Genomic DNA, 81,782 nt, shown 5'->3' on the forward strand with positions numbered 1-81,782 from the left:
TAACAATAATACTATTGTCTTTGCATTAACTGCTTTTACCCAGAATTTTGTACCTTTATCATTTATTGTTGACCCAACCTTAATTGATATTGCTACTCTAAATTTTATCACTGGTTCTATGATGCACTCTTGGCTACATTGCGCAGGATTCTTCGACCCTAATACAACTAGTTATTTCAACACAGAATGCTCAATGTGTGTCATGAGAGGATTTCGACCTAAAAATCCTGATATGCCTGATAACCTTTATTATCAGTTTTTCAATTAACTAAAAGTGTACGTATACCTTATACACTTTTAGTTAACATAATCAAAATTATTGAAAATAAAAAAGCCATGTTCTTGAAAAAAGAACATGGCTTGGGGAGATGAAAAGGTTGTAATACATTATATAGACTTTATAAACAGGTTGCATTGGACAATAATCTAATTTTAATAAATAAAATTAAATTCATAGGGCAAAATACTCAGGATTATGGAGATTATATCTAATTTATAATTTCATTAACTTACAGAAAAACTCCCTACGGAAATAGGGAGCTTTCCTGCTTTTTAAGCTGTATATTGTATACATATTTAGTTAACATAATCACTCTTCCGGAACACAGCCAAAAAAAGAACTCTTGGCGTAGAAGGATTCTCAAAGAGTTGGTTTTTCTCCAATATGCAGCTTTATATATATCCTTGATATGACTTTGCTTTCCCAACGTCCAAGTGAAAGGAGGATGTATAAAAGTGCACATTTTATACATATGTTTGTACAGAAAAATATAGTGTTTATAGGAAAAATAATACAGTATTTACTTGCAGTTATTTGTTACTTGTTATACGTGTGAACCCTGTGAAAAAGCTATCTTGCTTCCATTGCCGAGGTAGCTTTTTATTTCTTTTAATGAGATTAATCACCTTTATAAAGATTTTTTTAGCCTTCAGTCTGATTAAGTTTTTTTCGCAAAAAAGGTATAAAGATATTAATAAAACGTAATAAATAAAGTTTCCATTATGTACAAGCTTCATACACTGTAATATATGACAAATGTAAAAGGAAGTGTATGATGTTTTGTTAGGTAATTCCAGAGCATTAAAAATTAATGTTTTTACGACCGGCTTTGACAAATATGAGGAACAATTGCGTAACTTTCTTCAAAGTAATAATCTTGAAATTATAGATATTAAACTTTGTAATGCTGGTTTTGACGTTTCAGTTTTAATTATTTATAGAGATCTACTACATCATCCCTTTAAATTAAAAAGTGGTCACTTAACATAAAAATAAAAAAAGCCCTCAATTAAAAAGGAAAAGTACCCTTTAGGATATTCCTTATCCAACCGTTTTTGACGTTGCTTCAGAATACGTTCTTCTACAACTTCTTTTGCGATTTCAGTTGCATCTACTTCTTGAAGATTTGTTGTCATAATCCTATGATAGTTATGATAAAAATACAAACCATTCATGAATTCGATAAGAATTTGTGTATTCTTGTCTGTACTATTTGTACCTAAACGAATTTTTTCAGTTCATCCCTTAGGAAATCATAAAGATTTTGCTAACAGCTTCTGTAATAGTATCTAACGACCATTCTTTCTTTTTTTTCTTCTCGATACTTTTGACAAATATCCATAATCGCTTCCCCAGGAAATCGAAATTTATGTCCGGCCATATAATCTAGAATGTATTGACCGGCTTCTTTATCTAGTGTAATCATGCGTCATTTTGTTTCCATTACTCCTCCACGTCACTCATCATTTCACATAGAATGTTGTTATCTTTTCCATTGTTGTCGTACATTGATTCATTAATTGCAAGTTCTGATCGATGACACCTTCTAGCCTTTTTTCTCATGCTGGTTGCTCTTCAAAAAAAGCTAGTACTTCGAATTGTTCTTTCAAAAATTTTTGGCGAGACATCCCATTTTGTTTCGCTAGTTCATCAACTTTTTGCATGGCAACCGGACCAATATTTCGTAAAAAGATATCCATGAAATCATTCCTTTTCTATCAAATTGCAAAATTTCCAGTAGGAGTAGAGAAGAGCATAAGGGGTTTTTGCCCCCACAGGCTGTGTGGGGTTAGGCGGAGCCTAACAAAACCTTGGGTACAAGGAAATGTTTGCAAGAACCCCCTCAGCGCACCCTCAAATTGAAGGATAGTCCCTTCAGAGGCCCTTCAGTAATCACACATTTGTGCCAGAAACCCCTTCGCCGCACCCTCATATTTGATGGATGTCCCCTCATGGGTCACTTCATTTTGAAGTGCTTTTTGGAAAAAATAAAACAGAAGCAAGCGATCTTTTTTTATTTTTTTTCGCACGTTCATGATCAAAAAGGCCATTTATTTTTGCGTATAATACAAGTGATTTACGCGTGCTTTTTTATCATTTATGAATCAATTTTTATTCTATAAACGATGACTGTTCTAAAAGAATGCAATTTAACATGCCATCAGCATTTATCTTTTTCATGTTCACGGTAGTTCACATGAGTTAAAAAAAGATTTTGTAAAAAAGAAAATGAAAAACTATGGAAAAGCTGATACAGAATCAAAAACTGAGATAAAAAAATATACTATTTAATCTAGTGATGAAGGCATTCAGCTCTATGAAGGTGAACAAAAAAGTTTACAGGAGAAGCTCTAAAAATTGAATAGAAAGCAACAAAATTTAGTTATGAAGTGAAAAAACAGAGGGGGACCCAAAGGGGACTTTGCTTCAGAACAGGGGGACGTAAAGGGGACATGGGAGTTTTAAAAGGGGACTCAAAAGGGACGTACGCCAAAAAAAGGAGACCCAAAGGGGACATTTAGCGACTTTCTTTGATATCACGGTTTTGCTAGGCTTTGCCTAGCCTATCACACCCTGTGATAGCAAAAACCCCTTATGCTCTTCTCTCCATTTTAGTGGAGAACTAGAATTTGCAGGAAGGGAACGGATGTAAGGGTATAATCATACGAAATGTAATTATAAAGGCAACGAGAGAAATCGATGAAATGGCAAAAGAAAAAAAGGTTTCTCCTTAGGAATTTTTAAGTTGAACAAGCCTTTAAAGCTTATCAAAATGAGTTTATTGAAAAGGAATTAAAGCCCTCTTACTTAGATTATATTCAAGCTTTAGATATGGCCAGAGCGAAGCTAAAAGAGATTGAGCGAGTAGCAAGCAATACTCAAACATTTTTAGGTCGATTGAATAGAGAATATGGTTCCATTAATCGTGTTAGCCCAATTGCTCTATATAATTTCTACCCTATCGTATTTGGAAAGAGATTTGGTGGAATGGGAGTTACTTCTTTAGAGCCGATCTTTAGACGATAAAGCATAAGCAGACTTTAGTAAATGGAAGTCTGCTTTTTATATTTATGAGAAGTCTTTCATTAATCAAACAAGAGCTATTTCAATTAAATCATTTTTAGAAATAAGTTTACCTTTGTAACGCTCTGAGAACTCGTTGAAAGCGTAAAATGTATTCAATGAAATTTCTATTGAATGCTTTTTCTTCTCTTCAGAGGAAGGAAGCTGAGCGAATTCAAGGAACAATTCATTATCATCTATGCTCTTTAGTAAACTTTTGAGCTTTGATACTTCTTCTTCAGATAAAGAGATGCTTGGCGTTTTAGAACTATCAGAATTTTTTCTAACTAGACGCTGGGAGTATTCAGAATACTTTATGACAGCTTTCTTATTCCTTGAAGGTTTTTGCTTACGTCCTTGCTTTCTTAGTTCAGAATAAGGAATCTGAAGTGTATTCGTGTACTCTGATTCATAGTCAGTAAAGACCATCTGTTTTTTTTTATTATAATATTGAAAACCGACCTTTTTTAAATCTTGTTTTATCGTATCTCGACTAAAGCCAAGAATAGAAACAAGTTCATCATACCTACTGCCAGTATTCAGCTTTTCTACAATCTCTCCGACATTCATTATAAAAACCTCCCAAACTTATAAGACGTTTATAAAATATTTTTCTCCAAACTTTAAAACAACCCTTGTACAAAAGTCCAACTTTTATCAGATAAATTTCTGACTATATTCATACAGAAATCATTTCACATCTGTTTAGTGTAATAAATGAGTACGTTTATAAAATAAAAATTACTCATAAACCCTTATATATTTTTTGGGAGCAACTCATCTTATAATAAAAGTCCTTACGAGTTCTACATGTGGTGCTTTCCTGGTAGGGAAAGTGCCCTTTTATTTTTCTTACTTACTTCTTCGAATCTTTAAAGAGTTCTTTCTCCAAAAGTTGAACAAGAAAATCTTTTTTGCTCACATCTTCTTCAATAAATCTCTTGGCAAATTCCTTAAATAATTCTTCTGGTATATCAGCATTTAAACGCTTGAATCCAGGCGGTGTTTTAGGCATGTTAATCTTCCTCCTGAAATGAGTGCTAATAAGAATTTCAAAGGATATAATTACCACATTCAATAACCAAGATTAAAAAAGTTAGCTTTTTAGTCATTAATTACCCATATCGGGAAATTTGAATATCATAGGAAAGATTACCAAATTAAAATTCAGGGGGTTCACGATGTGACCAAACTATTTGCTATCAATGCAGGGATGTCCTTTTTTGCCGTTGCTAAAGCTGAGAACGAAAAAGAAGTCCTTACTATTCTTGTTAACCGAGAACTAGAAGAACAAGAGGATTTTGGTATCAGAGCGCATATTGATGATTTTTCGATTGAAGGGCTGTATGGTGATTTCTTTCGTGATGAAAAGGGGTCATTTATCGAAGGTCACATTTTAGACTATCCTCGCCATATAAGGAAAATGAGCACTAAAGAGCGTGATACCTATATCCAATCACATGTCGAAAAGAACGCTAGAGCTTTTTGGAAAGACCATCCATTTTATGCGGAATTATACTTGCGGGAATTCAAAAAGTATAAGGCAGTAGGGAAAGAGGTAGGAAATACGTTCCGTCCTCATTTTTCGGATGAATTTTATTTCATTACGGCCAAATTAATTATTACTGAAACCGATTGGTACGGAGAAGATTTTCAAGTCATTGAAATCGACTTAACTGACCGTAATTACCAGCCTATTTTCGAACTTACTTTAGAGGAATAAATATTGAGAGGGTTTTACACCTCTCTTTATATATCAATCAAAGTTAATAAAATTTTTATAATATCAGCACTTGTCTAAACACTTGTAATTACTTTACATATCATAAATTATGCCACGAAACATTCTGTCTCTTTCTATAAATGAGAGAAAACACTACTGACGGGTCCAGTAGTGTTTTTGCTTTCCATACATATATTTCTGATATCAAAGCAAACTACTCAAGATGCCGTGAGGCATCTACGAAAATCCTTTAGCAATAGAGCAGAAAAAACTACTTCTCGGACTAAGAAGTCGTTTTTTCTATCTTTAAGCTGTATATCGTATACATCTTTAGTTAACATAATCAATATCATCAGAAATCATAAAAAAGGTATCTCTTTAAAATATAAGAAATAAAGGGTTATCAAGGAGGAAAAATATTTTAAAATATGAGTTTTATAAAGATGTTTATTTAACTCTCGCTTTTTTCAAAGCATGAGCAATTTCTTTTGCAAATTCTATTGGGTTTTGAACTGATTCAAGATGTACATAGATAAGTCTCGGTTCTTCAAATAACCAGTGATTGTGTATAGCTGTAACTGATATTTGTTCGCTCTTTTTGATCTCTTCTAGAAAAGGATTTACTTCTTCTTGTAAAAAAACAAGTTCTGCTAAATTCAAAGTTTTATCCTTTTTAGCGACAGGTTCGAAACTAAATTCTAAAGCAATTACCAAATCTGAACTTGTAGGATGACCAAGAATAGTAGGCTTTAAATTTTTTCTCTCCCTTGTTACCTTACATAAGTTCTTTTTTTGCTCAGCTTCACCCTTAAGAATGTTAGCTAATTCTTCACAAAGACATTTTTCTTTAACCAAGTAATTCACCCCCTTAATAAGATATGCATTTAAAAGGGGACAAGCATAGGTATATATACAATGAAAATATCCTTTTTTTCCTTTAGAATGTATACTATATACAAGTGTGGCTAATATAATATACTTTATAAGAAGTAAATGAAAAAATAGTAGAAATCTTAGATAAAGTGAGCGCTTGTCCACTCCTTTTTTATTATTTCAAATATTATAAATTGAGCATCCTCCTGCTCTTCCAGTAGAGTCCATATTTTTACATTTCTACTAAGTTGAAGAAAAAATTACTACCTGGTGAACATTAGTTTTTTCTCTTTCCTATACATACATTTCTGATAATAAAGCAAGCTATTCAAAAGACTGTAAGGTATCAAATAAGTCTATTTAGAGCATTCAACAGAAGATCTATCTTACTCGCATGAGGTAGTTTTTTCTGCTTTAAGCAACTGACTTTATATATCAAAAAGGCATAAAAAGAAGGGAAGTAAAACGCGTTGATTTTGGAATGTAAATTATCCTGACTATATCAAATGTGTCCATTCTCTTTTAGGTAACTTGCCTATTACGGATAAAATTTTATTTCTTGAGCAACTAGTAAAGATGCTTAAAACATCAAAATATGTATAGCACATGTTATTAACCAGAAAAACCACTGACATACGCCAGTGGCTTTTCTCTTTTTAAGCTGTATATCGTATACATGTTTAGTTAACATAATCAATATTATGAAAACCGTAATTATTCAATTATCTGTCCAAGAGATCCTTTTTGGTAGTACAAGACCGTGAGACCTAATGAAATTCCCCAAACTAAAAACAATGAATACCAAATGTAACCCCAAATTATAAGATGTACATTTAAATCCTGATAGACAAATTGTGGAGGAGATATCACGCGACCAATTCCTATAAAAAATCTTAAGTAAAAAAAAAACCGAGACCCCAAAACGTCAGTCCTATTGATCCGATCCAACCAAGTGTAAGTAGTATAAAACGGGGAAATTTTTGACCCCATGATTTTATAAAAGAAAGTGCAAAGATTGCTGCAAGAATCGCGACAAAGCCCATTACCCAAAATCCAATGGCCACTGACCAAACGCTATCAGAGGATGATTTATATTCGCCTGGAAAAGCTACAGATATTCCCATCCCCCACCATAGATGTGGCACAGCGTATAAGAGGGCCGAAACACATGCTACATAACCCCAAATTGTTGATGGCTTTTTTGTTCGGTTGAGCATCTTTTGTTGAAGCTTCAATGGCCCCACTCCTTTATTACTTTTTACTTCATTTTATTATCAAATGAGAAAAAAATAAGTAGTGTATACCATATTCAAAATTAGTTTACATAATAGATTTTATAGATAACCATAAAAGAAACCTTTCACTTCTACTTTTATACTCCCACTATATCAATTGAAGTTAATTAATTTTTTTATAATATCAACGCTTGTCCAAGCACTTGGAATTAAGTTGAATATCATAAATTATAAACCATCCTATCTATGAGTGTTAAAAAAGCTACTTGAACTATCCTCAAGTAGTTTTTTTATTTTTTAGACTGTATATGGTATACAGAGTTAGTTAACATAAAACCCATTATCAGCAATTGCTAAGTGTGTACAGGAAAGGTAAATAAAAAAAGCTAGCATCTAGCTAACTTTTTTTCAAAGAAATTAGATTTAATGATTAACATCCTCCAACAAAGCCGCCAAAACAAGAAGCACCGATAATGATTAATAAGATAAACAGGACAATAATTAAAGCAAAACCACTGCCAAAACCACAGCCGCCACCATAACCATATCCGCCATAGCAGCAACCGCCACCATAACCTCCAAAGCCCATATTTTCACCCCCCTATATGCTTAATACTCTTAAGATATGTATAGAAAATTAAAATGCCAGCCCATACTCTGAACTCGTAGAAATAATAGGATTTTTGTAGATATATATAAACCCTTTAGGTTAGTTTACATAGAATGAATGAACCATCCGATTTAAGCCCCGTAGATCAGTTACCCTCCCTAACGAATTTGCAGTTGTTAAAAAACAGAAAAACTCCCTGCCGCCTGGGAGTTTTTCTATTTTTGTAGATAATATTATATATATGTTTAGTTAGCGTAATGGATTTTATTGGAATTCATCATCTGGGAATATTTTGAATATTCTTAGAGAAGGCTCTAAGAATGCCACTTCGATAAAGTCATCTCTATTTTGAAGGAAAAAACAATCTGTCTTCCAATACAGATTGTTTTTTCTTTTTATGACTTTATAAATTATGAAGGTGAAAATAAAGTTAAAATGATTGTAGGTGTGGAACGAAGATTATTCGAGCTACATTATATGCCTTCATTTTCCTTTAGGTAACTTGCCTAAATTGGATATTTTTCTATCATATGAACAAACTACTCAAGACGCCGTGAGGCATCCAGCAATCCAACACGAATCTCTTCTCCAAGAGCAGAAAACTAACCTTTAGGACTCAGAGGTTAGTTTTCTGTTTTTTAAGATGACTATGATATACAACCTTAGTTAACAATAAAATGTTTTACAGGAAGCTATAAATTAGAAGAGGAGATCATATTTATAACCTCCTCTTCCCCTACATTAAAAATATTTTATTGTTGAATCATCATTATTTTTTTAACACCGGTATCCATATTTCACTTTTAAAAGTCGGTGATGTTACATCCTTATGTTCATTCCATAAAATTTCTGGTCCCTCTATTTGTTCATAATTTGAGGATGGAAACCATTCGGAATAAATCCGTCCCCATACATCCTGTAATGTGTCAGGAAATGGCCCAACTGCTTCAAATACAGCCCATGTTAAAGCAGGTATTTCAAGTTGCATCAAATTATCAGGACATTCCTTAGTTGTTGCTACACCGATATAGTGATCAAGCTCCCCTTTTTCCTCCATTCGTTCTTCAGAAAAATTCACGGATGCACTAAGCAGTCCCAGTGGGTTAACATTAGAAAGTTTTTTTAATTTATTTATCGTTTCATCACTTAAGCTTTCCCACATGGCAACAATCTTTGGGTTAACTCCATGAAAAATTATAGGCACTCTTTCTTTAATACCGACTATATGAAATGCCTCTTTTTCTTCAATTCGATAGTTCATTTCATTTCCTCCTTTAATTGATAGCTGAAAGGTCATTTGTGGATAGGCTTTAAGTGAATAACCATTCTTTTTGGCTTCTGAAGGAGTTAGACCATGTAAGTTTTGAAAAGCTCTTGTAAAAGAATCTGGTGAGCTATATCCGTATTTGATCGCAATATCAATGACCTTCATCTTATTATCTTTAAGTTCGAATGCTGCAAGAGTAAGGCGTCTTCGGCGAATGTATTCTGACAAAGTAATGCCTGCAAGAAAAGAAAACATCCTTTTAAAGTGATACTCAGAGCAAAGAGCTAACTTTGCTACTTCTCCAAAATCTATATCCTTGGTTAGGTTCTCTTCGATATAGTGTAAAGCTCTATTCATATTTCTAAGCAAATCCATTCATATTACCTCCCTTATCATCAGAATAGCAGGGTTTAAATGGGTCTATCCGACATTTCATGCACAATTATGTAGGTTTTTCTCTTTTCTCTTCATAAGTTCTTACGAACTTGAGCAAACTACTCAAGATACATTACAGAATCAAAAATCCCACATGATTAAAGAAAAAAACTACCTCTATCTTGCAAAGGTAGTTTTTTCTTTTTTAAGCTGTATATCATATACATATGTAGTTAACATAATGGACTTTCTCGGTCTCTTTAAAAGATAGACATTAAGCATAATGGATAAAACAAAGGACCCAACAAATACAAAAAACACTGGCTAAGCTTTAGCCAGTGTTTTTTGTATTTAGATAGACACTCTGAAGAAGGTGTTTCCTCAGAAAAACGGATGATTCTAAGAATACAAATTACATTCTATTCATTGACCTATTTTTAGGTGAATTATCTATCAGGATAACATTTAACAAATAGATTACTAAAAAATAGTCGCTTCTCCTTGGAGTACATTTATACTAAATGGACAAACATACATATTGGATAATATAGGTATTATATTCATTCCCCCTATGAAGAATGACGAATATACATATAAGGAAATAATCATAGATAGACAACTTAATTATGTTTGTCGAAAGAGGGGAATGGATAAGAATGAATTTCGAAATTGGAATGACTATTTTTGTATTCATCATGACAATGTCGATCATCTTTTGGAGGCCAAAAGGAATTAATGAAGCTTGGCCAGCCTCAATCGGTGCGCTAATCATTTTATTGATGGGCGTGGTATCACGTGGAGACATTGTAGATATTATTAGTAAAATTGGCGGAGCGTCTATTACCATAATAGCAACCATTGTAATGGCTGTTATACTAGAGAGTTTCGGTTTTTTTCATTGGGCAGCCGCACGAATTGCAAATCTAGCTAGGGGGTCAGGACATCGTTTATATTGGCATATACAGTTGCTCTGTTTTTTAATGACACTTTTATTTAACAACGATGGAAGTATTTTAATTACAACCCCCATTTTAATTCTACTCTTAAAAAACCTCAAACTAAAACCTCACCAACAAATTCCTTATCTTCTTAGTGGGGCATTAACAGCTACCGCTTCTAGTGCACCTATTGGTGTAAGTAACATTGTCAACTTAATTGCCTTAAAGATTGTTCATATGAGTCTATATATGCACACAGCCATGATGTTCGTTCCAGCAACCCTAGGATTACTATTTATGTCCTGGCTAATGTATATGGTTGTTAAAAATAAACTTCCCACAAAATTGCCTACTGTTTCGTATGATATTGAAGAAATCTTTTTTACAAAACATTTTCATCCTTTAAAAGGAAATATTTCTGTGGAAACCAAACGTAAACGCACTCAGTTTATGTTGAAAGTCTTATTATTTGTATTCATCATGCGTTGCCTCCTCTTTGTTGCCTCTTATTTTTCAATTCCTATTGAACTAGTTGCAGTCCTTGGATCCCTCGTTCTACTTATATGGCGATGGTATTATTTACGAACAAATCCTATAGACATTTTGAAAAAGACACCTTGGCATATCCTTATATTTGCCTTTTCAATGTATGTCATTATATACGGACTTCATAATGCTGGATTAACCACTATGCTTGTACATTTATGTGAACCACTTGTAAACCAAGGATTATTTCAAGCCAGTTTTATTATGGGAGGACTTGTTTCTTTATTATCCAACTTCTTTAATAACCATCCAGCTTTGATGATTGGAACCATTACATTAACAGAAATGGGACTTGATCCGATTACATTAAAGACAATTTATCTTGCAAATATCATTGGAAGCGATATGGGATCATTATTATTGCCTATCGGAACACTTGCCTCTCTTATTTGGATGCATATTCTAAAAGAAAATAAGCTTAAAGTAAAATGGAAAGATTATTTAAGTGTATCACTGATTGTTATCCCCTTAACCACTCTGGTCACATTATTTCTATTATTCTATTGGGTACAAATGGTCTTTGCATGAAAAGTTGCCATTCTATATTCATCGTTAGGAGGAGATTTTTATGAGTAATATTATGACATTACTAGGAAAACAAATTGAAGTACAGATCTCAGGAAAAGACTTTTTTGAAGGATTACTCATCGATTTTGGTCAAGATATTCTTGTCTTATTTAATGGTCAACAATTCATTTATATTCCATTGCTACATGTTCATAGTATCAAGCTTAGTGATAAGAAAAACCAAATAATTGATAGCCCAACTGAACAATCTTTTACGGAAGAAATTGAATCTATTTCTTATCGGAAAGTTCTAATTAACGCGAAAGGGATGTTTATTGAAATTTATGCAACAGGAAACATATCGTTTCATGGATATATTTTAAATGTCTTAAATGATTACCTTATTTTTTACTCTCCTGTATATAAAATTATATTTATTCCCTTAAACCATGTGAAATGGCTTACTCCATACAATCATAATGTTACGCCTTATACTCTTGATAACAAAGCTTTACCTGTTAAACCATCTAATATTAGCTTTAGCCGAACGTTAGAGGAACAACTGAAAAAATTAGAAGGAGAACTAGTTGTATTTGACGGAGGAAAAGATCCTATGAAAGTAGGTTTATTAAAAGAGATAGAGAATAACTTAATTGAATTAGTCATTGCAAATGGAGCAACCGTATTTTTAAAAATAAATCATATTAAGTCCGTACATTTACCATAATGATCTATATGAAAACCTCAAATAAAATTTCTTCAGTAAACAACGGACTATCCTCTTCTATGTACTTCTTAGAATTATGGCGAATCCTAAGAAGGAGTAACGTTACTCAAAGCCGATAATCTGGTATGTTATAGGCATTTTCAATGACAATATATTCATTAACTTATTTTTAGGTAACTTGCCTAAGAAGAATATTTTTTTATCATTTGAACAAAATACACCAGATGTCGCGGAGCATCGACCTGGTAAGATAGATACACATGGCAGAAAAAACTACTGATCCCTGGGGACTGCCCCCATAGAGTGAGACAAATAAAAAACACCTTTAAGTTAAAAAACGGGTATGTAGTACCTAACAATAACTCGGAGGTGTTTTTTCTATGGGAAAAAGAGTGAGATTGGCAGGAGTACCGGTCAAAGAAGTGATGGAAACTTTACAGATCCGCAACCATACACAACTCAAAACATGGATGAGGTGGCATAGAAATGGAGAATCCTATCGCCTGGCACAGCCCGTTGGGCAAACATACACCCATCGAAAAGGGCCTCATTCTCAAGATACTCCATCAAAGTTACAAGCTGAAAATCGATATTTAAAACAACAGATTGAAGTCTTAAAAAAGTACAAAGAGTTGGAAAGGGAGTGGTACCAGAAGTTGTATTGAACTTAGTAGAGGAATTAAAAGAGAAACTGCCTATCTCTCAAATCTGTCAGTGCCTGGGTATTCCTCGATCTACTTATTATCGTTGGCAGAAAAATGAGCAAGGAGAAGAAACAAAGAGAAAGAAATGGATAGAACGAAAAGTTGGTGAACAGTGCCGTAAACATAAATTTCGATATGGCTATCGAAAAATTACAGCGTTACTCAATCAAACCATGCATATCAACCATAAAGGAGTGCAGCGTGTCATGCAGAAATACGGTTGGCAATGTCGTGTGAAAAGGAAAAAACGGAAACAAACAGGACAACCTTATCAGGTTGCAGAAAACGTGTTAAACCGTAATTTCCGAGCAGAGCGCCCTCTTCAAAAGCTGGTTACCGATATTACCTACTTGCCTTTTGGACCTAAACAGTTGTATCTTTCAAGTATTCAAGATTTATTTAATGGCGAAATCATTGCGTATTCAGTGAGTGATTGTCAAAACGTAGAGTTTGTTTTAGATACATTAAGTCAACTCCCTCCTTTACCTGAGGGATGTACGTTGCATAGCGACCAAGGTTCGGTTTACACATCATATGCGTATCAACGAAAAGTCAAAGAAAGAGGCATCATCATGAGTATGTCCCGCAAAGGGACACCTGCAGATAATGCCTCCATTGAATCGTTTCATTCTAGCCTAAAGTCTGAAACGTTTTACCTCGACGGGTTAACATGTACTACGACTGCCATCGTAGAACAAACTGTCGAAAGCTACATTACTTATTATAACCATATCCGTATTCAAACGAAACTAAACAACCAGTCACCGGTACAATACCGACAACTGGCTGTTTAAAAGGTGTTTTGATCCCTGTCTCGAAATCAGGGATCAGTCCCCTGTTCAGTAGTTTTTTTCTGTTTTTCGACTGTATATGGTATACATCTTTAGTTGACATAATGAATTTTATGGGAAAGAAAGCTTTTGTAATAAGTTACCCTAAAAGCTTTCCATATAGGATTCAGATTATATTAGACAAGCACACAGGCGCTTTCTTGATTAAAAGAATAGTATATTAGGAGAAAGGAGAAAGGAGGGGTTATAGTGGGTAAATACCATGAAAAAAAACATGAACACAAACACAACTGTGAATCTATCCTCCAGAAAGCCTTTGAAAAACTTTTAAAAGAAATCTTCGAAGATCATCATAAGGATTGCCATAAAGATCACCATAAAGACAAACATGATTGTGGATGTCATAGCTAAGATTAACATGATTATAAAAGACCTTTTAGATAGGACAAGCAATAAAAGATTGATTTCTTGTCTTAAATACTAACCCATAATTTGAACGATCTATTCAAGATGCCGAAAAGTATCCCCAATTTAGAACCCCAAAGGAAAAGCTTCTGCTGCAACAAAGGCTTTTTCTCTTTTAGACTGTATACGATATATAAAACTAGTTCATATAATGTGCCTCACTTATATAAAATACTTGTCCTATCTTAGGACAAGTATACAAACACTTTATTAATCAATGAATAAAATATATAGAAACTAATAATGGAGGTGATAAACATGTGTAAATATTATTGCAAGTCAAAAGATAAAAAATATAAAGAGGACAAGCATAAGGAATATAAGTGTAAAAAGAATAAAGAATACAAGTCTAAATGTAAAAACAAGAAACACGATGGTTATTCTTATTAATTAATTAATTTATTAATGTAATATCTTTATTTCTTATAGGAAGTATAACAGGTTTTTTAGGAAACCTGTTATACCCACAAAAAAAGCCTGCCCCTTTTTAGTCAAAAGAGGCAGGCTTTTCTTTCTACGGCATTTATAGGAAATAGACACAAAGATAGTAGAAATCTTAAATAACACCAACACTTGTCCAAACCCTTTTTATTACTTTGCATACCATAAAAGTGAGCATTTTCCTGCTCTTCCAATAAATAGGTTCTCATATTACTACTGTTTGGTGAACAGTAGTTTTTTTGTTTTTAAGCTGTATATGTTATACATCTTTAGTTAACATAATGGATTTTATCGGCATACACCTCAGGTGTAGCGCCTAATTGTTATTAAGACATTCACCTATAAAAATTTTTTGCAATAGTCTAATAAAGCATCAAGGAGGCTATTGCATAATGAGATTATTTAAAGATATTGAAAAAGTTAATCAAACACATCTTTTACCTTGGCAAAATGACGCATTAAGAGCTTTTAGTGCAAAAATGAAAGATAGAGAATATCTCTTTCCCTGTATACCGGCTACTCAATCTTTCTCACTTGGACATCTAAGATATGGGTTTGTAGGTCACCCTGAAAGAAATCAAACATCTATTGAATTAGCCGGTTTACTAAAAGAATTCACCATAAATTGTAAAGGTTATGGAAAATATACGACATTAATTATATTCTTTGAAACTCCTCAGAAACTGATTACTAATAGCACTGTCGAAGATTTTGAATTATTGTTCTGGAAGCAACTTAATAATTTAAATAAATTGGATGAAAAGGATTGGCCCGGTCATATTCCTCAAAACCCATCGGAGCATGAATGGGAATACTGTTTTCATGGAGAACAATATTTTATTTATTGTGCTACCCCAAAACATGAAGAGAGAAAAAGTAGATATTTCCCTTATATGATGATGGCTATTACTCCACGTTGGGTTCTTCAAGAATTTAATAAAAACGAAAGATATGCTAAAAAGATTAAAGAACAAGTAAGGGAAAGGATTAAAAAATACGATAATATCTCTACTCATTCTGCTTTAAACAGTTATGGAAATATAGATAATCATGAGTGGAAACAATACTTTTTAAGAGATGATGATACTGAGTTACCTAAATGTCCATTTTTAAGAAGCTTGATTGATAAAGAGGTCTAAAGGAAAATGTAGTAAGTTCTTTTATTAATTAATAAACATTGTATAAATCAGATTAGGAAGAGCAAACTACTCAAGATGTATAAAATCATCACGACTAACTTCTAATTACGTCACGAAAAAAACTATTGGTGCCGGATGAACCAATAGTTTTTTCTGTTTTTTGAGCTGTATATGGTATACAAGGTTAGTTAACATAATCAACGTTATAGGAAATAAAATAATTACTATTTAGGAAAATTATAAAGGTGCTCTTTCTATGAATTGAGAGAAGCTGTGTATAACACCCCCTACCTCCCTGAAATGTAGCCTAGAACTCGTTCGGTATTAATATTTACTCAAAGATTATCTGAAATCCTTTTAAGGGTTAGATAAACATAGACAAGCATACAAGCAAAATCAAAAAAAATTCATATATTTTTATTATATTTTATGTTTATTTCTTCAACAGGACAAGTAGGTGGATTATTAAACCTTGCCACTCTTCGTATAGACCTTATGAATAAGACTGCAGATACACAAACAGTTCGACTTTTAGTTTTTGATACATTCGAATCACCCAAAGATACCTTGTTAGATGAAACTTTTTCAATTCCCCCAAGTAGTGGGACTTTTCGAAACTTCACTCCTCAGCTACTTTTTCCTAGCCAATTTGAAGTTGTAATACGATTAAATACTCCTAATATAGTTCCTTTTATGACTGGATTAGTAGGTGTTCTAGGAACTATTGACGTTAATGCAACATTTAAATCGGGGGATTTTTTTAGATTTGAACTTCCCGGTACTGTTAGTTAAAATCAAGGAAATATGCAATATTATCTATAAGTATAATTAAATAATGAATGTTTATCACATTTAGAACAATATTAAATAGTTTGCTTGATTTCAATATTTCAAATTTAATATAAAATGCTCAACAGCTCTCTTGTTGAGCATTTTATATTGTTACCAATTAAAATCAACACCTAAATATTTATAAAGCTGATGGTTATAAGGTTTAAAGTATTCTAGAAGTTCATTTCTTAGTTGTAAATCCAGCTTAGGGTAATCGCCAGCATTATTCTTTGTATACTGTTGTATCTTAAAGTTTGGTAATCCTAAAAAATCCAAGACATGATGAAATATAACTTCTGGATTCAAGTAAAAATCTTCACTTTTTACAATCAGAAATTGTTTCATTGGAAAAAGATTCATCCAAGCTTTTAATTGTTCCACATAACGTCCTCTTGCCACATAAGAATAGTACTGATAAGGAAGACTATGATAATTTTCATCGTTAAGCATCTTCATCATTTCAGGTTTTAATCGTGATTCTTCTTTTTTTATAGCTTCTTTAAAAGATAAAAGTTCTGTTCCCATTTTAACTTGATGATGATAATGAGAATAAGCTCTATCAACTGGATTTCTCAATAAAATAATTAGTTTTATTTTAGGCATGATTTGAAAGATTCTTTTAGGTACATGAGGATGAAATATATAATATGGACTAGCTTCCCCTGTAATCCCTTTTCTTTTAGATTCTAGTGATGCCGGGAATTGACTTTGGTACCAATGGAGACCTTTTTCAAAGTGGATATCAAAAAAATGAATCTCTTTACATAAAGCAGGAATAATTTGAGGATGTTGGATCAAATAATTATAAAGAGAAGTAGTCCCGCATTTTTGGGCACCAACAATCAAAAAATCAGGAACAAATTGATTTGAATTTGAAGTTATTAATATACTTTCGTTCATTGTCGAACCTCCAAAGAGGATACATTATTTGTTTACTTGAAGATAAATCCATAAATTTCAATTCTAGTACAGAATACCCGCTAAAAACATGGGTATCTACTTTCTCTAAATTGATTTTTTATGAATCCAACAATCTAAACACTAGAATTATTTCGTAAGCTTATTTACTGAAACATAACATTTTTTGATTCCTAGGATGCTTCCAATCGCCTATATATTCAATTTTTAATGGTAACCCCTCGATTAAATAGGGAAAGACTGAATAGTGATAATGATATGGATCTCTGTCCAAGAAAGTGATAACGTCTCTACATTGTGAAATTCCCTCCAGATTAAATTTATCATCAGATTCAAAGAAAGTTACAAAAAATTTACCTCCCTTTTTCAAAGATTTTTCGATATTCACCAAACAACGATGTATAACATTTAAAGGGAGATGGGTAAATACCGATTGAGCAATTGCAAAGTCAAACTTTCGACTAAATAAATCAAATTGAAACCCCTCATTAACTAAAAAATTTGGTTGTTTATCTAATAAACCAGCTTTTTCTAATTCTCTTTTTCCAGCTTCAATTAGATATTGATTGATATCTATACCATAATAGTTTCCTTTATTTAAATAGTTAATAAAAGGGATCCCTCCCCTTAAAGCACCACAACCTACATCAAGCAAAGAATATTCTGGTTTTAATCCTTTACTTACCAGAAAATCAAATTGAAGTTTACCTATTTCTTCCCACAGACCACCAACTACTTCCCTATGTTTATTATCTTCAATTTCACTTTTAGTCAATTTTAAATCTTTATAATAATTTTTCATGTTTATAAGATCCCTTCTCTTCTTCAAATTTCTCTGTTTGCGCTTGTATATAGTATGCAAAGTTAGTTAACATAATCACTCTTCCAGAACACACCACAAAAAAGAACCCTTATGGGAGTAAGGGTTTCAACTAGGATAAGTTTTTGCCATATGCAGCTTTTTATACATCCTTGATACAAAAGGATTTCTTGAAAGGACAAGTAAAAACAAAATGTATAAAAAGTGCACCTTTTATACATATGCTATTACGGAAAAATGTAGTCTTTATAGAAAAACATGTTATAATTTGTTTACTGATATTTCTACCTTATGAAAAATATTAGATGTAAAAAGCAGCCTCGCTTGCCAATTGTCGAGGTTGCTTTTTATTTTGTTAATAAGCTCACTCACCTTTACAACGATTTTTTTCAGCCTTCAGTCTCATTAAGTTCTTTTTTGAAAAAAGGTATAGAGATATTAATAAAACGTAATAAATGTAGTTTCCAGGATGTACAAGCCATCAAAATGATCGCCTATAAGTATTGAATTTGTAAACCCCTTAGAATATATTCTAGGGCTTTACAAATTCAATTAACCACTAGTTCAATGCTTTAAATATGTTCCTTTAAAAGTGAAAAATTTATTATCTAAGAGTTCATATAATAATGAACAAAAGTTGGATTGATATAATAAACATAAACGGATTTTTTATGAAACCAAGGATAGTGAATTTGCTAACAATATTGGGTTAGCAATAACCTATTTAATGATTCTTTCTTAATTCTTTTTGTTTGGTAGATGAAAAGAATGCGATCTCTTTGTTTGTCCTATTTTCCGAATAGACGAGCGAAGAAGCCTTTTTTTGATTCTCTTGTTTAGCAACTGCTACTTTATATAAGGCAATGAGCGGCATTTCCTCCTTTCTCTCTTTCTGATGTTCTCTATGTGTTCTAAAAGTTTAAATCGAGCCCATACTCATTCAATCGTTCCTGGAGAAAATCAACTTTTTTGTTTGAGTCAATTATTAACTCTTGTTGTTAAGCAAAATCTTGCATAAGCACATTTGATTTTTCGTTTACACCGTTATTATAATGCTCATTTTCAGTAGATATTTCTGTAACGCATAGAGTTATAAAATCTTTCTTATACGTTGGTATTAGGCCTTTTCTGGACGTTTCAAGGGTTATACCAGTTTTTTAAAATATCTGTAACTCTTCTGAACATTGAAACGTTTGTATCGATGTAAGCTCTGTTACCCTTGTCATCTTTATGGAATACAAGACTCTCATTTTCAAAAGGCCTAGCGTACTTAGTTACTGTTTGTCTTTGAATATTTAATTGTAACGTCACCTCTTCAGGATAATAAAGAGCTTAGAGGTTTCCTTGTATTTCCTTTTTGTACCGGGATTACAAAATGAGTTATAAAATTTTTTTGTAACTGGAATTATAGTATTATTTAAACGCTAATGCTTTTCCTCATTCCCAAAATGGTGGGATCTAATGGGAACTTTGAGTACAAAGAATATGAAATAAAATGATTAATCAATTGACTAACCACAGGTAATTAAGGGCAATTAACAAGCATCACCTATTCTGCTAGCATATCCAACAAAATAAAAAGGCAAAAGAACGTTACCCCCTCCCCTCGTAAGCCTTTACCTTATTATAAAATGTCGCTTTTTTCATTCCTACTTCCTTCATAAATGCTATAGCGGTGATTTTTCCAGCTATCCATTCTTTATAGAGTCTATCCCACTCTTTAGGTAAAGCGATGACAGGACGACCAAGGTGTCTCCCTTTAGATTTAGCAATGTCTATGCCTTCTCGTTGACGCTGTAAAATCGTTTCTCTTTCTTGTTGGGCCATAGAAGTATAAACCTCTATAATGATGTTATTTATCATGTCTATGACCCATTCCTTCCCCGTTGATACGTCTTGCATAGTAGTAGGTAAATCAATAATTTTGACTCTAATTTCGTCATTCCTAAACTGCTCTAAATACTTCTTAATCTGTGCTTTGTTTCGTCCCAGGCGGTCAATAGATTTAATGTACAGTGTGTCACCATTTCTCATTGCTCTAAGCATATTTTGAAAGCCCTCGCGTTCCATATCCTTACCACTAGCCTTATCGCTGTATATGTATTTTTCATTCGTTACGTAAGGTTCTATTGCTTCTAACTGTCTATCTAAATTTTGTTCATTTGTACTTACACGAATATAGCCAAAATTGATTCCCATTGCTAAGACCATCCTTATTTTTATTAGATAGTTCAAGTATATGACAAAACGTACAATAAGGTCTATTGTTTTTTACACGTATAAAAAAGCCTATTTTAAATGATAAATAGACGTTTTATCATTGGATTTTTAGGTGTCTAAAAAGGTGTACCCTTTTAGACGTTGATTTTTTATGGACTATACACAATTACATACTAAAGTTATTAATTGAGGCTATTTGGCTCCCCAGCTTGGCAGCCTCGCCACCGATCAAACCTATCAATCAAAAGTACATAGCTGAGACGATCATGTATAGAGGCGGTATGTATATATGCTCCGACTGGTGTCTGAATCAGATACACACTAACTTTCAATCTTTTAATGCATAAGCGTGTTGCTATTGAATGCTACAAGCAAATTAGAAATGCATTTACGAACTACTTCTTTACTAATTTCACCACAGTAGTCCAACAACATAAAAAACCTACTCCCTGTGCTTTGGGAATAGGTTAGATGACGTAAATTTTTTGAAACAATCTCCAATACGCTTTTTCTATTTTACAACAACTTGATAGAGAAGACACTTAAAATTTTTTCAGTTCGTTAATACCAATGTTTTGTAGTTCCTGTTTCCACGTTTTATTCCAGGGAGTGGTGCTAAAGTTGCTATCGAAATTAAAGGTGAATTTATTAACATAAAAGAGTATAAGTTAAGGTGAAATGAGTTAGTAATATTACTATTGGATGGGGTGGCTAAAATGATAGTAAGAGACATGATTGAAGCTATTAGTGACAAGAAATTAAAGGTAAATGACCTTGCCAAAAAGTATGAGGTTTCAGACCGAACTATTCAGACAAAAATTAAGAAATTAGGTTTTGAGTGGGACAGTGTGGAAGGCAAGTATAACTTTGTAGGAACAGATGAATCTATATTCGATAAGGACATCGATGAAGTATTCAAGAAGAATAGTAAAACTACCAAACAATTAACGGGCACATTTCCTATTCAAAAGAGAGTGAAAAAGAATATTCGGACGGCTAATAAAGAAGTAGCAAGTTCAATTCAAAAAGTTAATAAAAATAGACCTGAAAAGGATAGCGATATTGATAGTGAATCTATTATCAGAAAGAATATGAAAAAGAATAGTAAAAAGAAGATTGATAACATTGATCGTCTGTTAGCTGGGAAAAAAGTAAAGCGAGAATTTAGGGGATTTTATTTGGATAACGATGTACTACAGATCATTGACAAAGTAGACAGTGGAATTAAAAGTGAACTGGTGAATGAATGTTTAAGGAAGGTGTTCAAAGAGAAAGGACTTATCTGAGGTCTATACAGCTTCCTACAGACGTTTTAGATAAGAGGATAATATAAACTAAGCAAGACAAAAGGCACTCCAAGGAGTGCCTTCTAGTCGGTTATTTTGACTTATTGAATCGTCGCTGTTGAAATTCCGCAATCTTAAATACCATCCTAGTGTAAAGATCAAGTGTGTAATCTACAGACACGTCAAACTTATCACTTGCCTTCACAGCAACCTCCCTATCGTAAATATCAGGGTCATATGTATCTAAAACTTTATCAAACTCATCCCGCATATAACGATAAATGTCTCTTTCCTCAGGGGATCGGTCAATTAGTGCTTCAACTTTAGGCTCAAGATCGTTTTCATCAAATCCAGCCATAATGCTACCACCTTTCAAGCAGTAACCTTCAACGGGAAAAGACTTTTTCCCTGCTTCCCTTTCAAAGTGTGACTAATAGCAGAGATTCACAAATAGGGTTAATCAAAAAAATTAAAAGTGTTGACCCTGTGTATCAGTATTTTCGCCTTGAAAAGACTTTCACACACTTGCAGGTAATCTCTAAATCCCGTAAATACTGATATTATCAGTCTAAAAAACGTTTTCATTACTTTTATCGTTAACAAAATAAAAAGCAACCTCGAGGGATCAGCAGAGGTTGCTTTTTAGAGATACTTCGGAGTTGGTTTATCATATTTTTCGCATATAGGCGATTTTTTATAGGGGTTAGCATATGTATAAAAGGGGCACTTTTTATACATTCTCTGTCTATTAATCCTTTAGGTGAATGCTGTTACATCAAGGATGTATAAAAAGCTGCATAATAAAGAAACTTTACCCTCATCGAAACCCCTCTACGCCAAGGGGTTTCTTTTCCCATGTGTTTCGGAAAGAGGTATTATGTTAACTAACTCTGTATATCATATACAGCTTAAAAACAGAAAAATCTACTGCTCCTGCACAGTAGATTTTTCTGTTTTACATATTACTACTTATTGGACGATTAGACGATTATCGGAATCATCTTGAGTAGTTTGTTCAAATGATAGAAAAATATTCAATTTAGGCAAGTTACCTAAAGGAAAATGAAGGCATATAATATAGCTCGAATAAATTTCGTCTCACACTTAGAATCCTTTTAACTTCATTTTTCACCTTCATAATTTACAAAGTCAAAAAAAAGAAAAAACAATCTGTATTGGAAGACAGATTGTTTTTTCTTTTAAAATAGAGATGGCTTTATCGAAGTGGCATTCCTAGAGCCTTCTCTAATAATATTCAAAACCTTTTCAAATAATGAATTCCAATAAAATCCATTATACTAACTAAATATATATATGATATACATCTAAAAAACAGAAAAACTCCCAGGCGGCAGGGAGTTTTTCTGTTTTTTTAACAACTGCAAATCCGTTAGGGAGGGTGATTGATCTAATGGGATTCAATGTTATGGTTCATTCATTCTATGTAAACTAATCTAAATGGTTTATATATATCTACAAAAATCCTATTATTTCTACCAGTGCAGAGTATGGAGGAGCATTTTCACTTTTTATACATATCTTAAAAGTATTAAACATGTAGGGGGTGGAGATATGGGCTTTGGAGGTTACGGTGGCTGTGGTTATGGCGGCGGTTACGGCTATGGCGGTGGTGGCTGTGGTGGCGGCTTTGCCTTAATCATTGTACTATTCATTTTATTAATCATTATTGGCGCTTCTTGTTTTGGCGGAGGCTTTGGTGGCGGTTGCTAATAATTAAAGGTCATTTTTATTTTAATTATTATTTAGCCTTATTTCCTATTTTAAAAAGTTAGCTTCATGCTAGCTTTTTTATTTATCCTCACTGTTTATACATAGTAATTGCCGATAGAGTACATCATGTTAACTAGAAATGAATAGCATATACAGCCTAAAAAGCAGAAAAAACTACGTCGTCGGAGAGAAGTAGTAGTTTTTTCTGCTTTATTGCTAAAGGATTTCCGAAGATGCCTCACGGCGTCTTGAATAGTTTGCTCTAATTGTTAGAAATTACTCATTTGTATAAGATAGATATCTTTATGTTAATAATTAATAGCTAATAGTTGATACTAATTTTGAGGTTTTCGACTAATACTTAGGATGTGAATGTATTGGATTTTTTTTATAGTCAAGAATCACTCACTTCAATTCAATGGATTCTAAGAGCAGTTATTTCTTTTTTCTTCTTACTCATTGTTACTAAAATAATGGGACAGCGCTCGCTGTCTCAGTTAAGGTTACTTGATTTTATAATGGCTTTATCGATAGGGAATATTATTGCTCATCCTTTGTCAGATCAACATTTAGGAATGAAGGGTTCTATGATCACGATAGGTGTATTGGTCATTTTATATCTTATTATGGTATTTTTAAGTCTTAAGTGGTTAAAATTCACAAAATTTGTCGATCCTTCGCCCTTTCCTCTTATAAAAAATGGGGAGATACTTTATAAAGGTCTAACTAAAGCTAGGATCCCCATTGATGTTTTACTAACAGAATTAAGAAAAAAACAAATACATGATATTCAACAAGTTGCTCTAGCATTATGGGAATCAGATGGTACTATCTCGTTTTTTTTAGAATCTCAGTATCAAACACTAACTCCTAAAGATATGAAGCTAATGACAAAGTCATTCTCTCTTCCTATAACAATCATTAAAGATGGAAAGATTGATTTTGAGGAATTAAAACAGACGGGTAAAGATGAAAATTGGGTAAAAAATCAGATTAGAACAGTACATAGTTTAGATATAAAGAATATTTTATTAGCAACTATTGATGATAAGAATAACAAAATAAATGTGTTTTTATATAAGTAATTATGCAGTCCCATGTGTATGTTTAAATTACCTTACAAAAAAATTAACAAACAGATATAACTGTTTTAAGGTATAAAATCCATTATATCTGTTTGTTTTTCCTCTTGTAGTATTTCAATTCCACCTATAGCTTCTAAAGCATGAGCAAAGGATTTAAGGGAAACCCCTATTATTTCAAGTTCTTGAGCTTTAAATGTTATCTGTTCATTTATTGCTGAAACTTGTTGTGTTACTCCTATAGTCTGTAAAAATTGGCCAAACGTTTCAATCCAAACTGCAGATACCACTTTTTCATCACCAGATGATGGATCTTCATTGATTAAAAATAAATTTGATACCCCAATGGTTTCAATAATTTGGCCAAACGTTTTAATCCAAACCCCGATTGCAATTACATTTTCAAATTTTAATTTCAGGTCTTCGTTTTCTGTATATTTGTCGCCTTTTTCTGTCTCCATATATTTTCACCTCGGTTATTGGAGTTCTATAATGTTTATTTATTATTAAATTTTCATCTGAATGCAAAAGAGACATTGACACTATGTCAGCCAATGTCTCTTTTACAATAAAGATTTCTTTATCTATATATTATGTTTTAATATTGATTTCTGATTATTTTTGATAAAATCCATTATGTTAACTAACCTTATATATTCTATACAATATAAAAACGGAAAAAACTACTGCTCCTGTACAGTAGTTTTCCTAGTCGTTGAAATATAGATGTTATGTTGATAATGCTCTATTCCATCTTGAGTAGTTTGCTCTAATTATTTTTTATTATTCATCTGGACAATTTGCTTAGTAATGGACAGCAACATATAGTATGTATGATAAATACCACAACTCTTACTCTATTTTCATCCTTTGTAAGGATGGCAAACAGCCCATGAATTAATTCATGGGCTTCTTTCTAGTAGCAATATATGAACTAGAGATCTATTTGAAGAGCAAGGAGGTTGCTCAATATTATAGTATGCAAAGTGATGAAAAGGGGTTGGACAGGCGCTAGTTTTTTATAAAGCTTGTACTATTTTTGTGTCTTTTTCCTATAAAATTCATTATGTTAACCAAAGATGTATACCATATACAGCTTAAAAACAGAAAAAACAACTGACCGGACCCAGTTGTTTTTTCTGTTTTTTTGAACGGAAAATGAATCCAGTAACTGGTATTTCTATTTATATTTTTAATCACCTCTCTTGTACTTACTCCAAAACTTAAACAGTTGAATAAAGTAGAAGGTAGAAAATATATCTAGGAGGTTATATTTTGGAGCATCAAGACTTTAATTCTGGAGAACAACTTTTTCTTGGAGATGAAAGACAACCATATAGCCACTACCCATACCCATATCCAAGGCCAAGACCAAGACCAAGACCATATTATCTATACTATTACTCACCATATTACTATCCACGTCCACGGCCATATTACCCATATTATCCACCATATTATTATCCATATCCATATTACCCTTGGTACGGATATGGGGGAGGCTATTGAAAAGAATCACATTCATAGTAATTAAAAGGAGTCGCATATGTGGCTCCTAAAATCAGTAAAAATATAGTATAAATGTTTTTCTTGTTTATGCTTCAAGTTGGATATAGGTGATCTTATAAATGAAAAATACATAGTATTAATCTGGATAAAAATATAACTTTTTATTTTTATGTCCTTATATTTCAAATAAATACCAAAAAACCTTAGAATCATTGATTCCAAGGTTTTTTGATTCTCGTAATTCACATTATGTTAACTAAAGATGAGTAACATATACAACTTAAAAACAGAAAAAACTACTGATGTGGGGACTGACCCCTGATTTCGAGACAGGGATCAAAACACCTTTTAAACAGCCAGTTGTCGGTATTGTACCGGTGACTGGTTGTTTAGTTTCGTTTGAATACGGATATGGTTATAATAAGTAATGTAGCTTTCGACAGTTTGTTCTACGATGGCAGTCGTAGTACATGTTAACCCGTCGAGGTAAAACGTTTCAGACTTTAGGCTGGAATGAAACGATTCAATGGAGGCATTATCTGCAGGTGTCCCTTTGCGGGACATACTCATGATGATGCCTCTTTCTTTGACTTTTCGTTGATACGCATATGATGTGTAAACCGAACCTTGGTCGCTATGCAACGTACATCCCTCAGGTAAAGGAGGGAGTTGACTTAATGTATCTAAAACAAATTCTACGTTTTGACAATCACTCACTGAATACGCAGTGATTTCACCATTAAATAAATCTTGAATACTTGAAAGATACAACTGTTTAGGTCCAAAAGGCAAGTAGGTAATATCGGTAACCAGCTTTTGAAGAGGACGCTCTGCTCGGAAATTACGGTTTAACACGTTTTCTGCAACCTGATAAGGTTGTCCTGTTTGTTTCCGTTTTTTCCTTTTCACACGACATGGCCAACCGTATTTCTGCATGACACGCTGCACTCCTTTATGGTTGATATGCATGGTTTGATTGAGTAACGCTGTAATTTTTCGATAGCCATATCGAAATTTATGTTTACGGCACTGTTCACCAACTTTTCGTTCTATCCATTTCTTTCTCCTTGTTTCTTCTCCTTGCTCATTTTTGTGCCAACGATAATAAGTGGATCGAGGAATACCCAGGCACTGACAGATTTGAGAGATAGGCAGTTTCTCTTTTAATCCCTCTACTAAGTTCAATACTACTTCTGGTACCACTCCCTTTCCAACTCTTTGTACTTTTTTAAGACTTCAATCTGTTGTTTTAAATATCGATTTTCAGCTTGTAACTTTGATGGAGTATCTTGAGAATGAGGCCCTTTTCGATGGGTGTATGTTTGCCCAACGGGCTGTGCCAGGCGATAGGATTCTCCATTTCTATGCCACCTCATCCATGTTTTGAGTTGTGTATGGTTGCGGATCTGTAAAGTTTCCATCACTTCTTTGACCGGTACTCCTGCCAATCTCATTTCAATTGCTTTTAATTTCCCTTCTACTGGATAGCTCACTCTTTTTCCCATAGAAAAAACACCTCCGAGTTATTGTTAGGTACTACATACCCATTTTTTAACTTAAAGGTGTTTTTTATTTGTCTCACTCTATGGGGTCAGTCCCGTGCAATCAGTAGTTTTTTCTCCCATTTATAGAAAGAGACAAAATGTTTCGTCGCATAATTTATGATATGTGAAGTAATTACAAGTGTTTGGACAAATGCTGATATTATAAAATTTTATTAGCTTTGATTGATATAGTGAGAGTATACAAGTAGGAGTTAAAAGTTTCTTTTATGATTTTTGAAAGAAACAAATACAACAACTCTGCTTCTTATTGAATGATATTTAAGTTTTGTGATTTCATTAGCTTTACGACTGTTTCACCCATTTGTCTTCCCAATCTTAAACCTTCATCATTGTCTACTTTAAAATGTACCCCAGCATATAAACGAGATTGAGCGCTTTCTTTCATCAAATTTTTTATTTTTGCCGATTCTGTGGGAAAGAAATAACTTAATAATATTTCTGAACATCCTGCAATAGTAGCATGGGCAGAAGGATAAGATGGGAAACGGGGAGTAATCAATACAGTAGATAAATTTCTCCCATATTGATTTGGTCGTGCTACATCCCATAGATATTTTAAAAACCATGTGATTACGAATGTATCGTTTATAGCAGCATTGGAATACCCTAGTGCTCTGGCAATATTAGGTGATCCTAATTTATATTTTTCACCTAAATCAAAAATCATAGCAGTAATTTTTGCACTTAGTTCACCCGTACCCCAATATCGCGCAATTTGTCTTTGTTGAGGGGTTAGCGACCTTAATGTTTGATCCACTAGAAAAAGTTCTGTTTGCCAATTAATCTCATTAGGATTTTTAATTCTCCAATTGATAGGTTGATGAAAGGGGTCTAAGAAATTATTATCTCTACCTTTTGAAAAGAAAAACATTGGCCAATATCCTGCTTCTGAAGAGCCTTTAGGAGGGGTTTTCTCTCCGTCATAAGGGTGTTCTTTCCATTTCCTATAACTTTCTCGCATCAGTCCCACCCCCTTACAGAATTTATTCCTCTTGTTCTTTATGATTGCAAATAATAAAATATGTCACTATCTTATTTTAGAAATAAACCCCTAATATTACTTTCTCAATTTATAGAGGAAAGAATGTATATAGCTTAAAAACAGAAAAAAACTCCCAGGCGGCAGGGAGTTTTTTCTGTTTTTTTAACAACTGCAAATCCGTTAGGGAGGGTAACTGATCTACTGGGATTAAATGGGGTGGTTCATTCATTCTATGTAAACTAATCCAAAGGGTTTATATATATTTCTACCATTGCAGAGTATAGGCGGGCATTTTAATTTTCTATACATATCCTAAAAGTATTAAGCATATAGGGGGTGAAAATATGGGCTTTGGCGGTTGCAGATATGGTTACGGTGGAGGCGGCTGTGGTTTTGGCAGCTTTGGTGGAGGTTGCTAATAATTAAAGATCATTTTTATTTTAATTATTATTTACCATTTTAAAAAGTTAGCTTCATGCTAGCTTTTTTATTTATCCTTACTGTTTATACATAGTAATTTCCTATAAAATCTATTATGTCAATTAAAGATGTATAAACATACATCATAAAAAGAGAAAAAATTAGTTTTATTGTATATAAGTCTATACTTGTCTCCTGTCACATGCATATCTTATTACTAGTATTTTAATGTGAATATATGATTTATAAGATAATGTGAGAGGTGACAATCATAATGGCAATCATTGATAGATATAAGCTTCAACCTAGTCCTTTAATCACGATTGATGGTCGCAAAGAAGAAACTAATAATTTTCAGTTGCAAGCTGCTCCACCTGCAGAAGCAGGTATCATTTCAGGTACTGTAAGACGTCCGGATGGTACCGCAATTCCATTTGCCACAGTAAAATTATTTGATGCCAATGGTCTCCCTTTTGAACACAATAATAGTAATCCGGCCGGCCAATTTATTTTCCCACGTGTTCCGGTTGGTTCCTATTTTATTACGGCTGCTGAACCAGGGTTTTTAACGCCACTTAGAGTTACTGTTACAGTTTTAGCAAATAGAACAACCACCGTACCTATTACAATGCAAGTAGATCCCAATGCAAACAAAAATGCGATTTTTGGAATCGTTCAAACTTCTACAAATAATCAACCTATTGAAGATGCAACGGTTGAATTATTCAGGATAGCGGGTACTACTACTGAAATAATAGGTATCGTGAGTACGAACAGCGAAGGACAATATTTATTTGCCGATTTAGAAAATGGTAACTATTTTGTTGCAGTAAGCAAAGCAGGTTTCTTATCTAATCAGAGTAATCCAGCTACAATTTCAGATAGAGACTTTGCTTCTGTTAATATGATTCTTGTTGCAGATCCAGATTCTAACACTGGAACCATAAGTGGAATTATAACAGATGCTGCAAACGGTCAGGCAATAGCTAATGCTATTGTTGTCTTATATTCTGTTTCTAATGGGATTGAAAACATTATTGATATCACTAAAACGAATGCTGGTGGTTTATATTTATTTGGGGACTTAGGGGCAGGTATATACCGGGTAAAAGCACCCCTTCAAGTGAAGTCGTAATAGGAGTAGTTATTAATGAGCCCTATTTGTTGGCAAGCAGTCCTAGTTTTGAATTATCTTCTGAACAAAAGATAGTTTTACTGAGAAACCTTTTGGAATTACCTCCGATTGTAAAAAGGTAATTTAAAGATAACAGAGTAAAGGGAATTGGAATATGTGATGATGCTTTATTGTATTTTGAATAGTTTGCTCTAGATGTAAAAAAATTAATCATTCATATAAAAAGAGAAAAAACAATCCGTGGGAGGTGGATTGTTTTTTCTTAAGGAAAGATCAGGCTGATAGTTCCTGATTGTATTTTATGTTTCTCATTTTGCGTTATGACTATCTATAAAACCCATTATGTGAACTAATGTTATATATGATATATAGCGTGAAATAGAAAAAACTACTTCTGGGTCCGAGAAGTAGTTTTCTCTTCGTAATTTGATGTATTCAGTGTTTATAATTTATAAAATGTATCATTACTGAAAGTAAATAAACAAAATAACTTTTTGAGCTTTTTGTTTACATCAATAAAATCCATTATTTTAACTGGAATTGTATAGATTATGCGTAATAAAAATGTCTTTTTTCAGGAAACAATTGTTAATATGAGATAAAAATGAGAAAAACAGTGTATTACCTTGAACAGTTTGTCCAGTTCACTACTGATAGTTATGAATAAAATATATTATTAAAAGTAAAGGAGGTAAACTAACAAATGGGTGATAAAATCACATCAGGTCCATTTTTTATACCATTATTTATTGACGGTACCAGCAATCTACCTGTAGACCGTTTACTAATTGGTCTTAAAAATCCTACTAATCACACTAAAACTGTCTGTGTAACGGTTGACCGTTGTGCGGATACTATTTTTCCAACTACTGCTCCAGAATCTACAATTCTCAATCAACTAGTAACCCTACCATCAGAACACTGTACAGTTTTAAGGATTTTTGCTGGTCCGACTACTTTTCAAGGTGATAACATGCTTCGTGTAACAGTTGAAGGTGATACAGATAAGGAAGCAGAAGGCATCGAAGTAGCATTGTTCGGAGGTAATGATGGACGTCCAACTGTAACAATGGTGTTTAAACACGAAGACTTTATTGAGGTAGATGAAGATTAAACGAAATTAGATCTAAGGAATCCATTTTCTGATCTACATCAAGTAAATCATTTATATATAAAAGACATGGGTTAGCGTATGTCACCCATGTCTTTTTTTGATTCTAGTAACAAAACTTAACTCGCAGAGCACACCATATTGATGGCGATAGTTGTCAATATGGTGTGTTCTTATTTTGAACTTCCTAGAAACTCCATTATGGTAACTAATCCTTTATCAGATTTGCTGAAAAAATATTTTAATGGGGCGAATCTGGGTGCAGAAAAAAGAACAAAATTATTTAAATTAGCTTGGGATCTTGTTGGAAGTCCTTTAGGATCAAGGCATGAGTTATATGAACGTTTTTACGCAGGAGATCCAATACGTAATATAGCTAATCAATATAATAATTATGATAAACAAAGATTTAAACAAATTTTAGAAAGGTATTTAGATTATTAAACAGTTTAGTGGAGTAACGCGAAACGAGTATTTATATCGCAAATACGATGCTTGTACTAATAAAATATGTAGCTAAAGGAAAATACCAACCCCTATTTACTACTTAAAGATTAGTCTTTTCTAATAGTAATTAGAAGTAATAACAACTTAAAGTTGATATATGCTAAGGAATAAAGATTAAAATATTGAGCAAGATATGAGCATCCACCACTTTAAAATCCTTATTCTTTAGCATAAAAAGACTATCTCTTTTGACTGGGAAGAGATAGTCTTTTTATGTTTTTGTTCACGATTAGGTAACTTGCCTATTAATGAAATTTCATTTCTTGAGCAAATTACTCAAGAGCAGAGATGTTCAGTTGAAATAAAGCTTATCCTATTTTTGATACTTTTATGGGTTAAATAGTAGGTATATACTCTTTTTGACATATTTTTTATAATTCAAAGACATTCACCCAAGAAAGTAGATAGGTAAATGCATATTCTTTATTTGATAAGAAAATAAAAATGGAGGTTCCCCTTAATGAATTCAGAAATGTAGTTTTCATCCGATATATACCCTCAAGAAAACGATGAGAGAATTTTTGGTAGGCCGTTTGGTAGACCTTTCGGCTTTGGACGTCCATTCGGTTTCGGCAGGCCGTTTTTTGGTAGACCCTTTGGCTTTGGTTTCGGTGGCCTCTTTATTGGCGTATTATTAACTGGCGCATTACTTTCTCCATATGGATATTATGGATATCCTTACCCTTACCCCTATGTTTACCCGTATTGGTAAATGATTGTTGTTACTAACTTGTGGTTTAAATAAGATAAATATAGTTTCATTAATACTGCTCTTATCTTATGTAAGATAGTCATCGAAAGTTTGGGTATATGTCCTAACCCGTTTTGGAAAAATTTTTATCAAAAGTAAAACTCCCTAGTTTTTTTAAATCTAGGGAGTTTTACTTTGCTGACTAAAAGATATGACTCTAGTACTTACATACCTTTATTTTGGGATTACCCTTCTTCAAAATTACCGTAGATTTCTTGAAGAGGCTTTGTAATCATTTTATTTAATTCCATAATCAGCATACTCATGCGTTGTTCAGCTGCCATTAATCGTACAATCTTTTCATTTTGTTGGACAATTTCCTCAATTTTTTGAACTTCCTCGATTTCATCGTGCATAATTTTCTGGCCCATCATCTGCTTATGTTGTAATTCCATGTGTAAATCGTTGAATTTATTAAAAAGCTGCTTTGTCTCTGGATCAACATTAACTTCTCTATATCTTCTCTTCAAGCTTTTAAATTCATCGCTTCTACGCAATACCTCTTCAAAGTCATGGGTCATATCATATAAGTTTATAGCCATTGGAAAGATCCCCCTAATATCGTCTTTATCTGTAAATCCAAAAAATCCCTTAGATTGTTTGGATTCAGATCAGATTTTTATTTTAAAAAAGTGTTTTGAAAAATCATGATATTAAAACACAAGTCATTCTATACACTGTATCCATTTATTCAATTTAGGTAACTTGCCTATTAGAAATAAACTTTTATTTTTTGAGCAAACTATCCTGGATACCATAAAGTATCAAATACCACTAATTTGAGCATTCACACACAAAGACAGTCATTTTTTAAATTAAATGGCTGTCTCTTTATTTTTAACCTTGTTAATCATAAAAAGAATGCTGCAAAGCTCAGGACATAAACTCCCATCAGAGAAAGGGATACTTTTGATAAAGTATAGCTTGATCTCATTTCTCCTACAATTCCCACTTTAAATATGTTCATTACAAACGATGCATCTGTCATACTTAACGCTAGGATTGAAATAATTAGTGAATAAAAAAATAGTAGAAAATTTAGATAAAGTGAGCCCTTGTCCAACCCCTTTTCATCACTTTGCATACTATAATATTGAGCAACCTCTTTGCTCTTCCAATAGATTTCGACTTGTACATTGCTATTAGAAAGAAAAAGACTATCTCTTTTGACCGGTGAGAGGCGAGAGATAGTCTTTTTCTTTTTTAACTCTATAAATCTGGAAGGCGCAAAAAAAACGGAGGTTGAGAGTTACTGATTCCATAACCTAAATTATTCTTCCTACACTATATGTGTTCGTTCCCGATTAGGTAACTTGCCTATTTGGAATAAACTTTTATTTCTTGAGCAAACTACTCAAGATACGTGAGGTATCACTCTTAAACCCTTGATACGTTACAGAAAAAACTACTGCTTTCTTCCTTTGTCAGTAGTTTTTTCTCTTTTCAGCATGTATACAATATACAAAGTTAGTTAACATAATGTAATTTATGAAAAGTAGTCTATATTTTATAGCTCTTTAGTAAGGCATATTTAATGCTTTTTTTGCATTTTTCACATCATTCATACGAAGAGTGGTGAGATCATAGGCCGGATAATACCCTTTTCGATACATATAGGTAAAGACTTTATAGTGTAAGTTAATGGCTTTTTGTAAATGACGATTAAATATCTCATGTAGGGATGGAGTAGCTGTTTCTGTAATAGCTGTAGCATAGGAACGAACAGAAGTTTTTGTGAAACCTAATAAACTTCCAGAAAAGAAAGCTGACTCATCATTTCTCACCTCATGTTGTCCTTCAGGATACGGACCATACTCATAAAATGATAGTAATTCAGTAAGGTTCCCTTGTATTCCCTCGATCGCTTCTAAGTACAAATTCTTTAGTTCTCGATCTTGAATTTTTCTTACTGCCTTTTTAAATTGAATTAGACCGTTAGTTTGAAAGGCAGCTAACTCATGTAATTCGAGTGTTTCATGCCAAGCTAATTGCTGATGGTTCCTTCCATCGTCATAAGGATAATAATTCATATACACACCTCTTTCATGTTATGAATTACTATACTCATGGATGATTACATTGGATAATTGTCCATATATAAGAATAAAGATTTATATCTTGAGCAAACTACCCAAGACACTGTAAGGTGTTAAATACATCTATTTAGAGCATTCACAAGAAGAACTACCTTACTCTCATGGGGTAGTTTTTTCTGTTTCAAGATGTTACGCAATCAGAAATTATAAGATGATTGATGCTTCACAGCATCTTGAGTAGTTTGCTCAAATGATAAAAAATTATTATTATTCATAATGGACAATTAACTTAAAAGTGGTTTGGTGAATAGAGTATAAGTATTATTGATTATATTTTAACATTAAGACTTTATAGGGTTACCTATCTTTCTAAGAAAATGACATTCTTACAGATTTATATAAATCTGCTCTATAGATAGAGGATATAGGCTATTCATTAGACCATATCTTCTTTTGACACAAAGTAGGTGATTACGTGTTTTATTCATCTTTCTACACTCCCTTTCCTTACACTTTCTATCCTTATTTTGTCCCTTCTTTCGAACGGCCTACTGGATTTGTACTCGATTCTAGTGGGGAAATTAATAGTTGGTAGGGGAATTATCCATTGGGGAATCCAGCTAAAGCACCAAAGTATTACGGTGCGGGAGAAGCTCCTATTTCCGGACCCCTCGTACCTTTCAGTTTAAGGGGTTATTATTAAACTATAAGTAATTAAAGGGTACTCTTTGAGGATTATTATTTGAGGCTTGTTGCTACTAACATATCTACTCATATAATTTATAGTATAGGAGGAGATGCAAATGCCATCTGTTGTAGGCGCAGTCAATATCGGTAGTTTATTCGGCTCAGCACCCACTGTTGAATTTGGTGATTGTTTTAAGATTGCACCAAAGAGTACATCTATAGCTGAGGTAGGGGCTGGATCAGGTAATACAGGTAACTTTATGAATGTTATTAACGAGAGAAATTCAACTAATACTAAGAGTGGCAGTATATTCAGTCAGAATATATCTGGTAGTCTCTAACCTAATCTATATAATTAAGGAACTCATAGAATAAATTATATTTGGATCTTTTCCGATAAAACGTTTTCTGTTAACTAAAGATTTATATCATACACACCTTAAAATTAGAAAAAACCTACTGCGGAAGGGACTGACCCCATAGAGTGAGACAAATAAAAAACACCTTTAAGTTAAAAAACGGGTATGTAGTACCTAACAATAACTCGGAGGTGTTTTTTCTATGGGAAAAAGAGTGAGCTATCCAGTAGAAGTGAAATTAAAAGCAATTGAAATGAGATTGGCAGGAGTACCGGTCAAGGAAGTGATGGAAACTTTACAGATCCGCAACCATACACAACTCAAAACATGGATGAGGTGGCATAGAAATGGAGAATCCTATCGCCTGGCATAACCCGTTGGGCAAACATATACCCATCGAAAAGGGCCTCATTCTCAAGATACTCCATCAAAGTTACAAGCTGAAAATCGATATTTAAAACAACAGATTGAAGTCTTAAAAAAGTACAAAGAGTTGGAAAGGGAGTGGTACCAGAAGTAGTATTGAACTTAGTAGAGGGATTAAAAGAGAAACTGCCTATCTCTCAAATCTGTCAGTGCCTGGGTATTCCTCGATCCACTTATTATCGTTGGCACAAAAATGAGCAAGGAGAAGAAACAAGGAGAAAGAAATGGATAGAACGAAAAGTTGGTGAACAGTGCCGTAAACATAAATTTCGATATGGCTATCGAAAAATTACAGCGTTACTCAATCAAACCATGCAAACCATGCATATCAACCATAAAGGAGTGCAGCGTGTCATGCAGAAATACGGTTGGCCATGTCGTGTGAAAAGGAAAAAACGGAAACAAACAGGACAACCTTATCAGGTTGCAGAAAACGTGTTAAACCGTAATTTCCGAGCAGAGCGTCCTCTTCAAAAGCTGGTTACCGATATTACCTACTTGCCTTTTGGACCTAAACAGTTGTATCTTTCAAGTATTCAAGATTTATTTAATGGTGAAATCACTGCGTATTCAGTGAGTGATTGTCAAAACGTAGAATTTGTTTTAGATACATTAAGTCAACTCCCTCCTTTACCTGAGGGATGTACGTTGCATAGCGACCAAGGTTCGGTTTACACATCATATGCGTATCAACGAAAAGTCAAAGAAAGAGGCATCATCATGAGTATGTCCCGCAAAGGGACACCTGCAGATAATGCCTCCATTGAATCGTTTCATTCCAGCCTAAAGTCTGAAACGTTTTACCTCGACGAGTTAACATGTACTACGACTGCCATCGTAGGACAAACTGTCGAAAGCTACATTACTTATTATAACCATATCCGTATTCAAACGAAACTAAACAACCAGTCACCGGTACAATATCGACAACTGGCTGTTTAAAAGGTGTTTTGATCCCTGTCTCGAAATCAGGGGTCAGTCCCCGAAGAAGGTAGGTTTTTTCTGCTACGTAATTAAATTTTATGAGTGATGCCCCATTGCATCTTGAGTAGTTTGCTCAATTTACTATTTATTCGTTCTATAATTATCAAAAAAAGAAACAAACTTAAACAGAATATTTCTGATTACCATATTCATTGCTAAATGAATTGTATTAGAACTTTACCTACTTTAAAGCATAATCGTAAAAAATAAAATTAAGAAGGTGATAAAATGTACCATCATTATGATGAAAGTGGTTTATACTACGGATCTTATGGAGATTTAACTCATTCCCATCCAATACACACTTTGCTCACTCAATATTGGTATCAAACTCATTATCCAGGATTTCACAAAAAATCTGTTCATGTTTATTATTTAAATCCAGCTCTTATCCATTACTATATGAACTAAAGATCTATACCTTATACAGCTTAAAAACAGAAAAACCCCCTATTTCCGTAGGGAGTTTTTCTGTTGTGCGTACCATCATTTTTAAGGCGATATTTTCTTGAAAACATCTTAATAGTTTGCTCTGGTTATGATGTTTTAATTCATATAAAAAGCAAATAACCCATGAGTACATTCTATTCACGGGTTATCTACTGGTTCAATTCATGAGCACATTGGGTACCTTTTTAGATTATATGCTTGTCTTTAAAATTCTATGACTTGTTTCTCTCAAAAAACAGGCTACTCCTAAGCCGTTTAGAAAGGTGGCAGGGTAGTTTATTAGGTGTAATGGATTAGAAACTGTAACGAAGGGACTCTACCCATGTTGAATGGTTTGCTCAAATTCTAAGAACTTATATATAGAAAAAAACTACTGAAGGTAGTTTTTTTGTTTTATTAAATATAAAACTGTACTCCTACTTCCCACTGATAACTTTTTACACTAAGACCATTTTTCAATCTTATATGCCAGTTGATGAAACTCTGGGACCGTTATAAAGTGATAATTATTTTTTATTAAATATTTAATAATTTTAGGTAATGAAGCAACAGTTTGATTTCGAGGCCCACTACCGTATTGATCCCCATCATGCATTACAATCAGATTATTGTTCTTTAAATTTTTAATAATATATTGATGTATAGCAAAGGGAGATTTTTCATGCCAATCTTGGCTATCTATATTCCATAAAACAGAAGTCATTCCGAATTTTTCAATAGCAGCAGCAGTCTTATCGTTTATTGAACTATAAGGTGGACGAAATAGATTTGGAGAATAGCCTATTATTTTCTCTATTTCAATATTTGTAGAATTAATTTCCCTCCACAATTCATTCTTGGAAAGAGTTGTTATATCGGGATGATTCCACGTATGATTTCCAATTACATGTTTTTCTGTATCAATGCGTTGTATTAAATTTGGGAATTTCTTCACTTCAGAACCAACAACAAAGAATGTCGCAGGTATATTATATCTTTTTAGAATATTTAAAATGTAGGCTGTATAAGCCGATGGTCCATCATCAAAAGTTAGGGAAACATACTTGGGTGAATTAGGATCCATATTTTCCCTCCTTAAATAAAATAATTATATGTGAAAATCCATCAATTTGTTTATATAAGCAGAGGAGACTTTTATTGTAAGATAATTTTCACTATTTGGTTTCAAACCTTAATTTTATAGACATTAGTGTAAGCCGTTTTGCTATTTCTACGCGGAATATTTTACCAGTTTATAAAGAAATCCCATTCATATTTCCTTCACAGGACCTGTTACTAAAACCGCCTAAGTAACAGGTCTTTATTTAATAATCGTCAACATACTCTAAATTAAATGAATTTATTGGAAAGAAATATTTTTGAATATGTATATTTTTTTAACGAAGGCCATACCCCCGAGTGTTAAAGAATATGGCTTATAGATAAGTTTGTGTGAGTTATTACATGAATACTATATGTATTTTATAATCATTATGTTCTTTATATTATATTTTCTAAGATAGCATCTTCTTTATAATAACAGGCTTTTCCGTCATAATTTTTATATACACAATAATAATGACGATAGGCATAAAATTTATTTTTATGTCTATTAATGTGTTTGTCCAATCGAATTTAACTTTAAGGACATACCTTAGAGTAGAGATTAATTTTTCTTAGTATTTAGTGGAGGTGAGTTATTGATGTGTTGGGGTGGAAACAATTATGGTGGCTGTGGCTACAGTGGATCTAGTTATGGTGGAGCTGGTTTTAGTTTGGCTTTAATTCTCGTTTTATTTATCTTATTAATTATTGTAGGTTGCTCATGTTTCAAGTCTTCCTATTAATTAATCCTATGATGTAAAAGTAGGAGGTGTTATAGTTAATGGCATTTTCATTAATTGTTGTTCTATTTATTTTACTTGTCATTGTAGGGTGTTCTTGTACAGGATTTGGTGGATATTAATTCATTTGTTGAGAATATAAAGGGCAGAATTAAGTTTATCTGTCCTTTTTTGTTTTATATGGATTGATCTAAAAAACCATATCTTTATGAAGATATGGTAAGTAAATAATAAAAAACAAAGAAATGTAATGTTATTATATGGATCTTATTATCGAGTTGTTCCATATGGATTTATATTAATGTACAGGAATCGGGAAGCATACTTAAGAAGAAATTGTTAACTAAACATGTATATCATATGCAGCTTAAAAGAAAGAAAAACTCCTGGTGCCTGTTCGGGAGTTTTTCTGCTACATTTATTTAACCAAAGGATTGAAGTCTTTAGGCGTCTTGAGTAGTTTCTCACATTGTTAAATGTTATTCGTATAGACAATTTACGTAAAAATGGGTCAATGAATATAGTGAAGTTAGAATGAACTGTATCTTAATATTGTAATTTATTTAAACGCTCTTTTTTTAAATAAAAACCTGATCTAAATAATCATCATAATGATTTTTTCATGTTTACAGATAAAGCCGATGGGATTAATAATTCCATTAGCTTTATTTACTATAATTTTGATACTAGGAGGATATTTCCCTTGGATGTAAACTTATATGACATGACTCATGACTTTGAAAGGGTATTACGTAGAAGCAATGAATTTAAAAGCTTAAAGAGTATATATAGAGAAGTTAATGCTGACCCAGAGGCAAAGCAACTTTTCAATAAATCCCATAATTTACAAATAGAATTGCAAAATAAGCAGATGACAGGTCGAAAAATTATGCGGGATGAAATTGAGGAAGTCCAGAAAATGGGGGAATTTGTTCAGAAAAATGAAAAAATTTAACGATTAATAGAAGCTGAACAACAGATGAATATGTTGGTTATGGAATTAAATAAAATTATTACAAAGCCTCTTCAAGAAATTTACGGTAACTTTGAAGAAAGATAATTCAAAAACAAATGTATGTAATTATTAGAAACATATCCTTTATTCAGCAAAGTAAAACTGCTCAAGTTTTTTAAAACTAAGGAGTTTTAGCCTTTATGAAATTTTTTATAAAAGTGATTAGGACATATATTCAGACTTCCCATAACTATTTTACATAAGATAGGAGCAGCATTTATAAAACTATATTTATCTTATTTAAATCATAAATGCTCAACAACAACCATCATAACCATATGGGTAGCCATACCCGTAACCACCATGCCCTCCATAAGGATATCCATAACCACCAAATCCAAATTTGGGTTTGCCAATAAATCTTTTATCTAAATTCAGGAGAAAAACCTACGTCTTGTTTTCTTATCAAATCAAGAATATGCACTAACCTAGATACTCTCTTGGGCAAATGTCTTTATTTAATGAAAAATAAGTAAAAAGTAATAAAAGAGAAAGCCTATTTTCGGAATTATTAGAGTTATTTTTAAGCTGAAAAAACTACTTGTTCAATATCCAATTTTAAAAACCATTGGGGTTAAAAATCCCAATGGCTTTTAGTTATTAATGGCATAGCCCATATTTAATGGAGATAGGCTCTTTACAACTTAATATCCATAAACTATAAAAGCTAAATAGAGAGAAGGTGAATTCAATGCAACAAGGACACTCTTCATATGTACCGTGGGAACAATGGCATCAGCACCACCCTCATAGTAGCTGGCAACAGTGGCACCAACAGCACCCGTACGTACCATGGGAACAATGGCACCATCACTATCCTCATAGCACGTGGCAGCAATGGCATCAGCAAAATCCATATGTGCCATGGGAACAATGGCATCAGCACCACCCTCATAGTAGTTGGCAACAATGGCACCAAACGTATCATCAGAGATAATAGGATTTACTTTCCACAGAAAAAACAAAGTGATCATAGTAGCCTAACTTAGTGTCCAATAAATATTGACAAGACCAGTCTAACTTTTTGGGTTCAGTTCATTTATAAGTGGTTTTTCATTTTGATTATTATTTATCTTTATTTCCTGTTTTAAAAAGTTAGCTTCATCCTAGCTTTTTTATTTATCCTTATTGTATATACATAGCAATTACCGATAATTCGTTTTAGTTAATCGGAAAAACTGATAATAAAGATTATCAGATATATCAGGGTTGTTAGTTCGAAATCCTCTCATGACAAACATTGAGCATTCTTGGTTGATACAGTCAGCTGTATTAGGATTGAAAATTACTACACAATGTAGCCAAGCTAAACTGCCTAATGTACCTGATTCAGCTCTCTATGTAGCTTTCTTTTAATATAAACAGATTATTAAAACCATTATATAACGTTATTATAGTAGAGAATAGAGACCTACAAAGTCACGAATAAAGAGTCTCATCAAGAAATATCCACTCAGCATCAGAAATGTATTTATAACCGTTTAGTAACGCACTTGTAACGGTTATTAAACTTAAGTTAAGTTCATGATTTTAGAAATGTATTCAGAGCAGCCCATAAGTTTAACTCAAGTCAAACTTGTATTGAGGAGGAGGACAGAACCTGTATAATCACCCGGCTTTGTTTTTTTGCAGGGTTTTTAGGATAAAATATTGAATAATCTAACCTATTTAGTAGCCTTTTTCGACTTTTTTGTTTGTTCTATTTCCCGAATAGACGAGCGAAGAAGCTTTTTTTTTGTTCCTCTTGTTTAGCAGCTGCTACTTCATTTTGAGCAATGAACAGCATTTCCTCTTTTCTCTCTTTTTGGTGTTCTCTGATATATTCTAACAGCTTAGTATCCCTGTCTTTTACATCAAGCCTATGCTCATTTAACTGCTCCTGGAGAGAATCAATTTTTTTGTTTTGCTCCAGTATTAATTTTTGCTGTTCAGTGAGGGCTTTCATAAGCATATCTAGTTTTTCGATTGCAACGTCATTATAATGCTCGTTTTCAGTAGATATTTCTGTAACGTCTGGGGTTATAGAATCTTTCTTGTACATTGGTATTACGCCTTTTATGGCCGTTTCAAGCGTTATACCAGGTTTATTTTTAATATCTGTAATCCTTCTAAACATTGAAATGTTTGTATCGGTATATGCCCTGTTTCCTTTTTCATCTTTATGGAATACAAAACCCTCCGTTTCAAAAATCCTAGCGTACTTAGTCACTGTCTGTCTTTGAATATTTAATTGTGACGCTACTTCACCAGGAGAATAAAGAGCTTCAAAGTTTCCTTGTAACCCTTCCATAACTTCACCTTCCTTTATAACGGAATTACAATATGAGGTATATAATGGATTATAACCATTTCGCTATATTAACCCTATAATCCTATCATAAAGATAAACAACTATTAGAAAAGTAAAAGTTCCTTTCTAGATCCTTTTTCTATTCTCAGTAGTTCTCGAAAGGATTAAGTAATTAACTAACTACAGTTAATTAAGGGGTATTGGGGAACATTACCTATTTTGCTAGCCTGTTCAGTAAAATAAAATAGAAGAAACTACCCTATGTAAAATCATTCGGTTAATTTTATGGGGTAGTTTTTCTATCCTACAATCGAAAGAGTTTGGACATGGTTAGATATAAAAACAGCCGTTGGAATAATTAATTCCAACGGCTGTTTCTTCTGATAAAGCTCATTATGATGTTAATTTTGTGTTTTTACCAGAAAAACAATGAAGCTAATGCAAAACCTGTAATTGCTCCCAGTGCCACAGCATAAGGTGCTCCAAACCCATAAAAACCTCCACCATAAAAGCCATAGCCAATACCACTTCTACGTCTCATAGGCTGAATATATACATGACTTGGAGTTACCCTTGTAATACGTCCAAGATGCGTTCGACCATAACGATCATTAATTCTTACGGTACGTCCACGGTGTCGATGACAAAGTTGATAATAGTTTCCGCCGCTCATTATTAGAACCCCCTTTTTATCTGATATGATATGAAAAGGAAGTCCTAAATGTCTGGACGAGTGTCTTGGAAATTAGGAAATACAACGAAATATACAAAATCCTAATAAATTTTGATACTTTTTAGTTAATCTCTCATGATCATCAAGTAAATCGTAAGCATTTGAAGGGATTTCATCAGATAAATCAAATTCTGTTCCAAAATCAATGTCTTGCTCTTCCTCTTCTATTTTATGTCCACGCCTACTTATTACGGTGGAGAATCCTGCTTTTTTCCAGTGTTCGACCCATTCCATTTCATTAGGGATGGATTGAAAGTGGTAAAATTCCGAAATTAAACGTTCATCCTGTTCTGTCATTTGTGGTTCTTTTACCGTTTCAATAGCTAAGATAATTCCCCCTTTTTTTAGCACCCTTTTACATTCCTTTAATGAAGAAGAAAGGTTTGTGAAAGTAGCAACAGATTCTAACAGAATGATATCAAATGACTCGTTATCAAATGAAAGATTCTCTATATCTCCAATTATAGCCTCGCAGGGTAAATTTAACTGTTTAAATCTTTTATTTGCCTTTTGCACCATAGTTGCATTTATATCACATGCTGTTATTTCGCATCCATATCTGCAATATAGGTATGCAGATGTTTGTCCTGTACCACAACCTATATCTAATATGGAGGTCTCACTAGTTATTTCTTCTTTTTCCAATAACTGTTTTGTTAAATATAAACCGCCAGGATGTGCCCCACCAACCCCTAGTAAGGCAAGCATATCCATATACTTCACATGAATCACCTCGTATTTTTGTATGTAACAAGGTATGAGAAAAAAAGGAAAAGGTAATAACTTAATAAAACATTTTTTAAATGTATAGAAATTTAGATTTATATTGCTTGTAGAAATTTGCAATGAATTAGTAAGTATAAATTCCCAGTATCTTAATAAAGGTAGCCTTTTTAATTCAGGGGTTATCTTTACTTAAAACTATTATTTTAGGCGGTCATTCTTACTTCTTGTACATATTATAAAATTAACATAACTAAAAGGAGATCTTTAATTTAATGTATAGAAGAACACGTCGACCTATAAACCCTTTTTTTCCACATCGATTTCAGCGTCCGAATATAAAACAAAATAACCAAAGTCTATTGTCCTATTTTCGTACATCAGATGGAAATTTAGATTTTGATAAGATTGCTGGTACTGCGCAGCAAGCAAAGGGCTTATTTAATCAGTTCAGTCCCTTCATTACAAAATTTCTTAAAAAATAACGTTATAATTCCTTAGGAAATGTTGTGAGGTCCTTATATTTTATTTCCCCCCTATAAACCTTTGATATTACTCAATTTATAGAGGGGGATTATTATATCGTATATAGCTTAAAAACAAAGGAACTACCGTGTCTCAAGTCGTATTTTCCTTAATAGATAACGATCATATGAGCATAGAAACTTATAAAAACTTAATATGTAGAACAAAAGCCTATTTTACAAGAGCAATAAACCATATGGCCGCTTAAACATATACTAAAAAGGTGCTATACCCTACTCATTAGTTATTTTTATTTAATTAAAAAAATCCAAAGGGGTGTTTATTATATGTCTGAATGTGGCGGATATGGATTTGGCGGGGGCTTTGCCTTCTTAGTTGTGCTATTTATCCTTCTTATCATTGTTGGATGTAGCTGTTTTGGCGGTTGGTAATCATTGCAAAATAGAGCTCAAGTAAGTCCCTAGGGCTCTATTTTTTGTTCTTATGAGGATTGAATATGTAAGCAGACTGAGAGGGTAAAACAGTCTGCAATACTGAAGGGCTACATATAATAGGTTCTTAGGATAATTCATTGTATGTGAAATTATAGAAAATGTTTATATAAGTTTTATTTGTTTATACCAACTTTTTATTTTCTTTGTAGCATCACTTTTATCATGGTATTGTGCAACTTAATGAAAAAGTTTTAAAAGCCATACCAAGATGAGTATGACTCCTAGATAAGGACGATTAACATGTACTGACGTGGACGCTGGTACCCACCACTTATATATATATGTAAATCTTACAAAAGGGTTAACGATTTAAGGAAGAAAACAAAGTTCGTAAGCCCTATAGTAAAATAAGACTTACAAACTTTACAGATCATTTATATTCCTAGTAACCCCCACCAAAACAAGAACAACCTACAATAACTAATAAAATAAAAAGTACCACTAATAAAGCGAAGCTGCCTCCAAAGTTACCCATATTTTCACCACCTATACTATTCTTTCTTTATTATATGTACAAGTTGCAAAATTGCTCGCCTAATGTTTTTTGGGTATAAAATGCAAAATAGGTAACACACACATAGATAATATTAATAAGATAGTATATAAGTTTTTATCCCACAAAACTTTATGTGAACTCTTTAAAAGTAACTTGTTTACATCCTTCACTTTCTACAAAAGGACACCCTTTCATCAGCCTGAAAGGGTGTTTTTGATAGTAACTATTGTTTTAGGCGAGCAAAATTAAGACTTGTACATAATATGAAAGTAAAAGGGTTAATAGGGGGTGTATTTTATTATGTGTTGCTTCGGTGGGTTTGGAGGCTATGGCTTCGGCAGTTGCGGTTATGGGGGCGGAAGTTACGGTGGTAGTTTTGCCCTAATTGTTGTTCTTTTTATTTTACTTGTCATCGTTGGCGCTACTTGTTTTTGGGGGAAATAATTAAGGTAATGCTAGAGTGGGCGAGTTATTTAAAAGTTCTCCTGTTCTAGCATTAAAGTCATAAAATTTATAAATCTCATTTGTATTGGAGAGTACATACCTTTTTCACTTTTCACAGAGGTGCTGCTTTTTTAAGGTAGTCTTTGAATAAACGTCCATACTTTCTATAGTTATTTAACATACTGTAATAAGGGTCTATTTAACTGAAAGGAGAACTTTTTATTTATGAGAAATAATTATCCTTATAATCATTCACACCATGGAGGTTATTGTGGTTATCTAGGACCTACGTTTAATCAACTACCGCCTCAAACAGTGCTAGTTCAATATGATCCCATTTACCGTAATATGTCTTTTACTGGGCAAGACATAACTGTCCCAGTTGTACAACCAAGTTGCACAACAAATGTTTATCAGAAAAGTTATAAATATATGCACTTATTCCCACGTACCGAATCCATTGTATGTCAGGAAACAAATGAACATTTCTATGCACCACCCTGTCCCCCTAGGTCTTGCCCTTGGTGCTAAAGAAATTATAGATCTTTTTTAGCATCAAAATTCTATAACTTTGACATTAAAGTCTACTTTACAAATGTAATTTAACACTTTCTTTATTACCTGGGGGGGTGTGTATTTGTAACGTTACAAACTTTACTTACTGTATCCCTTTTGATGGATTAGATAGTGGCTTCTATTGTGGAGCAGCCTTTTTTTCTTAAATGGGTGTTTCTTTCACTTCTTTGTCTTTTTATTTGATAAAACGGTAATCTGAAAGCAAATGACTCCAATTTCCCATAGGCACTCGTCGATTGGAGTATCTGACATAGGCTCCCCCAGGATTAAGATTTTTGCATGTATAGTACTCTTTTTCAAATCTTTAGGCGTAGATGGAGAACCTTTTTCACGCATATCAAATAAAACATGGTGATCTCCTTCTCTATAGAGTTATATATAGTGTTTATTTAGAACATCTTATTATTTAGTAGCCTAGTAACTTTTTGTATTTCATTACATTGTAGTGAGTTCTTTTATGCAACTTGGCCGCTTATAGGAGGAATATGGCTAAATTCTATACTTATAGAGCTTTTAACCACGGAAAATCCTATGCCAAAAGCTTTTTGGTCTTGATTCTAGGTTTTCCTGAGCAGCTGCAATTAGTTTCTTTGTATCACTAATTTCTCGAATAGCATTAGTTAACTTCTCGTCCCTTTTTTCTAGATTATTTTCAATATATTTATCTTGAGATGATAACTTTTCTGTAAGCTGTTTTATAAGCTGGCTCTGTTCATCTAAACGTTGAATAAGTGCAAATTGAAACTGCTCACCTTTTTCAGAACGATCAAGTAATTCTTGAACTTTATCTTCAAGAGATTCTACCTTTTTTTCGAGATTTGATTGAACCTCGATAGATTCTGGTATGATTTCTCCCTGAAGCCATTGGTTAATCATTTTATAACTCCAGTTTTGCTCTTGTATTCTTTTCTTGATTTCAATTAATAAATCAATATTCTGTTTATTATATCTTCGGTGTCCCCCCTCTGTCCGTTGAATCTGGAGATTAAATTCTTTTTCATACAACCTAACTAAATCAATACTTAACCCAGTTAATTTCACGGTATCTTTGAGGGTGTAAATAATTTCTTCATCTAAGTTTTTGGACATTTTTCTAGACTTCTCCTTTCTAAATAAAAAATCTAGATGGTATATAACATTGTTATAAAAGGATTATTCGTGAATCTAGAACCTAGATGTACAAGATATTACTCAAGATTTACATTCCTGATTTAATTCTAGATAAAAGCTAAAAAATTCTTTTTCGTTTGTTAACATTCTAATTCGTTGCAATAACGTTTATACCTTCTTTCTTTTAATTCTAGATGAAAATATGAACTTTTCAAGGGGTGAAGCATTTATTTTATATATTAATGAAAAGCCTATTATTCAACTCGAAATCTCTTATATATGATTTTTATAAGTGTAAGAGATAGAAGTTCAACCTTATCAAGTAATTTTATACCTTAGTTAATTTCATGTGAAAAAATTAACTAAGGTATAGAAATTATTGAGGATCTTTATATACAGGAGAGTTCTTTTTAAATAATTTCTCTCATGTCATAGAAATCTAGAGTCTTTGCAAACCTTGCTACAAAAGGCTTTTTAATGATTCTAGAATGTACTTATGCTAGTTTTTATTCCAGATTGATAGTTACTACAAAAATCTTCAAAATCATATATTTTAGTGTGGGAATAAAGTGATATTATTCCTTACTACAAATTAATCAGATAACTAGTTTTTCTATATTGACTCCATTCGTCATATGTATAGTTAAGTTTAGCTTCTTCAAAAATTTCTCTATTTGTGTTATTAAATCTTTTTCGAGGATTCTTATTTTTGAATAACTAAATCTTGAATTGATTAATACCTTGGTGGCCAAGACGTGATTTCGATTCTAGAATGGACTTTATCTAGCTTTAAATCAAGAATAGAAATTCTATTTAAATTCTAGAATGATAACCATTTACATTTAAACGCTTATATATAATATTGTTAAAATATCTTTGATTAATGCTTCATTATTAATCTATCTAACTAACAAATTTTCATTTAATGAAAGTGACCGCCTTTATTCCAAACCAACAAGTTTAACTTAAGTTAAACTTGTTGGTTTTTTAGTATTGTTAGATATAATGTAAAAACATATAAGTTGAACTTGTTATCTTCAATTATTTTCATTAAGCATTTTTATAACAAAAATAAGTTGAACTTAATAAAAAAGATGTATTTTGAAGCAAAATAAGAACTTTGCTTATTTTGTTTTTAGGTATTTCTTATATCGATACAAAGCATGGCGGCTAGACAAACCAAAGTAGGAGATAAGGCTTTCATTTGAATAGCCTTCACAGATTTTATTTAGTATACAACTGTTTCTAAACTGTGTAGATCTTACCTTAGCTTGTATACCTGAGCGTTCAACTTCCTTCTCAATCATACGCTTTACACCAATTAGACTAATTCTTTTAGGTTTGTTTAAATTGTAATCGTACCAATAAACCATCTTTTGAGGATGAAAAGAAAGAAACAAAGGGTCGTCTGTATAATCTTTAGGTTTAAATAAGGCGGGTATGTCTGAAAAGTAATTATATATTATTTTTTTATCGTCTTTAGAAAGGTCTAAGACACGTTTTCCTTTGTTAGTTATAATAGTTAACTCATTTTGACTAAAGTTAATATTCTTTATATTTAAAGATACCACTTCATTAAGTGTAAGACCGTAATGAAGCATTAGAATCAAAATTGAATAATTACGAGGAGCTATATATTTATGTATTTGTAACTGAGTTTCTGTCAGATTTTTTTTGCTGACAACAGAGCTTAAAAGCGAAAAGGTATCCTTTTCAGTTATAAAGTCACTGTCAACTAAATCCCTCTGCTTTTTAGTTGTAGCTTTAAGTGCTCCAAATTGATCCGTTAAATTATGATATTCTAACAATCTGTTCAAATGGGAAGCCACACGCCTTAAATTGGCCTCTGATAAGTTTTTATCTTTTAGGTAGGTAAGGTATTCTTCGTAACAACTCTTCTCTTCTGGCAAGATTTCTGGCGTTATATGGGGGTAGTGTTGATTTAACCAGTTGAAGAACGCCTTCAAATCATGTTTATACATAGAAACTGTAGAATGTTTTTTTCCTGTTTCGTGTAAATGAATAAGGAAACGTTGAACAAGCAGAGGAATATCCATATAAAGTACCTCCAACTCCGGTAAATTTAATATACTATTAATAAATATAAAAATTAAAAGAAACGCTAACTAGCTTTAAGTACTATGTATTGTATATTAAATTTACCTTTTGTGCAAAAAAAATCTGCCGTTTAAAAACATAAAAACACGCCCATAAAGGCGTGCTAACAATACTATTTTTTATTAAACTTGTTTATGCAAGAAGGTTCGATATATTTCCCTTAATTCTTTATTTTCGAAGTCATTTATCAACCTTGGCTTAAGGCCTACTTCTTCACGTTTTCTTAAGTCCTCGTTCATATTTCGAAGTACTTCTTGTACTGCTGCCTCTTGAGCTTTTTCTAATTCTTCCTGATCTGGCTCCTCAGAATTTAAAACTAACATTTTTCTTAATTCTTGAAACTGTATAAGTCTTTTTTCAAATTCTATTTGAGTTCCATTTTCTTTATAAAATAATTCCTGTTTTTCCTTTAGCGTAGGATTTTCAACATTTCTTTCTTTATCTTCAGCTTCTATCATAAAATCTGGAACTAACTCTTTTCTGGTAGACTTTTTAGGTGTAGCAACCTTTGATTCTTGTGATATTTTCGCATAGTCTTTTTGAATGGCTTTTATTACATAAGAATGCGGATGAGTAATATCTCCAATAATTAAACGATCCTGCGTGTATTTTACATTCCGTTTAACCTGTTCTTTTGGAAATTCTGATAAAATCCACTCAATTTTTTCAGACTGAACTCCTAATCTCACTAAATCATGGTACAAACCATTTTCCTTTTCGTTATCTAATAAATCTAATGAAGGTTGAGGTGCTTTAAGTTTCTTTTCTTCGGAAGTCTTGGTGCCGTTCAAAGCAGGCGAACTAGTAATGATAAATTCTATAGAAGTTACTTTTCTGCCGGTTTTTATTTCAACAAATTCAAAGTGAATATCTGTTTTATTATTTATTTCTTTTTGAGCCACTGCTAATACTTTGCTCTTAAAATGGCCATACTGTTTGTATTTAGTAGGCTCGATAGCTAAAAAATGACGTAATTCTTCAAGGGTTAGTTCTCTTTTTCTCAAACGTTCGTATTGCTTAAGCAGTTCATAAATACGAATTGAATAAACTGAATTGAGCCTCACAACATTTTCTAACTGGTACGAAGTAAATTTTTCCTTAAGCTCTAAAAATAAATATTTTAGACTAGGATGAAATTGTAATGTTATGTATCCTTCATTTTCTTCGTAAATCGAGGTAATAACCCAGTTATAGTTTCTTTGTCTGCCTTTTTCCTTTATGGTAAGAATTTTTGTTTGAAGGCCATTCACAATTTCTTTTAAGTATGAGTAGAAACCTGTTCCTTTCTTATTTCCCACTATTTCTATAAAATCTTTGGCTCGAAATCTATATGTCTTTAACGTTTCGTCATTAGGTTGAACTTTGGATGCCATGATCAATAAGATCCTTTGTTCCTGTAAGGATAATTTATATGTACTCTCAATTAAGATGTTTGACTTAGTTACCCAATTTTTTATGTTTATGCTTTCCAGATCATATGGTTGAACTACATTTGATTTCTTCATAAAATCCCCCATATTTTTCTAAACTATCACTAAAATATCATAAAAGTGATACTGTGTAAATTGCATGTTAAAGAGAAGCCTGTCTTTGCAATTTAAATATCACGCAAAATTAGTGATAGTTCATGAGGATTTTTAACCCTAGAAACATTACTTAATCTTGATTTATTACCTTAAAGCTTAATTTTAGTGCGCAAAATTGGTGATACTTAGGGCATGTCTACATTTATCACGCAAAATTGGTGATACTTAAACCACATCTGCATTCTCCACGCAAAATTGGTGATACTTATGGACATATAGGGACAAATACGCAAAATTAGTGATAGTTCGCGCAAAATTAGTGATAGTTCGCGCAAAATTAGTGATAGTTTCACGCAAAATTAGTGATAGTTTCACGCAAAATTAGTGATAGTTCGCGCAAAATTAGTGATAGTTCGCGCAAAATTAGTGATAGTTTATGCTTATAAATGTTGTAATATCAGGGTCTACAGAGGGTCTAAAACAATAAAACATTAAAACAAATATATAAAACAATATATAAAAACAGGAAAACAACCGTAGTATGTATTATAGTTTAAGATTATAATTTATTAGGGAGAAAATACTAATCTCAAAGTAGTTACTTTAACAGCATATCCAATTAAAGTGATTTTTAATCATAAGTGAAATGAGGTTATATTATTTTACTGATGAATTGATGAATTTTTATTGAATTACAAGATTAATAGACGTTATAATAGAGTCAACAAAACAGTGCGGAATATAAAAAGACTCCAACGTGTGCAAGTGGTGCGCCAACACCCTTACACCGTTAACCCTAAAGTGACTAGGGAAAACACCTGTCGAAGTCCTAATACATAAATTTAATTACGCCTTTATTTTATAGGATAATTAGATTTATTTCAAGGGCGTAGTCTGTCAAAAAATCCGACATCGTTTTCCTATTTTATGGGATGCGATGTCTTTTTTTGTTCCTGAAAAGGAGAGGATAGACTAATGTCTACTACGCGTATGCTTACGACAGAAGAATTTGATTATATGAAAAACTACCAAAGTTACACAGAAGATCATTCTCAACATCAATCTATGAAACGAAAATTACTTAAGGAAATTATTAGCCTTTACGGAGATAAATTTTATCGTCTTCATGACGGCACGAGAAAAGCTTTAGACCGCCTTTGCTGGTTCAGTGCAGAAAAAGGCTTTTGTTTTCCTGGCAGTACATATTTGGGTAAAACCTATGAAAAATCGAAAGGAACAATTGATCGTCACCTAAGTGAGCTTCGAAAGCAAGGACAAATTGTTACAGTTTATCGACGTTGTCCTCGTAATAATGGAAAAGGCAGTCCTGTACATCTGTTTGTAAATCATCCTTATTTCAAACATTGGGTGAACTATTTACAACTCAATTTGGCTAAGAATGTTGAAACAGATGTTGAAGCAGAAAAAGACGTAATCCCTTGTGAGAGTAGGGAGGAGGTCTCCAAAAATTCTTCTACCTATAATTTATCTTTAAAAGATTTAAATAAATACATACGTAAAGAAGATATGAGTGTTAAACTTTCACCCGATTATGTACCATCTTTTATTCCAAAACCATTTAAACAAGCAGTAGCTCCATTCTTTAGGAATGCAGATGATATTTATAACTTATGGGGAAAAGTTCTGCTAACTTATAAAATTAGTGGCTTAGAAAAGCCTATAGAAGACTTAGTTTCTATTGCTGTACAAGGGTTTAGGGAAACTCTTTTCGCTTACAAAAGAAAACGAATAAAAACTGTCTTTGAAGCCTATTTTTTTGGGACATTAAGAGGTTTATTTAGTGTTGAACGTAGAAGAGAGGTTCAGCAAAATTTTGTTAATCCTTTATTTTACAATTTTTTAGAAACGTAATTTCGCTTTTTATCTTCTTAGTTAGTATAGAATCCTAGAAGTTTGTAAGTAGGTAAAGAGTTAACATAATTACGATTATTGCTGGAGGTTGTATTTAATCGCTTGGTCATTTCTTCCGCATTTATTGTATCCTGCTTGATATCCATAGTTGACCTCCGTTCCTAATGTGTACACCCTGTCTACCCTATGATACAATTTTACTTAAATTAATTTGAGAGAAACCCCTTTTATCTCTTTTTATTTAGCATGATTTAAGTGTGTAAAAAAGCAACCTCGACTAAGCGAGCTTGCTTTCTAAGAGCTAGAATTAATGAAAATATTTATGTAATGTAAACATTAATAAGTTTTTGTAAAGGAGATTGCTTTAGATTAAAATTCAGCATATATATAAAGGACAGACTTTTTATACACCTTCCTTCCACCTGGATCCTGAGAAAAATCCGTTATATCAGGGATGTATGAAAAACTGTTTAGTCAAAAAATCTATTCTTCCTGGGAATCCTTGTCTTGGTGAACAAGGGTTCTTTTTTGTTGAGGATTATAAAAAGGGCTACAATAAAAAACTACATCGACATGTCAAAATGAACTAAAATCAAAAAGTTAGACACTTCATTTAGGCAGCTGTTGGACTTGTCGATGTATGATTCCTTCCCAAGTCTTGAGGTGAAGTACTATGAATATAGGGAGGAGCTGGTTTTAATTTTGATTTACCTTCAACCCCCCTGGACACAATACATATTGAAATACACCTTTTCCATCTATACTAAGTCTACTGGCATAGCATCAAGACCGGAAACAATAACATGTTGTGGGTTCATTTCCCCTAGGATGGCTCCAATGACAGGGTCTAAAGCTGCCTCCTCAAGGTCTCGAACGGTTACGCCATCTAAAAGTCTAGCAATCACCGTAGCTAATATCGAAATATTAGCTAGCGCTTCAGCACCTATGTTCATAAGTGAATTTTTGTATCTTCCATTATTCCATACATTTCATCCTTTAATTAGATATTATAGTGCTACAGAAGCTTCAATAAATCGTTCATTTAAAGCTTCTTGTAGTTGTTTTACAAATAAAGGGTCTGAACGTTTGGGTTTTGCTCTATATTGAAGTTCCTTTATAAAAGAACAATTAGAATTGTGCTATCCGTTTTAGATTTAACATAGTCCATATATAGGCTATTCACATTATAAGATAGCTGCTCAACTTTAACTATTAAATTTAAATTCCATACCCTAAGATTGGAAGATTGTTTGTACTGCATATTTTATAGTATCCAAAAAAAGCGAAAGGATTAAATAAGTCATTTTCATAACTATAAATAAGCTTTTGGCTTGTACTAAATTTAATTTTTTTCATAGTATGTATTATGCTTTATCTTTTTTAGGAGGTGATTTCATGTCTAATGGCCATACTTTTGATGGTAACCTTAACTCAAGTGATAACGTTACATCTTTAGAAGAAACATCTTCAAGTGATTTCGATTTTAATGGTTTAAGGAGAGGAGATCGAATTCAAGTTTTTTCTTTTGGAAGCCAAATTGATGGAAATGGTACTTTTATTCGTGTACAAGATGGATTTCTAATTTGGACAGATAGCTCGGATAATATTAATACAACCAGTTTAGATGCTATTAGTATTAGTAGAATAGCTGGAATAGCTTAATTTAGAAGGGTTTCAAAAATGTATTGGGTAAGGCTCTTTAAAGAACTTTATAATAAATTTAAGAAAGAAGAAGCATTCTATAAGGGAATGTTCCTTCTTTTATAATTTCAGATAACAAAAATTAAGGTACGACAAGCAGTTGCCGCTATATATGGGTGCCCAAGCCACTAGTTTAGACGCAAAAACTATTCATGTCCAAAACCGCAGGCCTGGTAACGGACTCGTGGGTTACATGAGAAAATGATGAAATAGAGAACCAGTACACGATTCGGAACACTGCTATGGGAGGCAGGGGCAGTGATGCCCCTAACTTACTCGACTTAGCAAGATCTAGATAAAATCTACAGAGTAAAATAAAAAAATTATCTCCCTGCAGAGGCATGTGTTTTCCAGTCATTAAAATGTATTTATTGGATTGAAGTCTTATATTAATTAATAATATTTATATTTCTATATAAATAAATTCCAGCTAATATTTTTTATTTTTATTGGCTAGATATTGGGCATATTGAAGAGTATTCCTTACTACATCCAATTCAACATTGATAATGATAGGAGGGCCTGGTCTCCAATTCACTTCAAAAAGCCAAAGTCTTCTTTCTTTATCGAGTCCTACATCAATTCCTAACTCGTCAAATAGTACATCCTGATATAGAGATTCAAAATGGTTAGAAAAATTTAAAGCAAATTGTTCGAGATACTTTTGGACATTATAGTAGTTATCTCCAAATTCCTGTTTTAAAAAGATATCAGGAAAACAGGTATAGCCGCCGTTGCCTAGGTTTGAAGCTATACTACCCACCTTACCTATTCTTGGATATATAGCAGTAATTAACCAATTACCGTTCCCACCTTTTTGCACGTGCAATCTAAAATCATATACATTTCCTAATTTTGTCCTACATGTTATAAATTTTTGTACTAAGTAAGTATCCTGTTTTATATGATTATCGATAAACTTTATTAGTTGATTTTCACTAAATATGGAGTCCTGTTCATCTTTACTAACTTTGTAACTGTCGCCTAGCTTCTCTATATAGAAAATACCAGCCCCTTTATGCCCGGATAGGGGTTTTACAATTATTTTTGTGTGGCGTTCCGCCATATTTAGCAATACTCTATAATTAGTTAATTCTAAAGTAGGAATGAGGTACTGATTAAATTTTTTAGCCTTATTCACCTTGTTATAAACAGTTAATTTATCCCCAACGGAGTGACTGGTAAATGGAATTACCTTCCTTAATTCATCTACTATTTCTTCTGCTTTATCATTTATAGGGGGACTGGCATTATAAATAACATCAGGATAAGGATATCTTTTCTCTATCCATTTTCCTTTTTCGTATGTTTTTCCCATAATGGTATGTTTTTCTAAATTTACTTTCCCTGGAGTGAAATAAAAAAAATCTATACCTTCGGCTTTTGCTACTGCAGCGAAAGCATAGGCTTTTCTAACATTTATCGGGTCCTTACGATGATGAAGCATGCCGATTGAAGCCATAGCAATCATCCTTTCCTCTATTCTTACTTGTTTAGGTATATTCACCAAATTCATATATTATTTACATTTGGACGAACCTTGGTTGTCTTTTTTTATATCATAGAGTGAGAGAACATTTTTGATCGGATAGGATGAGGGATATTTATGGATACTATTGTCTTTATTGAAACAAATAAATCTGGATCGAGTCGGGAAGCAATTAAGGCAGCAAATAACCTTAATTTCTTTACAGTTTTGTTAACTTGTAGAAAAAAATTTCTTAAAGATCGGAATGAATTTCCAGATGTACATGAGATGATCTTTACTGATATAAATGATTATGATAATTTAATTACAATAATCAAAAAACTTGAAAAAACGGGAAAAAATATAAAAGGAATTTTTAGTTTCATTGACCCTTTTGTTTATGTAGCTGCACGTCTGTCAGAGGAATTCTGTCAGAGTGATATATCCACTGATGCAATCTATCATATGGAAGATAAGATATTGACTCGTAATGTGCTTAAGGAATTATCCATTTCACTTAATTATTTAATTTATAAACCAACAGAATCATTATCTTCATTTCTTAAAACTAAAGAGATAAATTTTCCCCTTATTGTTAAGTCACCTAAATCAACAGGATCAAAGGATGTATTGTTAGCAAAGGATAAGGGTGAGTTAATATCATCTATGCATACCCTTTTAAAAAAGCTACCTAACGAGGAAATCTTACTCGAGGAATACGTAGATGGCCCTCAGTATTTAGTTGAGGTGTTAGTTCATAATGAAAAGGTTCATATTATTGCAGTAATTGAACAAGAAATTACCCTTTTTGAGCGTTTTATCGTCACTGGTTATTCTTTGTTAGGGAAATTGAATAATAGCTTATCTCATAGTCTTTTTAATGCTGTTAGTTCCATCATACAGGCCTTTGGCATGAAAAATGGAGCGTGTCATTTGGAGCTTCGTAAAGCAACTGAAGGTTGGAAATTAATTGAGATAAATCCAAGAATATCAGGTGGAGCTATGAATCGTATGATTGAAATCGGACATGGAATTAACTTAGTACAAGAGACTATGCAATTAATGATGGGAAACGAACCCTCCTTGACTAAAAAGGATTATAAATATGTGTACGCCCATTATTTAACAGTCGAGTCTAAAGGAAAACTAATTCAAGTTACGGGAAAAGAACGCAGTTCTAACTACCGAGGCGTAGAAGAGGTTTATATAAAGCCTAAAAAAGGGGCAATTTTACAGCCACCTACATCAATGGGGCATCGCTATGGTTACATTTTAGCGTCATCATATTATAAAGAAACTGCTAAAAGAATAGCTTTAGAGGCAGCAGAAGAAATCTCCTTTAAGATTGCAACAACAGATTTAACATAAATACGATGCTGTAGTAGATGCAGCATTACAGGAGTTTTCCCTTTAAACAAAAATAAGTCTAACATTGAACTTAGAGCTTTCTGTAGCTGTGTTTATATAAAGTAGATCATTGTATATGGTATAGAGTATGAAAACAAGGAAAACCACTGGGGCTAATCAGTGGTTTTTTCTGCTCTATTGCTGTAAGGATTTTCGTAGATGTCCCACGGCATCATCCATAGTTTGCTCATTATATAAGAAAATGTTTATGATGGACAAGTCACCTAAAATAGCCACAACGAATATAATAATATGGTGAATATATAAATTCAATTGATTATTTTGTGAATATTCCCAATTATGGTGTTAATAGGTTGGATAGCGTGAGTGGTTGCCATATTATTTAGTGTAGGCGGAGCTAATATAAGGGAACAGGACATATAAGAAAATGTCCTTTTTTATTTGGATAAAATTATTTTAATAATTAACTAAATAAGTTGTATTGAGAAAGGGTGAATATTAATAATGTTTTATAAACAAAATGAAAAGCTTATTGATGAGTCGGAAAATTTCTCAATCTCCCATCAAACTTCAGTTAATGAGAAAAGAAACCCTGAGTATGAACCCACTTTTCTTAATCCCTATTTGTAATAGGTAAGTTACCTAAAGGGGAATGAATATAAAGTAGTTACAATAACTTTAATTCTGGAATCAGAATCCTTATCGACAGTTTTTAGGAATTTGTTTTAGTTACTCATTTAATAATATTAGTATTGCTTTATCAATATTTGACGCATCTAAATTTAATATATCTTGCTTACCGATATATAATACATCCGACTTATGTTACAAGGATCTAAACAAAGTATTAATTTGACTAGTAGCATTGGATGTAATATTTTCAATTTGAATAATATCTTTCTCACTAAACCTAACGTCAAGCATTCTGAATATATTTCTTATACAACGAAGAACATCAATTGTTTCTGTTTCAGCACCTCCAACTACAAATCTAATAAGATTTTCATTCACATTAATTTTTGTTTGAGAATAGTCATTAATATTAATCCCTTCTTGTGCAATACCACTTAAAATGTAGCTTAGAGTATGATTATTTGTTATAAATTTAAACTGAGTTCTTGTGTTGAAGTTAAATCCTTCATCGTTCATTCTTGTGTTTATTCTCCTTTCATAAGAGATGCTGGTATTATTGGAACACGCAGAGAGTTTAGAAGAAAAAAAGCTACTGGCCTAAACAGTAGCTTTTCCCCTTTTTATACTGGGTTATATGACCTGATATTTAACGAGATTTTGGGTAGTTTGCTCAAATTATGGGTTAACATTCATGGTGAAAAATTAATTTAAAAGCCAGTTCGTAAATCAATTATTTATTACTTGTCCAATCTAGAAGGTCCTTCATAATAATGTCAATCTTTGTTATGACATCCACAATGATGTGTTTTTTTATGATCATCTTCAAAAATATCTTTTAACAGTTTTTCAAAGGCTTTTTGGAGGATGGATTGACAGTTGTTGTTGTGTTCATGTTTTTTTTCATGGCATTCACTCACTTTAGTCACTCCTTTTGTTTTTCTCATAATATACTATTCCTTAATCAATAAAGCGCTTGTGTACTTGTCCACTAGCATTTGAATTTTATAGAAAGAAGCTTTCAAAATAATTTATTTTCGATAGTGTTCATTATGTTAACTAAGCTTGTATATTATATACAGCTTAAATTTAATCAAGGAATTGAATATAGAGGCTATCAGGAGTGCTGGTCTTTTTAATTTGAAACCCTCGCATGATACACGTTGAACATTCAACAATAAAATGGCTGCTTTTTCTAGGGTGATAGAAACCAGCACGGTGAAGCCAGGCATGAAACATAGATCCAGTGAGAAATCTAATATTCAAACCTGGACTATCAAGCTGTGCTGGATTAACGATAAAAGATAGGGGAACTTGACTTTGTGCTAAAGTAGTTAAAGCAAAGATGGTAGAAGAATTTGCAGGGAATGAAGTATTTGAAAAAATTTTTGCCTGGGGAGCCAGACCAAATCCATTGTCACGTATGAGTTTAGTAAATTGATCCATGGCGATATTAGTAGCGGTTAATCCATTAGGAATGGGTAATCCTAGATACCAAGTTGGTCGTAAATTTCTGGTGGCGTATAGATTTGTGCAAGTTGCCAATTGGGAGGTCCCATTATTAGAGCCTCCATTCCATTTTTCAGTTAGATGTTGAAACCATTGAAATAGTACACCATTAATAGCATCACGAATCCATTGTTGCTGGGCTAAAGTAAAACGGTTATCAATATCGAAATAAATGAAGAGTGGTAAGTCGGATACGCCAGGTGGTTCAGGTACAGGAAAGGCTATTTTTGTAAATGTACTGGAATAGGGGGGGACTAAGGAGTTTATTTGTAATACGTCCTGTAGAATCAATTTCATTATGATTAAGGTTCGTTTTACGTTATGAAACATTATTATTTTATCCTTTCATAGAAGATACTTGTACTAGTAGAATATGTAACCAAATGAAAAAGGTTTGGACATGTTTAAATACGAAAAAAGCCATTGTAATGGTTGATTAGAATGGCTTTTATTTCCAGTTTCAAATGAGATATATGATTAAGCTGTTGTTATAGCCTGAATCTCATTAGCATTTACTGTGACAATATTTGTGCTAGCATTTGTCCCAGTACCTGTTCTAGTAGCGAAAGAAGCTAAGTTAGTTGTAGCATTAAAGCTTGAGAATGTAAGATTAGTAAGTGTAGCGCCGCCTACGACTAGGGTTGGAACTGGTGTTCCCGGATCTAAGATTCTTAATAAGTCCCTAATCATCCTTTGTATCCCCCTTATTGCAATAAATTAAATATAAATTATAAATCTACATTTGATTTATTATATGTAAATTTCAAGTAAGGGCTTGTACTATTTAATTATTTTAATAGTATTTTTAGAAGTTAGTTTACCGGGAATGAACAACGTATATAATACAAAATAGAAAAAACTATCATGGGAGTAGATAGTTTCTTTTAATACATAATCTACTTAATGATTATTGATACCCTGAGGCACCTTGAGTAGTTAGCTTCGTTATCAGGAATATATGTATAGAAAGAAGAAAAAACTACTGCTTCCCAAAAAATAGTTTTTTCTTCAACCCCATAGGAATGGAATGTCCTCTAATGGAAGAGGAGGAGGTTAATGCAATGCTCAATTTATAGTATGCAAAATAATGAAAAAGGTTTGGACAAGCGCTGGTTTTATATAAAATTTGTACTATCTTTGTATCTTTTTCTATAAAATCCATTATGTTAACTAGAAATGTATACGGTACTCATTTTTAAATAAAAAAACTTTAGAAAAATAAAACCAATCTAAAGTATTTTTTATAAGGAGGTAACTAAAAAGACCCTTACCTCCTTAGAGGATAGGGGTCTTTTTTACGTTTACTCTGTATACCTTTAGTTCATGTAAACCTATGGGAAATAAAAAAAGCAAATAGATACTTTTTCTATAAAGAAGCGAGCTTTTCAAATACAACTTGGTTATATACTCCATAATACCCCTGAGCCTCCTTACAAAAGAGAGCTGCAAGAAACCCTTTATTCTCAAAAGTTAATGCTCTTCGTACTGGGCAAAAATTCCTTGAGTTTAAAAGTGAATTTTGTACAAACACCTTAATTAGTTATGTATAAAATAATGCAGACGTACAAAATTCTAATTCCACTAACCAGGTAGTAGACTACTATATTCCAAAATCCTTTTCTTAGTAAAAGAAAAAAACTACCGGTTTAATACAGTAGTTTTTTTAGTTTTCTAATTTTATTATAAATTTGTACATAGCCCGTCCAAATTACATAGTTCCAGTTACTCTACTGATGCTAATAGTATCTAAGCTAGTTGAAGTAATATTACCATCTTCATTCACCCAGACTAAAAATCCATCGCGTATACGGATAAATGTACCAACTCCGTTAAGCTGATTTCCAGCAGAAAAAACTTCAATTCTATCACCTTGTCTTAAACCATCCAAACGAAAATCATTTGAAGATGTACCACGGTTACTTGAAGAAGTACGGCGGCTATCAGAAGTACGTCGTGAGCTTCGGCGCTCGTCAGAAGTACGATGTTTTGGCATGCAATCACCCCCTAAAAGAGATAATATATGATATGAAAAAAAATGAAATCTGTATAAGCAAAAAGCTCAATTACTAATTATTTTAATAAAAATAGTTAAATAATCTAGTTTTAACACTACTTATTTAGTCTTATTAAATCATTCTAATTAAACGAAATTTTTTTAGAGTATTGACACTTGTTCAAACACTTGTATTTATTTTACATATTATAAAGTGGATACTCCCAAAAGACTCAAAGCCCTTAATGTGGAACAACGGAGATGGAAATACGTAATATTATACTGAATACAACCCTCAAGATAAGAAGTACTATCTAGGAATATTATCTAATTATGAGAAAAAACGAGAACAAAAATTAAAGTGATTTTCTAATGACGTTATAATTAACAAGATTGTTGAAATGAATTTTCTCCCTAAACTGAGATCTTTTTTAATTAACATAATATAATTCATATGTCTTTCCAAGCAAATCATAAAAACGTACTTTTTTTATATGTTTTTACCCTAGGGTTTAATTTTTATACCCTAATTTAAAAGGGGAACAATCCTAATTTACTAAAAATAGCCCAGGCAAACTCGATAATTTTTTCTATAATAGTCAATGTGGCATTATTTTAAATTTAAAGAGGAGGATTAGCCATGAAAAAAGCAAGAAAATCTGTGGGTAATAAAAAGAAAATTTCCTTAACAGTAACATCAAATAATTTAGGCAAAGTAACTAAAAAACGTTGAGACATTTATCCATCAAATAAATATTATAAGTATAAAACAGCTGTCTTCGTTTGAGGATAGTTGTTTTTTTCTTGTTGATTTAACCGCCTAAAGGTTCATTATCCTCATAAAAAAAGGTATGCAGAAATGTAATCAAAAAACTTAATAAGCCATCATTTACAATACTTATTTTTATACATATTTTACCTAAATTCATAAATTCAATTAATGTTTACATAAGTAATACGTTTGTCCGATCCTTTCTAACGGAACATACATATTCTATAAGTAACCCGTTCTTTAGGGGGGAAATAAATGCTTAATTGGCTTGTTATTGTCTCATCTGTATTCGTTATTATACTGTTATTTTATACTGTGAAATATATAGCGACACTCTTACAGCTGGAGCCTTCAGAATTTATTAAGAACAATCAAATAATTGTTTACTCTAAAGAAAATATCTCTAAAAAATTTAAAGCTGCCACTCAAATAATCGTCAAGTTTAAAGAAGATGTGTGTAAAGAAACACAGCTAGACATTAATTGTAAGAACGAATGTCCTATTCTACATCACAGCAAAGACCTTAACTTTCCAGTTTTCTATTCCTAGAATAATTAAATTTCCTCTCGTATCAAAGTTTATAACAAATCTAGAATATCTAGGATGACAAAAAAGTTGAATAAGAAATTTTCTATATATAAAGGTTTGAATAATTTTTATACTTTGTTTATTCTTTTACATACAATTAACTAAGATATAGAGCTACTTAATAAAGTTGAATTTCTATCCTTAAAATCTATAAAAACTACATAAAAGAGACTCCTAATCGAATATAAAAATTTTTCATTATCTAAAATAAATGCTTTATCTCTGGAAAATTTCATATTTTTATCTAGAATTAAAATAAGGAAGGTATAAACGATGCATCCAAAAAAATAGAATATTACTAAACTACAAAGAAACCTTCTATTTTCATCTACAATTAAACCGGAAACAAAAATCTCGAATAATATCTTGAACATCTAGGTTCTAGAATCACTAATAATCCTTTTATAACAATAGTATATACCATCTAGATTTTTTATTTAGATATGTATAAACATGATTTGTAGACATTTTTTTACTGTTTAAATCAACATCACTCTCATATAACGACAGAACCTTTCCAGAAGAAAAGAATTAATACGAATAACACTTTTACCTATCTAAAAGAAAAAACTCCTCAGAAGCCAATTTAAAGCGTTTAGCTTCGTATCTAAATGTTTTTTTTAAATACTACAAACTAATGGAATAATTTGGATTAATAAAAATGACATATAAAAAATAGAAAGAATTAACCGCAAACGATTTCATAACAGACCACGCTGCTTTTACCCTTTTACAATCAGTTACAAGTCATAACCACCTAACAAAAAATCAATAAACACTTAACTCCCCATAATTCATCTATATTGATTCTAATGGTACGTTATGGCCTCACTATCAATGAAGTCGAATCTTTAAATATGGAGGATATCAACTTTGGCCAGAACTTGTTAACTATTGTCACTAATAAAGGAGGTGGCTATATAGAGCTTTCAACAGATGATAAAAAGATATTATATAAATAATTTTCTGAAATACCAGCGTTATTTTGCCCAAAACATTCCATAAATGATCCTTTATTTATTTCATTTCGTTTTACCCTCAAAAAATGGTGTACTGGTACGATTACTTTTTAAATAAATCTAGAAGAATTAGCCTACTTAGTATAAAACGTATGATTGAAAAAGAAGTTAAACGCGCAGGAACACATCCAAATATTAGATCTACGCACTTTCAAAGCAGCTACATATTAAAAAAGATTGCTGAAGGTTGCTCTAATGAAAGTATTATTTCCTGTCATGGCCTATCGAGTCGCCATGTTTTGTATCGATAAAAGATACTTAGAATCAATATGAGACGCGTATCTTTTCTTTTACCATTTAAAAAGCAAATTACTGTTGTTTTTTAAATGGCTGCTCTTAACTACGTTTTTTCTACTATTCTATTTAAATAAGCTATACTATAAAGGCTTCAATCTATTAAATTGATTTATAGATAAAAAATTATTTAGGTTTAAAATTCTTTTTACTTTACTTTAAAACTCACCTACACTCCTAAATACTAAATTCAACCTATTAAGATTTTAAGATCGTATTATAGCAAGATTTTTTGACATTAAATTAGACTTATAATCTTCCCACTACTATGTATTTCATAAACCTTGTCATTTAGTTAAACTTAAGTTTAACTAAATGACAAGAAAAGAATGGCCGTCGTTTGGTTCAACTTGCTATTCTATTTTAAAAACAATAGACGGTTATATTATTATTTTCATGTAGCTAGTTAATATAAAGTATTTTGTTAGTATAAAAACTAGAGTAGAAATTAAAAAGGATCAATACTTATTCTGGAAATAAAGTGAATATTCAAATCTTTACTTAAAACTTGTAAAAGCGCGTTCTAGAATCGACTAAATCCCTTTATCGTAAGTACCTTTATCCATTCTAGTCTTTATTTATTTTTTATAAAAAATAAATAAAGATTAGAAAAACATCTAAAAGAATAGTAGGAAATTCAAGATGAAAAATTTGCTTATCTTAATCTAAATCAGTTTTTCATACACTGTCACATTACTAATCCAATTTTATTATAAAGAAACAAACTTATCATCTTCCCCGAAATTCCCATTTTTTATTGAGCAGATTTTAAATATTTTTAAGTACCATAGTATTTGATGCATTAAAATTAGGTAAAAAGGGGCCTAAATAGAAGCTATTGTTCTAAAGTGAGAATAAATCTAAAAAATTATAAACAAAATTAAAGTTTAAATCTTGAATTAAAATTAGTATAACTACATTCTAGAATCACTTAGAACGCTATTATATCAAAGGATTTAAGCATACTAGAATTTATTTCACACCAATAAACAGCTAGAATTAAAATGTCTGTATCAAACCGAACTATTTTACTGTTCATTTAACCCTTGTAATGATACAAAAGCAACTAATTTTTATAAAGTTACATATTTGTCCAAATGAAATGCAGATTAACTTAACGGCCCTTTGAAAACTCAAGAATTTTCCCCTAGAATTAAAACCGAACGAGAATTGCTAAGATAATTTAAAATAATTAATATCCCTTTAAAAAAGAGGGATATCTTGAAATTTCCTAGAATTTGATCAAATCCATAACACTCAAAGTAAATCCGGTTTAAATACGTTCTAGAATCAATACTAAACCTTATATGACAAGGTTTTAACCAATCTAGATTTTCTGAAAATAGAGGTTAATTGTGGAAAAAATATAGAAACTAGATAAAGAAATTGTCTTTACTTTAAAAGATACTGTGAAACTAATTAGTTTAAGTGTTGATTTGATTCGTTTCCATAAAAAAATTTAACCTTCAGGTTCAGCGAACAGAAGGGGGCTATCAAAGATATTCCAAAAATATTGATTTATGAATTGAAATTTAGAAATGAACTCAAGAGAGAAACTGCATCATCAGGATCGATGCATTTAAAACAATTTAGAGAAAAGAGACGAAAAATTAGCACTATAAAGAAGCTGATAGTGGCTCTCAAGAAAATTTAAAGCAAAAACCGAAAGGATTCTGGAATAACATTTTTGGTAAATGAAAATATATTTTAAATAGTTTAATGACTTCATTTTATAAGGGTTTTTATGTGAACTCAGTTTTCTCTTTTGCAATTATCTGAATGTTTATCCTTATCTCAAGAAGGTTATTCCTGAATTATTTACTCCATATGTTTTTATTGCTTTTTATATTAATAAAGATATATTAAACAATCACCTTTGCTGTAGTAAAGGTGATTGTTTAATTGTTTTGTACTACATTTTAAGCAGATATTCATATCAAAGATTATTATTTTTTTTCTAATAATTCCTTAAATCTTTTTCAAGGGAGAACATTTTCTATTACTAAAGAATCGTTTTGTCTAATGTACAAATGACCTATATAAGGAATATCGACTAAAACATTCTGTTAAAGCTTCACGTCTTGGTTGTTAGCCTCATAAAATGTAAAGTTAATTAATTTAAGGATGTAACGCAATGGCTTCCCCCTCAACCAACCAATTTCAGCCAATACTTATAGGGAATTACACACTCTCTTAAGAGGCCCTTAACAACATGAGGCAAACCGTTACATTGACCAATACTGGCCGGTATTTAGCAAGGGGAGTGGTTACAAGCGACATACTCAGTAATGATCAGTTATCAAGTGTAAGTAATATTACAGGTTCAAGTGGTTCTACTACTTTCAATACCACCCATGAGACATTATCATGGAATAGTGGAAATCTGACTGTAGGGCAGAGTGCTACATTAACTTATACAGCGAACATTTACTTCAGCCGGTACAAGAGAGTTAAACACAGGTACTGTTTCCAGCATTGATAACTTTACTGGCTCTCAACTTACTTCGGTTACAGCCTTTAATGCTGCAATCGCAGGAAAGGTAAACTTCACTAAGAGGTAATTTATTAATTACGACGACCATAACTAATACTCAAGAAACTTATAGCTTCACTCAATTGGAAACATTTGTCTACAATTTAAATTTTGTAGTCATAAATTTTATTCCAGCAACTAGTATAACAACGATAGCTACTGAACAAACGCAAGTTATAAACGTTATTTTACAGCCTCAACCTGGAAAGGTAATGGGAACAGTAACATCATCAGATCGAGCGCCTATCACTGGAGCAACTATTCGGTTAATTGATTAATTTAATACTGTTATAACAACAGGTACAACAAATTTTCAAGGGCAATATACAATTTCTAATATTACATCAAGCCTATATTCACTAACGATAAGTGCACTGAACCTCCTATCACAAAGCCGAGGATTCACTACTAACTCTACACAGACGATCATATCAAACTTTACCTTAATTGCTTTTCCAGAAACCGTTACTGGAACAGTAACTTTTGTATCCTAATATTATGAAAAGGTTGATATTAACTTAGTGTTTTCACAAATATAAGGTTTGTATTCCTATTAAAAATGGTGATGTTTTATAGATGTATAGTAATTAATAATACGAATAAATGGAATATTAGGGGGAATGTTTTTGAACATACTAGTAACCGGAGGAGCTGGCTATATTGGTAGTCACACCTGTCTAGAACTGCTGAATGTCGGCCATGAAATTGTAGTAATAGATAATCTTTCTAATGGCAATTTTGAAGCATTGAAACGAATATCTGAGTTAACAAAAAAAGATTTCAGGTTTTATCAAGAAGATTTGCTAGATAAAACGACATTAGAAAAGATTTTTTCTGAAAATAATATTGATGCAGTTATACATTTTGCCGGATTAAAGTCTGTTGACGAATCAATAAAAATTCCCCTTCATTATTATCATAACAATATAACTGGGACATTGGTTCTCTGTCAAACTATGAAAAAATATGATGTAAAGAAAATGATATTTAGCTCTTCGGCGAATGTTTATGGAGTGCCTAAAAACGTTCCAATTACAGAAGATTCTCCACTAGCACCAATAAACCCCTATGGTCGAACGAAATTGATTATTGAAGAAATCTTAAGGGATTTATATGTTTCAGATAATAGTTGGGGTATTGTACTTTTGCGATATTTTAATCCAATTGGTGCGCATGAAAGTGGCCGGATAGGTGAAGACCCCAGTGATATACCAAATAATCTTATGCCTTATATTACTCAGGTAGCTGTAGGCAAAAGAGATAAGCTTAAAGTCTTCGGCAAAGATTATAATACTCACGATGGGACAGGAGTGAGGGATTATATTCATGTTGTGGATTTAGCTAAAGGACATTTAAAAGCTCTTGAGATGGTTACTTCTACTACAGGCATCGATGCGTTTAACCTTGGAACAGGAATTGGATATAGTGTCCTGGATTTAATTAAAAACTATGAAAATACCACATCTCAAAAAATCCCATACACCTTAACTCATAGAAGACCAGGGGATATTGACAAATGCTATGCAGATGTCAATAAAGCTAATAAAAAACTAGGATGGAAAGCAACAAAGAATCTTGAAGATATGTGTAAGGATTCTTGGCGATGGCAAAAAAATAATCCGAACGGATATGAGGGATAGAATGTGAAAATTCTAATTAATCGGGTTATCTGATCTTCATTGAGCATTAGTAGCTAAAGATAGGTATAATCATTATCGCAATTAACATGTATTAATTGATATCCAATTACACAAGATACAGAAACATCAATAATTCTAATGAAATATTTTCTGTAGGGAATAATCATAATTATATAGTGAGAGCAAAGAAAAAAACCATTAAAATTCTTTTTAGGATAGAAATTTAATGGTTTTTTCTTAAAACATTTATAATTAAAAAGAATAGAAAATTATTATATAGAATATTTACTTCTATAAAAATATAGCTACCCTAAATAAAGGCCCTAAAATACTTTCTATAAAATTAAGTCCCAATTTAAAGGGGTCCCTCTTAGGGTATTCTTTTTAATCCTTTTACCTAAAACTAAATCATAATATTTGGGTTCAAGCCCAAAACCAGGACGAATTATCTGGATATTTTTTTCACTTAAAAGATCTCCTGCTCTTAAATCACTACTTATATAGATAGAACGTCTAAATTGAAGTGAAGCTTTTTCTTTTTCAGTTGGTTCATACCGTATGCTCCCCAATGATTCCCAGGCTTGTTTAGTTTCACATACTAGTTGTTTCATTTCATTTGGCTCAAGTGAAAAAGCGGAATCAACTCCACCGTCACTTCGATTTAAAGTAAAATGTTTTTCAATAACAGTACTACCAAGAGCTATACTAGCCACAGCCACTCCTATTCCTAATGTATGATCTGATAAACCAACTTGACAATCAAACATTTTACTAAGATGAGGAATAGTGACAATATTGGAATCTTTAGGGCTAGATGGATAACTACTCGTACATTTTAATAGAATAAGATCATTGCACCCAGCTTCTCTTGCTGTTTTCACTAAATTTTCTATGTCTGATAGGGAAGCCATACCCGTCGAAACAATTAGTGGCTTACCTTTTGATGCTACATACTTTATTAAGGGAAGATCATTATTTTCAAAGGAAGCAATTTTATAAAAATCCACATTCAAAGTTTCAAGAAAATCAACTGAAGTCTTATCAAACGGCGTACTAAAAGGAATCATTCCTAATTCTCTACATTTATCAAATATGGGTTGGTGCCATTCCCACGGAGTGTATGCCTCTTGATATAATTCGAAAAGAGATTTTCCTTTCCATAGGCTTTTTCCATTATCTATACGAAATTCATTTTTTTTAATATCTAAAGTCATCGTTTCCGGTGTGTATGTTTGTATTTTAAATCCATGAGCGCCTGCTTTAGCGGCGGCTTCTACTATAGACAGTGCTCTATCAAGTGATTTATTATGATTTCCCGACATTTCTGCAATGATAAAAGGGAGATGGTCATTTCCTATACGTTTGTTACCGATCGTTATTTCCTTCATTTGCTTTCAAAACCTCCTCTTTTAAAAATTTACCTTGCTGCTCCCACTGTTCCTTAAATAGACTCATTAATACGATATCGACATACTGATTATTTTTTAGAATTTGCTTAACTAGCCTCCCCTCTTCAGTAAACCCTAATCTTTTATGATAGGATAAGCTCTTACTATTAAAGTCTAGTATTTGGGCACATAGTTTCCTCATATAACCTTCATTAAAGATAAAATCTAAAGCTAGGATTCCCATGATCTTCCCAGACCCACGAGGGCAGTTTTTATCACCAATATAAAATCCCCATTCACATGTTTTGTTCTTGGAATCGATTTGTGAAAAGTTAACTAAACCAATTGGTTTCTCATTATAAAAACATAATTTTACTAGTTTACTTAAATCTTTTTTGATTGACTTAAACCATCTATAATGCTCTTCTAACTGGATGATATCATCGTTAGTCATAAAGGGACGTATATGATCTGCATTACGCCATTCCAATACAGTCTCCAGCTCTTTTTGACTTAAATTCTCTAGTTTATAGTCCTTAATGTGTGCCATTTTCCCCTCCCATAATAACTTCTATTACTTCATTAAATTTATCTTCTCCCATAAGATGAAGGGCCTTTTTAGACATCTCCTTCACCTTTGATGGGTTGGCAAGCATTGTGTTTATACTATGTTCAATCATTTTATGTGATACCTTAGCACTAACACCTAAACAACTTGTTGCTCCTTTGTCATGCAAGAGCTTTGTTATTTCCATTTGATTTTCTGCAGTCACAATTGTGAGTGTTGGTAATCCTAAATAACATCGCTCCCATGTGGAACTTCCACCAGCTCCGATTGAAAAGTCGGCCTTCCTCATTAATTCTGCCATATAATCAATCTGATAATGAAAAAATGTATTAGGTGTCTTCTGACATAGCTGTTGAATTACATCCCTGTTTTTGTTCGTTTCCCCAACTACGACATCAACGTGTAAACTAGAAAAATGGGGATTACTTAACGCCTTTAATGTTTTTAACGTTTCATTCGTAGGATCTGTTCCACCAAAAAACACAAGAATTCTATTTATCCTCCCATCCCGTCTTGCTAATTGCTTCTTAACTGAACGAAATTCAGGGCGTAGTAGAGCATAACTAGTGCCTAATAACTTTACACAACTTTTTGGAACTAACTCATTATAGCGATCCTCTTCATCCGAACTATTTTGATCAATTAAAACGCTACAATGATGAGGCCGATCTGCTAAGTCATCAATCACAACTATCTTCTTCACATTGTCTTCTAAAAATCCCTCCCAATTTAGATCAATTGCATAATGATCAATGATCAAGCAATCAACAGGCGCTAACTCCATGAGTATTTGTGCTGTCTCCATCGCATCTGTTTTCCAATCCACCTGTAACCAAGCAGCATATGGTCGATCACTTTTATTTTTCATAACTGGATACTCTTTTGCGTGGAAAGGAAGCAAAAATACATGATAGCCTTTGTCAGAAATATAGTTTGCTAAATTCCCAGGTAAATCACGACAAATGAATGAGACCTTTGCTCCACTATTTTTAAGTTCATTTGCAAGTGTTAGACAACGCATGACATGACCAGTACCAATTTCATAGGAAGAATCGACTCGAAAGATAATATCCATACGCTTTTTCCATCCTCTACATTACTATTCATAATCATTAAAGGGGTATTACAAGTAAATTTTTTTGTTTTTTAATAAGCAAAGTATATCGCTGGAAGATCTTCGTAAGGAAACTAAATCATAAAGCTAATTACTTTAACCCCTTTAAGTATAGTTACTGTTAATCGGCAATAGCTATGACCTGTGTGACTTGTTTCACTTGGTTTATTTAATACTGTATAGGGTTATCAGAACATTTTTTAAGATAGTAATTTAATACCTACTTCATAGCATCCACAAAGTCCATCACATCACGGTTTTCCATTCCTGTAAATAAAGGGAGGGTAATGAACTCTTCATAACAGCTTTCAGCAATTGGACAAATACCCTTTTCATAGCCCAAGCTTTCGTAATACGGGTGAAGATATACAGGTATACACTAGATTATTTAGAAGTGTTTTAATTGTTTATCAAGAAACTTCTTGATTACATCAAGATTATGATTAGGTTTTTGATTTATTCTAAGATTAATTCCTTTTATAAAATCTTCTGGTTTATCTAAAAGATTATTAAAATCGATGTCAACGATGTCTTTATTTTCTTTTTCAAGCTGCTCTCGATAACACTTTAGATTATCAAGGTAGGATGTCAAAATCGCTCTTGCAGTAGCCAAATCGTATTTATGCCTTTGAACAAGTGAATGAATGGACTCTTCTAAGGAACGCCAAACGAACACGTAAGTGACATCAGCGATTTCTTCTAGGTGTGATTTCCAAATATCAAATGTTAAGGTGGTCCTAGGATCTTTTAATCCCCAGATAGGTTTTACTTGAGTAAGTAGGAAAGAACGGATTTCACTTTCAGAAAAGTTAGAAGAGATGATCGTTTCTCGTGAAGGCGGCTTTGACCATTTTGCACCAACAGAATCAAGAATTTTTTCATTCATCTTTAGAAAGTCAATATTTTCAAAATGGCCTTTTGGATTTGAATAATCAGCATCTAATAAGTTGTCCCCCATATGGACTCCTAAATGGTATAACACCCCAGCAGTTGCACTCGACCCAGACCGATGGAGAGATAAAACTAAAAATAACTTGCTTTTTTTGGAACCATTTAAATTCTTCCATCTTATTAACCCAGTCGACCAATCAAATTGAAGATTACTTATTATTCTCAATCTTAACCAACTCTTTCCCTACATTATTTTTATTTCACAATTTTTAATTTTAAACCCAATGAGGGGAAGTATTAGTCATCTTACCAGAACTTGTGAGGCATGATGCAATGTTAAAAGTATATGATCCTAAATAAAGGATGTGAAGGAGGTACATGGCATCTTCAGGATAAAAAAGATCATCTTATTTAATGTAAGGAAACCTAAGAGGCTATTAAAAATACAAATGCTACTTTGATACTTACTGAATGGAATGAATTCAGAAACCTAGATTTTGATAAATATGATGAATTAAATGGTGGTAAGTATTTCTGTGATTGTAGAAATATTTACAATAAACAAGAGCTAACTAAAAAGGGATTTAAAACCTATAGATAACACAAAAACATATCTTGTTACAGGTACAGATGGCTTTATTGATATATACCATTCAAGAAGGTTATTGAGTAGGGGATATAAAGTAATAAGATATGATAATATGAACGATTTGAGGTAAATCAGAAGTAGTAAGGACAACTTCTTTAACTTGCGAGACAGTTAAACAATTTAAGAGACACTTTTCTATAGTAGGGATTCCATTTAGAAGTAATAAAGCTTTTTTGGGTAAACGAGTTGATTTTAATCTACAAATTACTACTAGTACAATTAAGAAAATCGACTGAATTCCTATCAAAATTCCTATCAAATGGCGTACTAAGAGGAATCATTCCTAATTCTCTACATTTATCAAATATGGGCTGGTGCCATTCTCACGGAGTGTATGCCTCTTGATATAATTCGAAAAGAGATTTTCCTTTCCATAGGCTTTTTCCATTATCTATACGAAATTCATTTTTTTTAATATCTAGAGTCATCGTTTCTGGTGTGTATGTTTGTATTTTAAATCCATGAGCGCCTGCTTTAGCGGCAGCTTCTACTATAGACAGTGCTCTATCAAGTGATTTATTATGATTTCCCGACATTTCTACAGTGATAAAAGGAAGATGATTTAATCCAATTTCTCGTTTATTAACTCTTATGGTTTTCATGAGAATTCCCCATCTCTTTTTCAAGAAGGTTATATTCCATCATATCCCATCCGACTAAATTTAGGGGAAATTATAAATCCCCTTAAAAAGATGAGGGTGAGTGTAATGTTTTTTTATAAATTCATGCTGTATAAATCTTGGATTTTTGTGGAAATTAATACTAGATTTGTTGTTAATTGGTACTTCACCATATACTGTTTTTACCCCGAGGTCATAAAAAGCAAAATTTAATCTAGCATAACCAAGAACTTTACCAGGACCATTTGGATAATTAGATTCTCCAATATAAAATCCTCATGTACATTTACGTTTTTCTAGATTTATATTCTTATAAGAAATAACTCCATATCGCTTACCACTATATTCATAGAATCTGGGTTACTACCTAATTTTTCGAACCAATTTTTATGATCTCTCCAACTGATTTCATCGGAGTTATACATTCATTTTCTTACTTTTTTGAATTTCTCCACTTAAATAGTAAACCTAATCATTGTAATTAACATCGCGTAAAGTTATTTTTTTCACTCTCCCCCCTCTAATTAATCAAAAACTATTTGTTGATGTGATCTTAATCTTTTCTTAAAACTTTTAAAAAATAGGTTCATGTTATATCTTCCTTATATAACTTCCCTTTTTGCTGTTATATAAGGAAGAAAACTTTCACAAAAAAATTAGACTACTTATCCAAATGAATTCAAATATAAAGTTATTAAAGTAGAATCTGAACATAAACTATTTGAAATAGATTTATACTTCAGAAAATGATAATTGAATTAACCTCTTTGTTTCAAAATAATTATTTTCATAGTAAAATTTATTTGCCAGTAAATTAAGAAGTTTATCGAATTTTAAAAACTGGTGACAAAGGAGTACAACGAAGATATTTTTTGAGTTCTTTTTTATCAACAGCATCTTTTATTATAGGAAAAACTTCATCATAAACTGTGAACAGTTTTTGTAAATCGTTATCACTATGAGAGTAACTTATATTATGTGTACCGATTGTTAAAATACCCCGTTTAAAAACTTCTTGTAAAAACAATGTTTTTATTTCATATTGATTGTACTTGCCTACATCTTTAAATAGTAGAAATGACCATGAAGGATGACCTGTAATAGATAAAATATGATCCATTTCATATTTTTCAATTAATTTTTGTACACCTTCTAGTACCTTTTGTCCTTGAACTTTTATTGTTTCAAGGATAGGTTGCCTTTGTAATTTCTCCATAGTCGCTAAGGAAGCAGCCAATGACAATGCTTCTCCTCCAAAAGTAAAAGAGAAAAATATTTCCTCCATTAATGTCATAATATTTTCCCGACCAACCATAGCTGACAAAGGATAACCATTAGCCATTCCTTTACCAAATGTCGCTAAATCAGGAGTCACACCGAAATATTCCTGAGCACCGCCATTAGCATAACGAAAACCTGTTACTGTTTCATCAAAGATTAGAAGAGCTCCATTTTTATGAGCTAATTCTTTTACTTCCTCTAAAAATCCATTTTTTGGTTCGTTAATATTCATAGGTTCTAAAATCACTGCTGCTACTTGATTGGGCCACACCTGAAATATTTTCTTTAATGAATTTATATCATTATAAATAAAAGAACTCGTTAAATCTTGTATAGACTTTGGTACACCTTTATTACGTGATGTAGATCCAATATACCAATCCTGCCACCCATGATAACCACAGACAGCCACACGGTCACGTTTTGTATATGCTCTTGCAAGACGAATCGCTCCTGATGTGACATCTGAACCATTTTTTCCGAATCTAACCATTTCAGCGCACGGTACCATATTAACTATTTTTTCCGAAACATCGACTTCAATAGGATGTGGGAGAGAAAAAATAACTCCTTCATTTAATTGATCTCGTACGGCTTCCGTAACATCTGGGTCATTATATCCCAATGTAATGGCAGCTAGGCTATTTATAAAATCTATATATTCATTCCCATCTACATCCCAAACATGACTCCTTAAACCCTTTTGCAAAAAGTAGGGGGATACTCCAAACGGATATTGTGTTTTACTTTTACTAAATGTTTGGCTTCCAAGAGGAATCGTTTTAAGAGCTCTCTCTAACATTTTTTCTGAACATTGATAACGTTCTATCATTGTAATTCCCCCCTCTATATTTTTTAATAATTGTAATTTAAGATATATTTCTTATGCATATTTGGTTATGCATGGAATAGAATTACTATTCAATCTATTTTTCTTATATGAAGATAAATCAATGTTTTATGTTTATTTAAGATACACAACCTTTTTTAATTTTTAATTCACTATGTTAGCCAAGTTTGAATATTACTGAACTCCTTTGAAAGCGACCCAACAAAGAAATCGCAACTAAGAAAACACCTGAAAATTAAGATTTTACATTCTCTATAATATAAAATGTATAAACCTAATACGTTAGAAGCTTAATCAACAAGTCAGCAGAACTACAAATACATATTTTTTAGTCCATCTTCTACATATTTTTGGACTAAAGCCTTTAAGTATGGGTTTTTATCTAGATAAAGTATTATTTCATTTAACGGAATATTCGAAAATCTATCTTTGAAATGTGTATATATAGATCTGCATAAAATTAAATCTTCTGGGTAATCGACAGTCAGACGAAGGTCTGTTCGTTTCATCTTCTTAGAAACATCTATTTGATTAATATTAAATATTTCTCTATTTTCCCGTATATATAAAGAACAAAGCTCACTTCTATGACGTTCATCGCCGTTGTGATGAGAAAACTGCAATGCATTAAGTTTAAAAATTTCAAAACCACTTCCGTCTGGCACCTCATCAAGAAATGTAGCATCATAATCTCCGCTTATGTGCTCTATCCATGCATTTTCAACAGCCTCATAATACGTATAGGGAGACTCAGGTGTAATTCTAAAGATATCGGTAGCTTTACTCTCAACGCCACATTGAATTAATCTCATAAGAACATCGTTTTCGTCTCCTATAATATAGGGCAGGTTGTTCTTCTTTGCATAATCTATAAAAACAGCATTTTCTTCCCCTCTTGATATTCCAAGCACAATCTCTTCAATACATGCTTCTTCTTTTAAACAGCTAAGAATGTAATCTAATATTGTTCTTTGTTTATCAATATCTAAGTTTTGCAATGGTTTAGCGTATAAACGTGAGCTTTTTACTCTACAAGCTAGTGCTGCAACAAGCTTCCGATTTGATAACAACATGTCTTTTGTTATTTCAGCATTCATTTCTAAAGGTAGATTTATAGTTTTCCCTAGAACATGAGACAATCTTGTAATTTGTTTTTCACTATTTCCATTCCTAACTCGTTTTAACTCAACATCCTGTTCTTGAATGATATCTCCAGGGCTTAGATTTCGTTTAGCTACTACAACTTTCCCCGCTTTATTCTGATATTCTTTTTCTTTTTCAGTTAAAATTAGCTCTGGATTTCCTAAAGCTTTTTGCATTTTCCTTATAGTACATACAAATTTCTTAAATTTTTGCGGTTCTAATGCCGAGATATGATCTTCAATTTTTAATAAAGGATCGAGAGTAATATGTTTTTCTATGTATGTGATTCCCATATTTAAAACCATAATTGGTAAGTAAAAAGATTCTTCTAAATAACCTATAGAATGATCCATAAAACCGAAATATATGTGTTGATAACGATCCTTAAGCCTTGCCAACCTTAATAAATGGTTATCTTCAACATTTGTCGGTTCAGCTTGAAAACCATACATTAATATAAAGTTATCGTATAGAGCAATTTTTCTTACAAGATTGTCAATTTCCTCTATAGGGATTCCACCTATTGATATAAATACTGTTTCAAAGGCATTAAGGGCTTTCTTGATAAGGTCTTCATTGTAAAAATCTGTGGTCGATATCTTTACTCCTGAAGCACCTAATTTTTTTGCTAATTGATAACTTTTATCTCCGTATATATCAAAAAAAAGCTTTTTTTGATGTTTTTTAATAAGAGAAGCAATGCTTTCCCATGCATGATCATCCATCTCTAGTGACTTAAAAAAATTATAATATTGATAATCAGGTGTAGCCAGCTCATCAGCATAAACAAGCTGATATTTTATAGCATCTGCTCCTGCTCTTATAGCTCCTAATGCTAATAATTCAGCTTGCCTAAGATTCCCTTCAAAACCTTGGGCCACCTCTGCAATAATATTCATGTATAACCTCCAATTTTCTAGAATAATAAATTAACAATGTTAAGTATTGAGTTATTATTACTCGTTATATAACGAGTAATTTCTTCAAAACTTATAAAAATAATCTATAACATATTTTTTAACTTTTTTATGAGATTATATGATTAACTAACATTTATTAGAATGATTCTAGTGGGAAAATAATTTAATTAAAAATATAATATGAATTCTCCTCTTATTTATGAATCATTCTAATCCCTATTTAGTTTATCTAGATAGGGATGGACATTGACGATTTTATGGTGTTAACGATATCTATTTTTTGTTTTAATAATTTCCCTTTGTTCTAAGAAGTTCTTTAACTACATATTATACGGTACGTTGGGTTACATAAATAAAATTGTTTATTTGGGGAGGGTGAGTATAATATTAATTTCTACCACGAAAAATGGATTAATTAGTTTATGTGCTAAACAATTAAATAATTTGCTAACATTTGATGAAACTCATGAACTTAATATACTGCAAAAAAGTATAGATATTGCTTTGGAGCGTACAGAATATAATTTCAAATTTAATAAAAACAAATATTATTCAAAAAATAATCAGGTTTATTTTAATCCCTTTCACTCTGGTCAATATTCAGTGTTCTTATATTATTTATCACATACTATCTGGAAAGAGTTTAAATACAATGACCTAGCAGATAGAGTTTATTATCTAAATAAAATATTTAACTCTATAGATTTATACTTTGAGGTCGAACTTCCAGATATTTTTTCTTTAGAGCATCCAATTGGAACTGTAATGGGTAGAGCAAGTTATTCAGACTTTTTTAGCTTTTCTCAGAATTGTACGGTAGGTAATAACAAAGGTATATATCCTACCTTTGAGAAAAATGTAGTTTTGTTTTCAGGAGTTACCGTTATTGGAAATTGCAAAATAGGAGAAAATTGCTTAATATCAGCAAATACTTATATTAAGGATACAGATATACCTAACAATAGCATTGTTTTTGGAAGCTCGCCCAATTTGATCATCAAAAAAAAAAACAAGGCATATATGGAGAGATACTTTAAGTCAAGGTGGATTAATAGCTAGTCCAATTATTTCATACTCCTTTAAAAATAATTAGAGCATGATCCCTCTACTAATTTACATATTCTTGCACGTCATCAAACAGTTAATCAATAAATTCATTTTGGGTGTGGGCAACCTTCACCCTTTAACAACTCTGTTTCTTATTAATCATACGCATTGCTTCTATATCAATTAGTATAATAAGTAGTTATATGAAAAAACTTCAATCCCCTCATAGAATGAAGACGTTACTTAAAAAATGATTGTTCTCTTTCAAGATATTATTGGGATACCTTTATTATAACAAAATAGAAAAATTCCAACTAGAAACACTCACAATCAAAAACAATTACAGTTTCCAGTGCATTATTTGTATTTTGAATTCTCGAGCATCAGCCTTGTCAGTAGTTTTTATAATAGTTAGTGCTCTATAAAATTATTTATTATGAAAATAATAAGTAGCGACTTTAATCTAAATTTATGTAGTATTCCAAAATCTTTTTTGTAACTCGATCCGTTCCACAACCATCCACAAATTCCAAAGCTTTATTAGAGCGGTCCTTTAAATCAAAACCTTCTTTTTTAATATTTTCAATTGCATCTCTAATATCCTTTTCATAAATATCTTCTGATTTCCCAATATACCAATTAATACCTAAACCATTTACTATTTCACTTATTTCAACTTGATTATATGCTACTGAAATCAATATTGCTGGTAATCCTAAACAATACCTTTCCCATGTTGTTGTCCCCCCAGCACATATCGCTAGGTCCGTCTCACACATTAATCTGGAAATATAATTAACTTGATAATGAAAGTTCATATTCGAATGCTTTTTATATAAATCCTGTATGTTTTCCTATTGAGGATTTGATTGACCAACAACTACATCAATACGAAATTGTCTGCAATCAATTTTTTCTAGGGCCTTGATTACTTTGTATGTCTCATTAGTAGGGTCGCTCCCACAAAAAAACACGAGTATTGTTTTAAAAATATTAACCCTGTTCCTTAACGTTTTTCGTGCCCTTAAGACTTCTGGTCTTAGTAATCCATATCGCGGACCTAAAAGCCTTGTACAATTTTTAGGAACTAACTGTTTATATACCTTTGATCAAAATTTTTATGAAAATTTTGATCAAGCAGTATATCACAGAAGTGTAACCCGTCAGCTAAATCATCTATAACTATTATATATTGAGTGAATTCCTTCAATTCTGCTTCCTAATTTTTATCTAAAGCGTAATGGTCTACAATTATCCAATTTACAAACTGAAGATTCTCTTTTATAATATCTATTGTTTGTTGCGCATCTATTTTCCAACTTGTTTGAGGCCACTGTGCATGCTTAATATTGCAACCATTTCTTACAAATCCCATATTCGGTAATACATATACTGTATATCCTTTCTACTTTATAAAATTACACATATGACCATCTAATTCTCTTGATACAAAAACTACCTTATGACCCTTATTTTTAAATTTATTCGCTAGGGTTAAACACCGCATTACATGGCCCGTACCTGTTTGTGTTGAGGCATCTACTCGAAATACTATTTTCATAATATCCATTCCTAATATTATTTACTAATACTTAACCATTCAATTGATACAAAAGATAAATTATATATACCCAATTGTCATTTCAGACATAAACATCCGGAGTAAAATTCACTATACACCGTATACGTGCTATATTTTGCATATGGTGTAAAGGAACTTTCATGTAATTTGATTATCTTTAGTTCACTATATTCGTTTTCAAAAGTGTAACTTAATTTCTATGGTTAGAAAAATCCTTGGTTCTTCAGAAAATTTATATAATCAGACTAATCCTACCACTAAAACTTTATTTAAAGTTTCAACTTGTATCTGTGGAAATCTATGCTTAATTATTTTTGTAAAATCTCCAAATCTAATTTATACATTATTCCTAATTACAATCTTTTTATTTATTATTGATAATATATGATAACAAATGGGTATCTGGATCATTTATCGATCCTTAGTTTCATATATGCATCATTGAATAAATCCAATGAATTCGTTAGATTTTTCCCCACGTTAACTCACGATACAAAAAATGATACCGTTATCTCCTATCCTTTTCCATATAGACTGCTTTATCTATTACACCAGCCACTTTTTCTGTTAAATTAAGAGGTTGATTTGCATTTATAAATGATCTAAATCCACTTTCTTGGATCAATTATTTTATCGGGTAAATCTTGAAAACTATCGTGTATTTCATTCACAATACTTTTTGTTAGTGGAGGTAAATTTATAATTCGAAGATTATAAATTAATTGCTCCATTGTTTCACAGCCAATAATTATTTTCACTATCTCCGGAAGATCTCTAATATATAACAGTGCTATTTCCATTATACTTAATCCTTCCTTCTTAGCTATTACTTCTAGATGCTCTAAATACATTTTTGCATCCTTCAAATTGTCTGGCAATTCACATGGGGGCATAAGTAATAACCCTTGAAGATAGATACTACGCGCGTATATCTCGATATTAGATTTGTATAATTTATTTAATAAATTTGTTCTTATTAAACGTTGATCAAATATATTTATAGGAATTTGAATA

Annotated in this window: 72 protein-coding genes and 4 pseudogenes (1 of these 76 only partly in view); 32 read left to right on the forward strand and 44 right to left on the reverse strand. The window is 32.2% G+C overall.

The window, feature by feature from the left end; genetic code table 11:
* Positions 1–268, forward strand: the final stretch of a protein-coding gene (locus ACLHDF_RS23675; RefSeq protein ID WP_413921037.1) for a hypothetical protein. 470 nt of this gene lie to the left of the window's left edge; 268 of the gene's 738 nt are visible here — the last part of the coding sequence; the start codon falls outside the window, past its left edge; it ends in the stop codon at positions 266–268.
* A gap of 1,279 nt (positions 269–1,547) precedes the next feature.
* Here ACLHDF_RS23675 and ACLHDF_RS23680 read toward each other — a convergent pair.
* Both ACLHDF_RS23680 and ACLHDF_RS23685 read right to left on the reverse strand, forming a co-directional pair.
* Positions 1,548–1,706 (reverse strand): hypothetical protein, encoded by a 159-nt coding sequence (locus tag ACLHDF_RS23680; RefSeq protein ID WP_413921038.1) that lies wholly within the window; start codon positions 1,704–1,706, stop codon positions 1,548–1,550.
* Between the two features lie 133 nt (positions 1,707–1,839).
* Entirely contained in the window at positions 1,840–1,980 is a 141-nt protein-coding gene (locus tag ACLHDF_RS23685) for a hypothetical protein (protein WP_413921039.1), read from the reverse strand.
* 1,132 nt (positions 1,981–3,112) lie between these two features.
* Here ACLHDF_RS23685 and ACLHDF_RS23690 point away from each other — a divergent pair.
* The gene (locus tag ACLHDF_RS23690) at positions 3,113–3,307 is read left to right on the forward strand and encodes a hypothetical protein (RefSeq protein ID WP_413921040.1); all 195 of its coding nucleotides are present in this window, start codon (positions 3,113–3,115) and stop codon (positions 3,305–3,307) included.
* A 63-nt stretch (positions 3,308–3,370) separates the two neighbouring features.
* Here ACLHDF_RS23690 and ACLHDF_RS23695 read toward each other — a convergent pair whose 3' ends face one another.
* Together ACLHDF_RS23695 and ACLHDF_RS23700 are read right to left on the reverse strand one after the other, a co-directional pair.
* Positions 3,371–3,913, reverse strand: coding sequence for a hypothetical protein (locus ACLHDF_RS23695; RefSeq protein ID WP_413921041.1), 543 nt, complete (start codon positions 3,911–3,913; stop codon positions 3,371–3,373).
* A 286-nt stretch (positions 3,914–4,199) separates the two neighbouring features.
* Positions 4,200–4,358 (reverse strand): hypothetical protein, encoded by a 159-nt coding sequence (locus ACLHDF_RS23700; protein WP_413921042.1) that lies wholly within the window; start codon positions 4,356–4,358, stop codon positions 4,200–4,202.
* 168 nt (positions 4,359–4,526) lie between these two features.
* On the opposite strand from ACLHDF_RS23700, the gene ACLHDF_RS23705 reads away from it, so the two are divergent.
* On the forward strand, positions 4,527–5,066 hold the full coding sequence (locus ACLHDF_RS23705) for a hypothetical protein (RefSeq protein WP_413921043.1): 540 nt from the start codon (positions 4,527–4,529) through the stop codon (positions 5,064–5,066).
* 447 nt (positions 5,067–5,513) lie between these two features.
* Here ACLHDF_RS23705 and ACLHDF_RS23710 read toward each other — a convergent pair whose 3' ends face one another.
* The 4 genes from ACLHDF_RS23710 to ACLHDF_RS23725 form a co-directional block, all read right to left on the reverse strand.
* On the reverse strand, positions 5,514–5,921 hold the full coding sequence (locus ACLHDF_RS23710) for a DUF1259 domain-containing protein (RefSeq protein ID WP_413921044.1): 408 nt from the start codon (positions 5,919–5,921) through the stop codon (positions 5,514–5,516).
* 911 nt (positions 5,922–6,832) lie between these two features.
* Positions 6,833–7,174, reverse strand: a complete 342-nt coding sequence (locus tag ACLHDF_RS23715; protein ID WP_413921045.1) for a hypothetical protein — start codon at positions 7,172–7,174, stop codon at positions 6,833–6,835.
* Between the two features lie 430 nt (positions 7,175–7,604).
* On the reverse strand, positions 7,605–7,763 hold the full coding sequence (locus ACLHDF_RS23720; protein WP_413921046.1) for a YjcZ family sporulation protein: 159 nt from the start codon (positions 7,761–7,763) through the stop codon (positions 7,605–7,607).
* A 790-nt stretch (positions 7,764–8,553) separates the two neighbouring features.
* A complete protein-coding gene (locus ACLHDF_RS23725; RefSeq protein WP_413921047.1) occupies positions 8,554–9,426 on the reverse strand; it encodes an AraC family transcriptional regulator in 873 nt (290 codons plus the stop codon).
* 656 nt (positions 9,427–10,082) lie between these two features.
* Between ACLHDF_RS23725 and ACLHDF_RS23730 the strand changes: the two genes are divergently transcribed.
* The 5 genes from ACLHDF_RS23730 (at position 10,083) to ACLHDF_RS23750 (ending at position 15,684) form a co-directional block, all read left to right on the forward strand.
* Positions 10,083–11,438, forward strand: a complete 1,356-nt coding sequence (locus ACLHDF_RS23730; protein WP_413921048.1) for an arsenic transporter — start codon at positions 10,083–10,085, stop codon at positions 11,436–11,438.
* A 40-nt stretch (positions 11,439–11,478) separates the two neighbouring features.
* Positions 11,479–12,144 (forward strand): DUF2642 domain-containing protein, encoded by a 666-nt coding sequence (locus tag ACLHDF_RS23735; RefSeq protein WP_413921049.1) that lies wholly within the window; start codon positions 11,479–11,481, stop codon positions 12,142–12,144.
* A 380-nt stretch (positions 12,145–12,524) separates the two neighbouring features.
* Positions 12,525–13,642, forward strand: a protein-coding gene (locus ACLHDF_RS23740; protein ID WP_413921050.1) for an IS3 family transposase whose coding sequence is annotated in 2 segments (ribosomal slippage) — positions 12,525–12,756 and positions 12,756–13,642 — 1,119 coding nt in all. Because the reading frame shifts where the segments join, the coding sequence is not laid out codon by codon here.
* Between the two features lie 246 nt (positions 13,643–13,888).
* Positions 13,889–14,050 (forward strand): hypothetical protein, encoded by a 162-nt coding sequence (locus ACLHDF_RS23745; protein WP_192885673.1) that lies wholly within the window; start codon positions 13,889–13,891, stop codon positions 14,048–14,050.
* An 887-nt stretch (positions 14,051–14,937) separates the two neighbouring features.
* Positions 14,938–15,684 carry a YqcI/YcgG family protein gene (locus ACLHDF_RS23750; protein WP_413921051.1) on the forward strand — a complete coding sequence of 249 codons (747 nt, stop codon included), beginning with the start codon at positions 14,938–14,940 and terminating at the stop codon, positions 15,682–15,684.
* Between the two features lie 942 nt (positions 15,685–16,626).
* Here ACLHDF_RS23750 and ACLHDF_RS23755 read toward each other — a convergent pair.
* From ACLHDF_RS23755 to ACLHDF_RS23765, 3 genes are all read right to left on the reverse strand, one after another.
* Complete coding sequence (locus ACLHDF_RS23755; protein WP_413921052.1) at positions 16,627–17,415, reverse strand: sulfotransferase domain-containing protein; 789 nt, start codon at positions 17,413–17,415, stop codon at positions 16,627–16,629.
* Between the two features lie 160 nt (positions 17,416–17,575).
* Positions 17,576–18,235 (reverse strand): class I SAM-dependent methyltransferase, encoded by a 660-nt coding sequence (locus ACLHDF_RS23760; RefSeq protein ID WP_413921053.1) that lies wholly within the window; start codon positions 18,233–18,235, stop codon positions 17,576–17,578.
* Positions 18,236–19,846: 1,611 nt separating this feature from the next.
* Positions 19,847–20,452, reverse strand: a complete 606-nt coding sequence (locus ACLHDF_RS23765; RefSeq protein WP_413921054.1) for a recombinase family protein — start codon at positions 20,450–20,452, stop codon at positions 19,847–19,849.
* Between the two features lie 737 nt (positions 20,453–21,189).
* On the opposite strand from ACLHDF_RS23765, the gene ACLHDF_RS23770 reads away from it, so the two are divergent.
* A complete protein-coding gene (locus ACLHDF_RS23770; RefSeq protein WP_413921055.1) occupies positions 21,190–21,759 on the forward strand; it encodes a hypothetical protein in 570 nt (189 codons plus the stop codon).
* 91 nt (positions 21,760–21,850) lie between these two features.
* On the opposite strand, the gene ACLHDF_RS23775 is transcribed toward ACLHDF_RS23770, so the two are convergent.
* Positions 21,851–22,117, reverse strand: a complete 267-nt coding sequence (locus ACLHDF_RS23775; RefSeq protein ID WP_413921056.1) for a hypothetical protein — start codon at positions 22,115–22,117, stop codon at positions 21,851–21,853.
* Positions 22,118–23,331: 1,214 nt separating this feature from the next.
* On the opposite strand from ACLHDF_RS23775, the gene yjcZ (ACLHDF_RS23780) reads away from it, so the two are divergent.
* Both yjcZ (ACLHDF_RS23780) and ACLHDF_RS23785 read left to right on the forward strand, forming a co-directional pair.
* The gene (gene yjcZ / locus ACLHDF_RS23780) at positions 23,332–23,490 is read left to right on the forward strand and encodes a sporulation protein YjcZ (RefSeq protein WP_057237973.1); all 159 of its coding nucleotides are present in this window, start codon (positions 23,332–23,334) and stop codon (positions 23,488–23,490) included.
* Positions 23,491–23,867: 377 nt separating this feature from the next.
* Positions 23,868–24,575, forward strand: a complete 708-nt coding sequence (locus tag ACLHDF_RS23785) for a DUF421 domain-containing protein (protein ID WP_413921057.1) — start codon at positions 23,868–23,870, stop codon at positions 24,573–24,575.
* Between the two features lie 65 nt (positions 24,576–24,640).
* Here the strand turns inward: ACLHDF_RS23785 and ACLHDF_RS23790 are convergent, their stop codons facing one another.
* The 4 genes from ACLHDF_RS23790 to ACLHDF_RS23805 form a co-directional block, all read right to left on the reverse strand.
* Positions 24,641–25,033, reverse strand: coding sequence for a hypothetical protein (locus ACLHDF_RS23790; protein WP_413921058.1), 393 nt, complete (start codon positions 25,031–25,033; stop codon positions 24,641–24,643).
* Positions 25,034–25,863: 830 nt separating this feature from the next.
* Positions 25,864–26,040, reverse strand: coding sequence for a hypothetical protein (locus tag ACLHDF_RS23795; RefSeq protein ID WP_413921059.1), 177 nt, complete (start codon positions 26,038–26,040; stop codon positions 25,864–25,866).
* Positions 26,041–26,429: 389 nt separating this feature from the next.
* A protein-coding gene (locus tag ACLHDF_RS23800; RefSeq protein WP_413921060.1) for an IS3 family transposase occupies positions 26,430–27,586 on the reverse strand; the annotation gives its coding sequence in 2 pieces (ribosomal slippage) (positions 26,430–27,316 and positions 27,316–27,586; 1,158 coding nt in all).
* Between the two features lie 304 nt (positions 27,587–27,890).
* Positions 27,891–28,607 carry a vanadium-dependent haloperoxidase gene (locus tag ACLHDF_RS23805; RefSeq protein WP_413921061.1) on the reverse strand — a complete coding sequence of 239 codons (717 nt, stop codon included), beginning with the start codon at positions 28,605–28,607 and terminating at the stop codon, positions 27,891–27,893.
* Between the two features lie 715 nt (positions 28,608–29,322).
* Between ACLHDF_RS23805 and ACLHDF_RS23810 the strand changes: the two genes are divergently transcribed.
* The 4 genes and pseudogenes from ACLHDF_RS23810 to ACLHDF_RS23825 all read left to right on the forward strand — a co-directional run bounded on the left by ACLHDF_RS23810 (position 29,323) and on the right by ACLHDF_RS23825 (position 32,513).
* Positions 29,323–30,183 carry an MSCRAMM family protein gene (locus ACLHDF_RS23810; protein ID WP_413921062.1) on the forward strand — a complete coding sequence of 287 codons (861 nt, stop codon included), beginning with the start codon at positions 29,323–29,325 and terminating at the stop codon, positions 30,181–30,183.
* A gap of 703 nt (positions 30,184–30,886) precedes the next feature.
* The gene (locus ACLHDF_RS23815; protein ID WP_413921063.1) at positions 30,887–31,297 is read left to right on the forward strand and encodes a hypothetical protein; all 411 of its coding nucleotides are present in this window, start codon (positions 30,887–30,889) and stop codon (positions 31,295–31,297) included.
* Positions 31,298–31,468: 171 nt separating this feature from the next.
* Positions 31,469–31,738: pseudogene (locus tag ACLHDF_RS23820) on the forward strand (4-hydroxyphenylacetate 3-hydroxylase C-terminal domain-containing protein); the annotation flags it as partial.
* Positions 31,739–32,291: 553 nt separating this feature from the next.
* The gene (locus ACLHDF_RS23825) at positions 32,292–32,513 is read left to right on the forward strand and encodes a hypothetical protein (RefSeq protein WP_413921100.1); all 222 of its coding nucleotides are present in this window, start codon (positions 32,292–32,294) and stop codon (positions 32,511–32,513) included.
* A 224-nt stretch (positions 32,514–32,737) separates the two neighbouring features.
* Here ACLHDF_RS23825 and ACLHDF_RS23830 read toward each other — a convergent pair whose 3' ends face one another.
* Positions 32,738–33,094: a YlbF family regulator gene (locus ACLHDF_RS23830; RefSeq protein WP_413921064.1), complete on the reverse strand. Its 357-nt coding sequence runs from the start codon at positions 33,092–33,094 to the stop codon at positions 32,738–32,740.
* 975 nt (positions 33,095–34,069) lie between these two features.
* Positions 34,070–34,582, reverse strand: coding sequence for a spore coat protein (locus ACLHDF_RS23835; protein WP_413921065.1), 513 nt, complete (start codon positions 34,580–34,582; stop codon positions 34,070–34,072).
* Between the two features lie 809 nt (positions 34,583–35,391).
* On the opposite strand from ACLHDF_RS23835, the gene ACLHDF_RS23840 reads away from it, so the two are divergent.
* Both ACLHDF_RS23840 and ACLHDF_RS23845 read left to right on the forward strand, forming a co-directional pair.
* Positions 35,392–35,616: a spore germination protein gene (locus ACLHDF_RS23840; protein ID WP_413921066.1), complete on the forward strand. Its 225-nt coding sequence runs from the start codon at positions 35,392–35,394 to the stop codon at positions 35,614–35,616.
* 220 nt (positions 35,617–35,836) lie between these two features.
* Positions 35,837–37,002: pseudogene (locus tag ACLHDF_RS23845) on the forward strand (IS3 family transposase).
* A gap of 934 nt (positions 37,003–37,936) precedes the next feature.
* On the opposite strand, the gene ACLHDF_RS23850 reads toward ACLHDF_RS23845, so the two are convergent.
* The gene (locus ACLHDF_RS23850) at positions 37,937–38,557 is read right to left on the reverse strand and encodes a polysaccharide deacetylase family protein (protein WP_413921067.1); all 621 of its coding nucleotides are present in this window, start codon (positions 38,555–38,557) and stop codon (positions 37,937–37,939) included.
* A gap of 619 nt (positions 38,558–39,176) precedes the next feature.
* On the opposite strand from ACLHDF_RS23850, the gene yjcZ (ACLHDF_RS23855) reads away from it, so the two are divergent.
* The 4 genes from yjcZ (ACLHDF_RS23855) to ACLHDF_RS23870 all read left to right on the forward strand — a co-directional run bounded on the left by yjcZ (ACLHDF_RS23855) (position 39,177) and on the right by ACLHDF_RS23870 (position 41,269).
* Positions 39,177–39,320 (forward strand): sporulation protein YjcZ, encoded by a 144-nt coding sequence (yjcZ, locus tag ACLHDF_RS23855; RefSeq protein ID WP_413921101.1) that lies wholly within the window; start codon positions 39,177–39,179, stop codon positions 39,318–39,320.
* Positions 39,321–39,358: 38 nt separating this feature from the next.
* Positions 39,359–39,439, forward strand: coding sequence for a YjcZ family sporulation protein (locus tag ACLHDF_RS23860; protein WP_413921102.1), 81 nt, complete (start codon positions 39,359–39,361; stop codon positions 39,437–39,439).
* 581 nt (positions 39,440–40,020) lie between these two features.
* Complete coding sequence (locus ACLHDF_RS23865; protein WP_413921068.1) at positions 40,021–40,272, forward strand: YlbF family regulator; 252 nt, start codon at positions 40,021–40,023, stop codon at positions 40,270–40,272.
* Between the two features lie 751 nt (positions 40,273–41,023).
* The gene (locus tag ACLHDF_RS23870; protein ID WP_413921069.1) at positions 41,024–41,269 is read left to right on the forward strand and encodes a hypothetical protein; all 246 of its coding nucleotides are present in this window, start codon (positions 41,024–41,026) and stop codon (positions 41,267–41,269) included.
* Positions 41,270–42,031: 762 nt separating this feature from the next.
* On the opposite strand, the gene ACLHDF_RS23875 is transcribed toward ACLHDF_RS23870, so the two are convergent.
* From ACLHDF_RS23875 to ACLHDF_RS23885, 3 genes are all read right to left on the reverse strand, one after another.
* Positions 42,032–42,622, reverse strand: a complete 591-nt coding sequence (locus ACLHDF_RS23875) for a MerR family transcriptional regulator (RefSeq protein ID WP_413921070.1) — start codon at positions 42,620–42,622, stop codon at positions 42,032–42,034.
* A gap of 415 nt (positions 42,623–43,037) precedes the next feature.
* Positions 43,038–43,295 (reverse strand): hypothetical protein, encoded by a 258-nt coding sequence (locus tag ACLHDF_RS23880; protein WP_413921071.1) that lies wholly within the window; start codon positions 43,293–43,295, stop codon positions 43,038–43,040.
* Positions 43,296–43,367: 72 nt separating this feature from the next.
* Positions 43,368–44,069: a class I SAM-dependent methyltransferase gene (locus ACLHDF_RS23885; protein ID WP_413921103.1), complete on the reverse strand. Its 702-nt coding sequence runs from the start codon at positions 44,067–44,069 to the stop codon at positions 43,368–43,370.
* Between the two features lie 284 nt (positions 44,070–44,353).
* Here ACLHDF_RS23885 and ACLHDF_RS23890 point away from each other — a divergent pair, with 284 nt between their 5' ends.
* Positions 44,354–44,563, forward strand: coding sequence for a YppG family protein (locus ACLHDF_RS23890; RefSeq protein WP_413921072.1), 210 nt, complete (start codon positions 44,354–44,356; stop codon positions 44,561–44,563).
* Between the two features lie 327 nt (positions 44,564–44,890).
* On the forward strand, positions 44,891–44,995 hold the full coding sequence (locus tag ACLHDF_RS23895) for a YjcZ family sporulation protein (protein ID WP_081715117.1): 105 nt from the start codon (positions 44,891–44,893) through the stop codon (positions 44,993–44,995).
* A gap of 445 nt (positions 44,996–45,440) precedes the next feature.
* Here the strand turns inward: ACLHDF_RS23895 and ACLHDF_RS23900 are convergent, their stop codons facing one another.
* The gene (locus ACLHDF_RS23900; protein ID WP_074684410.1) at positions 45,441–45,533 is read right to left on the reverse strand and encodes a YjcZ family sporulation protein; all 93 of its coding nucleotides are present in this window, start codon (positions 45,531–45,533) and stop codon (positions 45,441–45,443) included.
* Between the two features lie 321 nt (positions 45,534–45,854).
* Here ACLHDF_RS23900 and ACLHDF_RS23905 point away from each other — a divergent pair, with 321 nt between their 5' ends.
* Together ACLHDF_RS23905 and ACLHDF_RS23910 are read left to right on the forward strand one after the other, a co-directional pair.
* On the forward strand, positions 45,855–45,998 hold the full coding sequence (locus ACLHDF_RS23905) for a YjcZ family sporulation protein (RefSeq protein ID WP_413921073.1): 144 nt from the start codon (positions 45,855–45,857) through the stop codon (positions 45,996–45,998).
* A gap of 225 nt (positions 45,999–46,223) precedes the next feature.
* Entirely contained in the window at positions 46,224–46,529 is a 306-nt protein-coding gene (locus ACLHDF_RS23910; RefSeq protein WP_413921074.1) for a CotD family spore coat protein, read from the forward strand.
* Between the two features lie 558 nt (positions 46,530–47,087).
* On the opposite strand, the gene ACLHDF_RS23915 is transcribed toward ACLHDF_RS23910, so the two are convergent.
* The 3 genes from ACLHDF_RS23915 to ACLHDF_RS23925 form a co-directional block, all read right to left on the reverse strand.
* Positions 47,088–47,663, reverse strand: a complete 576-nt coding sequence (locus ACLHDF_RS23915) for a MerR family transcriptional regulator (protein ID WP_413921075.1) — start codon at positions 47,661–47,663, stop codon at positions 47,088–47,090.
* Positions 47,664–48,808: 1,145 nt separating this feature from the next.
* Positions 48,809–49,741, reverse strand: coding sequence for a tyrosine-type recombinase/integrase (locus tag ACLHDF_RS23920; protein ID WP_413921076.1), 933 nt, complete (start codon positions 49,739–49,741; stop codon positions 48,809–48,811).
* Between the two features lie 183 nt (positions 49,742–49,924).
* Complete coding sequence (locus ACLHDF_RS23925; RefSeq protein WP_413921077.1) at positions 49,925–51,307, reverse strand: replication initiation protein; 1,383 nt, start codon at positions 51,305–51,307, stop codon at positions 49,925–49,927.
* Between the two features lie 1,038 nt (positions 51,308–52,345).
* Between ACLHDF_RS23925 and ACLHDF_RS23930 the strand changes: the two genes are divergently transcribed.
* On the forward strand, positions 52,346–53,200 hold the full coding sequence (locus ACLHDF_RS23930; protein ID WP_413921078.1) for a transcriptional regulator: 855 nt from the start codon (positions 52,346–52,348) through the stop codon (positions 53,198–53,200).
* A 761-nt stretch (positions 53,201–53,961) separates the two neighbouring features.
* On the opposite strand, the pseudogene ACLHDF_RS23935 reads toward ACLHDF_RS23930, so the two are convergent.
* Positions 53,962–54,318, reverse strand: a pseudogene (locus ACLHDF_RS23935) (manganese catalase family protein); the annotation flags it as partial.
* 277 nt (positions 54,319–54,595) lie between these two features.
* Here ACLHDF_RS23935 and ACLHDF_RS23940 point away from each other — a divergent pair.
* Positions 54,596–54,862 carry a hypothetical protein gene (locus ACLHDF_RS23940; RefSeq protein WP_413921079.1) on the forward strand — a complete coding sequence of 89 codons (267 nt, stop codon included), beginning with the start codon at positions 54,596–54,598 and terminating at the stop codon, positions 54,860–54,862.
* Between the two features lie 469 nt (positions 54,863–55,331).
* Here the strand turns inward: ACLHDF_RS23940 and ACLHDF_RS23945 are convergent, their stop codons facing one another.
* Positions 55,332–56,363, reverse strand: a complete 1,032-nt coding sequence (locus tag ACLHDF_RS23945; RefSeq protein ID WP_413921080.1) for a YheC/YheD family protein — start codon at positions 56,361–56,363, stop codon at positions 55,332–55,334.
* 144 nt (positions 56,364–56,507) lie between these two features.
* Between ACLHDF_RS23945 and ACLHDF_RS23950 the strand changes: the two genes are divergently transcribed.
* Positions 56,508–57,737 carry an ATP-grasp domain-containing protein gene (locus tag ACLHDF_RS23950; protein ID WP_413921081.1) on the forward strand — a complete coding sequence of 410 codons (1,230 nt, stop codon included), beginning with the start codon at positions 56,508–56,510 and terminating at the stop codon, positions 57,735–57,737.
* Positions 57,738–58,562: 825 nt separating this feature from the next.
* Here the strand turns inward: ACLHDF_RS23950 and ACLHDF_RS23955 are convergent.
* From ACLHDF_RS23955 to ACLHDF_RS23975, 5 genes are all read right to left on the reverse strand, one after another.
* Positions 58,563–58,886, reverse strand: a complete 324-nt coding sequence (locus ACLHDF_RS23955) for a hypothetical protein (protein ID WP_413921082.1) — start codon at positions 58,884–58,886, stop codon at positions 58,563–58,565.
* Between the two features lie 257 nt (positions 58,887–59,143).
* Positions 59,144–59,314 (reverse strand): hypothetical protein, encoded by a 171-nt coding sequence (locus ACLHDF_RS23960; protein ID WP_413921083.1) that lies wholly within the window; start codon positions 59,312–59,314, stop codon positions 59,144–59,146.
* Positions 59,315–59,456: 142 nt separating this feature from the next.
* Positions 59,457–60,206 (reverse strand): hypothetical protein, encoded by a 750-nt coding sequence (locus tag ACLHDF_RS23965; RefSeq protein ID WP_413921084.1) that lies wholly within the window; start codon positions 60,204–60,206, stop codon positions 59,457–59,459.
* A 147-nt stretch (positions 60,207–60,353) separates the two neighbouring features.
* Positions 60,354–60,566: a hypothetical protein gene (locus ACLHDF_RS23970; RefSeq protein WP_413921085.1), complete on the reverse strand. Its 213-nt coding sequence runs from the start codon at positions 60,564–60,566 to the stop codon at positions 60,354–60,356.
* A gap of 1,018 nt (positions 60,567–61,584) precedes the next feature.
* A complete protein-coding gene (locus ACLHDF_RS23975; RefSeq protein ID WP_413921086.1) occupies positions 61,585–61,869 on the reverse strand; it encodes a hypothetical protein in 285 nt (94 codons plus the stop codon).
* Between the two features lie 4,885 nt (positions 61,870–66,754).
* On the opposite strand from ACLHDF_RS23975, the gene ACLHDF_RS23980 reads away from it, so the two are divergent.
* Both ACLHDF_RS23980 and galE read left to right on the forward strand, forming a co-directional pair.
* The gene (locus ACLHDF_RS23980) at positions 66,755–67,021 is read left to right on the forward strand and encodes a hypothetical protein (RefSeq protein WP_413921087.1); all 267 of its coding nucleotides are present in this window, start codon (positions 66,755–66,757) and stop codon (positions 67,019–67,021) included.
* A 680-nt stretch (positions 67,022–67,701) separates the two neighbouring features.
* On the forward strand, positions 67,702–68,715 hold the full coding sequence (gene galE, locus ACLHDF_RS23985) for a UDP-glucose 4-epimerase GalE (protein ID WP_413921088.1): 1,014 nt from the start codon (positions 67,702–67,704) through the stop codon (positions 68,713–68,715).
* A gap of 335 nt (positions 68,716–69,050) precedes the next feature.
* On the opposite strand, the gene pseI is transcribed toward galE, so the two are convergent.
* The 5 genes from pseI to ACLHDF_RS24010 all read right to left on the reverse strand — a co-directional run bounded on the left by pseI (position 69,051) and on the right by ACLHDF_RS24010 (position 72,743).
* Complete coding sequence (gene pseI / locus ACLHDF_RS23990) at positions 69,051–70,103, reverse strand: pseudaminic acid synthase (RefSeq protein ID WP_413921089.1); 1,053 nt, start codon at positions 70,101–70,103, stop codon at positions 69,051–69,053.
* A complete protein-coding gene (gene pseH, locus ACLHDF_RS23995; protein ID WP_413921090.1) occupies positions 70,081–70,653 on the reverse strand; it encodes a UDP-4-amino-4,6-dideoxy-N-acetyl-beta-L-altrosamine N-acetyltransferase in 573 nt (190 codons plus the stop codon). Before pseH ends, pseI begins: the two co-directional genes overlap by 23 nt.
* Positions 70,640–71,746: a UDP-2,4-diacetamido-2,4,6-trideoxy-beta-L-altropyranose hydrolase gene (gene pseG / locus ACLHDF_RS24000; RefSeq protein ID WP_413921091.1), complete on the reverse strand. Its 1,107-nt coding sequence runs from the start codon at positions 71,744–71,746 to the stop codon at positions 70,640–70,642. The genes pseH and pseG overlap by 14 nt, the downstream gene beginning before the upstream one ends.
* A gap of 259 nt (positions 71,747–72,005) precedes the next feature.
* Positions 72,006–72,161: a DegT/DnrJ/EryC1/StrS family aminotransferase gene (locus tag ACLHDF_RS24005; protein WP_413921104.1), complete on the reverse strand. Its 156-nt coding sequence runs from the start codon at positions 72,159–72,161 to the stop codon at positions 72,006–72,008.
* Positions 72,162–72,173: 12 nt separating this feature from the next.
* Positions 72,174–72,743 carry a sulfotransferase family protein gene (locus tag ACLHDF_RS24010; protein ID WP_413921092.1) on the reverse strand — a complete coding sequence of 190 codons (570 nt, stop codon included), beginning with the start codon at positions 72,741–72,743 and terminating at the stop codon, positions 72,174–72,176.
* Between the two features lie 369 nt (positions 72,744–73,112).
* On the opposite strand from ACLHDF_RS24010, the gene ACLHDF_RS24015 reads away from it, so the two are divergent.
* Complete coding sequence (locus tag ACLHDF_RS24015) at positions 73,113–73,277, forward strand: UDP binding domain-containing protein (protein WP_413921105.1); 165 nt, start codon at positions 73,113–73,115, stop codon at positions 73,275–73,277.
* 61 nt (positions 73,278–73,338) lie between these two features.
* Here ACLHDF_RS24015 and ACLHDF_RS24020 read toward each other — a convergent pair whose 3' ends face one another.
* The 4 genes and pseudogenes from ACLHDF_RS24020 to ACLHDF_RS24035 form a co-directional block, all read right to left on the reverse strand.
* On the reverse strand, positions 73,339–73,584 hold the full coding sequence (locus tag ACLHDF_RS24020) for a cytidylyltransferase domain-containing protein (RefSeq protein WP_413921093.1): 246 nt from the start codon (positions 73,582–73,584) through the stop codon (positions 73,339–73,341).
* Positions 73,547–73,927 (reverse strand): annotated as a pseudogene (locus ACLHDF_RS24025) (N-acetylneuraminate synthase family protein); the annotation flags it as partial. The pseudogene ACLHDF_RS24025 and the gene ACLHDF_RS24020, both read right to left, overlap by 38 nt.
* Before the next feature lie 841 nt (positions 73,928–74,768).
* On the reverse strand, positions 74,769–76,058 hold the full coding sequence (locus tag ACLHDF_RS24030) for an aminotransferase class III-fold pyridoxal phosphate-dependent enzyme (RefSeq protein WP_413921094.1): 1,290 nt from the start codon (positions 76,056–76,058) through the stop codon (positions 74,769–74,771).
* Positions 76,059–76,387: 329 nt separating this feature from the next.
* Positions 76,388–78,118 (reverse strand): N-acetylneuraminate synthase family protein, encoded by a 1,731-nt coding sequence (locus tag ACLHDF_RS24035; protein ID WP_413921095.1) that lies wholly within the window; start codon positions 78,116–78,118, stop codon positions 76,388–76,390.
* Positions 78,119–78,514: 396 nt separating this feature from the next.
* On the opposite strand from ACLHDF_RS24035, the gene ACLHDF_RS24040 reads away from it, so the two are divergent.
* Positions 78,515–79,198 carry a transferase gene (locus ACLHDF_RS24040; protein WP_413921096.1) on the forward strand — a complete coding sequence of 228 codons (684 nt, stop codon included), beginning with the start codon at positions 78,515–78,517 and terminating at the stop codon, positions 79,196–79,198.
* A gap of 446 nt (positions 79,199–79,644) precedes the next feature.
* On the opposite strand, the gene ACLHDF_RS24045 is transcribed toward ACLHDF_RS24040, so the two are convergent.
* Both ACLHDF_RS24045 and ACLHDF_RS24050 read right to left on the reverse strand, forming a co-directional pair.
* Positions 79,645–79,887, reverse strand: a complete 243-nt coding sequence (locus ACLHDF_RS24045; RefSeq protein ID WP_413921097.1) for a hypothetical protein — start codon at positions 79,885–79,887, stop codon at positions 79,645–79,647.
* Positions 79,888–81,370: 1,483 nt separating this feature from the next.
* Positions 81,371–81,782, reverse strand: a 412-nt coding sequence (locus ACLHDF_RS24050) for an aldo/keto reductase (protein ID WP_413921098.1), incomplete at its 5' end; no start/stop codon positions are given.

This window comes from Priestia megaterium, assembly GCF_046599315.1.
GTDB classification, from domain to species: domain Bacteria; phylum Bacillota; class Bacilli; order Bacillales; family Bacillaceae_H; genus Priestia; species Priestia megaterium_F.

Excerpts from the sequence above, each read along its gene's own strand:
- ACLHDF_RS23680 (WP_413921038.1), bottom strand. The coding sequence starts at position 1,706 with ATGATTACACTAGATAAAGAAGCCGGTCAATACATTCTAGATTATATG.
- ACLHDF_RS23685 (WP_413921039.1), bottom strand. The coding sequence starts at position 1,980 with ATGGATATCTTTTTACGAAATATTGGTCCGGTTGCCATGCAAAAAGTT.
- ACLHDF_RS23690 (WP_413921040.1), top strand. The coding sequence starts at position 3,113 with ATGGCCAGAGCGAAGCTAAAAGAGATTGAGCGAGTAGCAAGCAATACT.
- ACLHDF_RS23695 (WP_413921041.1), bottom strand. The coding sequence starts at position 3,913 with ATGAATGTCGGAGAGATTGTAGAAAAGCTGAATACTGGCAGTAGGTAT.
- ACLHDF_RS23700 (WP_413921042.1), bottom strand. The coding sequence starts at position 4,358 with ATGCCTAAAACACCGCCTGGATTCAAGCGTTTAAATGCTGATATACCA.
- ACLHDF_RS23720 (WP_413921046.1), bottom strand. The coding sequence starts at position 7,763 with ATGGGCTTTGGAGGTTATGGTGGCGGTTGCTGCTATGGCGGATATGGT.
- ACLHDF_RS23725 (WP_413921047.1), bottom strand. The coding sequence starts at position 9,426 with ATGGATTTGCTTAGAAATATGAATAGAGCTTTACACTATATCGAAGAG.
- ACLHDF_RS23730 (WP_413921048.1), top strand. The coding sequence starts at position 10,083 with ATGAATTTCGAAATTGGAATGACTATTTTTGTATTCATCATGACAATG.
- ACLHDF_RS23735 (WP_413921049.1), top strand. The coding sequence starts at position 11,479 with ATGAGTAATATTATGACATTACTAGGAAAACAAATTGAAGTACAGATC.
- ACLHDF_RS23750 (WP_413921051.1), top strand. The coding sequence starts at position 14,938 with ATGAGATTATTTAAAGATATTGAAAAAGTTAATCAAACACATCTTTTA.
- ACLHDF_RS23755 (WP_413921052.1), bottom strand. The coding sequence starts at position 17,415 with ATGAACGAAAGTATATTAATAACTTCAAATTCAAATCAATTTGTTCCT.
- ACLHDF_RS23760 (WP_413921053.1), bottom strand. The coding sequence starts at position 18,235 with ATGAAAAATTATTATAAAGATTTAAAATTGACTAAAAGTGAAATTGAA.
- ACLHDF_RS23765 (WP_413921054.1), bottom strand. The coding sequence starts at position 20,452 with ATGGGAATCAATTTTGGCTATATTCGTGTAAGTACAAATGAACAAAAT.
- ACLHDF_RS23770 (WP_413921055.1), top strand. The coding sequence starts at position 21,190 with ATGATAGTAAGAGACATGATTGAAGCTATTAGTGACAAGAAATTAAAG.
- ACLHDF_RS23775 (WP_413921056.1), bottom strand. The coding sequence starts at position 22,117 with ATGGCTGGATTTGATGAAAACGATCTTGAGCCTAAAGTTGAAGCACTA.
- yjcZ (WP_057237973.1), top strand. The coding sequence starts at position 23,332 with ATGGGCTTTGGAGGTTACGGTGGCTGTGGTTATGGCGGCGGTTACGGC.
- ACLHDF_RS23790 (WP_413921058.1), bottom strand. The coding sequence starts at position 25,033 with ATGGAGACAGAAAAAGGCGACAAATATACAGAAAACGAAGACCTGAAA.
- ACLHDF_RS23795 (WP_413921059.1), bottom strand. The coding sequence starts at position 26,040 with ATGGATAATAATATGGTGGATAATATGGGTAATATGGCCGTGGACGTG.
- ACLHDF_RS23805 (WP_413921061.1), bottom strand. The coding sequence starts at position 28,607 with ATGCGAGAAAGTTATAGGAAATGGAAAGAACACCCTTATGACGGAGAG.
- ACLHDF_RS23810 (WP_413921062.1), top strand. The coding sequence starts at position 29,323 with ATGGCAATCATTGATAGATATAAGCTTCAACCTAGTCCTTTAATCACG.
- ACLHDF_RS23815 (WP_413921063.1), top strand. The coding sequence starts at position 30,887 with ATGGGTGATAAAATCACATCAGGTCCATTTTTTATACCATTATTTATT.
- ACLHDF_RS23830 (WP_413921064.1), bottom strand. The coding sequence starts at position 33,094 with ATGGCTATAAACTTATATGATATGACCCATGACTTTGAAGAGGTATTG.
- ACLHDF_RS23835 (WP_413921065.1), bottom strand. The coding sequence starts at position 34,582 with ATGAATTATTATCCTTATGACGATGGAAGGAACCATCAGCAATTAGCT.
- ACLHDF_RS23840 (WP_413921066.1), top strand. The coding sequence starts at position 35,392 with ATGCCATCTGTTGTAGGCGCAGTCAATATCGGTAGTTTATTCGGCTCA.
- ACLHDF_RS23850 (WP_413921067.1), bottom strand. The coding sequence starts at position 38,557 with ATGGATCCTAATTCACCCAAGTATGTTTCCCTAACTTTTGATGATGGA.
- yjcZ (WP_413921101.1), top strand. The coding sequence starts at position 39,177 with ATGTGTTGGGGTGGAAACAATTATGGTGGCTGTGGCTACAGTGGATCT.
- ACLHDF_RS23860 (WP_413921102.1), top strand. The coding sequence starts at position 39,359 with ATGGCATTTTCATTAATTGTTGTTCTATTTATTTTACTTGTCATTGTA.
- ACLHDF_RS23870 (WP_413921069.1), top strand. The coding sequence starts at position 41,024 with ATGCAACAAGGACACTCTTCATATGTACCGTGGGAACAATGGCATCAG.
- ACLHDF_RS23875 (WP_413921070.1), bottom strand. The coding sequence starts at position 42,622 with ATGGAAGGGTTACAAGGAAACTTTGAAGCTCTTTATTCTCCTGGTGAA.
- ACLHDF_RS23880 (WP_413921071.1), bottom strand. The coding sequence starts at position 43,295 with ATGAGCGGCGGAAACTATTATCAACTTTGTCATCGACACCGTGGACGT.
- ACLHDF_RS23885 (WP_413921103.1), bottom strand. The coding sequence starts at position 44,069 with ATGGATATGCTTGCCTTACTAGGGGTTGGTGGGGCACATCCTGGCGGT.
- ACLHDF_RS23890 (WP_413921072.1), top strand. The coding sequence starts at position 44,354 with ATGTATAGAAGAACACGTCGACCTATAAACCCTTTTTTTCCACATCGA.
- ACLHDF_RS23895 (WP_081715117.1), top strand. The coding sequence starts at position 44,891 with ATGTCTGAATGTGGCGGATATGGATTTGGCGGGGGCTTTGCCTTCTTA.
- ACLHDF_RS23900 (WP_074684410.1), bottom strand. The coding sequence starts at position 45,533 with ATGGGTAACTTTGGAGGCAGCTTCGCTTTATTAGTGGTACTTTTTATT.
- ACLHDF_RS23905 (WP_413921073.1), top strand. The coding sequence starts at position 45,855 with ATGTGTTGCTTCGGTGGGTTTGGAGGCTATGGCTTCGGCAGTTGCGGT.
- ACLHDF_RS23910 (WP_413921074.1), top strand. The coding sequence starts at position 46,224 with ATGAGAAATAATTATCCTTATAATCATTCACACCATGGAGGTTATTGT.
- ACLHDF_RS23915 (WP_413921075.1), bottom strand. The coding sequence starts at position 47,663 with ATGTCCAAAAACTTAGATGAAGAAATTATTTACACCCTCAAAGATACC.
- ACLHDF_RS23920 (WP_413921076.1), bottom strand. The coding sequence starts at position 49,741 with ATGGATATTCCTCTGCTTGTTCAACGTTTCCTTATTCATTTACACGAA.
- ACLHDF_RS23925 (WP_413921077.1), bottom strand. The coding sequence starts at position 51,307 with ATGAAGAAATCAAATGTAGTTCAACCATATGATCTGGAAAGCATAAAC.
- ACLHDF_RS23930 (WP_413921078.1), top strand. The coding sequence starts at position 52,346 with ATGAAAAACTACCAAAGTTACACAGAAGATCATTCTCAACATCAATCT.
- ACLHDF_RS23940 (WP_413921079.1), top strand. The coding sequence starts at position 54,596 with ATGTCTAATGGCCATACTTTTGATGGTAACCTTAACTCAAGTGATAAC.
- ACLHDF_RS23945 (WP_413921080.1), bottom strand. The coding sequence starts at position 56,363 with ATGGCTTCAATCGGCATGCTTCATCATCGTAAGGACCCGATAAATGTT.
- ACLHDF_RS23950 (WP_413921081.1), top strand. The coding sequence starts at position 56,508 with ATGGATACTATTGTCTTTATTGAAACAAATAAATCTGGATCGAGTCGG.
- ACLHDF_RS23955 (WP_413921082.1), bottom strand. The coding sequence starts at position 58,886 with ATGAACGATGAAGGATTTAACTTCAACACAAGAACTCAGTTTAAATTT.
- ACLHDF_RS23960 (WP_413921083.1), bottom strand. The coding sequence starts at position 59,314 with ATGAGAAAAACAAAAGGAGTGACTAAAGTGAGTGAATGCCATGAAAAA.
- ACLHDF_RS23965 (WP_413921084.1), bottom strand. The coding sequence starts at position 60,206 with ATGTTTCATAACGTAAAACGAACCTTAATCATAATGAAATTGATTCTA.
- ACLHDF_RS23970 (WP_413921085.1), bottom strand. The coding sequence starts at position 60,566 with ATGATTAGGGACTTATTAAGAATCTTAGATCCGGGAACACCAGTTCCA.
- ACLHDF_RS23975 (WP_413921086.1), bottom strand. The coding sequence starts at position 61,869 with ATGCCAAAACATCGTACTTCTGACGAGCGCCGAAGCTCACGACGTACT.
- ACLHDF_RS23980 (WP_413921087.1), top strand. The coding sequence starts at position 66,755 with ATGAGGCAAACCGTTACATTGACCAATACTGGCCGGTATTTAGCAAGG.
- pseI (WP_413921089.1), bottom strand. The coding sequence starts at position 70,103 with ATGAAGGAAATAACGATCGGTAACAAACGTATAGGAAATGACCATCTC.
- pseH (WP_413921090.1), bottom strand. The coding sequence starts at position 70,653 with ATGGCACACATTAAGGACTATAAACTAGAGAATTTAAGTCAAAAAGAG.
- pseG (WP_413921091.1), bottom strand. The coding sequence starts at position 71,746 with ATGGATATTATCTTTCGAGTCGATTCTTCCTATGAAATTGGTACTGGT.
- ACLHDF_RS24010 (WP_413921092.1), bottom strand. The coding sequence starts at position 72,743 with ATGGGGGACAACTTATTAGATGCTGATTATTCAAATCCAAAAGGCCAT.
- ACLHDF_RS24030 (WP_413921094.1), bottom strand. The coding sequence starts at position 76,058 with ATGATAGAACGTTATCAATGTTCAGAAAAAATGTTAGAGAGAGCTCTT.
- ACLHDF_RS24035 (WP_413921095.1), bottom strand. The coding sequence starts at position 78,118 with ATGAATATTATTGCAGAGGTGGCCCAAGGTTTTGAAGGGAATCTTAGG.